We start from the raw sequence: 115,343 nt of genomic DNA on the forward strand, positions 1-115,343 counted from the left end.
CATTATTCTTAGCATTAACTCCACTTTGAAAAACCTCTTTTAAAGCATCTTCTACATTATTACTAGTAAATAGATTATCTGTATCTTTTATACTTGTTTTCTCTGCTGTTGTTTCTATGCTATCTACGCTAGTTTTTACTTCATTTAATGCACTAACTATATTTGTTTTATCTGTTGTTTCAAGTAGTGTTGTATCCCCTATTTTTCCATTTAAATCTGTCTTAGTAGTTTCTATGTTGCTTGTTAACTCTGTTTTAGTTGTATCAATTTTAGTGTCTAACTCTTGTATATCTTTAAGTGTTGCTAATATAACAGTTGGGTCTACTTTTAAATTTACACTTGAAGTATTAGATACTACTAAAATAATTTTTATAACTAAGTCTTTTACACTCCCACTATCAGCAGTAGGTTTATATGTTTCGGGATATTTAGATACTGCAATTAATTGATTCAACGAGTCAAATATACCTACTTCCCTTATCATAAATCCACCAACGCTACCTGGTATTATGGTTTCTATTACTATCCAGTTTAGATTTTCTTCATCTACTTTTACATTGTTTACAGAACCTTCCCAAACTACTTTTTTAAGTGTTGTCTGCTCTTCTGTTGGATTATATTCTGCTCCTGCTCCATCACCAAGTTGTAATTTAACTAAATCTACTTTATTACCAAGTGCTGTAGCATTTGCAATAGATGCCTTACCTACCTTTGTTAAAAGGGTATAATATTTTTGTTCTGCCAACCTATACCACCTCCTGTCTAGGATATAATGTTACTTTTTCCATACTTCTGTCATTGCCTGTAGTTATAGTCAATTCTCCAAAAGAAGTTATATCAGTTGGACTGTAAGGATATATGGTAACTGTTTCACCTGTATTCATTGTAGAACCTGCAAACATGTCATTTTTATTGAATAAAATCATCTCAAATTTATGTTCAAGATGACATGGTTTTATTTCTTCTATTTTCTTATCTAACTCCAAGATAGTGTTATAACTACAATTATTTGTTATAAAGCTAAGTGTAAAGCTAAATAGATTACTGAACACTTCTACATCAACATTAGTCTTTGTATAAGCTTCTCCTATCGCTTTTATAACCTCTATTGTAGTTGTACCTTTACCTCTCATCTTTGCTTTTATATTGCTTCTTCTATTTTCTATACTTAAATCAAATCTATTTTTAATAGATAAAATATTTTCCCAGTAATCTAAGCCCCATGTGGCTGTGTCTACAAAGAATTGGTCGAATGTATCGTCATAAGTTTCTCTAAGTGTTTCTAGCTCTATATCATAAGCTTCTTGTATTTTTCTAGTAATATCATTGTTATAAAAAGAAGGTAGTTTATCAATTAATTTCAATTAAACCACCTCGCTAAATTCTAGCTTTGTTACGCTTGGTACTTTGTCCTCTTCAAATACTATATTTTCAGCTTTATTATTTAAAAGTAAATTACTAAAGTCATGTAGACCTTCCACGCTTGCAAGTATTGCACTTACTTTAGTGTAAATTATTTCTTTATTAACATTTATTAAATAGCCATTAATATTTTCTAAGAAACTTTCTTTTACAAAATCTAGTGTATATCCTGCTTCTAGCTTTATAGTTGCACTTATGCTTATATTAAGTGGCGAAGGTGTTGCGACTGTTAGTGTAGCCCCAATCGGCATTTCTGCTTCGATATGTTCTCTACATTTAGTTATTATTTCTTCTTCAACAGCTTGATTATTTTGACCAAATAATAAAACCTTAACTGTCCCTGCTCCATCCCATCTTGGATATACTTTTGCATTATATACACCATCAACCTCTAAAGCCCATTCCTCATAGTGTGCTTTATTTCCACTTGTAGCTTGGTTTTTCTGTATTTTATAGAATCTTTCTTTCAATTCTTCGTCTGTTTCTATTTCTGTGCCACCTTTAAAATCTGCATTATTATAAATTTTAGTTATACCGTTTATTTCGTCTTGTAGCTTAAATTCTGTGTTTGCAGGTATATTATATCTAATTCCGATTTCTAAAGCCTGTATAGGGCTTGTATTTTGTTCGATTTCCGAACCGATTTCTATATCTTTGATTACTACGAATAATAGCTCATTGTAAGATATAGTAGTTCCGTTTTGGACTACTGTTCCAGCTTTTCCCTCGAATGTCACTTCCCCTGTAGCTTCTGTTCCTAGTTTTCTATACACTCCAAATTCATTTACTCGTTTATCTAAAAAATCATCGAAGTTATCTTCTATAAAAGCTTTCTTATGAAGATATGAAAGTTCTATATAGAATTTTGCTAATTCACTATTAACAGGAGATACCATATCACTTAAAAAAGAACCCTCGCCTTTATAGATATTTAAATCTATGTTGGATAGAGTTCTGTTTTTAACAACATCATATGTTTGACTACTATACATTAACTTCCACCTCCCCATAAATTGTATTTATAGTTATGTCTACACTTAGTAAATCATCTGTAAACCTTGTATTTGCAACATTAACATCTAGTATATATGGATTAACTAGTAAGGACTCTTTTATATACCTAGATGCTTCACTTTCTGTAAGTCCTTTGCTGTATTTTTGACCTATTAATTCAGATAGCTCTGTTCCATATCCCCAACTATAAATTTCATGCTCATACCTATTTGTTTTAATACATTTATACACCCACACTTTTATAGCTTCATTTCCTTCAACAATCTTAAAATCTCCATTTTCCAAAATAGGCTCATCTTTTTCAAAGTTCCATGCTACTTCACGAAAGATTGGTAATTCTTCTGTTTTAGATAAGATATAATCCGCTGGCACTCCTATAAATGGGAATATTGTACTCATTATAAGCTCACCAACTTACTTACAATAGCAAATTTATCACCTATCTTAAACATTATTACTGTGTCCTCTTCCTCAAAAGTATCTATAAACGGATTTTTTATTTCATGTTTATGTTCTTGACTTGTTTCTGTATCAAATAATTCTATCTGTCTATCAAGCATCCAACTATCTATTAAAATATCTTCTTTTTCTAATATAATATTACTTGTCTCTATTTTTAAATTTGGTAATTTATCTTTAACTTTTCCAATAAAAAAAGAAGGTTCATTGTAATGCTTTCCTTCTTCTCTTATTATTCCTATAAATTCATTGATTGGATTAGCCACTCTATCACCTCTCTTTATAAAAATCTCTTAGCTGTTACATAATTTTTAGTGTAATAACTACCACTTAACTTACTTATTTTTACTACATCACCAGTATGTGGCGAATGAATAAATTCTCCATCTCCAACAAACATACCAACATGGTCTATTGCTCCATTTGCTCCTTTACTAGAAAAGAAAACTAAATCTCCTGGCTGTAAACTTCCTTTACTTACTGCTTTACCTGCCTTTCCCTGGTCTCTTGATACTCTAGGAATGTTTATACCTATCTTTTTATAGCACCATTGCGTAAAACCACTACAATCAAATGTATTTGGACCAGTAGCTCCCCAGACATATTTACAGCCTAGTTTGCTTTTTGCTATACTAATTAATTCTTTTGCTTTTCCTGTTGCATTTGTATATCCTGTACCATCTCCAATTATTATTGTTCCTTTTCGTCTGCCAAAATTATAGCATTCTTCTTTGCTAGACATTAGTATATCTATTTTATATACTCCATTTGTTACCTTAATAGCCCCTCCTCTATCTGTTACTGTATAAGTTTTGCCATCAATTTTAGTGCCAGGACATTTTGCTTGAATTTGTGTTTTAAATTTAAGTTTGCTAGGTGCAGCACAAGTATTATTGCTAGGTACAAGTCTTTTGTTGTCCATAGCTTGATAATAGCCACCTTCCATTGGATTGTTGGATGGATAATATGCTGTAAATTCTGCTTTTACTTCTTTCCCATTTAGAGTGCCTTCGCCACCACTAAAATCTGAGCTTTCTTCTTTTTGCTCGTCTTGTCCTGCGGTCTTTTCATCCATAATATTTTGGAAGTTCAAATCTAAGTCTATCTCATAATTTCCAGAACTGTCCCAGTTATGTTTATCTGTATCTATATAAAATAACCCAACTAAACCAGTATAAGAATCTTTAACTTTTACACCTCTACCAGTTATACAACTTACATCACCATAACCTTTAAGATTACAAGTCTGCTCTATTCCCTTAAACTCGCTATCTATATCTGTTGTTTGATTTTCTTGTTGTTGTATAACTTTTTGCATTATTACTCCAACATCTTTGAAAATTTTATCATTAACTTTTTCACTAATTTTATTACCATACTGGTCTACAACTAATACCTTGTTTTTTACATTTTCCATACTCTCTGAGAAGCTTGTATTTATAAGATTTGAACCTTCTTCAAACATAACATTTAGTGTAACAGTTCCTTTTTCAATGACATTAAATTTATCTACAGTAGCTTCTATCATATACTTTTTTTTAGTTGTCTTACTAGCTTCTGTATATGCACTCATTATAGTATCATAGCCAGTTACACCAATAAACATCTTCGTATATTTAACACCAGTTTTAGGTATGTTTCCTATTGCAAGTTTATTGTCATTAAATACTTGTTTCGCAATATCTTCAACTAACTTATCTTTAAAATTGTATGATACTTCGCTTTGTGTAAGTAAAAATCCCATGTCTTTAGAAACAAAACTAATACTATTATTACTAGAGTCTTTAGACCTATTAATTATCATTCCTCGATAGATTTCCTTATCATCTACATAAAAACAAACTGTACTAGCTATAGGTATATCTATCTGTCTAAAATTAATATCAGAAGCTGACTGTACTATAGAAAATTCTAGTGTCCTAGAAGGCGACTTATAATCACCACTCCAAGTTACTTTCTCAACTATATCAGTTATATTATAGATATTGCCATTTTTTATGTGTACTTTTAACTTTATATTGTTAATTATAAATCACCTCTAAACTATGGAATTACTAACAGCCAACCATCTTCTATATGGTCGGCTGTTTTAATTGTTTTTTTATTAGCATCAAAAATTTTTGTATATAAATCGCCATTTCCATAATATTTCTGTGCTAATGTCCAAAGACTATCACCTTTGACAACTTTATGTGTTTTTTGTTTGGTGTCGAATCCTTTTGTCAAAGGAACATTTTTTGCAGAAGATAGCTTTTCATCATTATTAGTATTTACTTTAGGTATCTGTATTCTTTTATACTCTTTTAAGCTTAATGTAAAATGTATATCTCGTGTTCCATCTTGTTTCCCATACTTAAAACTTTCTATAATGACCTCCATGTTTATATTTGTTTCAGTTATTATATATCTTAAAATTAGTCCCTGCTCCATCCACTTTTTAAGTTTTTCTACACAGTCATATGGTTGTGGAAATCCTTTATAATTACAAAAATGATATTCTTGGCTTGGGAAGAAACTAGTTACCTCTGTTGTTCTAAGTCCTACACCACCACATACTATTATTTCTCCAAGTTTCAATACATTTGATGTATTTGTATTTATATTTCCATTTATCTCAAAGCTTGAAGGGAAAACAGGAAATCTAAAAGCATCATTTGCCTGCCTAAGCCACATTTCCATTAAACTACTCCTCCTACTTTTGCCATTTGTATTTCTGTTATTAATCTTGACATAATCTTTTCAATATCTGCGTCTTCTCTAATTACTATAGTTTCGGCTAACTTCGGAATAGATATATTATAATTTACATTTCCTTCTTGTTTCTGTCTTAATGTAGGTATGCTCTTATTAACAATAGATTTACTTTCTGAATTAGTAAAAACTTTAGAACCTCTTGGCATTTGCACAAGTTCTGGACCATGTTCACCAACTACACTAAGTCCACCACTCCAGTACTTTGTACCAGTAGCATTTCCTGCTAATTTACCAACAACCCAGTTAAATCCATCGCTTAATCCATTTGCTGCACCTGCTATTCCATCTATAAGTGGTTTTATATAATCAGATGCTTTTTTAACTACTTTCATAACACTATCAAAAACATTTTTAAAAATCTTACCCATAGATTTTAAAGTACTTCCAACATTTGAAAAAACTGGCGAAAACTTAGAAATTAAAGAACTTACAATAGGAGCTACAGTTTTGACAGCAGAAGCAATTCCTGATAGAACAGATGAGGCAACAGAAAGTAATCCCATAAAAATCGGAGCTAACGCACTTATAACTTGCCCGATTATTGGTGCAACTGTTGATACAATTGAAGATATAGCACTAAATGCTGTCTGAAAAATAGGTGCTAGCGTTGGCATTTGCTGCTGAAACCATCCTATTGCTGTTCCTATACCACTTGTTATTTTTGTACCTACTTCTAGTATCTTAGGGCTTGCCTGGTCTATAAATCCAATTAATCCAGACATTACAGGCTTCAAAGGTTCTAACATACCTAACCCAATATCTGCTACATTAGATTTTAACTTCCCCATTATTGTAGAAAGTAGTCCAGAGCCACTCTCTGCTAGTTTACCTGCACCTCCTGCATACATTGTTTCTAATTTTTTTTGTACATCTTTTGGGTCATCTGTACTACTTGCCTTGACTCCAAATTCTGTCAATCTAGCCATCTCTCCAATGTTCATATCCGCCAAGGCTTCCATAGCATCACCAACAGTTTTACCTGGATTTAACGCTGCCATATCTTCAGCTAATTTTACCATCTGCATAGCATTCTTTGTGTTTCCTCCTGCAATTTGTAAAGAACGAGTTCCTGCTGATATAACTTCCCCAGTTTCAAAAGGTGTGGCATTAGCATTTCCTCTTAATTCTTTTAAATAACTTGCACTCATACCATCTAACTCTTTACTAGATTTACCTTTATTTCCAACCCCCATAAAATGTCTCATGCTTATTTGTTGTTGCTCTAGTTCCATACCACTTTTAACAGTAGCAGCAGCCGCACCTGCTGCCATTCCAATTGGGACTATAGTAGATAAACTTGTAAGGCGATTTTTTATTTTATCAATCATTCCTTTTGTTTCATCTTTTAGTTTTATAGCTGGTCTTGCAATAAATCTCCCAAAAGCCTTTACGTTTGACTTTATTCTCTCAACTTTTTCACTTGCCAAATCCTTAATTGCAACTATTTTTACAAGTTTAGTCCTAAGAGGTGCTAGTTTTTGGTTTAGATTCTGCATAACTCTATTAGCAGGTGTTGCGTCCATTCTTATACGCATACGTTCCCTACTTGCTGCACGCATTTCATTCCTTGTTCTTCTAACTTCCCTTTGGAATTGCGTTTGCTCTCTTCTAATTCCTCGCATAGTTGCACTCATGTTGTCTTTTAGAGATATAACTGCACTTATATGTCTTCTAGCCATTTTTTGAACCTCCAAACATAGCACTTATCAGTTCAGAAATAAGTTTTATTTTTTCTTCTTCTTCATATAGCATACTAGCAATATAAAAATTTTTTCTTGTCATTCTTAAATTAGTCAATTTATCTAAGTCAATCCCTCTATCTAAGTAATGACTAAACATTTGCATTTCTATATCGCTTTTAATTAGTTTTTTAAGCTTTCAATCTCCTCAACAGTTCCAAAACCTGCAAATTTCATAGCAATTTTAGCAATATCAGTAATTTCTCCTGGTTCAAATAAGATGTCAACTATTTCTAATGGGTCATTACATTTAAATTCATTCTGTAATTTTTCATTCTTTAAATTTGGATTTTTAACTACTTCATAAACAAAATATTTTTCACCTTCATCTGCATCCTCCATTTCAGTCGCATCAATACATAATTCCCTATCAGGCTTTGCAATTTCTATATTTGCACCAAGAGAAGGAATATATAATTGCTTTGTTTCTTCACTTTTATTTGAAAAATATTCTTTTCTTCTTAAAATATCTTCTATTGTTATTATTTCTTTTTTATTTTTTTTGTTATCCATTTTTTAATCCTCCTAATATTTTTACATAAAAAAGGATAGTAAAAAACTATCCTTAAATCTCCTCAATTTCATCAATAACATCTGCATCATTTGGCGTAAATCCAAAGCTTAATTCTTCTTCAATTTTTCCACCCTTTTCAAACTGAGCTAAAGCTAACTCATTAAACCAAACATTGTTAATAGTGGTTGCTTCTGATTGTTTTCCAAGTGTCCCAGGGTCTTTCAACTTACTCGTGATTGTGCTTCTTGGGTCTTCTCCATTTTTCCATGCTTCCAGCAATTTTTTCTTCCCACGTGAATATACTTTACCAAGTTTTATGGTTCCTTCCCCACTTAAAGATGTTATTTTAGAGTCCTTACTCATTCCATATTGAACTTCTTCTCTATTTGCTGTCACCTTAGCTTCAAAACTGAGAACTTCTGCGATTAAACTTCCATCTAGCCAAAGCTTACCCCAAGTACCAGAAATCTGCCTACTTCCTAAAATATTGCTATTATCACCCATTTAATTAATCACCTCACTTACATATATATTTTAAATTTCAAATCCTCCATTGCATCTGTAATTGTTATACTTCCCTCTGCAAATACATAAGAACCAGTATTGGCTTCTTTTATTTGTTGCTCTGTCATTTCGCTATAATCAATTCCTTTTTCTTTTAAATACTTCTTATGTGCTTCTATATCTATTTGTGCAGATGCCTCTTGACTATTATCTAGTACTTCATCACGCTGTAGTTCTTTAAAATAATTATTTACAGCAGATAAAAATAGTATTTTGTTATCATACTTATTTGTAACTTTTCCTACATAATTTTCATTCCAAGTTTGTAAAATATCATCTTGTATCATATCTGATGCTTCAACAATTTTTATTTTCTTTAAGTCTTCTATCTCACTTTTACCTAATGTCACCAAAGAGTTTACACCTCTTGCTATTCTTATTCCATTATTACTTATAAGAATTAACTCTCCTCTTTCAACAGCTTCATCTGGATTTTCACTTGCTTCTATTTCAGTTACTTCATCTAAAACAAAATAAGTACAACTCTCTGAAAGAGATATCCCCGCTAAAATACCTGCAACTCTTGCTGTGTACTCTGCTGTTGTGTAATCTTTTTCATTAACTTTTATTCCTGTTGTTGTAAAATTTATGATAGCTTTTTCATTTGCATCTGACACATTTGGTAAAACAGCCTTATATATTTTCTTTTGTCTTCTAGCTCCTTTTATCCAGTTTACTACTTTAGTTTTGTCAGCCTCTGCATCTATCCAAGGAATAGCTATATAATTAAACTTTTTTAAATCTAAAGCTTTCAGCACATCATCTAAAGTTCTCTTATCTTCAACTGAATCATTCATAACTTCTATAATGACTTTGTTAGGACTTCCTAAAAATGCAAGTCTTATATAATCATAATTTTCTTTTGTAAATTCAGTTTCATTTATATCCATCAAAAAATCTAAAGAATAAGACTTCTTTGTTGCAGTAGTATCTTTAAGAACTAAAGCAACAACTCCTCTTTGACTTCTAAATTTTATAGTTTTTGAACGTCTCTCAAACTCAATTATGGCTTCTGGTAATCCCAATATATATACCTCCTTTAAATATTTATTTCAAGATTTTGCATAAGTTCGTATTCACTTTCATCTTCTGGTATAATTTCTGTTACTTGCAGATTAAATTTATATTGTAGAACATTTTCAATTATTTCTGCATTTTTTTCTTCTATTGTCAATTCCCCATCATCAATTTCTAAAATACAATCCTGGAATAATACATTTAATCTATCAATCATTTCTAAGTTTTCTAACTCTGTTTTCTCTCTAGGAAAATAATGTATATTAACTATTAATTTATTACTTGCAAATCCAGGGTCATTTGAAATTTCAACTGGAATAATTTGAATAAAGAAAGCAGGCTTTTCAAACCCGCTCCTTATCTCATTTGCTACTATTTTTATTTTTAAAGGCTTTAATTTATCTACTATGGCCTTTTTTACAGAGACTATTTTTAACATATTTTTTCTCCTACAAATTAAACATTTTATCAAGAAATTTATCAACTTTTTTATCAATCTTAGGGGATTGGTGTTCCATAGTCTGTTGTAACATATGCTTTCCTTCCACATATCCATCATTTTTTGTTGACCAACCATTTTCTTGTAAATGTGCATGTGGTGAATTATTTTTTAATAAACCCATACAATTTCCTTTTTTTTGCGTTACCTTAGTTTTCCAATTGTCTTTCATATGTTTACTTCTTCTATACTTTTTTGGCTTTTTATCAGACTTAGGTGTTCTTGCTATAGCTTCACCTTTACAACCTCCAATAATTCCATTCATTAATTTTTTAGCTTCTTTAGGATATTCTTTAGCTAGTCGGTTAATTATTCTATTTGTATAGTTATCTAAGCCACCTACATTAAAATCTGTATTACTCGTTGTAAACACCTTCTTTATAAACAACACAATCAATATTAGTTTCATATTGATTTAATTCTTTTATATTATTTACATGCTTAATATCATAAATAACTCCATCATGAACAATCCTCATATCTTCAGTTATATCAGTTCTATATCTTACTTTAAACCTATAAGAATATTCAATGCCTTCTTTATCTAAGATATAGTTACTACTCTTTCTTAATAAAGACTTATTCGCCCACAACGTTTTATAAGTAGCCCATCCTTTGATAACTTCACCGATTATATTTTCTGTCTCTCCAAATACTTGAACTTCTATCCTTTGAGTTAATTTTCCAACATCCAATTACTTATACCTCCCACATATACTAAGTTGAGATATTATACTTTCTAAAACAAACCTCACTTTTTCACTATTACTTTCTGTTGCTCCCCTTTTATCATACTGCTCTGCAACATACATTTTTATATATAAACTAGCGAGTTCAGATTTATTATTTTCATTAAAAACCTTCCCTGTCTGATTCTCCAAGCTTTCCTCTGCTACTTTCAGAAAGGACAAAAGCAGATTATTGTCTTCGTTATAATCTGCTTCTAATCTTAAATATTCTTTTATTTCTTCTAATGATACAATCATTCAAAACACCTACTTCGTAACCGCACTAGTTTTTTTTACTATCATACCAAAAGCCTTGCTACTTATAACATTACCATCAACTAGAGAATAAGTTAAATAATCTGTTTTTCTACTTTTTACATGTTCTTCTGTATATAAAGTTACATCTTCATTTATATTTATTGCATAACCCTTCGCTATATTTCCAGCAAGAATCTCGCCATCTACCATGCTATCATCCATTTTAACAGCTCTACCAAACATTCTTCCAACTCCATCACTATTTACAGCATCAGGGATAAAAATTGGCTTCCCTGTTGTATCTAATATTTCTGCTAATTGCGTCCATATAGTTGTACTATTAGCATAAATACAAGCCCCATTACTCCATTTGTTTAGTACAGACATTAGCTTAGTTATATCAGTATAGACTATTTTATCAGTGTACTCTATTATTTGAGTTTTATTAATTTCTTTACTTAAAACAGTTTTTATTCCAAGTGGTTGAGGCTTAAAAGAATCACTTTCTCCTGGCTTTCCTTTTCCATTAATAATGGCTTTCGCCAATGCTGCCCCCATTTTTTCAGCTAATAAGGTAGTTATATATGGAATAAACTCATCAATACTCATTTTTCTTAACTTCCATGATACAGTTATATCTTTTGAAAGGTCGCAACCTTTTAATGTTATTTCTTTTAATTTGTAGCCATCCTCTTTGACCTCTGTTTCTTCGTCATACCACTCTGCATCATCACCACCATCTTCCTCTGCTATGATTGTCAAATCACCTTTTACAAAAGTTGGTGAAGTGTCTCCAAAAAGAGGATACATATCTCCAATTTCTTTCCATATGCCTGTAGCTACAGTTTTAGGAATTAAAATGGTATTATTTTCGCTTGTTTGAACCTCAGCTCTATATTCTGAGTTAATACTATTGAATATTTCCTGTTCTTCTGAATTTAACGGCTTTCCTAACATATCTTTAGCCCAAGCATTTTTATATTGTTCTTGTTTATCCTTAACAGTTGTGCCTTCTATACCTTCTATTTTACCTTTGTTATTAGTTAAATTAAAAATAGTAGGGTCGATTTTGACATTATCCTGCAATGCTTTTAAATTTGCCCTAGCTTTTACATTTCTTTCATATTCCTCGTCTAATGCTTTTATTTTATTAGCTATTTTTTCAGCTTCTTCCGTCTTTTCTTCTCCTGTTCCTTCTTCTCCAATTTCATCATCAAGTAATTTTTGTGCTTCGTCTATCATTTCTTGTCTTTTCTTAAAATACTCTTCTCTAGTCATTTAAACCCCCTAATTTTAATAAGTTCAGTTTCATCTGAACTCTTTTTTTATTATTACTTTCTTTTTCATTACTAGTCTTATCTATTTTATTTTTTAAGACATGAGGTACTTTATTGTACTTATCAAAACAATCACTCACGCAAGCAGCAACTTCTTTTTTTTCATCAACTTCAAAATTAAAATAATTTGATGCTTCTTTGCCAGTAAACCAAGTCTCTTCTCTCAACTTTTCTTTTATTTCTTCAATGTCAATTCCTTCCCTTAAATTGTTTTTATACACATTCAAAATACCTTCTTCTATTCTGTCTAAATCCTCCGAGGCTTTAATTAATTTGTCTGAATTATATGCACCCCATAATCCCATCCAGGGTTTGTGAATCATAAAATAAGCATTTTCGGGGATTACAACTTTATCACCTGCTAAAGCTATAACGCTCGCAATACTTGCAGCTACACCATCTACATAAACAGTTTTAAATCCTTCATACCTTTTTAGCATGTTATATATTGCCATACCTGCAAATACAGACCCACCGCCACTATTTATATAAATATTTAAATCTTTTCCCTGTTCAGTTGCTAAAAAATTTTTAATTGAAAGTGGGTACTGGTCTTCCTCTGTCCAAGCGTCCCACTCATCACAAACAATGTCTCCATAAAAAAATAAGTCTGAACTTGTTTCTGTTGAGTTTTTAATTTTTAAAAACTCATTTAAATTATCATTAACCATTTATTTTATTCACCCCCTTCCACAACAGCAGTATCTAATCTACGAACAGGTTTATCGCCATTTTCTATTGGCGAAAGGTTCATTATTTTACGCCATTCATTTGGAGTAAGTGAACCTCTATCAACCATTTGAACCAAATTCAATTTAGTAGACATACTTGCATACTGTAAATTAGAAGCTTCAAAAATTATCTCATTTCCAAAACTTCGAGCTTTTCTAGTAAAAAGTTTTTCTGTATACTGATTAGATAATTGCAACCCAACTGGTTCAATTTCAGACTCATAATAAGCATTCCATTCATCTTCTGTATATTTACTTTGAATTATTTTCTCATTTGTATTAAAAAACGAATATAAACGTTGTACAGCTTTATCCATTTGCGCTGCATTAGGAACATAACTTTCAGCTTTAACCTGTTCAGCATCATATTTAGAATCAGTTGCAGCAGCTCCGCCTGCGTCTGAGTCTATTTGCAAGTAATTCTTTTCAAACTCCTTGACTTCTTTCCTTATATCATCAGGTCTAAGTGCTGTTTTAAATTTTAGTAACCATTTAATTGTATTGCTACTTTTAATAGCTTTTACTACCCCTTGGTCTGTTGTATTTACAACTTCCATAAGTGGTTCAATGACTCTAGTCGGAGATGTTCCAAATAAATCATTTTCATTAAAGTCTTTTCTTAAATGAATTATATCTGTGTATGGATAAGCAACTACTTTTCCATTTCTAAGCGAAAATTTTAAAAACAAAACTTTATCTTTATAAATTGCCTCTACATTTAAAGCATTTAAAGGATAAATTTGCGTAGGTATATTATCATCATCTCTAATAATCACCGCAAAAGCATTACCATTAAGCTCTAACTGAGTAACCATTTTCTCTTGAAGTATTTGACCACTCATAAACGAGTTCGGATTTTCAAGCAAAAACTTAATATAAATTTCTGGATTAGTCTTAAATTCAGTCTCATTGCTTCTAATATGCTTAGCTGTCATTTTGCCAACTGCTTTAGCTTTTGGTCGTATAATACTCCTTATAATATCACTTTTGTATAAGTTACCATGCCAACTATAAAATCCATTTCCCGAATCTGAAATAAGTTCCATTATAACTTTTCCAGGAGCTTCTTTATTTTTCTTCTTAGATTTAAATATATTCATTTTTCACCCCCTCACCTAAATCATGTTTTCATATTCTGACATTTTTTCTTTCAGAACAACATAACCAATTATCAAAGATACAGCTCCATCAATTCTACGTCGTCTATCCATTCCCTTAACAGGTTGTATATTTCCATTTACATCTACTTTTATTTCCGTATTACTAAGACACCATTTGTCGATAGAATTATTATTATAAATAACCTTATTAGCTTTTAAATCAGCCCGTAGCTCTTTCATGGGAGCAGATAAAGTATAAACCCCTTGTCTAACTTTAATCATTACATCCTTTCCAAACTCATTCTCATAAGTTAAAAGAAGACTCGAATCAACATGCCAAGGGTCATATCCAATCCACGAAATATAAATGTCATATTCTTCTTTAATTTCTCTAAACCACGATAGGATGTCGTATGGATTTATTTTATTTCCCTCACATACCCTTAACAAGCCCTGCTTTTCCCACAGATTATACGGAATTTTGTCCTCATCAGTTTTTTGTTCTAATCGTTCAGATGGAACCCAATACATAGAAAGAACGTAAATATTATCATCATATCTTTTCTTCAACAAAACTTTAGCTGATGCCAGGTCTGTAGTTTCAGCTAAGTCAAAGCAACCTATTCCATATCTAAATTCCATTTCATCCACATTGAATTTAGTTTCATTGTTCAGCTCATCCCATCTCAACCAAGCAGTCGCAGAATTTTCTTTCATATTGAAATCTTTCACCATGACAGTAGGCTTAAAACTTGGGTCTGTCTTAGCTTTATTAACACAATCTCTTAAAAAATCAAGCTTTTTTATAGTCCCTAAACCCGGATTAGCTTTTATCCAGCATTCTTCTCTATCCCATTCGTCCTTGTCATCTAGCTCATAAATAAAAGCTATAAACCTATCATCTTTTATTTTTCCATCCAAGACATTGCAAGCATATTCATATTGTGCGTCAAAAATACCCTCTCTCACAAAACCATTTGTAGTAATGCAATTTAAAAGAGGTTGATTTCTTGAACTCATAGATTGTTTCATTAAGTCGTAAATATCTCTATTTTTTATAGCTGCTAATTCATCTATTGTTACCATATGTGAGTTCAATCCATCAAGTCCATTTGAATTACTAGCAAGTGCTTGTATAAAACCATAATTGCCACGAAAATAGAGGTCTGTTTTCCTTTTTTTAACATGCCTAGACAAAACTTTGGATTGCTGTACCATTTTATAACATTCTTTGAACCCTTTTTGTGCCTGCTCGTATTTAGTTGCAATATTATAAACTTCGGGTGACCCTTCATTATCTGCAATTAACATAAATAATTCATCTGCTGCTAATTCCGTAGTCTTTCCATTTTTACGACCTCGAATATCTAATACTTCTTGATATTTTCTAAATCTTGTCTCTTTATCAACAAATCCAAATACAGCTTGATGTTTAGCTTTTTGAAATAATTCAAGCTTCAAAGGTTCTCCTAGCTTGCCTTGTGCTTGTTTGCAAAAAGTCTCTATAAATTCGACAGGTCTGTTCGCAAGCTCTTCATCAAAAACCCAATTTCCTTTTGGATTATACAAGTCTTGAACAAGCTTTTTATATACTTGCTTAATTCTGCTACAAGCAACTATTTCTCCACTCAATATTTTTTGATAATATTCTTCAATGTATGTCATTTTTGAAGTCTACCCTTTTTTATAAACTCAATAAGCTCATCCTCTTCTTCCTGCTTTATATCACTTGGAATAATATCAATTAGTTGCTTCATGACACTAGAATAAAGCTTCATAAAATTTAAATATATTTTAACTTGAAGTCTTTCTCTTTCAAATTCCTGTTTACCTTGTTTGAAAATTTCAGTCAAACCTTCTTTTGTCAAAATTTCTCTTGTCTCTTCTAAAGATATTTTCAAGAAAGCCGCTTCATTTACCAACCCATCTAGAATTTTAACTTTTTCTTTTTCTAAATCTTTATAGTTTTTCTTTAATCTGCTTACTTCTTGTTTTATCTTTTTTTCTTTCTCTAATTGTTCGTAAATTATTTTAAATAACCCCCCTCCCCTTCTGATTTTTTCGTGCGGAGGAAAATTGAGGTGGGGACATCGGTATTTGAAATCAGCCCCCCAGGGTCGTTTTTAGGGGGGGATATACTATTTTTTCTCAAATCGAAATCAATTCCCCATTTTCATTAAATTTTAAACCTGTTCTTGTAATGTCTTTATTACTCTTATGTTTTTTACTATGACAGTCTTTACATAGCAATATTAAATTATCCTCACTTAAAGTTATTTCAGCATCATGTATATTAGCAGGAGTTAAATATTTTATATGATGCACTTCTTCTCCTAGCTTCCCACACTCAGCACACAAGCCTAGATATTTCTTAATAATTGATTGCCTGCATTCCTTCCAGGCTTTGCTATTATAAAAGCTTCGACTAAACTCCCTAGCCACTACACAAGCACTTCCTCAATAACTTCCTTAAGCTTCTCTTTAAATTCTTTCATATTCCAATCTATAGTTAAAACTTCTTCACTTTCTACTTCGTCACGCTTACTCAAAAGCTTATCAATTAAAAGTTCCATAGTAGCCACACCTTTTCTATATTCTTCTTTTTTAGTAAAAGGATATAGAACATTATTATAAACTCTGTCTAAGTCACGAGAAATCTTTAAATCTAATGCTGAAATAACCAACTCAATCTCTTTATTATCTAGCTCTATTTCTTTCATAAAACACCTCTTTTTAAATGCGAATATTATTATATTTTTAATAAATATAGTTCGTATTTTTTCATTTGAATCCTCTATTTTCTTAGTAAATCAAACATTCAAATTAAATTTTTCCTACTTCTTATATAGAGAATTTGGCACCTTAAATAGTAATACACCAAATTTTTAGACATTCAAACAGGCAAATAAAAAAATATCACCTCACAAAATCGTCTAACGATTCACTGTAATGATGATATAGCTCTTTATCTAAACCTAAATATGCCTTCGTTTCTTCTATCGAAGAATGACCTAGCAATTCTTTAACTGCCACAATATCTTTTCCACTATCAATATAAATTTTATAAGCATAAGTTTTACGCATACTATGTGCTGTTATATCATATAGTCCAAAATATTCTCCTGCTTCTTTAAGAATTTTACTAATTGCAGCTACTCCAATGTAAGGATAATCTTTTTTTCTTGATGGAAACATATACTCATAATCTTTTTTATTTTTTATATATTTTTTTAAAATCTGTACAACTTTTGGTCTTATTTCTACTGTCCTAGGCTTTCTATTTTTTTCTCTTATATTCTTACTGTTTACTTTCTTACCTTCCCAAATAGTAAATTCTTGTCTTTTTAAAGCTTCTTTTACTTCTCTGACTTTTAATTTAACTAAATCACCTGCTCTATATCCTGTTGTTATACCAAGTACAAAGATTACATAATTTCTATAACTTTTATATCTTAGATAATCTTGGATATCGAGTACATCTTGTTGTTTTTTTATTGGCTTTGCGGGTCTTTTCACCTTTTACATTTCTTCCCTCCATTTCTTTAGATTTATTAAACCCAGGAATCATTTCCATTTCTTTTTTTAACTCCTTTTCTTCTTTGGATAACCTAAATTCTTTATTAATTATCTTATCTATATCTACCCATGCCATACCTACCCCTTTCTAGGCATAAAAAAAGACCAGATTCCGTAATCTAGTCTTTCATCAGAACAAAGTTACCAGTCTTAGTTCTGTAACTTAATATATAGTGGTTTGCTTATAGCTAACTAATCAGTTAACCATGTATTAATTATATACAAATTAAAGACACAAATGGTACACAATTCGTATAATAATCGGACACTTTTCGTACACAATTCAGACACTTTTTGGTCACAAATCGGTCACAAATAAGACACTTTTTAGTTTATTTAAGTATAATTGTTACCTATAAGTTAACCTAATAGGTCTTTTACTTTATTTATAATCTCTATACGCATTTGTTTGCATCTTGTAGCTGAAAACCCTATTGAGTCAGCTATATATCCCCATGAATTATTCTTTTTACTGAAATATCTATGTTGAACTAATACAGTTTCTTCTTCATTCAATAGTGACATTACATTATCAATTTTCTCTATTAAAATTTCTTTTGATTCTATTTCTCTTCTTATCTTTTCTATTTCTTTTTCTTTTCTCAAAACTTCATTCTCAACTGAACTTGATATATTATAAGTTTGACTAGTTTTTTCGCTGTATCCTATAGATTTACACTCCAAGTAAGAATTCTCTTTCTTTTTTATCTCCAAATTCAAATAATTTATCTCTGCTTTTAATCTATTATAGCTATATAACTTACCCTCTGTTCTTTTAAATATATCATCTTTTACATTACTCATAACATCACTCCATTTTTATTTATTTAAATACATTCTTAATTCATACTATCTAACTTTCTTACTGCTTTTCTATAAAAGATAAATATCATCTTTCAATTTCAAATAATTACTTGTTACAAATTTCTCTACTTTGCATGGCATGTTTACCATCATATAAACCAGTTTTATATGAATCACTATCCATTCCACTTGCTACTAAAGATTTACATTTTCTAACACCCATTTTTTTGATTATCACATAATTCTCATATTCTTCTTCCACTTCTTTTGGAATGACTAATGCAAGCTTTGTACTTTGTTCCTCTAACTTAGATTTAATACCATCCATATACCCTACAACATAGCTATTATATATACCTACACAACATCTGTCTTCTTTTGCTTTTTTGTAAATCATTTTATTCGCATGACTATGTCCTAACTTAAATAAAAATGAGAAGACTTCTTTGGCTACCTCTGAATCTGTGCTTCGCCCATAGAATGCTATATTTCTTCCTCTAGTAAAAGATTTACATCTAAAATTATTTGCTATTATTGATGCTAATTCATATTTCCATGCTCTTGATATTTTTACATATTCATATGATACTTTTATTTCTTCTTCGTCTTCTCCTTCATTAATATCCATTACATCTATATCATACTTAGCCATCAATCTTTGTGCTTTTAATATAGCAGATTGAGCCTCTTCATAACTTGTATTATTAGTTGATAGAGCTAGCAATTTCTTAATTTTATTAATTATCTTATCATCCATTTCTTATCCCCCTTGCATAAGCTACACACTTCTTACAACAATAAACACTTTTCTGTACATCTAATTTATAAAACCTTCTACCACACCATCCACAAAAAATATACTTACCAGGCTTTAAAGTTTTATCTTTATACTTACACTTACTCATTTAAATCCACCCCTTTAAAAAGGTATATCTGGGTCATTTTCTATAGCTGTATAGTTTGGTTGCTTTTGTTCTTCTACATGCTTTTTGTAATCTAAAAATTGAATTCTTTTTGTAACAACTTTTGTATATGTTCTTCTTTCACCATCTTTTTCATAATTATTAACTCTTATTGACCCTTGTAATGATATAAGCCTTCCTTTCTCTAAATAATTGGCACAAACCTCTGCTGACTTGCCAATAACCTCTATATTAATAAAATCAGCCTCTCTAGTTCCATCTTTTCTAACAAAATCTCTATTTATAGCAATTTGAAAAGTTGCTACTGGTGTGCCTGTTACTGGAATATATCTTAAATCTGGTTGTCTTGCGATTCTGCCAACTAAACTTACACTATTCATTTTTCTTACCTCCAAAAATATCATCCTCTATAACTGCTTGAACAAATTTTTTATTATGATCATATCCAAAATCTTTTTTAAGTTCAGTATTATCATTGGTATAGAATCTTTTACGTTCTGAATTAAAATAAGTTCTTATGGTTATTCTCTGTTTTCCAGTTATCCTATTTTTCAATATCAATATAGAACTTTCATCTTTCCCATCTTCAACTGTTCTGATTGTCTTTAATACATAATCAGCTAAATTTACAACCTCACTTGCTCCAGATACATCAAACATTGAAGGTTCATTATTCATATGACTACTCTTATTTGGATGAGCTACAAGTATAATTACAAGCCCATATTTTTTAGCTACTCTTTTTAATTCCTTTGCTAAATTTTCTTGTTTTTCGTACTTATCCTTACCACTACTATCTATAGTCATTAAATTATCAAGAATAAACAATCTAACACCTTTTCTTGTATATAAATGTTCTATCGTCTGTATTAGATTTTTTTCATTAGCTTTTGAATCTTCACCATATATATAAAACTTTTTCTTTATCCACTCGGAAATAAGTTCCCATGAATATTCAGTTGCATCCTTGTATTTTTCTCCCAATGAATTTATCATTGTTTCTAGGTGATAATCATTACAAACAGTTCTTACAAACCATTCTTTTAACTGATATGATGGTAATTCACCAGAATAAATAAATGTTTTATATCCATCTGAAATTGCATTTGCAACTATTTGATTAATTATAGTTGATTTACCACTACTTGGGTCACCAGTAATTATTGTCATGCTTCCATAAGTAAGTCCATTCATTTTTTCATCCAGAACTCTAAAACCTGTTTTGATACACATTTTGCTACTTTTATTTCTCTTGACTAATGAAGCATCAATATACAAATCATCAATCTTTTTAGCATCTAAGGCTATTTCTTTTACTTCATCAAGTAAAGATACAATTTCCGTTGTAGAACTCGTAGTAACTTGATTTATAGCCTCACTTAGCTTTTCACTTATTAATCTTTTTTTAGACAATTCCTTTACAATTTCTATATAGTACTTGGCATTTGAAACAGTTGGAACTATAGTTGTTAAACTTGTTATATAACTTAATCCTCCAACATCTTTAAGTTGGTTTACACTATTTAGTTCATCTGTAAGTGTAATAATGTCAATTGCCTTATCCTCATTGCTTAACTTAATCATAGTTTTATATATTATTTTATTGCTATTATATAAAAAATCTTCTTCTAGTAGATTGCACTCTTTACAGACATAAACAACTGTATTATCTAGCATAATAGCACCAAGGATACTTTGTTCTGCTTGCAAATTATTTAATTCTAGCACTCTCATTCCCTCCTAGAAAGATTCAAAATTTTTTAAGTCTAAATAACTTTTCCCTTGTTGTTTTAAATCTTTTAATTTTTTCTTTTTTTCACTTTTATATTTTAGGTACAACTGGTCATACTGCTTTCTGAACTTAGAAGCACTTAAAATATTTGCACACCAGAAACTATCGTTTTGGCAGAACCTAATTAGTTCTTGGACTTCTTCTAAATTTCTTTTATCTAATCTGAGAACATAATCAAATTCTTTTGACCAGTTTTGTAAGTTAGGCTCTTTTGCATTAGGATTATTTTTTCTTATATGCTTAAATAAAAACTCTGCTAGTCGATACTCGTTAGAGGTCTCGACATATAGTTTTTTATTCCTTATTCCTTGTTCCTTAATAAGTGGAGCGTCCAAGGTTCCTTCAAGGTTCGTCTTAGGTTCCTCAACATTGTAAACATTGCTATTTTCAACAGTTTCCAAGGTTCCTTTTAGGTTCTTTTTAGGTTCGTTTAAGGTTCCTAAAATAGCCTTTATTGATACAAGTTTTCCAGTAGCTGGTTTTGGATTTTTCCCCTTCACCCCCATTGAAATTTCAACGAATAATCCTTCATCAACAAACTTTTTCAATATTGTTTTTATCTTTTTTCTCCCTACTTTGAAGTCTTTCAGTGACTCTTCAATTTGCCTATCAGTATATTTAACAATCATGGTTTCAAGGTCACTTCGTAAATATAATTGATGATATACTAGTAATTCTTCTGGCGACATATCCAATGGAGAAAACATATATCTCATTGTTTACCACCTACTTATTAACATTTTCCACACATTATTTTAGAATTCGCCACCAATATTGTCTAAAAACCATTCATCAACTTTATCTCTTAAAATAAATATTTTTCTGCCCACTGTAAATGCAGGAAATCCTTTTATATGAGTCATTTCATATGAATTATTTATACCTATACCATATTCTTCGGAAAACTCTTTTACAGTCATCACCTTTTTAGATTTTTTAGTTTTAAAATTTACAACCTTTGTTTGCATATTTTCATTAACTTCCATAAAAATACCCCCTATTTTTTTGCAAATTTCAATGCTAATATAGCCTCAAATATAGCATCTAATTCTTTCATAGTAGTGTTCCATACTATTTCTTCATGTTCTTCAATTACATCATCTTCAACTATGTCTATGAAATCATCTTCTTTTTTTAAGTAATCTTTTATCTCTTTATGTAATTTTAATGCTATACTTGAAAGACTTTTTATTTTTAGCTCTGGTAGGAACATTATCCCTGCCTCTGTACTTTTTCTAACGTGTTCATATCCTAATAGTTTATTTTTATAGATACATATCATTCTAGCCACTACTTGATTATTTGGGATTCTTTTATCATTTTCATATGCTCTAATACTTTCTACTGATATATCTAGTAATTCTGATGCTTTTTCTTGTGTTAATTCTACGTTTTCTCTACTAATTTGGTATATATTGTGGTATTGTTTAGACATTTACTTTTATCCTCCTATTGTTATAGAATTAAACTATACTTTAAAGCTTCATTTTGTAGCATTTGTTAGCAAAAAAAATTTCCTCTGGAAATGCTTCTTTTAATTCTAAATTAAATAACTTGGCTATATTATTTGCTATATCCAGATTTGGATTTCTGATTCCATTTTCTATAAATCCATAGTAGCTTCTATTTATTCCCAAATATTTTGCTACATCTGCTTGTGTTAGACCCATTTTTTTTCTTACTGATATTAGATTTAATCTTTTATCCATTTTATATTAATCACTCCTTTAAGCTACAATTTGTAGCATTTATATTTTTAATTATAATGCTTCATCTTGTAGCTGTCAAGAGTGTTCTAATATTTTTGCTACTTTTTGTAGCTAAATTTGTTTTGCTACTTTTTGTAGAGTATAATTATAAAAAAGGGAGGTATCTTATGTTTAGTGAAAATTTAAAAACGCTTCGAATAAAGAATAAATTAACCCAAGAAGAATTAGCAGAAAAGCTTTGTATATCTCGCTCTGCTTTATCTCTATATGAATTGAATAAAAGAAAACCTGATTTTGATACTCTTATAAAAATATCTAAATTCTTCAATGTATCAGTAGACTCCATATTAGGAGACATTGCTGTTAAAAAGGAACCCTCTGAAAATATAACAAATAATATAATTGAAATTGATGAAGATGTCAAAAAACTGACTGACATAATATTTGAACTTGATAAAGAAGATAGAGAAGTAATTTGGCATATGCTTGATGCTTTAATAAAGAAAAATAAATAAAAAAAATACATTGATAAAATAATCAATGTATTTTTTTATGTATTTTTTTAGTTTATATATTTTGATAATACATAATTTAATTCATCTTTCAGCTCTCTTATATCTATAATCTCATCCATGCGATACTCTGTAGGTTCATCATTTTGGTTTGGTAAAGATATTAGCTTATCAGAGGGAGTGAGCTTTATATTGCATATCCATGACTTCTCATTATCTTTATATAGTACCTTTAGCCAATCTTTATCCTTCCTATATGTTATATCTTCTTTACATGAGAAATCTACCAAAATAGCTTGTACTATGTTAAAAGCTTCTTTTTCTTCCCTACTTATTTCTTGCAATTGCTCCTCTTTTGTAACATCTGTTTTTATGTCTTTTTTCTGACATTCTTCGTCTTTCTTTATTTTTTCTTTTTCAACTTTTTCTTTAGCTTTTTTTTCTGAATCCTCTTTTGATTTTTGTTCAGTCATTTTCTTTTTTTCATTTTCATTTTCTTCATTATTACTTTCTAGTAATGTTTTCAATTTCTCATTCATAAAATCAGTCGCAAATTGTAGAATAGACCTTTTTACAATAGGTCTAAATTTTTCTACAACATTCTGTGTTTTTACACCATTATAAAAGTCATTTATTATAAATCGTACAAATTCATCAGATGGGTTCTCAAGCTGTTCATTTAATTGTTCTTTTATTAGATTGGTATATTTTGATTCAGAAGCTATATTAAAAACTACATCTATATCAAAATTTGTTTTTGCAAATTTTTTTAAGTGAGATATTTTATTTTCATCTATATCCAGTAAATTTATAGTCATAAATGGCTTTTCATCCATTATATTTTTTTCTTCTAAATCTGTAAAGAACTTATAAATTATTCCATTTGTAAGTATTGCAAATCTCGCCTCAGTAGCTGTAAAATATCTGAACAATTGTGCATCATGTTTTGTAAGCTTATCTTTTATATTCTTGGCTTCTATTAAAATAATTGGCTTACCATCTTCTAGTATTGCATAATCGACTTTTTCCCCTCTTTTAACTCCAACATCTGCTGTATATTCTGGCATAAATTCTAATGGATTAAAAACATCATATTCTAAGATTTGAAAGAATGGCATTATTAATGCTGTTTTTGTTGCTTCTTCTGTAGTTAAATTTCCTTTTATCACCTCTATTCTTTTACTAAATTGTTTTATTTTATCTGAAAAATCCACATAATCGCCTCCCCCTAAAAATGCTTGGATTTATGGTTTGTTATTTTTATTATACAATAATTTTGTTTTAAATAAGAAAAATATGTCAATATATATTTCTGAATCGTTCGACAAAATAAAATACATTGACAATATGCCAATGTATTTTATGGAATATTTATTAAATCTAAATTTCATTTCTTCTTTTTTCTGCAATTTTAATTACAAATTTTATAAAATAATCATAATCTTCCTTATTCATTTTTTTCAGCTCACTTATAGAAATGGCTTTTTTCTCCTTCTCTTTGCACATAAAATCACCCCTATTTTGATAAAAAAATTAAAATTGCTACTTTTAAATAATCTTATGTACATTAGTTATTTATATTTATATATTACCATATTTTACCATACTAGAAATATTCGTACGACGAATATTTTGACCTGTTTCGACATATAATAATATTGGGTGACATCTAATGCTAAAACAAGCTAGAAAAGACAAAAACTTAACTCAAAAACAATTAAGTAAAATTGCTAATATTAGTCAAAGTTATATTTCACGCTTAGAACAAGATATTTTTATAAATAGTCCTACCATACAACAAATTATATCATTATCAAAAGCATTAGATATTAGTGCTTATAAATTATCAAATTATTTTATTGACAAAGAAAATGCATATAATGAAAAAAGATAATTGTATAGTATAATGAATATAATTAATACTGTATAAGAGGTGGCAAAATGGCAACTAAAAGAGCTAATGGCGAGGGGTCTATTGTTAAAAATATAAGAAATGGTGTTCAGATAGGATGGCGTGCTTCTATAAGCATTGGTCGTGATGAAAAAGGCAAACTTATAAGAAAACAATTTACTGGAAAAACACAAAAAGAGGTAAGAGAAAAATTAGATATTTATAGGACAAAGATGCTCTTAGGCTCTATAGTCTCAGCTGATAAAATAACCTTTGAGGATTGGTTTTATACTTGGTTATTTGATTATAGAGCAAAAGATTTAAAACCTAAATCTTTTGAAAGATATGAGGGCATTTATAGAAATTACATAAAAGATACTGAACTTGGGAAAATAAAATTAATAGATTTAAGAGCTACGCATATACAAAGATATTACAATAAACTTATGGATGTATATAACAAACCTGCATCAACAATTATAACTCTAAATACAAGATTAAAGCCTTGCCTAACAGAAGCAGAAAAACAAGGTTATATTCAAAAAAATTATTGTAAAATGGTAACACTCCCATCTGATAACAAGATAAAAGAGGTACAAATATTAAGTATTACTGACCAAAAAAAATTTATTGATAGCATTGATGGAGATAAGTTCGAAATACTTTTTCTTCTTGCTTTGAGTACTGGTTTAAGATTAGGAGAATTACTTGGTTTAAAATGGAGTGATATTAATTTTGATGATGAGTCTTTAACTGTTAATAGGACTTTACAACGAGTTACTGAAATAAATAAAGATGGAACTAGAGAAAAAAAGGTTATTGAACAATATCCAAAGACTAAAAATTCTATAAGAACAGTTCCTATTCCAAGAAATATTTTAGTTAAATTAAAAAGACATAAAATACAACAAACAGAACAAAGATTATTGTTAGGTGATGCTTATGTAAATAATAATTATGTAATTTGTAATGATACAGGTCTTGCTTTAAACAATAATAGACCTGGTAAAATTTTAGATTCTTTGCTAAAAAAATTAAATATACCTAAAATTAAATTTCATGCTCTTAGACATACATATGCAACACGATTATTCGAGGCTGGTGTCCCTCCTAAGACTGTTCAGACGTTAATGGGTCATTATGATATAAGTATAACTATGGATATATATACACACGTTATGCACAATACCAAGCAAGATGCTGTTGATAAAATAAATGATATTTTTTGATAGAAATAAGGTGTATTAAATTTTACCATTTTTAATCTAAATCCATGGTTGTGTGCTGATTGTGTGCTTTCCAACAAAACAAAAAGGATTACTTAGCCTAAAACTAAGTAATCCCAGTCATTTCATCATTCTCTTTTAAAAATTGGTGGAGACGAGGGGAGTCGAACCCCTGTCCGCAAATCTTTTCCTCGCTGCATCTACATGTGTAGCCAACTTTACTAATATCTCACCTTACATAACGCCAAGTGGCAGGCTCTATGCTTAGCCAGTCCCAATTAATCTACCCTAAGTCGAGACACCCTCAAAGTAGTTCCCTGCATAATGACGTCCAGTCTTAGCCGGCAGGAGGGCTAAGAGGGACGAGCAGCAACTAGGCTGCTATCGCGAAATTATCGTCTGCGTTTATTTTAAAGTTCCCCAGTTTTTACGTGACCCAGAGTAACACGACACGCAGCCTCAAGTTCCAAACCCACGTCGAAACCTTTACGCCCCCTTGAGTAGTTTATAGTCCATTAGACTCTTCGCAAACTTTATCACCATTCTTATTAAATTTTTAATGTATATATAATATAATACTTTTAAGAATAAAAATCAATGTTATGTTCTAGATAATAAAGAATTTTATTCTAAAAAATACATTTTTAACTAGTTTAATATTTCCCTGTCATTTCTCTTTCTATACGTCTTTGGGCATCTTTCTTAGCCATATCTTGACGCTTGTCATATAACTTCTTACCTTTTGCTAAAGCAATCTCTACTTTAACTTTACCATTTTTTAAATATAAACTAAGTGGTATAAGTGAATACCCCTTTATAGTAGTTGCTCCAATAAGTTTTCTTATCTCATGCTTGTGAAGCAATAACTTTCTCACTCTTAGAGGGTCAACATTAAATATATTTCCTTGCTCATATGGACTTATATGAACTTGTTTTAAAAATACTTCACTGTTATCTACAGATGCAAATCCATCACTTAGGTTGACTTTACCCTGTCTTATTGATTTTACTTCTGTTCCTTTTAATTCAATTCCACACTCATAGGTTTCCTCTATAAAATATTCATGTCTTGCTCTTTTGTTTGTTGCTAATATTTTTTTACCAGCCATATAAATCTCACCTTCTTTGCTAGAAATTTCTTTAATATATACTAAAAATTTACTAATTATTTTATATCTACAAATCTTTTGACTACCCTGTATGATAACATATTCAAGTACTTTAGTCAATATGACAACTCATACATTAAACTAATTAAGCAAGATATATTAAATAATATAACAACATATTGTAAGAAATTGCATCTACTCTATTTAATGCAAAGTCAAAATAAATTACTAAAAATAATCTATCAAACTCAAAACAAAAATTTTAATACTCTAATACCTACTTTTCACTTTTCACTTTTCACTTTTCACTTTTCACTTTTCACTTTTCACTTTTCACTTTTCACTTTTCACTTTTCACTTTTCACTTTTCACTTTTCACTTTTAAATAATTTTAACACTCCCATAAAATATAATACCCACAAATTATAAATACTACTCAAAATACGTACTCAAACAATATACTTCAATTATAAATATTCTTAAAATTTCTTAATATCTATGTAAAACTTTGATGATAAAGTAGCTAATTTTTCAAAAAAAATGTAATATATAGTTATATCTTATAAGATTTTAGAGATAAATTTTAATATAGTAGGGAGAAATTTGTATGGATTTAAGCAAAAAAGTAAAAATTTTAGAAAATACATCAGATGGTAGAAGTGAATTTGAAATATTAGAATTTGAAAAACTTGAAGGTGCTTCTAGCCCAATGATGGCAATGGGATTATATTTTGCTAGAGAAGCTGGCTTGAAGGCTAGACAAATTAAGATAAAATTAAATAATTCATCAATAAAAACAGAAGCTGGTGCACTGTACTATTATAAAGGAAAGATATCTTCTGAAACTAAAATTGGTGGTGTTGGAGGTCTTTTCAAAAAAGGAATATCAGGAGCACTTACTAATGAATCAATGATGAAACCTACATATAAGGGTACTGGCGAAGTTTACTTAGAGCCTTCTTTTAGACATTATTTATTTATGAGCCTTGATAATGATTCTATAATCGTCGATAAAGGTCTATTCTATTGTTGCTCTGACACTATAGAAGTAAAGGCATTTACGCAAAAGAACTTCTCTTCTGCTTTACTTGGTGGTGAAGGTTTCTTCCAAATAGAGTTAAGTGGTACTGGTGTAGTTGTTCTAGAATGTGTTGTGCCTCAAAGTGAAATTGTAGAATATGAATTGAGCAATGGAGAAGAATTAAAAGTAGATGGTAACTTTGCAATAGCCAGAACATCTGGAGTTAATTTTTCTGTTACAAAGTCAGATAAATCTTTAATTGGTTCTGCTTTAAATGGTGAAGGTTTCTTAAATACATTTACTGGAAATGGTACAGTTTGGTTAGCTCCTACTCAAGTAATGTACGAAAAACTAAGCTTTGGAGCCATGCCTACTAATGATAATATGAATAATAAGGTTTCTAAGCAAAAATAGAAATTTTATGAAAATTTTATAAAACTATTCATGTAAAGTTAATATAAAATATACTTTTGACATCTTTAGATAAAATTTAGTAAATAGATATATTTTATAATATAAAGACATCAGTGTAAATATAAAAAAGCTGTAGGTAAATTTGTTTCTACACACAAATCTACTTACAGCCTCAAATCTACTAATAGCCTCTTTTATAAATATAAATTCATATTTAAAGATATATTCGTTTTACCTAATGCTCTAATTCAAATCTTATCTGCGTTAAATCATTCAATTATCAATAAATCCAATTAAATAAAATTATTGATAGCATATATTATAAATCTAATAACTTTTATTATAGTTCTGATTATTAACCTAAAAATGCCTATTATTAATCTATTTAGTTTTACTATAATAAACAATTTTTATATTAGTATACTTACTTTGCCTGCAATAAACAACTTTAATATCACTCTATTCAATTTACCTGCAATAAACAACTTTAATATCACTCTGTTTAATGTATCCGCAATAAACAACTTTTGTATTACTCTATTTAATTTACCTACAATAAACAATTTTAATCTAACTAAACAATCTTTCTCTTTATTGGCTTTATCAAAAGAGATACAACCATAAGCACAATACTTCCACATATCAACCAATACTTTTCATCAAAGCTACCTCGACTCATAGACATTATAAAGAAATTTCCAACATACTTATCTTTAGTCATCATATTTAAAATTAAATATCCTATAGATACCATATATCCTATAATAGTATTGTTAAATAAATTAGAAAATAACATACCTAAACTTCCTATAAACATAGCTGATGCAAAACTCCCCACAATATATTTAAATATAGGAAAATTGCCTCCAAGATGTTTTAACATCAGTACAAATCCAGCAATTAACACAAGTATACTTATAATTGACATTATTATTCTTATTAATTGTATAACTACTTGAGATACTGATTTTGATGATACTATCTCATCAATTTCCTTTGATTGTTCTAAGTAAAATATAGGAACTATCATTATTATTCCTACTATTACAACATAGTTTTCAAGACATATAGCTGCTGAAACACTATCTAAATTTGCTACCCCTTGTATAAATGGAATCAAACATAACATACCAATTGAACATATTAGATTAATTAGAGTGCTTAATTTGAAGTTTTCTTTGATTAAAACTAAATAATTTTGAAAACTTTGAACCAACATTAAGATTCCCCCTTCTTTTTTGTTCATATAAAAATGTAGTTATCAAGACAATTATTAATGCTCCCAATCCTATTAAAAGTCTATTACTCATAATAGTATTAAAGTTTTCTGCTATAATAGTTCCATTTAGTACATTATTATGTCTTATCATTAGTCCCATTGATGGATAATCTCCTTCAAGACCTATAGAGTTTATACTGTAAAACCACCAAATTAATTGAACAATAATTGCTACTGGTGTGTCTGTTAAAACAGTCAGACTCACTCCTACAGCTGTAACTATCATAAGAGTTGGCAATAACCACCACAGTGTATATTTTATAAATGCTAAATTATCAACAGAAATTCCTTCATCTTTAGCAAATGAAATTAAAGGAAGTAATTCTTTTATACCTAAAATTAAAACTGGCAACATCATCATAAATACAAGAGCAAAATATCTTGATAAAATTATTTTAGATGTTGATGCTTGTTTTGAATAGACAATTTCGCTCATTCTTGAACGTCTATCTTTCATTGACATAAAAACTGCTACAAATACTGGAAATATACTTAAAATTATACCAATATAGTCACAAAAAATTCTTGCATAACCATTAGTTACTTTATCTTTTTGTATTGTATAGTTATAATTTTGCATAGCTTCTTCATAAGTAATTGGAACTATACCAAATCTTTGTAATTTATCAATGGCATACGCAGACCCACCACCTAAAATTTCATCTACGCTTTGCATTATTTCTTCAAATTTTTCAAATGATAATTTAGAAGAATTTATTTCTATATTTTCTCCACTTTCCCAAATTGAGTTTACTTTGTCAATACTGTTACCAGTTATCTCCTCAATATACTTCTCTATAGTTTGGGTTTTGCTTTCATTTAATTTTATATGCTTAATAATTCCCATTGGATATGTTGTATATGAATTTTCTTGATATTCTCTAATTAAACTTATAGTTGCACTTGGAATTACTTTATCAGACTTCAAAGATTCTTTTTGACCATATGGATATTGATTGTGTTTTAAGTAGTATTCATCAATGTTTTCTACTCTTTGAGGAGCAACTAATGGATTCCCTTCATTAGGAATATTTTTGCTTACATCTTCTGAAACTGAGCTTCCAAGTTGTGAAATATAGAAAACTACTAATACTACAATAAAAACATAATAGACTGTGCTTTTTAATATGTTTTTACACTCTTTTATAAATAGATTCATATCTTATTTCCTCCCATCATAAGCATATAGCCATCTTCGATAGTTGGATTACATTCTACTGCTGTTTCAAAAGGTTTTTCTTCTGATATGATTCTAAGTGTAGCTTTTCCACCTTGAGTCAACATACCTATAACTACAAATCTATTTTTTATATTTTCTATGTCCTTTTTATCTACTTCAACACTATATACTTTTCCATAAGCAAGTTTTGTTAATGCCTCAGTTGTTCCATTATATATAACTTTTCCATTATCTAATATAGCTATATTTTCACATGTTGCTTCTATGTCTCCTACAATATGTGTTGATAATATAACTATTCTATCATTGGCAATCTCACATAATAAATTTCTAAATCGTATACGCTCTTCTGGGTCAAGTCCTGCTGTTGGTTCATCTACGATTAAAACTTTAGGATTGTGAATCAGCGCTTGGGCAATTCCAAGTCTTCTATTCATACCTCCAGACAAAGATTTTACTTTTACTCTTTGATGATTAGTTAAATTTACTTTACTTAATAACTTATTGATAATTTTTCTTCTTTTTCCTGATGGTATATTTGATAAAACAGCTAGATAATCCATTGCTTCATACACTGTCATATTTGGATACATTGAAAAATCTTGAGGAAGGTAACCAACCATATCTCTAATTTCTTTCGTTTTTTCTATAGGAATTCCACACATATCTATTGAGCCATCAGTTTTTGACAATAAAGTAGCTAGAATTCGCATAAATGTTGTTTTTCCTGCTCCATTTCTTCCCAAAAGTCCAAACATTCCACTATCAATTTCAATGTTTACATTTTCAAGAGCCAATTTTGAACCAAACCTCTTACTGAGATTAGACACTGATATTTTCATTTCCATATATAAGTACACCCCCATAAATCATTTTATAGTATTTTATTTTTATTAATTTTTTATTATATTTCCATAATAAATTCTAAAACTTAAGATATTATTTAGAAATTTCTAAATTTTTTCTAAAGATTCTAATTTCTCTTAATAAATAAAATAAATACGCTTATATACTAATGACTTCTGTACTATAGTGATTTAAAAATAATTGAAGTGTCTAAAGATAATATTACTATTTAAAAAGTTCTTTTAAAATTACTATAATTGGATTACATTCTACTGCTGTTTCAATATGTACGTTTATAAAGGCATCATTTACTCATATCTAACTTTATTAAAATTTACAACTTTATAGTAAACAACTTTATAAAACTTACAATCTTATGATAAATAGCTTTATAATAATCATTACATTATACAAAATATTACAGCTTGTCCCTCATTAGAAGCTACTTGCATAAATTTTTTAAGTTCAATTAAATTAGCCCATACATATTCAAAAAATTCATCCTCATCTTCATCATCCATAACAGGATAAATTTCATTTTCTAGCATTTCACTGACACTAAATTTTTTTCTAAATTCTTCTTCTTCCAAATTGTTCATTGCCTCTGATAGTTTTTTTACATCATTAGCTGTAATTAACATAGGATAAAATTCTCCTTCAATTTCCATAAATGTGTTTCCACTCAACACTAATTTACTAAAAATATTAGCATTATCTCCACCAAAAGGACAACCAGTTAGAGTAAACTGAATTGCATGCCATGCTTTATCAATATTAATACTGCTATCTTCCTGTACATCTTCAAACATAAAATCCTCTAAGTTATCTGTTGATTGTTGTAATTTCAAAATATTTTCTTCACTTATTCTAAAGTAACTTCCTATCATGCCCATAATTACTTCCCTCCTAAGTAGTATTTTTATAATTTTAACTCATAACAAAAGGTATTGACAAGAAAATTCACTAAAAAAAATGTCATTACATCTTAAAAATCAAAGTATACATGAGGTAATATTTCTGATGTTGAACCAAAGAATTTTATTACGCACACACATGCACTAATATTGCATAAATTAGTTCTATCTTTTTAGTAAAATACATGTGTTATCGTGTCAAAATTATATAAAATAAAAAATAAGTGTATCTCAATTTCTAAATGATACACTTATTTCCTATAAAAATCTATTTTTTTAATATATATTTTTGCTAAATGCTAAATATGGTCTAAACATCTACTTTTTATCAAATATTCTACATTTAGTCATACCATAAACACTACAAATTTTCATGTCTACTTTTAAATATTTCTGTATTTTCCTATTTTAAGATATTAATTTTTTCCTGTTTACTCTTATTTTCAAATATTAAACCTTATTCTTTATATTTTGTTTATTCTTCAATCTTTTCAACTATCTCAAAGTCAATTTCTTTAAAGTCTTCATTTACACCTTCAACTTTTATCTTAACAAGGTCACCTATTTTATATGACTTCTTGGTTCTCTCACCTAACACACTATAAGAACTTTCATCATAGATATAATAGTCATCATTCATATTTGCAAGTCTTATCAATCCTTCTATAGTATTATCTAGCTCAACAAATATTCCAAATGAAGTTACACTAGATACAACACCTTCAAACTCTTGACCAACTTTATCCTTCATATAAAGAGCCTTATAGAAGTCATGTACATCTCTTTCAGCCAATTCTGCTTTTCTCTCTTTTTCAGATGATTGAACAGATGCATAATCTACTATAGTAGTAAGTTGCTCTTGTCTCTTTCCATTTATCTTATTATTTAAAGACTCTTTTATTATTCTATGAATTTGAAGGTCAGGATATCTTCTTATTGGTGAAGTAAAGTGACAATAGAATTTAGCAGCTAACCCAAAATGTCCACTACATTCTGGTGAATACTTAGCCTGTTTTAAAGAACGAAGCATTATGGTACTGATTGCTCCCTCTTCTGTTTTGCCTTTTATCTTCTCTATTATTCCTTGTAATGCCTTTGGATGTACCTCTTCTTTATCACCTTTTATTGTATATCCAAATGTAGATATAAATTTACTCAATTCTTCCATTTTTTCTAAAGATGGTGTTTCATGTATTCTATACACAAATGGTATACCCATCCAATAAAAATGTTCAGCAATTGTTTCATTACTTATAAGCATAAACTCTTCTATTATTTTATTAGAAATTCTTCTTTCATATGGTTTTATATCTGCAACTTCTCCATTTCCATTTAGAATTATCTTTGCTTCTGGGAAGTTAAAGTCTATAGCCCCTCTTTTTTCTCTTCTTGACATAAGAATTCTAGCCAAAATTTCAGAATTTTTAAAATCATCTACAACATGTTCAAAAGTCTTTTTAAGCTTTTCATCATCTTTTTCTAATATATCGGATACTTCTGTATAAGTCATTCTAGCCTTTGAATTTATTATAGATTCACATATTTCATGCTTAACTACATTTCCCTTATGGTCTATTTCCATAAATATAGAAAGCGTTAATTTGTCTTCAAATGGATTTAAACTACATACTCCATTAGAAAGAGTCTTTGGCAACATTGGAATTACTTTATCTACTAAATACACAGATGTAGCCCTTTTTAAAGCCTCTTTATCTAATTTATTTTTTTCTCTTACATAATGTGTAACATCAGCTATATGAACCCCTAACTTAAAGTTTCCATTAGATAATACCTCTATTGATATAGCATCATCTAAATCTTTTGCGTCATCTCCATCTATAGTAAATATATTTAAATCTCTTAAATCTCTTCTTCTTTTTACCTCTTCTTCTGGAATTTCAACAGCAACAGCTTCTGCTTCTTGCAATACCTTCTTAGGAAATTCTTCTGGAAGACCATGTTCTCTTATTATAGAGTCTATTTCTACTCCTCTTTCACCTTTTTGACCCAGTATTTCTATAATCTTTCCTTCTGGTTTTCTATCTTCTTGTGGCCATACTGTAATTTCACAAACTACCTTATCATTATCTACTGCACCACTAAAATATCTTTTAGGTATATATACATCCTTAGTAAATTTCTTATTGTCTGGTGTTACAAATCCAAAAGTTTTACTTGATTGAAAAGTACCTACTATTTTAGTTATTTCTCTCTTTATAATTTTTACGATTCTTCCTTCTGCTCTTTTTTCTTCAGTTGCAGGTACAACTATCTCTGCCATAACTCTATCATTATGCATAGCTCCATTTATATTGTCACTTGAGATAAATAAATCTTGTGTGTATTCAACATCAGATTCTACAAATCCAAAGCCTTTTTTATGTGATGTAAATTTACCAACAAAATATCCCATTTGATTTGATGATACTATTTTATTTTTCTTAGTAAAACATATATATCCATCTTCCTCTAATTCTTCTAAAAAATTATAGAACATTGGCATTTCTGATGAATGTATATCAAAAATTTCTGCTAATTCTTCCTTTTTTAGAGGATTATATGCACTTTCGTTTATTAATCCTAACAAACTCTCTTTAAGTCCTGGTATCATTTTTTCCTCCTATTTTACTTTCTTGTTATATTATTTTTTTAGTTTTCTATTATATTACCCTTTGTATATCTTCTATATTACCTTTCATATATCTTCACACACCGTTTTTTATATTCTTTTATTATTGTTTCAAGTTAAATCAATTATTATATGTTTTTTATATTTAATTGAAATTATCTTAATAAATCTTTAAAAAAGTTATGATAATTCTCTAATAATAGTTTAAGTTATCATAAGCACAATTGTAATTTACTTAAAATATCATTATTACAGCTACTTTATCACCTAATTATACACCATCATATAGAATTGGTAAAATATTCATTCCATCTAAGTATTACTATATAATAATTTATTCTATTAGTATACTCAAATTAAGTTAAATTTATATAACTCAATTAATTTTTTAAATATAACTTTTTATAATATAAAACTTATAATAAAAGTAAATTTATATGTTAAATTAGGTTGATTTTTTATTGTTTTTTATTTATTCTAATATTAAAGGCTTGCAAACGTTTTTTGACAAGTCTTTATTTTATATAAATTAAATAAATTTTTTTATTATAAATAATATATTAAATTTAAACTAATCTACTTATTGGAGGAGATAAACTTGGAAGAAGTAATTGCAAAAATTATTACCATAGAAAATGGTTTTAAAGAAATCGAAAATATTGCTAAAAAAATTGTGAAAAATAATGACTCAAAGAAGTGTTATTATCTATCAATTTACTTATATAGATCAGAATACTATCAAGTAAGAGAATTAGCAGTGTTTATATTAGGCTTTATATCAATAGATATTTCTGAAGCCTTATTATTTTTAAAAAACAATGTGAGTAAAGATGAAAACTGGAGAGTACAAGAAATATTAGCTAAATCATTTGATTATTATTGTAGTGAAGTTGGATATGATAAATCACTTCCTGTGATAAAAGAGTGGTTAAGTTCTGACAACCCAAATATAAAGAGAGCTGTAACAGAAGGACTTAGAGTTTGGACTATCCGAGACTATTTTAAGACCAACCCCACTGTAGCTATATCATTGCTTTCTAGTTTAAAAGATGAGGACAGTGAATACTTAAGAAAATCTGTTGGAAATGCTCTCAGAGACATAAGTAAAAAACATCCAGATTTAGTAAAAAACGAATTAAACTCATGGGATGTTTCAAATAAAAAAGTTGAACTTGTATATAAACTTGCTTCAAAACGTATTTTGGCAAAATAAATTGGAGGTGACTATACTTGAAGCTTCGTGAAAAATATACATGTCCATTAGAACTAACACATGATATGATAAAAGGTAAATGGAAGTCTATTATATTATGGAGATTACGTATAGGTCCAACTTCTCTATCAAAACTAGAAAAAGAGATTAATGGAATCAACCAAAAAATGTTGCTTGAACAACTTAAAGAATTGATTGAATTTGGGCTGGTTGATAAAAAAACCTATGAAGGATATCCACTTAAAGTTGAATATTCACTTACACCTATTCGTGGAAAGCAGATGTTAGATGCTTTGGCTATAATGCAAGATATAGGAATTAATTTCATGCTAGAGAATGGTAAAGTAAGTAATTTACCATTATTTACAACTGGTATATAATAAACTTACAGAAAATTTTTATTAATTTATTATATATTTAGGAGGCAAATTATTATGAAAGTAACTAGTACAGGTATAGTAAACGGTGTTATAGAAGATAAATATGGAAAAAGAGGAAATCAATTTAATAAAGGTGGTATGCCTACATATTCATTACCTCTAAAATTTGAAGATGCTCCAGAGCATACAGTGTCCTTTGCTGTATTTTTAGAGGACAAAGATTCAGTTCCTGTATGTGGATTTGCATGGATACATTGGCTAGCTGCAAATATAACAAAAGATGAATTAAAGGAAAATGAAAGCATAACAGCTACTGATTTTATTCAAGGGACTACTAGTTGGCATAGTAAATTAGGTGATATTGGTAGATTAGAAGCTAGTGTTTATGGTGGTATGGCTCCTCCAGATAGACCACATGTTTATGAAATACATGTGTTTGCCCTTGATACTACTCTTAATCTTGAAAAGGGATTTTATATGAATGAGTTTTTTGAAGCCATGGATGGGCATATTTTAGATAGATTTACACTTAAAGGGAGTTATTCTAATTAATTAGATTTACTATAGCTAATCATTAATTTGTTACACTTAATTAATGATTAGCTTAATTGCTATTAAATTATTTTTCTATTTTAATTAATTGTTGATTCAATGGATTCGAATTATTTTTTATATTTTATTTAACTATTAAATCAATGGATTTCAGGTTATTTTTTTTACTTTGTTTAACTATTAAATCAATGGATTTCAGGTTATTTCTTATATTTAACTAATTATTATTTTATGCCTTATTAAAAGAAGATATCAACACATTTAATAAATCTATATAAAATTTCGAGGAGTTATTATGATAAAAAAAATAGACCATGTGGTCATTACTATTAATAATATAGAAAACTGCATAAATTTTTATAAAAAGCTTGGTTTTACATTAAAGAAGACAAATGAAAGATATGAACTTTACTCTGGAGATTTCAAAATAAATGTCCATTTAAAAGGTCATGAACTTTCACCTCACAGCAAAAACGTACAAACAGGTAGTGCTGATTTGTGTTTTGAGATAAATACTAATATTGACATGACAAAAACAAACTTAGAACAAAATGGTATTAAAATTAAGCAAGGAATTGTAGAACGCACAGGAGCCTTTGGTGAAATGAAGTCTATTTACTTAAGAGACCCTGATGGAAATTTAATCGAATTGTCAAGTTATGGAGAATAAACTTTGGAAAATTTAATTCTATCTATAAATGTAGTTCTTCCTTTGTTTCTCACAATGTCACTTGGGTATGCTCTGAAAAAATTAAGTTTATTTGATGAACATACTTTAAATAAAATGAATAATGTTTGTTTCAAATCTTTCCTGCCATTACTATTATTTTTTAATATATACAATACGGATTTAAATGGTTCTCTTAACCTCAAACTTATGGCTGTAGCTATTATAAGTATTTTTTCAATCTTTTTACTCTTAGTTTTTATTATACCTAAGATTGAAAAAGATAATAAAACAAGAGGTGCATTAATACAAGGTATCTTTCGCAGTAATTTTGTTATATTTGGTATACCTGTAACAATCTCACTATTTGGTGATAAAAATATTGGGGTTACATCTTTATTAATTGCAGTTATTGTTCCTATGTTCAATGTATTATCAGTCATAATACTTGAGATTTTTAGAGGTGGTAAAATAAATATAAAGCACATGATTAAAGGTGTTTTAACAAATCCTCTCATAATAGCTTCTGTAATAGGATTGATAATGCTTATTTTAAATATTAAAATCCCTGAGTTTTTACATAAAACCATTGGTGATATTTCCAAAATTGCTACTCCCCTATCACTTATAATTCTAGGTGGGTCTTTCAGCTTTTCTGCTATAAAAGGACATATAAGACCAATTATACTGGGGGTGTGCGGAAAACTTATTCTTATACCTGCTATATTTTTACCAATTAGCATTTTTCTTGGATTTAGAAATGTAGAATTAGCTTCACTTATGATAATGTTATCTGCTCCAACTGCTATTTCTTCATTTACAATGGCCCAACAGATGAATTCTGATAGTGAACTTGCTGGACAAATTGTAGTATTTACCTCTGCATTTTCCATAATCACAGTATTTATAATAATATTTATCTTAAAACAGAATAATCTTATTTAGTAATATCCTATAGTATAATTTGGTATAATAAGAAATATATACTTGTATTGTAAGAAACACATATTGATAGCATAGTAAATATGTATTGATATTGTAATAAATATATACAGAAAATAAGTACTACTCATAACTCCAAAAAATATAAAAAAGGTGGACTATAATAAATATAGTTCACCTTTTATATTGAAATTTATATTCTCTATTGAAACTTGTATTCTTTACTGAAACTCATAAAATTTCAAGCTTTTTTTAAAAATAGTATATAGCTTATTACTTATAAAAATTATATTGGCATATCCTCTTTTTTTATATTATTTTTTAGCTTTATCAGTTGATAATTCACCTACAGTTGTATACTTAACATCCCCATCTTTAGGATTTCCTACTTGTACTGGCAGATTAGGTTGTGTTTGCCATTGCCACCATCCACCATCAAATAAAGTGATGTTTTTCCATCCATTTTCATAGCACATTAACCAAGGAATAGTTGCTCTCCATCCAGTTCCACAATAAAATGCTGTATTTGTATCTTTTGTCACATCAATATCTTTAAAATAACCTAATACTTTATCAAAATCTACATAGCTTCCATCTTCATTCATATAATCTTGCATACTGCTTGCATCAGTACCTGCACGCCCCCATACAGCACCCTTTGGCTCTCCAGCTTTATCAATATAATTGTAACCACTTGTTTTTCCAGAGAACTCTTCTAAGCTTCTTATACTTACTAGTCTAAAGTTAGGGTCATTTTTTAATTTATTTTCTACATCTTTTATATCCATTACATATTCTGGATGAGCTGGAACTTTTACACCAAACTCTTTTTGAGATTTTGGCTCTACTGCTCCTTTTTCTACATCATATTTTGCATTTTTCCATGCTTCAATACTCCCATCCATAACTTTAACATTTTTAACACCAGCCCAAAGACAAATGAATGCTATTCTATCTACTCCTGAATCAGAACCATATAGTATAACAGTTGTATCTGATGTAATACCATTGCTAAGTAATACTTTTTCAACTACATCTGCTGGTTTGATATTGTAGTTATCAAAGTCTTTTACTCCTTCATCATTATCATATTCTAAAGAGTCTGTATCAATATGAATAGCTCCTGGTATATGCTGTTTCAAGTAGCCTTCATTTTGTTCAGTTGCTCCCCATGAGCCTTCTGCAATAACATAATTTTTAGACTCTGGTTGATTTCCATCAATAACACTTTTTACCCACTTAGGTGATACAAATACTTTTGTTGTATCAACTGGGTCAGCTGTAACCTTTTCCGCATTAGCATCTTTATTACTTGCTTCATTTGAATTGTTGTTTGAACACCCAACTAATAAAGTCGCAATCATAGCTATACATAATATTAAACTTAATAACCTTTTTTTCACGTTTTTCCCTCCATCTTATCTAGTTTTCATCTAAAAAGTATATCATATAGCTTTTTTCTATTCAATAATTCTACAGCTTATACATAATATTGGCTATACAAAATATCTATACTTCATCTTACTTTTTATACAAAATTTCTATACAGCATTCTATTTATATCTTACTATTAAATTATATTGATTTATATTATAATATTTTAGTAGTAAACATTATAATATAAATCAATATAATATTTTTAGTTTGTCTATAATTTAATATAATAAGGAGAAATACTAATGAAGAAAACACTCTATAGTATTACAATACTATTTCAAATTGCTTTTCTAATAGGATGTAAGGTTTTTGAAAAATATGCAAATACAAGAATGGGAATGCATAGGTGGGTAACATACACTAACAGAAACTTTGAAAGAGATTATCCTATTGAATCACTTAAAATAGCTCTAATAGCTATTCTTATCGTTTTTACTATAATTGCAATTATACTGCTAATTCAAAACACTATTTTAAAAAAGAGCTATAATTTATTTGGTAAATTAATGGGTCTTTTAACAATAATAATCAACACTCTTTTATTAAAGTTTGTATTAACAAATACACAATATACTAACAGTTCCTACTTTTTTTTAATAATGATGCTTAGTATGGTATCTATTTTGCAAATTATAAAGTTGATTGTGCATACTAGAATGATTAAAAATTAGATATATCAAAACTAGATATCAAAAGCTAGATATTAAAAACTATATAACAAAAATAGATATATCAAAAATTTATTTTATAAATATCTGACTCAATTCATAAAATAAAAACTGGACCAATAATATAAAATCATTAGTCCAGCTTTTACTTTACGTACTTTTTTATGTTGACGTACTTTTATTAAAAACTAAATTTAATTTTTAAATGTAACCAAAATGCACTAATTAAATAATGGCCAGTTATTCAACAATACCACTACTTCTTAACTATAAGTAGTGCCAATGCATTTATAAAAAATAATACTGCTGTTATCTTTGTAACTCTAGCAAGAAATGCTTGTTTTCCTTTTGGTTTAAAGTAAGCTTGACTTCCTTCTCCACCAAACTCTGAAGGTAAAGCATTCTTAGAATCTTGAGGCATTATGCTAATTACTAGTAAAATCCCTAGTACTACTTGCACACCCATTAAAATGTTGCCCATTCTTGCCCCTCCTATCTTTCTATTACTTAAATTTCATTACTCTTTAGTGTATCACAATAATATAGTCATTTCAAGACTATTATGTTATAAATCACAAACAAAACTGATATCAAAAGCCATCAAAATATATCTATAGTTTTTAATTATAGCAATTATTTCAAAGCTTTTATTTATTTTCCTAATAAAAATGGCTTACATATAAAAAGGGATAAGTGCTTTGAAAAATCAATTAACACTTATCCCATTTATCTCTTATAAGATAAACTTAAAATCTTTTATACTATCTTTTTAATCCTTAAAAACTATTTTTTTAAGTTATAGAAAGATTTTAATCCACAGTATCTAGCTTGCTCTCCAACCATTTCTTCTATTCTTAATAATTGGTTGTATTTAGCAACTCTATCAGTTCTTGATGGAGCACCAGTTTTTATTTGTCCAGCATTTACTGCAACAGCTAAATCTGCTATAGTAGAATCTTCAGTTTCTCCTGATCTATGAGATATAACAGCAGTGTACCCTGCTCTCTTAGCCATTTCTATTGCATCTAGAGTTTCAGTTATTGTACCTATTTGGTTAACTTTAACTAATATAGAGTTAGCTACTCCATTTTCAATTCCTTTTTCTAATCTTTCTGTATTAGTAACAAATAAGTCATCTCCAACTAATTGTAATTTGTTTCCTAATTTTTCAGTTAATAATTTCCATCCATCCCAATCTTCTTCATCTAAACCATCTTCTATAGTTATTATTGGGAAGTTGTTTGACCAATCTTCATATAAAGCAACCATTTCAGCAGCAGTTAATTCTTTTCCTTCTCCAGCTAAAACGTATTTTTTAGTTTCTTTGTTGTACATTTCTGTAGCAGCAACATCAAGTCCTAACATAACATCTTCTCCTGGCTTATATCCAGCTTTTGTTATAGCTTCAACTATTAATTCTAAAGCTTCTCTGTTTGAACCTAAGTTTGGAGCGAATCCACCTTCGTCACCTACACCACAAGCTAATCCTTTTTCTCCTAAAACTTTCTTTAATGAATGGAATACTTCTGCTCCCATTCTTAAACCTTCTTTAAAGCAACAAGCTCCTACTGGTAATATCATGAACTCTTGAACATCAACGTTATTATCAGCATGTTCTCCACCATTTAATATGTTCATCATTGGAACAGGTAATTGCTTAGCATTTACTCCACCTAAGTATTGGAATAATGGTAAACCTATTTCATCAGCAGCTGCTCTAGCTACTGCCATTGAAACACCTAATATAGCATTAGCTCCTAATTTACCTTTGTTTGGAGTTCCATCTAATTCTATCATCATTGCATCTATAGCTGGTTGGTCAAATGCATCCATTCCTTCGATTTCTGGTGCTATTATTTCATTTACGTTAGCAACAGCTGTTTCTACACCTTTTCCTAAGTATCTTCCTTTGTCTCCATCTCTTAATTCAACAGCTTCAAAAGCTCCTGTAGATGCGCCTGATGGAACTATTGCTCTTCCCATTGCTCCATCTTCTAATACTACTTCAACTTCTACAGTTGGATTTCCTCTTGAGTCTAATACTTCTCTAGCATATACTAATTCAATAACTGACATTTGTATATCTCCCTTCGATTTTTCTATTAGTTAAATTTTCATTTACTGTAAACATCCGTCTACTAGTTTTAATCTACTTATTATATTATAGTACAGAAAGTTATTTTTGAAAATTAGATACAAATTTATTTGATGGGTAAATTTGTAAAAGTTTCTATTTTTATTTTATTTTTTATAATTTTTAACTTATCTATTAGCCAAAATCAATCTTCAATACATAAATATACAGATAAACTTAAAACATGAAACACAAAATTTACAACTAATGATTCTAATAATTTTTGATTTTATAATATATATTAATTATTATTTTTTACATCATTTTACTTAAACTTTATAAAATTCACTTAGACTTAAATACTTTTAAGTTTACTTTATTGTAAGTTACTATTCTACTTATCAATTCAATTTATAAACTTATTAATTCAATTTCTAGCACCTAATTTTGCATATTCAAATTCTTTAGCAAAAATTTCAAATGGCACTAGATTAATAGATAATACTTATTAAGCTTAACTATTTTGAAATAAGTGAATGACCAGTCATTTCTTCTGGTTTTTCTAACTTCATCATATCTAAAACAGTTGGCGCTATATCAGATAATCTTCCTGCGTCTAATAATTTTGCACCTTCAAATTCTTGTCCAACAACCACAAATGGTACTGGATTAATAGAGTGGGCTGTTACAGTCTTTCCTGTTTGTGGGTCTAACATGTATTCAGCATTTCCGTGGTCAGCAGTTATTATTGCGCTTCCACCTAGCTCTATTATTTTATCTACTAATTTTCCTACACAAGTATCTACAGTCTCAACAGCCTTTATAGCTGCTTCAATATTTCCTGTATGACCTACCATGTCAGGGTTTGCAAAGTTTAAAACTATAAAGTCAAACTTATCTTCTCCTAGTTTTTCTAAAGCTTTGTCTGTTAATTCATATGCAGACATCTCTGGTTGTAAGTCGTAAGTTGCAACCTTTGGAGAAGGTATTAATAATCTCTCTTCACCTTTGTTTGGCTCTTCTACTCCACCATTGAAGAAGAAAGTAACATGCGCATATTTTTCAGTTTCAGCAGCTCTTAATTGAGTTTTTCCATTTTTCGCAAGATATTCACCCAGAGTATTAGTTAAAGATTGTGGTCCAAATGCTATATGCACTTCTTTTATAGTTATATCGTACTCTGTTAAACATACAAAGAAGTTTTTAATTTCTTCTCTTTTAAATCCATCAAACTCTTCACTTACTAAAGCTCTTGTTATTTGTCTTGCTCTATCTGGTCTGAAATTGAAGAATATAATTGAATCATTTTCTTTTATACTTCCAACTGCTTTATCATCTTTAACAATAACTGTTGGCATTATAAATTCATCATTTTTTCCATTATCATAAGAGTTTTGAATAGCTTCTTCAATAGAAGTTGCTTTTTCGCCAATACCTCTAGCCATGGCATTGTATGCAAGCTCTACTCTTTCCCATCTCTTATCTCTATCCATTGCATAGTATCTACCAGAAACTGTAGCAAATTCACCTACTCCAATTTCATTCATACTAGCTTGTACTTCCTTAGCATATTCCAATGCGCTTTGAGGGTCAGTATCTCTACCATCAGTAAATGCATGAACATATACTTTTTCTACACCTTTATCTTTTGCCATTTTGATTATAGCTTTAAGATGGTCTATATGTGAATGTACTCCACCATCAGACAAAAGACCCATTACATGAAGAGAATGTTCTTTTGCATTGTCCATAGCTTCACATAAAACTTTATTATTAAAAAAATCACCATCTTTTATAGATTTTGTTATTCTAGTTAAATCTTGATATACAATTCTACCTGCACCTATATTAGTATGGCCAACTTCTGAATTTCCCATTTGACCATCAGGTAGACCAACATCAAGACCACTAGCATTTATTAATGTGTTTGGATATTCTTTCATTATTCTGTCTAAATTAGGAGTTTTGGACTCAGCAATTGCATTTCCCTTAACTTCCTTATTATATCCAAATCCGTCCATAATAATTAAAGCAACTGGTTTTTTCATCATTTCACTCCTTAGAAATTAACAAGGTCTAAATAGTCATTAGCAGCTAAACTAGCTCCACCTACTAAAGCTCCATCTATATCACTTTGACCCATTATTTCAGCTACATTTGAAGGTTTAACACTTCCACCGTATTGTATTCTAACTTCATTAGCTAATTCTCCATATAATCCTTTTATAACTTCTCTTATATAAGATATAACATCATTAGCATCTTCAGCAGTTGCAGTTTTACCAGTTCCAATAGCCCAGATTGGCTCATATGCAACAACTACTTTTGCTAAATCATCTTTAAGAACATTTTCTAAAGCTTTTTCAACTTGAACTTTACAAACATCTTTAGTTTTTCCAGCTTCTCTTTGCTCTAAAGTTTCACCAACACATAGTATTGGGTCTATTTCTACTTCTAAAGCTTTTAAAACTTTTTTGTTTACAGTTTCATCAGTTTCATTGAAGTACTGTCTTCTTTCTGAATGTCCTATTATAACATAGTCCATATTTATTTCTTTTAACATAAGAGGTGAAACTTCTCCTGTAAATGCTCCTTTTTCTTCAAAGTGCATGTTTTGAGCACCTATCTTTATATTTGTACCCTTAGTCGCTTCTTTTAAATCCTTCAATAAAGTAAATGGTGCACATATAACAGCTTCTGCCTTATCAGCATTAACTTTTCCTTTAACTTCATTTACAAATTCTAAAGCTTCTTTTATTGTTTTATGCATTTTCCAATTTCCTGCAATTATAGGTTTTCTCATTTTACAATCTCCTCTATATAGTAGTTTATTTATTATCTAATGCTGCAATACCTGGTAATTCTTTACCTTCTAAAAATTCTAGTGATGCTCCTCCACCTGTTGATACGTGAGTCATCTTATCACCAAATCCTAATTGATTAACTGCTGCTGCACTATCACCACCACCAATTACAGTAGTTGCGTCAGTTAATTCTGCCATAGCTTTGGCTACTGATAGTGTTCCATTTGCAAAGTTTTCAAATTCAAATACTCCCATTGGTCCGTTCCATACTACAGTTTTTGATTCTTTTATGGCTTTTACAAAGTTTGCTATAGTCTTAGGTCCCATATCTAGTCCCATATAATCTTCTTTTACATTAGCATCTTCTGTTACTATTGGAGTTGCATCTGGTGCAAAGTGGTCTGCCATAACAACATCTACTGGCAATAATAAGTTAACGCCTTTTGCCTTAGCTTTTTCCATCATTTCTTTTGCATATTCTACTTTATCTATTTCAAGTAAAGATGTTCCTACTTCATAACCTTGAGCTTTTAAGAATGTATAAGCCATTCCTCCACCTATTATTAGATTATCAACTTTTTCTAATAGTTCATTTATAACAGCTAATTTATCAGAAACTTTAGCTCCCCCAAGTATAGCTGTAAATGGTCTTACAGGATTGGCAACAGCTTCTCCTAAGAATTTTAATTCTTTTTGAATTAAGTATCCGCAAACTCTCTCTTGTAAAAATTCTCCTGCTCCAACTGTTGAACAATGCGCTCTATGAGCAGTTCCAAATGCATCATTTACAAATATTTCAGCAAGTGAAGCTAATTCTTTAGAGTAGTTTTCTTCATTTTTAGTTTCTTCTTTTCTATATCTAGTATTTTCTAATAACACTACATCTCCGTTTTCCATTTTTTCAGTAGCTTTTTTTGCATTTTCTCCTACTACATTATCATCTGCTGCAAATACAACTTCTTTACCTAACATTTCAGATAATCTCTTTGCAACTGGTGCTAAAGATAATTCTGGTTTAGCTTCTCCCTTTGGTTTTCCTAAATGAGAACATAATATAACTTTTGCTCCTTTAGAAATTAAATATTGAATTGTTGGTAAAGCTCCGTTTAATCTATTTTCATCAGTAATTACACCATCTTGTAATGGTACATTAAAGTCACATCTCACTAATACTTTTTTCCCGCACACATCAATATCTTCTATAGTTTTTTTGTTTAGCATTGACATAAATATCTCTCCTTTTAATAAAGTAATTTTTTATTGCCAAGTATAATATAGTACATACTTTTACCCTATTAAATATATCATATTATCATATTTTTATATATAGTATGTAACATTATTTAGGTGTATTTTATATATTTTTTCTTAAAAAAAGTCCAGAGTCCGTAGTGTTAAACTACAAACTCGGACTTTGTCAATCTACTTTTCTATTTTCTAAAAGCTGACTATTTTGCTAATTGTGCAAAGTATCCTAAAGTTCTTATTAATTGAGAAGTATAAGACATTTCATTATCATACCAAGAAACAACTTTAACTAATTGTTTTCCATCTACTTCCATAACTTTTGTTTGAGTAGCGTCAAATAATGAACCGTAGCTTATTCCGATTATATCAGAAGATACTAACATTTCTTCAGTGTATCCGAAAGATTCGTTTGAAGCTTCTTTCATAGCTGCATTTATTTCTTCAACTGTAACATTTTTTCCTAATGTACAAACTAATTCAGTTATTGAACCAGTTACAACTGGTACTCTTTGTGCTGCTCCATCTAATTTTCCTTTTAATGCAGGTATTACTAGACCGATTGCTTTTGCAGCTCCTGTAGTGTTTGGAACTATGTTTCCAGCAGCAGCTCTAGCTCTTCTTAAATCACCTTTTGGATGAGGACCATCTAAAGTATTTTGGTCATTAGTATATGCATGTATAGTAGTCATTAATCCTTTTTCTATACCATATTTATCATTTAATACTTTAGCCATTGGAGCTAAACAGTTAGTTGTACAAGAAGCTCCTGATATAACTGTTTCAGAACCATCTAATATCTCACTGTTTGTGTTGAATACTATTGTTTTTAAATCTCCAGTTGCTGGTGCAGATATAACAACTTTTTTAGCTCCTGCTTGTATGTGAGCTTCTGCTTTATCTTTAGAAGTAAAGAATCCTGTACATTCTAATACTATATCTACTCCTAATTCAGCCCATGGTAGGTCAGCAGGATTTCTTTCTGCTGTTACTTTTATTTCTTTTCCGTTTACTATAAAAGCACCTTCTTTAACTTCTATTTCACCGTTAAATCTTCCTTGAGCTGTATCATATTTAAATAAATGAGCTAACATTTTAGCATCTGTTAAGTCGTTTATTGCAACAACTTCAAACTTATCTTGTTGCTCCATCATTTTTCTTAATGCTAATCTTCCTATTCTTCCAAATCCATTTATAGCTACTTTAACCATTTTCGCTACCTCCTATAAAGTAAATGTATGTTGTCTAGCTCTGTGCTAGTTTTCGACTTTTATAATAATGACAATATCTTATAAGCACTTTCTTCATCTGTTACAAGAACCATGTTTTTATGCATATTTGATATAGCTAATAAGGCTTCTACTTTTTCTGTTCCTGCAAAGATTGCAATAGTTTCTTTTACTTCTTTAACTGTCTCTAAATCAATTCCAACAGTATTTAATTTATAAACTATTTCTCCATCTTTGTTGAAATAATATCCAAATGCTTCTCCAACTGCATTTTTAGATAATATCTCGTTAACTTTATCTTCTGGAAGTTTTCTTCTCTTTGCCATGACATCTGCTCTACCTATGCTGAAAACTAAAATGTCTGTTCTTTTAATATACTCCAAAGTTGTCTTAATCTCTGGCACTTGGCTAAGAGTTTTCATTGCACTCTCGTCCAATTCATCTGGTATATGTAAAAGTTTGCAATTAGAGTGTAATTTCTTACTTACTGAAGCAACTATACTATTAGACTGCATCTCTACATCAGTTCCCATACTTCCTCTAGCTGGCACTATTGTAGAGTTTGGATATCTCTTATCAGTTTTAATAACATTTGAAAACTCTAACATAGTGCTTCCCCCTGTTATTGAAACTATATCTCCATCTTTTAAAATACCTAAGAAATACTCGCATCCATATCTAGTTACATCTTTTAATAAGCTTCCATTTTCATCACAGCTTCCAGGAACTAGTATTACCTTTTTTATTCCAAGCTTTTCTCTGACCCTATCTTGTAACTTAGACAATCCCATGATGTCACTCATGATGTCTTTAAGTTTATCTAATAAATCAGAACCTTCTTTAGTGATAGTCATTCCAGATACAGCAACATCTATAAGTCCTTGTTCTTTTAAAAACTCTGTTTCTGACCTAATTATTCTTTCACTAATTTCTAATACATTTGATAAAGTTCTTCTACCTATTGGTTCACTTAAAGATATTTGTCTTAAAATAGAGTATCTTCTTTCCATAAGTTCAATTGCCTGTGGAATTAGTTTCTTTTGAATTTCTAATAAGTTCTTCATAACATACTCCTTATTGCTTTCCTTTAGGGACTTTTTTTGTCCCTAGTGTTTATTTAAGTCCCACAAGATAATTTTATTTTATAGGATTTGCGTATAGATTTCAATAGTTTTTCAAAAACTTTTTTATTTTTTTGTTTTATAGCAATTTCTCCACCATTTTCAAAGTACAGTATTTTTTATTTTTTATATAATATTTTTTCCATATATTTTTTGGTTTTTATTCTAATATTTTTGACTCAATCTTGTATGTTCTACTCTGCTAGATTCTATATGTCTTTGTTTTTATACTTTATGTTTTTATTTTTATGCTCTTAAAATTAACAATAACAGTTTATTTATCTCTGTATTTTTTTGACTCTAGTTATCGTTCTAATTCCTGATTTTTCCTAATATTTAATTTTATTTCTAATACTTTTCTTTCCAATACTTAAATTCATTTGTATAATGCTCATTTGTGTAATGCTCATTTGTATTTTAATTAGCATTTCCCCTCATTTTACTGATACTTCTTTCTCTTTTCACTAATATTCTTTTCTCTTACTTGAAGACAAAATTCCTAATTCTTCACGATACTTGGCAACTGTTCTTCTTGCAACATTGATTCCTTTTTCTTTTAATAGCTTAGATATATGGTCATCACTTAAAGGTTTCTTTTTATTTTCGTCTTTTATTGTTTCCTTTATAATTTTTTTTATGCTTGTACTAGATGCCATTTCATGATTTTCAGTTTCAATAGCACTACTGAAAAAGTACCTAAATTCATATACTCCAAAAGGTGTCAGCATATATTTCCCATTTACACCTCTACTTATAGTAGATTCATGAAAATCTAATTTTTCTGCTATGTCTTTCATTTTTAAGGGCTTTATATATTTTGTTCCTTTTCTCAAAAACTCATCTTGAGCTTTTACTATTTCTTCTGCAATTTTAAGTACTGTAGTCTTTCTACTTTCTATATTTTTCATAAGCCCTGTTGCCGAATTTAGTCTTTCTTTTATAAATTCTTTTGCACTTTCGTCAGACTGTGAATTTTTTAGTATGTCTTTATAATAACTGTTTATTTTTATTTGATAGGAGTCTTTTTCATTTAAATACACAATAAATTCATCATCAATTTTTTCAACTGTTACATCTGGTTGTATATATACACTTTTTTCTACTGAACAGGTTCTTCCTGGCTTAGGGTCTAATGTTTTAATTATATTTATTAGTTCAACGCATTTTTGTAGTGACATATTGTACTTCTTGCTTATCTCTTTATATTTATTATTTGCAATTAAATTTAAGTCTTTTGTAACGATTTCCTCTAAAATTTCATTATATATTCCTAAGCTTGCCATTTGAATCATCAGACATTCTGAAAGACTTCTTGCACCTACTCCACTAGGTTCCAACTGCTGAACACTAATCAAGCATTTTTCAAAAAGTTCTTCATCTATCTTTAAAGTATCAACAATTACTTTTTCCTCAGTTCTCAAATATCCGTCCTCATCTAAGCTATCAATTATATACTCACAGACTTCCATTTGTTTATCTGTTAGCTTATATAAGCTTATCTGAAACTTCAAATCCTCATATAAATTTGACGAATATTTAACTAAATTTTCTAGATTAACTTCATTGTCAGGGTTATAACTTATTTCTGTTCTATCTAAACGTCTTGATTTTTCCATATCTTTTATATATTCTTCCCAATTTATCTCCCCACTTTTCTCAACTTCGACTAATGGGTTATTCTCTGCTTCCCTTTTAATCTCTTCTTCTAACTCCAACTTACTCATATTTAATATTGATAATGATTGCTTAAGTTGTGTAGTCATGATTAGCTTCTGAGACTGAGTTAACTCTAGACTATTATTAAAATTCATTTTGCTCACCTCTCAATTTTATTAAACTTATTTTATAAAAGAAAAACCCTCCTGTATATGTATATTCTATCATTTAAAATATACCTTATGCAAAAGGGTTTTTTTTATTTACAATTTAATTGATTTTTTTTATTTAATATTTATTTTTTTGTTATTTTTTTTTACTATATGGCGTATTTTGAAGTGGTAGTTCAGTTCTAAACTCTTTATCAAATACATAATAGGCATTTTGCACTGCTGGTGCAGTGGGAACTGTACAAATCTCTCCTACTCCTTTTGCACCATATGCCAATAAATCTTTGTTTTTTTCAACTATTACGGCTTGTATTTCTGGTATATCTGTAGATTTAAATAAGCCTAATGTACCAAATTTAGCTGTAGGTACAGAGTTGACTACTGGGTAATCCTCTGTTAAGGCATATCCAAGACCCATAACAACTCCACCTTCTATTTGCCCCTCTAAACTGATTGGGTTTATAGCTCTTCCTACATCATGTGCTGCTACTACTTTTTCTAATTTTCCATTTTCATCTAGCATTACAACTTGTGTTGCATATCCATAAGCTACATGGCTTACTGGATTTTCTTTATCAGAACCCATTTTGTCTGTAACACTTGCATATTCTCCGTAAAATTCTTCTCCCTCTAAATCAGATAATGCTTTTCCAGTTGCTAAAGCTTCTTTTAATTTAATTGCTGCAACCTTAGTAGCCTCCCCTGTAAATACTGTCTGTCTTGAAGCTGTAGTATTACCAGAATCTGGTGTCAAGTGAGTATCTGGAACTTCATGCACTATGTTTTCAGGTAGTAAATTTGCAGTTTCACAAACTACTTGAGTCATAACCGTACCAAGACCTTGACCTATACAAGAGGCACTTGTTCTTATATGAACTTTACCATCTTTTATTACCAGTCTACATCTTCCCACATCAGGTATCCCAACTCCTACACCACTATTTTTCATTGCACAAGCTATACCTGCACGTGGGTGTTTTTCATACTCTTCTTTTACAGCTTCTAATGTTTCTGCCATTGCTGTTCCTTCATCTGCAAATTGACCATTTGGTAAAACTTGACCAGGTCTTATTGCATTTTTATATCTTATTTCCCAAGGTGATATTCCAGCCATTTCAGCAAGTAAATTTAGATTACATTCTGTAGCAAAACAGCTTTGTGTAACTCCAAAACCTCTAAATGCTCCTCCAGGAGGATTATTAGTATATACTGCTGTTCCAGTTATATCAATATCCTGATAATTGTATGGTCCTGCTGCATGAGTACATAATCTTTGCAATACTGGTCCTCCAAGAGATGCATAAGCACCTGTATCAGATATTATAGTTGCTTTCATACCTGTTAGATATCCATTTTCATCACATGCTGTTGTAAATTCCATTTCTGTAGCATGTCTTTTTGGATGAACAATTATACTTTCTTTTCTAGTAAGCTGTACTTTTACAAATCTCTTTGTGTGGTATGCAAGTAAGGCTGCATGGTGTTGAACACTCATATCTTCTTTTCCACCAAATCCGCCTCCTACCATCTTATTTATCACTCTTACTTTTTCATGTGGTAATCCTAACATATCTGCACATTCATGTTGAGTAGCAAACACACCTTGGTCTGTTGAGTAAATTATTACTCCATCTTCTTCATAAGGACCTGCTACTGCACATTCAGGTTCTAAAAATGCATGTTCTGTTGCAGGTGTAGTGTATTTTTTAGTTACAACGTATTTTGAGTTCCTTATTTTTTCTTCAGCATTTCCTCTTACTAAATGTTCCTTAACAAGTACATTACCTGTTTCATGTATATTTGGAGCATCTTCTTTAAGAGCCTCTGCTGTAGTACTTAAAGGTGTCAATTCTTCATAATCTATCTTAACTAGTTTTTTCGCTTCTTCTAATGCTTCTCTAGTTTCTGCTGCTACTAAAACTATTCCATCTCCTAAGTATCTAGTTATTTCACCTTCTGGAATTAAAGTATCCCAATCTTTCTTTAAGTGACCTACTTTTATAGTTCCTGGAATATCTTTAGCTGTAAGAACTGCAACAACTCCTGGGTAAGCTTTTGCTTCTTCTATATCTATCTTTTTAACTAATGCTCTTGGATATTTAGCTCTAACTGCTGAACCATAAATCATACCTTCTAATCTTATATCATCTACATATTCAGAGTATCCAAGTGTTTTGCCTACTGCATCAACTCTATGAAGACTTTCACCAACTAGACCTTTGCAGTTTACTTTTGGGACATCTATATCTTCTCTAAATATCTTTGCTGCCAAACTCACAGCTTTAATTATTTTTACATAACCTGTACATCTACATATATTACCTTTTAAAGCTTTTTTTATGTCATCTTCAGTAGGATTATTATTAACGTCTATAAGCGCTTTTGAACTAATTACCATACCTGGGATGCAAAATCCACATTGAACAGCTCCTTGGCTGGCAAAAGAATATGCAAAAACATCTCTTTCTCTTTCTGATAATCCTTCTATAGTTGTTATATTTTTCCCAGCTAATTTATCAGTTTTAAATACACATGCTTTAGTTGCTTTACCATCTATTATGACCATACAAGTTCCGCAAGCACCTTCTGAACATCCATTTTTAACTGAAGTTATATTCATATCTTCTCTAAGGAAGTCTAAAAGTTTTTTGCCTTCTTTTGCAACAACTTTCTCTCCATTTAATATAAATTCTACCATTCTCTAGCCCCCTCTGTTAGACGCCTTTTTATATATCTCCCACTTGGAGTATTACAAATTAATTCTCCCTCTCTAACAACTTCTTTTCCTCTTAAATAAACATGTTCTATTTGACAATTTACTTCATAACCTTCATAAGGCGTATAATCTACATTTTGTAATTGTTTTTTTGCTTCTATTTTAGATTTTTTATTTGGATTTAAAACTAATATATCTGCATCACTACCTATTTCTATAGTTCCTTTTTCAGGATACATTCCAAATAGTTTGGCGGCATTAGTCGATGTTACTTCTACCATCTTGTTGATAGATATTTTATTTTTACAGACTCCATATGTGTATAAAAGACTCATCCTATGTTCCACCCCTGGCGAACCATTAGGAATTTTACTGAAATCGTTTATTCCAAGTTCCTTTTGCCCCCTATAATTAAAAGAACAGTGGTCTGTACCTATAGTATCTATTTGATTATTTAAAATAGCATTCCATAAAATTTCATTATTTTCTTTATCCCTTAAAGGTGGTGACATTACATATTTAGCACTTTCAAATCCTTCTAAATCATATAATTCATCACTTAATAGAAGGTATTGAGGACAAGTTTCAACTATCACATCTACTCCTCTTTGTTTAGCTTTTAGAACTTCTTCCAAAGATTCTTTACAACTTAGGTGAACAACGTACACCTTAGAATTTGCCACTTCTGCTATCTTCATCAGTCTTGAAGTTGCTTCTGCTTCTAATATAGCTGGTCTAGTTAATTGATGATATTTTGGAGATAGATTATTTTCTGCTTTTGCTTTATCCACAAGTTCACATATTATATCCCCATTTTCACAATGGAATCCAATAATCCCTCCTACCTCTTCTGCTTTTCTCAAAGCTTCAAAGATGACACCATCATCAACTTGAAGGCTTCCTTTATATGCCATATACAATTTAAATGAAGATACTCCCTCTTTCACCATGTCTTCCATTTCATTACAAACTGAAGCATTCCAATCTGTTATAGCCATGTGAAAACCATAGTCTGAATAAGATTTATCTCTAGCTTTTTCATGCCATTCATCTAATCCTTCTTTTAAAGAACAACCTCTAGATTGTGTAGCAAAATCTAAGATAGTAGTAGTACCTCCAGCTATTGCAGCTTTTGTTCCTGTTTCAAAATTATCTGCTGTCTTAGTAGTTCCTGTATCTAAATCAAAGTGAGTGTGTGTATCTATACCTCCTGGTATAATATAAGAATCACTAACATCAACTACTTCATCATTTTCTTTTGATATATCAACACCTATATCAACTATTTTCTCATTTTCTATTCTTACATCTGCACAGTAAGTTTTTTCACTTGTTACTACTTTCCCACCTTTTAAAACAATTCCCATATAGACTCCACCTTACTTATAACGTATCAATTTATTTTATCTGAAGAAATTAACTTAAAGTAATTTGATTAGAGCACTTATACACAGTAAATTTATATTTAGATTAAACCATTATTTAATTAAATTAATATTTAATTAAAATGATATTTAATTAAACTAATGTTTAGTTAAATCAACGTCATAAGATTATTAACTTCACGTTGTATTATTAATGTATAAACTTGCTTATCTAATATATTTTATTATCTTAATATATTTATTACTCTAAGTTAATTACTAAAATTCTATATAATTATTATTCATTAACAGCTTCTACTTGATTGTAGCAAATACTTAAAGCACCTTTTGGACATCTAGTTACACATAATCCACAACCAAAGCACTTATCCACATCTATATTTAATTTATCTGTCACTTCTAAAGCTTCATATACACAGCTTGTTACACATTGTTTACATTTGATACACTTATTATCATCTACAACTGGAGCCACTGCATGAGTTCTAAATCCTCTAGCTGCCATTTTCTTATGAGTTAATCCTTTGATTTCATTAACATCAGCATATCCATTTTCATCTAAGAAATCATTTAATTCTTTAGCAATTTTTCCATATATAGAAGGCCCTTTAAGGATTGCTTCTGTACATACTTGAACAGCACTTGCTCCTGCCATCATCATTTCAGCTACATCTTTTCCACAAGTTATTCCACCAACACCTATAATTGGTATATTTACAACTTGAGAAGCTTCATATATACATCTTATTGCTAATGGTCTTATAGGAGCTCCTGATAACCATCCATATCCTGCTTTACTTCCCATTATAGGGTATCCTGTGTTTACATCTATTGCCATACATGGTCCAAATGAGTTTATCATTACAAGTCCATCTGCTCCTGCTTCTTCAACAGCTTTTGCAATAGTTTGAATATCAGTATGAGGACTCATTTTCATAAATACTGGTACATCTAAAACAGCTTTTGCAGCTTTTAAAGCATTTACTATTGGAGCAACATCTGTGCCTACATAATGAGTTGATAATTCAACTGCATCTGCGTAAGGTTTTACTAAAGGTGCAACCTCAGCTATTTGTTCTGCTGAATATCCCATACTTACTATTACTGGAAGACCTGCTGCTTTTACTTTTTTGTATTCTTCTTCTATCCATTGTTCTTTTGGAAGCTCTGACCATAATTCTGTATTTAAGAAACCACTGTTAGTTTTTGCCATACATGGTCTTGGTACATCTGCTGGTAACACAGATATAGTTTTTGTACATATAGCTCCTGCTCCACCTTTTGCTGCCTCTTGACAGAGATCACCATCTTTTGCTCCAGGACCTGCTGCTGTCATAACTGGATTTAAGAATTCCATTCCATATAAATTAACTTTTAAATTAGCCATATTATTATCTCTCCCTTAATTAAATATATTTTTTTAATATTTAGCTTAGATACTCTTTTATATATGTTGCTTTTCATTTATTTCTTCCTATTTTGCTTCTTCAGTCTTAGGAGCTTTTTCCTTTTTTGAACCTAATTCATTGAAGAAGATATTCAAAAGTACTGCTGATAAACTTCCTGTTGTTATTCCACTGTGGAATATCGTTTGCACCCAAGTTGGAAAATTATGATAGAAATCAGGATTTGTCAGTGGTATCATAGACAACCCAACACTAACTGCTACTATCACTCCATTTTTAGTTCCATCAAATTTTACTTTACTTAGAGTTTTTACTCCTCCAACCATTACCATTCCAAACATTGCAAATCCTACTCCACCAAGAACAGGCTTAGGTATTGCTCCTATTATTGCTGCAAACTTTGGTAAGAAACCAAGTACTAGCAATATTACCCCTGCATAAACTGCAATAAATCTTGATTTTATACCTGTAAGTCCAACAATTCCTGTATTTTGACCAAATGGAGTTATTGGAAATGAATTGAATATTCCAGATAAAGCTGTAGATATTCCATCTCCAAATAGACCTCTTTTAATATTTTTACCAGTTACCTCTTTGTCTACCATTTCGTGAATAGCTATCATATTACCAACTGATTCTGTCATAAGTACTAACATAATTAAGCATAATGATAATATTGCAGATGGTTCAAATCTAGGCATTCCAAATTTTAAAGGTACATTTAAGTTAAGCCAACCAACTCCACTTACTGCACTAAAATCAGCCATTCCAACTGCCATAGAAAGTAATGTACCAAGTACTATACCTACCAATATCGCTGTACTATTCCAAATTCCTTTTAAGAACTTAAATGAAAGTAAAGTTATCGCCAATACTGCTAAAGCTAATGCTAATGAGTTTGGTTCAACCGCTTCCAATTTGTTGTCAGTTATCCACTTTATCCCAACTGGGAATAGTGAAATACCTATTACCATAACAACTGTTCCAGTAACTACGCTAGGGAAGAATCTTATTAGTTTTTCAAATACTGGAGCAAGTAATATACAAAACAGTCCAGCTACTATTACAGAGCCAAATACTGTCTGTATTGCAACTTGAGAATCACTATATGATGAGGCTATTGCTGTCATACCTGCCACAGCGGCAAAACTAGTTCCTTCAATTACTGGTATTTTAGCGCCTACAATATTTCCTATACCAACACTTTGTATGAGTGTTCCTATACCTGCCATAAACAAGCAAGCATTTATTAAAAAAACAATACTAGCATGATCTAGTCGTGCAGCAGTTCCTATCATCATAGGAACTGCTACCGCTCCTGCACACATTGCTAAAACGTGCTGTAGTGAAAATACCCAGGATTTGGATACAGGTAACCTTTCATCTACTGGAGCTATTTTAGGGCTTTCATTTTGAGACATGTTGGGTCTCCCTTCTATATTTAGTTTAATATTCTATTCCATATATTTTTTATCTATATACTTCATTTAAATTCTACTTTTGTCTAAGTTTTATTTTTAACACTTATATTCTTGTCTCTTACTTGTATGTCATTATCAATTATTTAGATTCTATTCCATAGGTTCTGACTTAGTTCTCTACTCTTAGCTAGAATACTTTCTTCATCAATGTTTACCAATTTTCTGTCTTTCATAAGTACTTTTCCATTTATAATAGTTGTATCCACGCTTCTTCCACTCATTCCAAATATGATGTGTCCCCCTATTGTGTTTTCTGTCAATGGAGTATGTGGTGTATAATCAACTACTATGACATCCGCATAAGCACCTTTTTTAAGTATGCCTAGGTCATTTTTATAATAAGCCTTTGCTATTTTTTTATTGTTATCAAATAACATTGTTTGTGATTCTCCAAATCCAACTCTTGGGTCACTTAAGTGGTGTTTATGAATTATATTAGCAACCTTTAACGATTCAAACATATCACTAGTGTATCCGTCAGTTCCTAGACCTACTGTAACACCTCTTTTTAGTAATTCTATTGCAGGAGAACATCCAACTGCATTTCCCATATTAGATTCTGGATTATGAACTACAAATGTATTTGTTTTATTTAAAAGATTAATTTCATCTGTACTTATATATATACAATGAACTGCTATAGTCTTTTCTTTTAGAACACCAAAATCATTAAATCTTTCTAAAACTCTTTTTCCATATTTATCTACATTATATTGTAAGTCTGCTAATCCTTCAGCAACATGTACATGATAACCTGTATCAAGACCAGCCATTTCTGAGGCACACTTATTTAATGTATCATCAGACAATGTAAATGCAGCATGAAGACCAAACATTCCCTTTATCATGTCTGTATCATCTTTTTGAGCATATTTTATGAAATTTACATTTTCATTGATACCTTGTTGTATTGTATCTCCACCATCTCTATCAGATACCTCATAACAAAGGCATGTTCTTATTCCCAAATCTTTTGCAACATCTGATATTGTAAATAAACTACCTTCAATTGCATTTGGACTTGCATGATGGTCATAAACTGTTGTGACACCATTTTTTATACATTCTATATAAGTTGCATATGCACTGTATTTTGTATCTTCTAGTGTAAGTTGTTTATCAAGTCTCCACCATAAATTGTTTAATATTTCTAAAAAATTTTCAGATGGTTTTCCTGGAACTGCCATACCTCTAGCAAATGAACTGTATATATGCATATGTGAATTTATTAGACCAGGCATGATTATCTTCTTGCCTGCATCTATAAATTCATGTCCTGGATATTTCGCTTTCATTTCCTCAGTAGTACCTATACCTTCAATCAGATTGTCATTTATTACAACACATCCATCTTCCATATAGGGATTTAAAGAATCTTGGCTTATTAGCCTCCCATTCCCCACTAAAATCATAAATTTATTCCTCCTTAAAGCTAAGATTTAATTTTTAAGTACTTTTCCTGCTTTAATTTTATTGTATTTTCCTTCTTCAACAACACAATTTCCATTTATAATTACATAATCTATACCTGTCGGATATTGCATGGAATTAATAAAATCATCACATCCACTAACAGTATCCTTGTCAAATATAACTAAGTCTGCAAAATATCCTTCTTTTAGTTCACCTCTATCTTTTATACTAAAGCTTACTGCTGCTTTTTTAGTCATTTTATAAACAGCTTCTTCAACTGTTAGTACATTTAATTCTCTAACATATCTTCCTAGTATTTTAGGGAAAGAACCATATGCTCTTGGATGTGGCTTACCTGCTAAAAGACCATCTGTACATACATTTTGCTCGTCTCTTTTCATAAAACCTATTATATGTTCTTCCAAGCCATAGAAATCTACCATTCCAACTGCATTTTCTTCTTCTTTCAATAAATCAAACGTTGCATCTAACGGGTCTTTACCTCTCATCTTTCCAATTTCTAGTAGGCTCTTACCAATTGTATCTTGATTTTTTTCTGTCTTTACACTTGTTACAAAGATTTGGTCTATTCCAGCAAATTCTATAAAGTTATCCCAACCTTCGATTCCATTTGCTATATCTTTTTTCATTTTTGCTCTTTCGTTTTCATCATTTAATCTTTCTATTAATTTATCAGTTCCTCCTGAATGTGCCCATGGAGGTAAAACTACTCCAAGCATTGTACTTCCAGCTGCATAAGGATATTGGTCAAATGATACTCTTATACCTTCTTTTTCTGCTTTTTCTAAAAGTTCTATAACTTGAGGTATATACTTCCAATTTGATTTACCACAAACCTTAAAGTGTGAGAAGTGAACTTTTACTCCTGATTGCTTTCCAATTTCTATAATTTCTTCCATTGATGTTAAAATTGTATCTGCTTCACTTCTTTGATGAACCACAAATACTCCATCGTATTTTGCTACTACTTTACACATCTCTATAATTTCTTCTGTCAATGAATACGCACAAGGTATATATATAAGTCCAGTTGATAATCCTATAGCTCCTGCCTTTAATTCTCTTTCTGTGATTTCACACATCTTTTGAATTTCCTCTTTAGTGGCAGGTCTATCTTCAAGCCCCATTGCTTCCATTCTTACATTTCCATGAGGTACTAAATAAGTTTCATTTAACCCTACCCCATTTTCATCCATCATTTTTAAATAGTTTTCTGTTGTTTCATATTTCCAATCAATTTCATCACTTTCACCATCTAGGCCTGCTAAATTTTTTCTCCAAGAAGATATATGCTCTTGAGGTAGAGGGGCCATAGATATTCCATCTTGGCCCAACACTTCTGTTGTAATTCCCTGTCTAATCTTTACCTCATTATATGGATTAACCAAAATCACTAGGTCTGAATGGCTATGAGTATCTATGAAACCTGGACATATAACTCTACCTTTTGCATCTATAACTTTGTCAGCTTCTTCGTTTAAATCCTGTGATATTTTTAATATTTTTTCGTTTTCTATTAAAATATCCCCTTCATATGCTGGTGTTTTATTTCCATCTACTATAAGCCCATGTTTTATTAAAGTTCTCACAAAACCATCTCCTAATTATTTTTTATAAACTGATTTTAATATTCCATAATATCCTTCTGCACCTTTGAATAATTGGTCTAACTCTATATGTTCATCTATTGTATGAGCAAGATTTTCTTTAGAAGGACCAAATCCTATAGTTCTTATCCCAGCCTCACCTGCATAATGGCTTCCATTTGTACAGAATGAGTATTGAGTTATTTCTGAATCTATTCCAGCTTCTTTTAATCCCTTATATGCTGCTTGAACAAATTCATCATCTTCATCATATAACCAACCTGGGAAGAATCTTTCACTTTCTATAGTATTTCCTGTATAACAGTCAGCTTTTTCAGATGCATAAGAAACTTTTGCATTTAATTCTGAGTCTTCTTTCATCATTTCATCTAATAAGGCTTGTATTGGAGCTAGTACTCCTTCTCTTGTTTCTCCAACTAATAATCTTCTATCAAAAGTAGCTTTGCAATAATCTGGCACCACTGATGCACCTGGATATGGAGAAGATTTTATATCTGTTAAAACTAATATTCCATCACCTAAAACTGGATGAGTTGGAGGTACTAATTGTTGTATTCTTTGAATTACATTAGCCATTTTATAAACTGCATTTATACCTTTTTCTGGGTTAGCAGAGTGAGCTGGTTTACCAAAAGTTTCTACAACTATTTCTCCTCTACCTCTTTGACCAATCTTTAAGTTTAGTTCTGAAGATTCTCCGATTACAACATAATCAGGTTTAACAGCTTTACTTATTTCTCTAGCTGAAACTCCTTCAAATATTTCTTCATGAACAACTCCTGCTACATATAATTCACCTTCGAAGTCTTTATTAGTATCTTCTGCAAAGTATGAAACAGCCGCCATCATAGCACTTACTTGACCCTTCATATCAGAAGTTCCTCTACCATATATTTTTCCATCTACTATTCTTGCTTCAAAAGGAGGAACACTCCACTTACTTGCATCTGGAACTGGAACTGTATCTATATGCCCATCAAATAATATTTTTTTCCCTGGTTTGTTTCCTTTTATGCATCCTATTATATTTCCATATCTATCTCTTGACCAGCTGTCAAAACCTAGCATAGCAAAATTTTCTTCAATTGCCTTTACTACATTTTCTTCTTGACCTGAATAACTAGCATTTCTTATTAAATCTTGGCATACTTCAGTTAATTGTTTTTTTCTTGTTTCATTTAACATTTTGATATTCCCCCATATAATTTTTAATTTATTGATGTTTCACTTTATTTATTGGTATTTTACTTATTTACTTATTAATATTTCACTTATTAAACTTTTATTTAGACTTTATTTATTTTTTATTTTAAATTTTTTATTTACTTTGGTATTCTCCATTCCAAACTATATCTTTATATTTGTCTGGATCAGTGTCTCCTTCTGTACTTATTAATAATACTTTAGAGTTTTCATCTAATTTCAAAGCCTCTCTTAAATCTTTTAAATCTTCACTTTCAAGTATTGAAACTAATGCTCCAGTTGTAACTGCTCCAGATTCTCCAGAGATTACTTTTTCATCTCCTCTTAGAGGATTTCCTAAAACTCTCATACCTTTAGCAGAAACCCAGTCTGGTGCTGAAACGAATGCTGATGAATAATTTTTTAATACTTCAAATCCTATAGTATTTGGTTCTCCACAAGCAAGACCTGCCATTATAGTTGGCATATCTCCACCTACAAATCTTGGTTTTCCATCTCCTGCTTCTGCTGATTTATAGTAACAATCTGCCTCATCAGCTTCTACTACTACTGTTATTGGGCATTCATCATATATTGAAGCAACATATCCTTGAACTGCACCAGCAAGCGAACCAACTCCTGCTTGCACAAATACATGCGTTGGTCTATCTACTCCATATTCTTTTAATTGTTCTATAGCTTCTTTAGCCATAGTTCCATATCCTTGCATTATCCATGCTGGTATTTCTTCATATCCGTCCCATGCTGTATCTTGAACCATTACTCCATGGTCATCAGCTTCTGCATAATCATTAGCTAATCTTACTGCATCATCATAATTTAAGTCTGTTATACTAGCATCTGCACCTTCTCCCTTGATTTTATTTAATCTAAATTCAGAAGAACCTTTTGGCATTAATACAACAGATTTTTGACCTAATTTATTAGCTGTCCAAGCAACTCCTCTACCATGATTTCCATCTGTAGCTGTAAAGAAAGTTATTTCTCCTAACTGGTCTTTTATTTCTTTTGAAGTTAATTTTTCATATCCTAACTCTGATATATCTTTATTTAATCTTTGAGCTAAGTATTTACCCATAGAGTAAGAACCACCCAAAACTTTAAATGCATTTAATCCAAATCTATAAGATTCATCTTTAACATATATTCCGCTAACTCCTAATAATTTTGCTAAGTTATCTAATTTAACTAAAGGAGTTTTTTCATATTGTGGAAAACTCTCATGAAATGCTTTAGCTTTTGCAATTTCTTCGTCCTTTAAAAATTCAATTCCTTTTTCTTTTTCCTCTGCTTTAGGTAAGTTATTTAATTTCCATTTTATTTCTCTCATTTATTTTATATTCCCCTTTCAAATTTTTCGATGTCATTATTAATTTTTTATCTTTGTGTCTTTATATAAAGCAATTACTGTGCCAATATTATTTATTCTAAAAATATTTTTTTTATGTTGGAATTACATACTTTTTTCAAATTTATTTAAATGTTGTAAAATCTGAGTGTGAAAAATAAGATTTATAAAAGAAAAAATTCTCATATTGGGAAATTTTTATCAATACGAGAATTATCATTTCGAGAAACCGTTTCTTTGTTTTTATTTTCCTTTATTATGCTTTTACTTTTCTATATGTCTGTTATTTTGGCTTGTATATTACTATTTTTACCTTCTATATTTATATTGTTATAACCTTCTATATTTTATGTTTTTATTTTAGCTTTCTATAATACTGTTATTTTTATGTTTTACATATTTGCACTTTATAAGCTCAAACTTTTATTTTCTATTATTTATACTGACTCAATATCTTACAAGCTTATAATTTTATTTTTCTATAGTATTATTACTATATTAGTCTCTTCTAGTGACACTTCTATTATAGAGGCTTTATTTTTATTGACCTACAAATCACATTACCATACATTTAAAACTATTTTCTATGTTTAATTTATTGTTGTTCCTCTTCTAGTTTTCTGTATAATGTAGCTAAACCTATCCCTAAATCTTTTGCTATTTTCTTTTTTGTCTTTGTATCTCTTCCATATTTATTTAACAACTTATGTATGTAAGTTAACTCCAATTCTTTAATTGAAAGTATTTTTTCTTGGTTTTCTACTATTCCCCCGACTATATCATCTTCAAACTTTGTTACCTTATTATTACTCTTAAAACTATTTCCTTCAATATTATAATAGTTCAAAATATCTAATGGAAGCATATCTTTATAGATTATTCCATCTTCTCCAACTAAATTCATCATATATTCAACTGCATTTTCTAATTCTCTTATATTTCCCGGCCAATTATAATTAACCAACATATTCATTACATTTTTTTCTATTTGATTCAATTTTATATCTAATTCTAAAGAATACTTGGAAACAAATTTCATCATTATAGTTTCAATATCATCTTTTCTTTCCCTAAGAGGTGGCAAATTTATAGGAATTACGTTTAACCTATAGTACAAATCATCTCTAAACTTACCTTCATTCACCAACTTAAGTAAGTTTTTATTCGTTGCAGCAATTACTCTTATATCTAAATCTATAAGTTTATTTGAGCCAATTCTTGCAAATTTTCTTTCCTGCAAAACTCTAAGTAACTTTGCTTGTAAAGGCATAGATAGGTCTCCCATTTCGTCAAGAAATATGACACCTTCATTTGCAAGTTCAAACTTACCAACCTTACCTCCACTACTAGCCCCACTAAATGCACCTTTTATATAGCCAAATAACTCACTTTCAAGAAGGTTTTCTGGAATAGCAGCACAGTTTATAGCAATAAATGGCTTATTCCATCTACTTCCTTCAGCATGTATAGCTCTAGCAATTAGCTCTTTCCCTGTACCACTTTCACCAGTTATAAGAACTGTTGAATTTGACTTTGCTAATTTCTTAGTTCTCTCTTTAACTTTCACCATTGATTCTGAGTTCCCAATTATAGACTCTATATTACTATTTCCCCATCCACTATTGACTTTCCCATGTCCTTTATGGTTTATATATGTCTTATCAAATATAATTATCTTGTCATATTGATTTATATATGGATATACAGGAATTATTTTGGCATTTATATTATAAATTTTGTTATCAATATCAATTTCTAGTAATTCATGTCCATTTGAAGAAGATTCAACAGATACTATTTTTACTGTATTTTCTATTATATCTTTTCCAATATCTAATTTTTTCAAAGCAATATTGTTTATATAAGATATTTTGCTATTTATATCTAATATAACAACACCTTTTTCAACATTTTCAATTATTTCTATCATCATGTTCATTTTTCTACTGCTACTTTTTGACACTTCATGTTCTTCTATCTTCATAGAAATTAAATCGCATATATGATTGACAAACTTCAAATAATTATCTATTTTTGCACTTATTTCTACTTTTTTAGTTTTATCTGTACTAATAGCGCCAATTACTCCTATAGTACGATTATTATATTTTATTGGAACTGCTATTATTACTTTATTTAGGCATTTCATGTAATGGGAACATTCTATACAAAGCTGATTATCACATATATCTAATACGACTAACTCCTGACCTGTCTGTATAACTTTATCATAAAGAAAACCTTCAGTAACAACGCTTTCATTTATTTTTGATTTATACAGACCTGTGCCACTAATTCTTATTAATCTATCATCAACTATTTCAATATCTACATCTAACACGCTAGCTACTGTTTCAGTGTATTTTATCATTTCCTGTTGAAATTCTTTTAATTTACTTACCATAGTTTCCCCCATTAGAATTTAATTTACTAAATTATCAGTTTAGCTATATTTTAACATATAGTTAATTTTTAAAATATATATAAAACATTACTTATTTATATATTTACATTGAAATACATAATAATAATTATAAAAAGATTGTTTTATATTAGGATTACTTTAATTATAATACACAAATAATAAAATAAAAAAAGCTTTCCTCCTATAACAAATATATTTTTGGCACAAAAATATATGTTATATAAGAAAAGCTCAATAGTTAAATATTTAGATAGATTTTTATATAGACTTTTTTAATATAAACTTTTTAATTGTAGACTTTTTTTATTAGTTTTTAATTTTCATTAGTTTTGTCATTGGTTTTATTATTATAATACTGCCATTGCTTCAATTTCTAAAACTGCATCTTTTGGTAATTGAGCAACTTGTACACATGATCTTGCTGGTGGATTTTCTTTAAAATATGTAGCGTACACTTCATTAATATCATTAAAATCTTTTAAATCTTTTACGAAAACTGTAGTTTTAAATACTTTATCCATAGTTGTACCAGCTTGTTCTAGTATTGCTTTTACATTGTCTAAAGAAGCTTTTGTTGCTTCTTTTGGGTCAGATACTAACTCGCCTGTCTTCATGTCTATTGGAAGTTGACCTGATGTAGAAACTATATTTCCAACTTGTATTGCTTGAGAATATGGTCCAATTGCTCCTGGAGCTTTCTCTGTAGCTATTACTACTTTTGACATGATTTCACCTCCTATTATTAAGTTATATTTACAGGAAAATAAAATTTCCTAAACACCAATATTAATATGAACCTCTAGACAAGAAATCAAGTCCAAAGTTTCAAATAATCAATACTCAGATTATTATATTTATTTGTGTTCATGTTAATATTTATTAAAGCAATTAGCATGCCAATTTCTTTTTATTCATAAAACTTTATAGAACCACTTAAAACACCTAAATTGAAACCTTTCCATAAAAAATAATCCGAAAATAGTTTTTTTATAGTACTAATTTTTTTCTCATATCTGGAATTTTACCAACTTGAGAATTCTTGTTTTGAGAATTTGCGAATTTTATTTAAATAGTTCTAAAGTTTTAAGTTATTATGCTATCATGTATGAAAGAACTATGGTTGACAATCCTACTGCTACAAATAGCAACACTTTAATCCAGACCTTATTTACTTTTGTTATCATAGAACCTATTGAAAATATAATAGCCAAGTATAATAGTAACCAAAAAATTATCATTCCACTACTGCTGCTGAAAACTTACAAAACTATTTTTTAATGACCCCATTTATTTTATAAGATATACGTTTATTTTATAAAATATAAGTAAAGTATAAAATTATTTCAGCAACTTTCTCCCTTCTTATTTTTTAAATCTTTTATAGGATTGTATCATGTTTGAGTGAATTTTCATACTATTAAGTCTTTACCTCTACAAAACAATACTTCTCATTTCATGCCTAATAATGTAAGATTACAGCTATTTTATTGATTTTGATAACTTGATTGACTATACTATTATTAGTTTTTATTTGTATATAAAGCTACTATTTATATGCAAAATTTTTATTTATATAGGGGGTTTTTAATTATGAACAAAAGTCCATTAACAGCAGAAACAACAGAAGAAATGCTAAAAGTACTAAGTGGGAAAGATTATAATATTGCTTATGATTTTCATAAGCTTGGTCAATTACTAGGTTGCAAGATTGAACCACGAACAGGAGCTCGTTCTTATCGTATATTATATTCAACTAAAAAACCAAAGCGTAGTCTATTTACTATTGAATGTAATGAGAAAAAATGGAGAGTTAAAGCAAACCTTTATAATCTAAATACATATAGAGATACTGTGGAGGAATGTTCTAAAACTATTAAAGATAGTATTACAAAAACTCGTACTTGTAAAAAATGTAATCCAAAATGTATTGGTGGTTCTTCATTTGAATTAGATGGCAAGTCCTATTTAACTTGTGTAGGAAGTGGACATTATTTTGCTAATATGGAAGAAATAGATTGGAAAAACCTAAAAAAGTTAATTAGTAAAGAGAATGATATTATGCAGAAATCTGTTTAATATGCTACTAACTATTAAAACCAAAACAACTACTAAAACACATATAAATTTAGATATCAAATAAATGATAAAAATGTGCATAGATTTGTATGTATATCAAAATTCTGTGCATATTGAAAAACTGTGGATACCAAAAGGCTGTGGATAAATTTACTTTTCTGTAAATCTAATTATAGCCTTTATGTATTGCTTTTACTATATAATCATTAAAGTTATTTTGTAATCTTAAATTTCCTCCTACATGTACTGCTTCTATTATATAATCATAAGCATCTATGTTACATTTCAATATCGACTTTATCATATAATAAGTTTTAGATGCATAAGCTTAATGAGTTATTTGAAAATGATATTACTTTATCCGCAACAGAATAACATATATTAAAATATATTTATAGTAAAGATAATTATTCTATGACATTAGAAAACTATATCAAAAAGAATAAAAGTAGATACTTAAAGGCTTGAATAAAGGAAATCGAATTAGTTGACCAGTTAATGAAAGTGTTTAAGAACCTTGAAAAGATAGAAATTTTGTCTAGAAAAAATGATGTATATAAAGTTAATGTTTTTTATAGTCTGATTTGTCTCTGTCAATGTGACAATACTCATATTAGAAAAGCCTCTAGTTATAAAATTTGTTGCTCCTATGAATGGTTTTTTATCTTCTTCACTTTCACTTAATTCTGGAACATCTCCCCCATAATAAGAATTTCCTTGAAGTGTTATATGCTATCATTAAAATTCATCTTATCAGTAGTTGATTTGTTTATAACCATTTATATTTTATAAATTATTTAATTTATAAAATTAGTATTTATATTTATGATATAATAATAAAATATGAAGACTGATGCTATGGATGAAAAAACTAATTATCTAGTTTACCAATTATATACAACAAAAAGCTGTAGGTAAATTTGTTTTACACAAATCTACTTACAGCCTCTAAATGCTAGAACACTTTTAGTCTACTATTTATTTTGTCTAGATTATTCTGAACTCACTCTATCAATAAAATTTAGTAAATCTGATACTCTTAAAAATCTCCCTTCACTACACTGACTTGCCCATTTCATAGGCATGATTCATTGCTACACTTTCTTTGATATCACCTACATGCCAAGCTCCTACGCCATACACTATACCTTTTTCCTTAGCACCATTTAGACATGACGTAAATCCTCTGAATCCTTCTAATGTTCTTTCCATAGCCTGCTCACTATTGTCGGCTGCGGCAACGATGAAATAAAACTCTTTTCCAGAAATTTCAGTGTATCTCGAACAAGTTCTATCAATCATAGTTTTCATCTGTGCATTCATAGTATAAAAATAAACTGGAGTTGCCAAAACAATCACATCTGCTTTAATCATTTTTTCAAGAATTTCTTCCATGTCATCTTTTTGTGAACAGTTTCCACCTTTCTCGTAACAGACTCCACATCCTATACAATATTTAACATCCTTATCTTTTAAAAATATTTTCTCTACTTGGTTTTTAGATTCTAATGCCCCTTGCATAAATTGGTCACATAATAAATCAGAATTACCACCTTTTCTAGGGCTTGCAGACAATACAAGTACACTTTTATTCATAAGACAATACCTCCGTTCTTTGACTCTCACTATTATTTTTTAATGTTTTTTCTTTTTCAATAACTTTATCCTCGTATCCATCAATTTTACTATTTAATCGTTCTAAAGTTTTCTGCATATCTTCAATTCTTCTAGAAAGCTGATTTCGTTGTTCTATTAAAAGTTCTTTTCTCGCTTTGATAGTTTTGTTCCCTTGTTGAAACATAGTTACATATTCAATCAATGTCTCAATGGAAAGTCCTGCACTTCTCATACATTTGATGAAATTAACCCACTCACAATCTTTTTCTGTAAAAGACCTAATTCCACTTTTATTTCTATTTACAGGTGGTATTAAACCAATTCGTTCATAATATCGTAAAGTATCTGCTGAAAGTTCGTATTTTCTACTTACTTCTGAAATTGTCATACAAATCCTCCTCCTTTCTTGATACTGTATAATTTAAAATCGGATTAAATAGTTTAACTGATATTTCATTAACTTCGACTTTTCTATATAACATTAATTATTTTACTGATATTTCATTAACTTCAACTTTTCTATATAACATTAATTATTTCACTTATACTTAATTAACTTCAAGTTCTTTATGTATCATTAATTATTTTATAGTAGCAATTATTTTTCAAATATTTCTGCTACATTCTTTAAAGATTCTACAATTTTTATATGTTGTGGACAATTTTTTTCACACTGTTTACATCCAATACAATCTGATGCTTTTCCATAAGTTTTAGTGTAGTTATTATAATAAACCATTTGTGTTGAAAATCCAGTATTAAGAGCTTGCTTTTCTGCATTGTATAAAGCAAAATAGTTTGGAATAGCGATATTTTTTGGACATCCTTCTACGCAATACTGGCAAGCAGTACATGGAACTGCAATTGCTTCATTTATAATTTCCACCGCTTCATTTATAACATCATATTCTTCCTGTACAAATGGTTCAAAATTTTGCATATAACCTGTGTTGTCTAATAGTTGTTCCATATTTGACATTCCACTTAAAACCATCATGACATTATCTTTACTTGCTGCAAAACGAATTGCCCATGATGGCACTGACATATCTGGATTATAATCGTTAAATAATTTTTCGGCTCTTTCTGGTATTTTTGCTAGTGTACCACCTTTTACTGGTTCCATAACTATAACAGGTTTATTGTGTTTCTTTGCTACTTCATAACACTTTCTAGATTGTATGCTTTCATTATCCCAATCTAAATAATTAATTTGTAACTGCACAAAATCTACTTCTGGATGCTCATTCAATACTTTGTCTAATAGTTCTGCACTATCATGAAAAGAAAAACCAATATTTTTTATTTTTCCTTCTTTTTTCTTTTCTTCAATAAACTTGAAACTGTCAAATTTTTTAGCTATTTCATAATGTGATACACCAATGTTATGTAAAAGATAATAATCAAAATAATCTACACCACATTTTTCTAACTGTTCATTAAAAATAGGCTCCTGCTCTTCTTTTGTTTTTAAAGCCATTAGTGGTAGTTTTGTAGCTACTGTAAAACTTTCTCTTTTATGTCTCTTTACTAGAGATTCTCTAAGTGCTATTTCACTTTTACCCATATGGTATACATATGCTGTATCAAAATATGTGAATCCTCTCTCTAAAAAAGTATCAACCATATTATTTAAGTAATCCATATCAATACTTGTAGCATCATTTTCGTCTTTTATTGGTAAACGCATTAACCCAAACCCTAATTTTTTTTGTTCCATTGTCCTGCTTCCCCCTTTATGTATTCTCTACTTTAATTTATGTTTTTAAATATTTATAAATTTTCTATAATTATACTTTACTACTTAGAGTTAACTTCAAGTCAATAGTTTTTTTATTTTTTAATTAAATACTATAAAAATTTATCAAGAAATTCCACCTAAAGTAGAATATTTCCTAACAGATTTAGGAATAAACTTTGTCCCTGTTTTAGAACACATGAAATAATGGGGAAAAACCTATTTATCAAATGATAAAAATAATCCATCCTGATTTACATATATTCAATATCGAAAACATTTTCCCAAAGATTTATGATACAATGTTAAATAGTAAAATAAAAGCTTTATATTGAATACTCTTATCTGTTAATTTTAAAATGTTACATTTAATAGTAACTTGATTTTAAGATTATATTTTACTAGTTCATACTAAATAATAAAATATAAGGATTGTGAGGTAAAAAATATGAATAAGAAAAACTTAGCTATATTAGTGGCAGGTATGATGTTTTTTTCTAGCTCTTCAGTAATCTTTGCAAACAACATAACAAAGCAAGAAAGATTAATAGGTAAAACAAGATATGAAACGGCTGTAGAAGTGAGTAAATTAGGATGGGTTCAATCAAAAGTAGCAATTATAGTCAATGGCAACTCTATTCAAAGTGCACTTTGTGCAAATCCTTTTGCTAAATTAAAAAATGCTCCTATACTATTAGTAAATGATAATAGTACAGAAAGTTCAACTAAAACTGAACTTAAAAGACTTGGCGTAGATAATGTATATATAGTGGACAGTGGAAATAGTATATCTAATAAAGTAGAAAATGAAATAAAATCACTCAACATAAAGGTAAATAAAATAGTAGGAAATAATATCTATGAAATGTCTACAAATTTACTTAAAGAAATAGATAAAATAAAAAAAGTGGAAAATGTAGCAGTTGTAAATGGATTAAAGGGGTTATCTGATGCTGTTAGCATAGCTTCTCCATCAGCAATACATAATATGCCTATAATACTAGTATCAGAGGAAAACAGCAATAATAGCAGTATAAATTTCTTAAACAATAGGTCTATAAAAAAATCTTATATAGTTGGTGGAAATAAGATTTTATCAGACAATACAGTAAAAAAATATCCGAATAAAGAAAGAATCAGTGGTTCAGATAGAAACAATACCAATGCCAAAATTATTGAACAATTTTACAAAACCAAAAGTATAAAAAATGTGTTTGTTACTAAAGATGGTATGAACAAGGAAAATGCACTAGTAGACGCATTATCAATAGGAGTATTGGCAGCCAAAGAAAATTCTCCTGTAATAATATCTAATGGCACTCTTGTAAACAGCCAAAAAGATTTTATTAACAATAAAGACATAAAAGAAGTAACACAAGTTGGCGGAGGTGATAACCAAAAAGCATTTGAGGATATCTTAAAGCTAAAAAATGTCGATATAAGAAATAAAACTAAAAAAATATCTTTAATTGAAGCTAAGGAAATATTAAAAAAAGCTGTTCCAGAAAGTAATGTTTTAGTTTGTTACTACGACCAAGATGATAATAAATACGACAGTAAGGTTATAAAGGATAATATTGTATATGAAGTAGAAATAGATGCCTACTCTGGTAAAATAATAGAAATTGAAAAAGATGATGATATAAATAATAATTTAGGTGTCAAAAATATATCTTTAGATAAAGCTAAATCTATAATACTAGATGCCATTCCTAATAGTAATTTAATATACTGTAAATATGATGCTGACGATAATGAATATGAGGCTAAAGTTGTAAAAGATAATAAAACATATGAAATAGAGATAAATGCATTTGATGGAAGAATTATAGATATTGATATGGACGATGATTATGATGATAATGATTATGATGACTTTGATAATAATCACAATAATAGTGATTCTAATAACAATAACTCTATAATTAGCATTGAAAAAGCTAAGTCAATAATGCTAAACAAAGTACCTGGTGGTAAAATAGTAAAATTTGAATATGATAAAGATGATAAAGAATATGAAGGCGAAATAATAAAGGGAAATAATGAATATGATATAACAATCAGTGCAATCACTGGAAAAATATTAGAATATGAAGTTGATACAGTATAGTATATAACTCTAATGATATAGTTTATAAAAATTTTCTTATTTATTACTGTAATTTAAATTTTATATTACTGGAATTTTAAAAATTCCAGTAATATTTTTTATTATTAATAACACTAATAACCCTATTTTCTATACATATAATATATCTGAACATAAACTATATCTAAATTTTAGATTTTTCATAATATCTATTCTAGTATATCTCTTATCCACTATAATCACTTTTTATTTAAGTAAGTCTTGAATTCATGACCAAATAGAATCTCTGGCTTTATATCCACTAGCGTAGGAGTCTCCTTCCAGCTCTTCACTCTTGATTCTATAACTTTATAAAAATCTTCTAAGCTATGGCCTTCTTTTCTTCTTTCAGCTATAAGTTTATTATCTGTTTCTGAATCAAACCTAAAACTTTCCCCTGACTCTTTATTTAACTTTTTTATAATATTTTCATAAATACTTTCTATATAGCAGTATTCCTCTTCCACATCAGTATTTTTCTTGGAGTTCTTTTTTAATAACTCTTTTTTTAAATTTTTTTTTAATAATTCTTTTTTCTTTGTTACATCTTCTGTTTCATCTACAGTATGAAGTTCTGGGTCATAACCCCATTGTCTATACTCTTTATCTACATAGCTATACATATTGGTATCACTGGTCTTATCTTTGTCATACTTATATTCATGTTTTGATACCTTTTGGCTACTATTATTTGTTTCATTAATATTTTCTAATATATCTTCAAAAAAACTTCTACGTTTCTTTATTACACCTGTATCATTACTTTCAGAGCATATATAACTATATACAGAGCAACAATTTCCCTTCACTCCTCGACTTATTAGTCTCAATATTCCTAAATCTATAAATTCATTTACAAGCCTACTTATTGTAGATATTGATAAATCAAGGTCAGATGCAGCCTTTCTTACAGTCATCATAAACTGTCCCCTTGGTAAAGTTCCCCTTAATCTTTGTATGTTTTCTTTTCTCATTATATAGTGATTAAACCTTATTTTGTTTACATCACTTCGCTCGTTAAAATATAATACTGCTGAATTTAATTGATAAAAACCATTGTTCATATTCTTATTCCCCCAATTCAAATAAATAGTTGTTTGTAAGTATTTTTGTATTTCTTAATAATTTATTAGATGATTATATTTTATTAAAAATCATTCTTCTATATTTTTCATTTTAAAGTTTTAAAGGCTCTATGTTAATAGATGAGATTTAACTTTTTTATTTAAACAATAAATTTAATAATTTTTTTAATATAAATATTTTATTATTTAGTAAACATTTTCTTAAAATTGATATATTGTTCTTAGTATCAAAGTTTACAACCCTACTAGATATAAAGTTTTTGTCTATGTTATAGTCTCTAACTTTATATAAATGTATAATCAAATATACAATCTAAAAATATATCACTATGTTATACTAAGTGTTACAAAGTAAGATAGAAATTCTCTTATAATATAAATTGTTGTTATATATAAGAAAAACTCCTAATAAAAAATCTATTTAACATTTTTTTACTTTAAATTTCACATACTCAACGCTTTATTTACTATAAATAAGGGTATTTAAAATATATATTTTTACAATAAGGAGGTATACTTATGACCGATTCCCAAATTAAAAAAGAATACTTACGTCGTATTTGCAAAGTACAAGACTACATAGAAGAGCATTTGTATGATTCTCTTTCTCTTGAAGAGCTTTCTAATATAGCAGGTTTTTCAAAGTTTCATTTTCATAGAATTTTCAAAGCGATAGAAAAAGAAACATTGTCACAGTATGTAAATAGGTTAAAACTAGAAGGAGCCACTTCTTTTCTTATTCATCGTACTGATATGACAGTTACTGATATTGCACATTATTTCGGTTTTACTGATTCCGCAGTTTTTTCGCGAGCCTTCAAAAATTATTATAAGATAAGCCCTATAAAATATAGAAACAATTATAGCAAGAATTGCAAAGAACCATATAAAATTTCTCAGTATAATAGACACATATCAAAACTTAAATCTAAAAATAAGAGAGAGGTTAAGGGAGAAATTGAAATCTTAGAACTTGATAATGTAAATACAGCTTATATTAGATACACTGGGTCATATGGAAATTTGGCCAGTCACTTTCCAAAGATTGTAGAAAAACTCTTTGATTATGCAAATGAGCAGAATCTAATTGAACTTGAAAAGACAAAGATATTAGCTATTTATCATGATAATCCTCAATTTACACAAGAACATCATTTGAGGACTAGTATTTGTATGACAATTCCAGATAATATTGTTGTCAAAGAAAATAGCGACCTTGGCAATATTACAATACCTTCTGGGAAATATCTGGTGGGACATTTTAGTATTTTTCAAGATGAATATAGTGATGCTTGGGATTTTATGTATAATGAATGGCTATCAAATGATGAGCATAAACTACGTAATTCTTTTCCTTTTGAAGTATATCTTAATGACCCAAATAGTCACCCACAAAATAAACATATAGTTGATATATATTTACCTATAGAGCCTTTTTAATACTATGATTTCGCTTAACCTCTTCTTATATTAATGATTAAAACATACTAATTTTATAGTTTGATAAAATTAATAAAATGAGGTGAATTAATGAAAGAAATAAAAATCAAAGGTGCAAAAATACATAACCTAAAAAATATAAATATCTCTATCCCCAAAAATAAGCTTGTAGTTGCAACAGGTGTTAGTGGTTCAGGTAAATCCAGTCTTATGTTCGATATTGTATTTGAGGAAGGGCGTAAACAGTACTTACAGTCCTTAGGCATACTTTCAGGCATTGATAATGAGAATAAATTTGACAATATTCAAGGATTAGCTCCTACTATAGCTGTTAAACAAAATATCATCCGTCAGAGTAATCCTCGTTCAACAGTAGGTACTAGAACCAATATTATTAGTATGCTTACACTATTATATGCAGGAGAAGGACAAGTAATATGTTCTGCGTGTAACACTCCTGTAGACAACAATCTTATTTGTAATAATTGTGGTAATAAAGAAGAACGCTTAAGACCAAGTTATTTCTCATATACCTCTTCAGATGGAATGTGTATGAAATGTTCTGGACGTGGAGCATACTTTGAGATTAATATTGAAAAACTTATCTTGGATAAGCGCACTACCCTAAAAAAAGTTTTGGATAGAGCCCAAATCACACCAGGATATTTGAGAGTGTTATCTAAAAAATTCAAAGATTACTTAGATATACCATTCTTACAATTGCCTGAGGAAGTACAAAACGAGGTACTATATGGTCACTATGAAAATGGAAAACAAAGTTCTTCTTTAGCAAAAGTACTTCATGGTCGTCACCAAAGAGGTGAAGACTTAAATGGTATTTATAGCATGACTACTTGTTCTGAGTGCCATGGTTTTAAAATTGGTGAAGAAGCACGCCAAGTTTTATTAAATGGAAAGCATATTGGTGAACTTGGAAAGATGAGCATTTTAGAAGTTCATGAATTCCTAAAGTCATTATTGAATCAAGACAAACTAACTATTCTAGGTAAAAATTTAATAGCTGATATTTTAATTAAGACAAATAATCTAATAAAGGCACGACTAGGTCATCTGTCCTTATACAGAGAGATGTCAACTTTAAGTGGTGGAGAAATACAAAGGCTATTTTTAAATTCTCACCTTGATTCAGAGATGGACTCATTAATTTACGTACTTGACGAACCAACTGCGGGATTACATGAATCCGAAAAAATCGACATTCTAAAATCCATTAAAGATTTAAAAGATTTAGGTAACACTGTCATTGTAGTTGAACACGACAAAAATACAATTAATATGGCAGAACATATTATTGATATAGGGCCAAAAGCTGGTATTGAAGGTGGACAATTAATATATCAAGGAGATTTAGAAGGTCTACTTAAGTCAAATGAATCAATTACTGGACAATATATCTCAGGAAAATACTCCATGCCTACTAGAACATCATCTAAAAATATTACGGACATTGAAAAAATGCATTGTATAGTTGTTCAAAATGCAAGTACAAATAATCTTAAAAACATTACTGCATCATTACCTTTAGGTGCTATGGTTGGAATAGCTGGAAAATCTGGTAGTGGAAAAAGTTCCCTTATATCAGATACATTACTCCCTCTTCTTAGAAGTTACTTCAACAATCAAGCAAGTAATAATAAAACCACTATTAAAGAAAATGAAGTAAGTAATGAGGATGATTATACAATTGTAGAAACTATTGCTGATAAATTAAGTGGTACACAATATATCTCTGGATATTCAGAAATATCTCAAACTCCTATTGGTAGAAATATGAACTCAACTCCTGCCTCTTATATTGGGATATGGGATAAGATACGTGTTTTATTTGCAGGTCAACCAGAATCAATAAAACAAAATTTCACTGCTGGGCATTTTTCATTCAATTCAAAAGGTGCTTGTCCTAAGTGTAGTGGTAGTGGATATGAAAAAATCTGGTTGGGAAATAATTTAAGTATGGACAGTATATGTAATGAGTGTCATGGAAAAAGATTTAATGATGAATCCCTATCCATTAAATATAAGAATAAAAATATCTATGATGTCTTAAATATGAGTGTATCTGAAGCTGTTGTTTTTTTTGAAGATACTCCAAATATTGTTTCACACTTAAAAGTACTAGAACAAATTGGTATGGGTTATATAAAACTAGGTCAACCTACCCCTACTTTAAGTGGTGGAGAATCTCAAAGAATCAAGCTTGCAAAAGAGATTGGTAAAAAACGAAAAGGCAATATACTCTATGTGTTGGATGAACCCACTACTGGTCTAAGTCTGTATGATACTGCTAAACTAATTCAATTGTTGGATGAATTAATCGAAAATGGAAATTCTGTAATTGTTGTTGAACATGATATAGAAGTTCTAAATACTTGTGACTGGATTATTGAACTTGGTCCAGAAGGAGGAGACAAAGGCGGATATATCATTGCAGAGGGTTCTCCTCAACAACTAAAAGAAAACTCAAAGTCTATAACAGGGAGGTATTTATAATGGATAAAGGTTACTGCTTAGATTTGAAATTTGAAAATATAGACCCTTCAAGTGTTGGAATGGATTCAAAAAAACTTTCACAGCTTGAACCTTTAATAATCTCACAATATAGCAATATAAACGCAATAATCATAGCGAGAAGAGGAAATATCGTCTTTGAAAAATATTATAATGGTTATAATGCTGACGATACTTTTCATGTTGCATCTGTCACAAAAAGTATCATATCAGCCCTAATTGGTATCGCAATAGACAAGGGTTATATAAAGGATGTTGAGCAAAAAGTTGTTGATTTTTTTCCTGAATATAATTGTAGCCCTGCTGATATATACAAAAAAGCAGTAACTATACGCCACTTGCTTACGATGACTGCACCATACCCTTTTAAAAATACAACTGAATCATTAGAGAGACTTTCTAAACAACGAGATTGGGTAAAATATGCCCTAAATCAACTTGGTCAAAACAAAAACATTGGAACTTTCAAATATTCTTCAGCTGGAGTTCACCTACTTTCAGCTATTATTACAAATACTACAGGAAAGTGTGCTCGTGAGTTTGCTAATGAACATCTATTCAAACCTATTGGTATGAGAGAAATACCCGATTATGATATAGAAAATTTTGATTTTGAAGATTTATTTGGAAAAAATCTTAAAGGTTGGGCAAAAGACAGGCAAGGTAATACTGCTGGTGGCTGGGGACTTACATTGAGTGCCAGAGATATGTTACGATTTGGTTCTCTGTATTTAAATGATGGTATTTGGAATAATAAATGTATTATATCTAAATCACGGATTGAAGAATCAACCAAAATGAATTCCAATGAGTATGGTTATCTATGGTGGCTATGTGAAGAAGATGGAACTCTTTGGTATTCAGCAATGGGAGCTGGAGGAAATGCCATCTGTTGTATACCAAAGTACGATTTGGTTATAGCAATACCATCTAAGATAGTTTTTAAACCTCGTGATAGATGGCAGCTTATTAAAAAACATATACTTACTTCTATAATAGAATAGTTGTATATGGAATGATTATAACAACCCTCCACTATAACACCAGACTTTCGTTTAGTGATATTATTGTTGATGCTATATACACACAAGAGGAGTTGAATATAAATGAATACCTACACAACATCAGAAATAGCAGATTTGATTGGTATACATCCTAATACAGTACGTTTATATGAAGAACTTGAACTAATACCTAAACCTAAGCGTAATCCTAATGGCTATCGTATTTTTAACGATTTTCATATAGAGCAATTTAAATTTGCTCGTACAGCCTTAAAAATTGAAGTTACACAAAGAGGATTGAGAAAAAATGCAATTGAGATTGTCAGAACATCAGCAAATAAAGATTTTGACAAAGCTATTTCTCTTGTTAGTCATTACTTACAACAATTAGAAATAGAAAAATCAAATGCTGAGGAAGCAATCAATATTGTTAAAGAAATTTTAAATGGAAACACACAAGAGACAGACAAGTTATTTTTAACTAGAAAAGAAACCTCAGAACACTTAAAGGTTACAATAGATACTTTAAGAAATTGGGAAATGAACGGGTTATTAAAAGTAAAAAGAAAGCAAAATGGTTATCGTGTATATACTGATGAAGATATAAAGCGCCTTAAAATTATTAATTCGTTACGCTCTGCAAACTATTCTCTTTCAGCTATTTTAAGAATGTTAAATGCTTTGTCTTGTAATCCCAATGCTAATATTAAAAATATTATTGATACTCCAAAAGACGATGATGAAATTATCTCAGTATGTGACAAATTGATAACCTCATTGAAAGAGGCGGAATACAACGCAAAATCAATGAAATCTCATCTTCAAAGCATGAAAGAACAATTTTCTTAACCCTCCACTCTAACTCCATACTTTGATTTGTGTGTTATTCTTAAGAGCAAGAAAAATTAAATACACAAATCAAAGGAGGAATAGAATGGAAAACAAAAATACTCATTTTACATGGAAGCAAAAAATCCTTACCTTTTTAGTGAGCCAATATATTTCCCTATTTGGTTCATCACTTGTACAGATGGCAATGATATGGTATATCACACTTCAAACGTCATCAGGCATATGGGTAACAATCTTAACTGTATGCTCCTTCATACCACAAATGCTAATATCTATTTTTGCAGGTGTATGGGCAGATTACTATAATCGAAAAATACTCATCATTGTATCTGATACTATAATCGCTGCTTCTACACTAATACTACTTATGCTTATGATGTCAGGAATTAAAGGAGAAAATGAATTAATCGCAATTGCTGTTGTATCTATTATTCGTTCTTTAGGAAGTGGTGTACAGACACCTGCTGTAAATGCACTGATTCCTCAACTTGTGCCAGAGGAACACTTAATGCGTTTTAATGGTATGAATGGCAGTCTTCAATCTATAGTTCAATTTATAGTTCCTATTGTATCCGCAGCAATTCTTGGTCTAGGAAATAAAATATCTCAAGTACTTTTAATTGATATTATTACTGCAATTATTGCTATTGTATTACTCTGCTTCATTAAAATACCTAAACATAATATAATAAAACAAACTGAAAAAGTATCATTTTTAACAGACATGATATCTGGAATAAAATACTCTTTTTCGGATAAATTTATTAGAAAAGTAGTTTTTACTTATGGCGCTTTCATTTTTCTTTGCGTACCATCAGGCTTTCTTATAGGATTATTGATTGAGCGTACATTTGGTAAGGGGTATATTTATCTATCTATTATTGAAATGATTGGCTTTTCAGGTATGGTTCTAGGTGGATTAGTTATAGGAATATTTGGTGGCTTTAAAAATCGAAATAAGACATTTTTCTTGGCAATGTTATCTTATGCTATCTTTTCTATTATTTTGGGGTCTGTTACACAAGCTTGGCAATTTTTCATATTCATGTTTTTTACCAGTTTTTCAATCCCAATTATTCAAGCAACAGCTATGACCATGTTGCAAGAACATGTAGTACCAGAAATGCAAGGTCGTGTATTGGGCTTACCTACTATTATATATACTGGTCTTATACCTCTTGGGATGATACTCTTTGGACCACTTGCTGATATGGTATCTATTAATTTCTTGATTATTGTTTCAGGTGTAATAATTGCATTTTTTGCTTTATCTATTCCTTATTCAGGACAATTTTATAAGCAAGGCATCTTTAAATCAAAAGAAATTAAATAATATGCTAAAGAAACTAAGTAATATACTAAAAAAATTAAGTAATACACTAAATAAACTAGGTAATATACTAGATAAATTTTAATTGTTCTATTTTGATTTTTATACATAATACACTAAGATAGTTTTAATCACTACGATAGTTTTAATTAACCTAGTTCAAATTTTATAGACCTCCGTTTCATTTACATATTCATTTTCATCAAGAATTAAATGAAACGGAGAAAAGCTATATGCCAATAAGGTTATTATTATTTTGATTCCTTTTTAGCATGACACTCAGAACATTCAGAGTCATGTAAAGAAATAATGCCACCACAATAAATACAAGTCCATTTTTTTGATTCTTCTTCCATCAAAGTAGTTATTCCAAACTCTTTAGCTAAAATATTATTTTTTATAAGGCTCTCTTCGTATCTTTTATTGTAACTTTTTTCCAAGTTTTTGACCAATTTGCATGGAAATTTTTCACACTCAAAACAGTATTTAATCTTTTTTATCTTTGTACACTCTTTTATATTACACTTTCTGCAATGTTCTGGTTTCCCCAAGTCACCTGCATAACATCCCTGACAAGGTTTCTTTGAATAACAATGTTTATAACAGACTTTACAGTTCATCCCACAGGGAGCAAACATAATATTTTCAATCTTATTGGGCATTTTCATAATACATTATTCCTTTCTATAATATTCTTAATTATTGAGTCTTCTTAATTCTTTAACTACTCTACTTTAACTACATTTAAGGCTTACATCTTCCCCACTATACCATGTTGAAAATAAAATATTTCTCCTATTCTTGATAAAAAGCTTCTCTATACTCCTAAATCTGTGATTATTGAAATCATTAAGTTTTTGAACAATCTTTTTATAAAAAATCATTTTAATGAGATACTCTCATACATCATAACATTTTATAATCATCAGCCCCATACTCATAGCCTTTTAATTTATCTTCTTCTTCACCTTTAGCTGTCAACATAATAATAGGTATATTAGTCATTTCACGTGAAACTCTACATACTGAGAATCCATCTAAATATGACATCATAATATCCAATATCATTAAATCTATATCATTATTCTTCACTATTGTAAGTGCTTCTACTCCATCATCAGCAGTTATGCAAGTATATCCTCCTTTTTGCATATATTCTACAATGATATCTTGCATTCTTTTTTCATCTTCTACTACTAATATTTTAGCCATTATTATTTTATCATCTCAGTTTTTTAACTTTATTTTAGTTTATATTAATTTATTTTATAACTATTTTTTAGAAAATAATATGTTTATAAAAATAACCTACCAACTTTGATTCATGTTGGCAGGCTAAGAATTTATAAAATACTTATTATATTATTTTAATACTAGTTTATTTTTTTGATTAAAATATATTCTAAAGCAAATCTCTTCAATTAATGCATAAATTGCACTTGTTATAAAATATAGACCTAGGGCTACTGGAGTTCTAACAGTTATTATAAGACTCGTTATAGTAGTCATTATAATCGTTTGTTTATTAAATGTTCTTTGAGAACTCACCTTAAAATATGGTATATAATTTATTAAATTTGGAGCTAGCATAGTTAATGTGTATATACAAGGTAGTATAAATAAATTATCAGCTGTATTTAAATTAGCAATCCAAGGAATTATAACTGTTGTAAATCCCTTTGGCATGTTTAAGCATACATGATACAGTGCATATATTACTGGCATTTGTAGTAAAATTGTGGAACACCCAATCATACTCTTCATACTTTCCACAGAGTGCATCTGTAGTTGCTTTTCAAGTTCTTTAGCATTATCCTTATATTTTTCTTTTATATGTTCCATCTTTTCTGCCAATTCTTGTTGTTTTTTCATAGAAAATCTTTGTTTTAATGACAATGGCATTAGCATCAACTTTACTATTAAAGTTATAAGTACTATTGCAATCCCAAAATCTCCTGTAAAACTAAATAATATATTTAATACCTCTTGTAGTATATTTGAAATGAAATCCATTCTATTCTCTCCTTTTATTTTAAATTCTTGAACTGTAATAGAATCATTTCAAATTAAAATATACTATAATACCTCCAAATATCATATTTTTGAAAAACAATATAATGCTTAGGCAATCTTTTTTCAGAATATGTAAATCTATTTATAAATATGTTTTTCCTTAAAACATATTTAATTTTATGATATAAGAGGTCTTTACAAAAGTAAATTATGCATCCAAGGATAGATACTAATAATGTCATATAAATTAGTATATATAACAGATTATCCATATCAAATCTCATTACATCACCTCATAAGTATTTATTTTTGTTTTTATGTTTATGTTTATATTTATGTTTAAATAATTATAGTATGTTAATCCCTTAATGTCAATATTTTTATACACTATCTATGCTATCCATCCACACCTAAAAGAGTGAGCTTTCTGCACTAGGTTGTAAATATACAAGTACTAATACCTTGATAAAGCTACATTAAATTTTCAGTGTTATTTTTACCAGAATTCTCATGTTCTACTTCGAAAGACAATGACTTTTTTCTAAATTAATGATAAAATAATTAAAACAATTCTTCTATATGTGAATATGTTTTTTGTAAACATAACGTAAATATATTTTATATAAATAGATTTTATCTAAATATATTTTTAAAACTAATATAATCTTTTAAATAAAAACCTTACTTGGAAAAATTAACAAAAATAAATGGAGGTTACTATAATGATAAGCAATTCTATATCGAAAAGACGTAGCATTAGAAAATATAAAAATCAAAATATTTCACATGAAACTATAGAAAAAATAATTGAAGCTGGAATAGATGCACCTTCATCTAAAAATAGACAACCATGGAAATTTATTGTTGTCACTGAAAAAGAAAAAGAATCTATGCTTAGAGCGATGAGCAAAGGTATTCAAAATGAAATTGATAACAATGGACTTCTTCCAGAAAGTCGTCAACATATTGCAGGAGCAAATTATACTGTTGAAATTATGAAACAAGCTCCCATAACAATTTTTATTTTAAACAAGTTGGGAAAGTCACCTTTAGAAAACTTATCTGCTGAAGAACGTTTTTATGAGATGGCAAACATACAATCAATTGGAGCTGCAATTCAAAATATGTCTCTTACAGCTGTAGAATTAGGTTTAGGTAGTCTTTGGATTTGTGATGTGTACTTTGCATATCGTGAATTATGTGAGTGGTTAGATACAGATAGTCAATTGGTTGCAGCAATATCGTTAGGTTATCCTGATGAACAACCAGCAAAAAGACCTAGATTAAAGTTAAATGATGTAACTAAATGGAGATAAATAACTATTTATAATTAAAATATGGTAAGTAAATTCAATAAAAACAATTTACTTACCATAAAAAATAATTTGATTACTATGCTGTTAGAACTATTGAAGATTATCTTATACCTCTACAATCTCCTTATGATTACTCACTACTTTATTTTGCTTTATAGTCAATGATTTCATTTCATGAACTGCAAAATATATACATACCATTGCAGCAGCGGCATCCGCTATTGGCCCCGCATACATTACTCCATCAATACCCATAAACATTGGTAAAATCACTATTAATGGAATTAAAAACAGAATCTGACGAGTCAAAGAAGTAAAAAGTCCCAGTACTGATTTTCCAATTGATGTAAAGAAAGTTGATGATACTATTTGAACACCATTTATAAATGTTAAGAACAAGAAAGTTCTAAAATAATGTTCTGCAAATATAAAGTAAGTTTCATTCCCATTACCAAATATAGATGTAATTTGTCGTGGGAAGAATTGGAAGCATAAGAATGCAATAACAGATATAACAGTTGCACTTCCTACTGCTAACTTATATGCTTCTTTTACACGATTATATTTTTCAGCTCCATAATTGTATCCTATAATTGGTTGCATCCCTTGTGATATACCAATAATTATAGATATAAAAATCATATTTACTTTAATAATGATACCAACACAAGCAAGTGGAATTTCACTTCCATAAACTGACCTAGCTCCGTAATATGCCAACGTATTATTCATAACTATTTGTGTTACAGTCATTGCTAATTGGTTAAAACATGAACTTGAACCTAGCGCAAATATATGTTTATAAATTATACTCTCTAATTTAAAACTTTTCTTATGTAGTTTAATATGTTGAAAATTCATTACATAATAAACACTAAAGCCAAAAGATATAAGTTGACCAATAACAGTAGCTAAAGCAGACCCAGCAATTCCCATATCAAGCACAAATATGAATAGTGGATTTAAAATTGTGTTAATAACTGCTCCTACCAACATACAAAACATAGAAGCTTTTGGTTTTCCATCAGCAAGTATCAACTTACTCATTCCAGTAGACATTATAAGAAATGGCAATCCAATTGATGTAATCTTTGTGTATGTGTGTGCATAAGGTAATATTTCTGATGTGGAACCAAAGAATTTCAATAGTGGTGTTAAAAATATTGATACTATTATAAACAAACTTATTCCAAAGATAGCCATTAGACAAATAGAATTTCCCGCTGATTTTGTAGCTTTTTCTGAATTTTTAGCACCTAATTCTAATGAGCACTTAGATGCTCCACCAATACCTAATAATAAAGCAATTGCAGTACATATTGTTGTTAGTGGAAAGCTAACATTTGTAGCAGCATTACCTAACACTCCAACACCTTGCCCGATAAAAATTTGGTCAACTATGTTATATAACGCACTTACTAACATTGCTATAATGCTAGGTATTGCATACTTAGTCAATAATTTTGAAACTTTCTCATACTCCAATGGTTCTTTATATTTTTCTTCCATCTTCCTTCGCCTCCAATTTTGCTTCTTCATTCATATCAATAGCTATAAAAGCAGTCTTTTTTAACATTGACATGAACAACTCTTGCTCTTCTTTTTTAAATGAACTTAACAATTCCTCTACATATCCATTCGTTATTTTTATTATTTCATCATAACATGCCAAAGATTTTTCTGTAGGATACAGATGCCATGTTCTTTTATCTTTAACACTTGGTTCTCTAGTGATAAACCCTTCTTTTTCTAGGTTTGCCAAAGCTCTTGTTATATTACTAGGATTTACAAGAATTCTTTTAAATATAGTATCCTGTGTAATACCTGGATTACTACATATGTGTAATACATAAAAATATTGGCTATTATTAATTCCAATATCAGCCAATTTCCTATCAATATAGTTTGCGTTATATCTATTTATAATGGAAACCCATTTTAATAGCTCTCTCATGTTCTCTCCTTAATATTGTTATTTATATTTTTGTTGCGAGCGCAACAATCTATTTGCTCATGCAATTATTTTACTGCTAAATTTACACTTTGTCAATAGTTCCTAATTCTTAATTCCTTTTAAGCTGTCATGTCAATGTGACATAATATAGTAAATTAGACAAGATGCAAATCCACAGAATTAAAATTAAATGACAACAAGTAAAATCAAGCCATAACTTCTCTATTTCGTTATAATGAATGTAGGGTAATTGAAACGAGGTGAATAGTTAAATGTATGAGTGGCAACAACAAATTCAGATAATCATTGACGAGATTGACAAATGTATTAAAAATTACAACGGCGAAGTCTTAACGTTACGCTTTCTTTCTCGCAAATTAGGATATTCTGAATTTTATACAACGAAAAAATTCAAAGAAATATCGGGTATGCAGTTTAGAGATTACTTGCGGAATAGAAAATTAGCCTTTGCATTAAAAGAGGTTAGGGACAGTGATAAGAGTCTATTGGACATTGCTTTTGATTATGGATTTTCATCACATGAAGCTTTTACCAGAGCTTTCAAAAGAACTTATGGTGTAACACCAAGTGAATATCGAAAAAATCCTAAGCCAGTCGTTCTTCGTACAAAAATAACCCCTTTTGACCGCTACTTTTTAGGATTAGGAGAAATAGGAATGATTAAATCAACAGATGGTGTCAAGATTTATTTTGCAACCATACCTGCACATAAATTTTTGTACATTAAAAACAATGAGAGTAACGGGTATTGGGATTTTTGGAGAAAACAAAACCTTATTCCAGGACAGGACCACGAAACAATTTGTGGTTTGCTCGACAGCATCAAGGGTAAATTGGATGATGATGGTGGAAGCGAAGCTAACTGTGGAAGTGGTCAGATTATGGCTTATATAAACAGTCCAGATGGCAGGCTCTGCGATTGGGGTATTCTCCGTACAGAGTGTTGGGGCGTACGACTTCCTTTTGATTATAAAGGGGAACTTCCGCCACAAATGCTTATGATTGATATTCCTGAAGCCGAGTATATCATCTTTGAACATGGTCCATTTAATTATGAACAGGAAAATTGTAGTGTTGAAGAAAAGATTGAAATGGCTATGGCAACTTTTGATTACATTGGTAAGGGTTACTGTCCTGATATTAACCCTGGAAGAATCATGTACTTTTATTATAACCCAGACCAGTATTTTAAGTACATTAGACCTGTGAAAAAGATGTACGCCTATCCACTGTAAAATCCAAACTAAGTAGATAAGACGTACTCGATAAAATAAAATTTAAGGAGGAAAATTAAAAATGACTAAGTCTATTTGCGGAGTTGATTGTAGGAAATGCGAATTGAGTAACACTTGTAACGGATGTGCTGAAACGAAAGGTCATCCTTTTGGTTCAGAGTGCTTGGTTGCATTATGTTTGAAAGAAGGTAAAGATGCTCTATACAAATTCAAAAAGAATTTGATTGCAGCATTTAATGCACTTAATATACAAGATATGGAAGAAGTCACAGAACTTAATGCACTGAAAGGCTCTTTCATTAACATTGAATATAGCTTGCCAAAAGGGCAGCTTGTAAAGTTTTGGGACGATAATAAAATTTACTTTGGAAATCAGCTTAGCAAAAAAGACAGTGACAGATATTATGGAATTATTGCTGATGAAAAATATCTCATGGTATCTGAGTATAGCGTTTATGATTCTGATGCTGAAATTGTAGTATTTAAGCGTTGGGTGTAAATGCAAATTGAAAGTTGAAGCAAAGATTATTTATAATAGATGGAGGTTCTTTAAGTTGGAAAAATATATTGCTCTTTTTCGTGTCATAAACATTAGTGGTAAAAACAAAGTGTCAATGCCATTATTAAAGGTGGCATTTGAAGGTATGGGATTTTTTGAATGTTAGCACCTATATCAATAGCGGAAATGTTCTTTTTCCAGTGAAAGCAACGATAAAAGTGAATGCCAGCACTACAAAAAAATTATTTTTGTTATCCAGCAAGTAAATCTATTATGGGCATAACATGGAGTTCCCAAATTTCAGTTTATCTTTATCATTGACTGACTAGAAAATTTGAAATTGACTAGAAGGTTATAACTGGATGGAAGTAGTTAAATTTGCAAAAAAACAGCTATACGAAAGCATCTGGAGCTATGACAATACCATAAAAGGTTAATAATCTAACGTCGTCATTTGTACAAAACTAAGAAAAAAATAGAGCCTGACTCAGACAATCCACAATATATTGGCTGTTTGGGGTGTTGGCTATAAATTCAGCGAATAAAAACCGCAGATTGTATATAATTCACTAATTAGTGAATTATATACAATCTGCGGTTTTGTGCACTATTCAAATAATTTATATGCTTTTAATCATATTGTCATATCAAAGTTCTTATGTAAGTGGTAAATTCAACTCTTAAAACTTAAGATATTGATAATAAACCTAGTGTTTAAGCGATAATCTGTATTTCTGTTTAAAACTTAATTTAAAAACATATTGACAGTCTACCCATTATTTGTAATAATTAATATATCAAAACGATATATAACTAAACAATATATACATAAACGATATTAGGAGGCACTATGTTAGAATACATTATTTTAGGATTTCTGATGGAAAAAGAATTAAGTGGATATGATTTAAAACAAAAGATGTCACAAAGTACTTCATACTTTTTTGATGCTAGTTTTGGTAGTATTTATCCTGCACTTAAAAGATTAGAAGAAAAAGATTATATCTACTATCGCGAAGTTATAGATGGGGGCAAATTAAAAAAACTATATTCCATAACTGATATAGGAAAATCATACTTTCTCCAGTGGTTAGAAAAACCAATTAAATTTTCTAAGACAAAGCATGACCACCTTGTTAACATATTTTTTTATGAGTACTTACCTAAAGAAATAATTGAAACAAACTTAAAAATGTTGATAGCTGAAATTGAATTACTTTTAAATAAATTAGATGCACAAAAAACTGAGGTAGAACAAAATTGTTGCATTGACCAATACACATGTATGTATTTCACAATGATTTATGGCGTTGACTATTATAGTTTTGTAATTAATTGGTGTAATGATTTATTAAAAAAATTGTAGGATAGAATTACAAAAGTCAACCTACATAATATAAAGGGGGTAAAATTTATGAGACTTTTAATACATGATTTAACTGAAAAAGATTTAGATAATTTATTACCTAAACTTGATAACAATATAAAAATACTTTCAAACACTGAAGAAATCCACAAGTGTATTGGTTGTTTTGGTTGTTGGATTAAAACACCTACTACATGTGTCATAAAAGACTATTACAGAAATATGGGTAAATTGATAGCTGATTCTGATGAACTTATTATAATAAGTAGATGTTGTTACGGTGGATTTAGCCCATTTGTCAAAAATATACTTGATAGAAGTATAAACTATCTCCTTCCATACTTCGTAATGAAGAATAATGAAATGCATCATAAGAATAGATACGAAAAACAGATAAATTTAAAGGCTTTATTCTATGGGGATTGTATTACAGATACTGAAAAAGATACTGCTACTAATCTAGTATGTGCAAATGCTATAAATCTCAATATAAAAGAACATTCTGTTTCATTTTTTAAAAATCCACAAGATGTAAGAGGTGAATCTTTATGAATATAGTAATGATAAATGGAAGCCCAAAAGTAAAAGAAAATAATTCACAATACTTTTTATCTGAAGTAGAAAAACTTATACAAAAGGATAATGACATTCTCACATTTAAAATAGACAATGTATCTAAATATCCTAAAGCTATTGAAGCCATACTTACTTGTGATAGGTTAATAATTGCATTTCCTCTTTATGTAGATGGCATTCCTTCTCATTTAATTCGTTTTTTAGAGGAATGTGAAGAATGTGCAAAGAAACTAAATAAAAAATCTATTACAGTATATGCAATAGTTAACTGTGGATTCTATGAAGGGAAACAAACTCATTTAGCAATTCAAATGATAGAAAATTGGTGTAAAAGGGTTAACTTTACATGGTTTCAAGGGATAGGAATTGGTGGAGGAGAAATGCTAGGTTCATTACAATCTACTCCTTTAGGTAAAGGTCCCAAAAAAAGCTTAGGAACTTCATTAGGAGAACTATCAAAGAATATACTTAGTAACAACATAGACAGTAACACTTCTAGTAAAGATAATATTTTTATATCACCTAACTTTCCTAGATTTCTATTTAAATCTATGTCTAATTATCATTGGACTCCTCAAGGTAAATCAAATGGACTGACTAAAAGTGATATATTAAGAAAATAAAAAATTAATATTAAAATAAATTTTACATAAGATATAAGCATTTTATTTGTCTTTAAAATTATGCATACAAATCTATACAAATCATGTAAAGCTTAAAATACTATATTAAAAACAACTTCTAAAAAGGGGCTGTCTCAAAATAGGGATAAGTCTCTTTTTCATTGTTTAAATAATGAAAATATATTTGATTTCATACAAAAAAAGAGTGCCTCATGAACCAAAAAGCTCATTTTGAGACATCCTCTTTCTATTGTGCATATAAAAAAATATCTTTTTATGCTACATTTAATTATTATTTAGCTTGAATTATATTTAACCATTATTCAGTTTCTATTATATTTAATTATTATTCAGCTTTCCTAATTCTTTCAACAATACTATCCTTAGAAACATTATGATAAACTATTAAAGGCACTATAGACGTTATCAAAAATACTATTAATATACTTATTATAAGCGCCCCTAATGGATAAGCATACACAGAATATCTTAATTTCATAATATTAAACCCTAAAAATGTTGCGATACTTCCAAAAGTAAGATTTACAATAGTTATTATCACCCCATAATAAAAACCTTCAAGCATTATCATTCTTTGAAGCTGTTTTCTTGTCATTCCTACTGCCTCAATCATTGCAAACTCTTGTTTACGAGACATTATATTTGTTATCATAGTATTTATAAAGTTTAGCACTCCAATCAATCCTATTATAAATACCGCACTCATACCTACAATCTTTATAACCTTTTGACTCTCTCTTGCCTCTTCTATATAGATATTTTTTGAATAAACTTTTGTATATGGATTATTGTATTTCTTATTCAAATTATTTATTTTATTTTCAACAGACTTAACATCACCATTTATATCAATTACCAAATTTTCTATATATGGCTTTATAACCATATTTTTAAAGTCATTTTCATTAATGTACATCCCCATATTAAAATTTTGTGCACCATCAAAAACTGCCATGACTTTAAACTCTTTATCTGTATATCCTTTCCCTATAGTATCTCCTTTTAAATATCTAAACTTAATTTTATCTCCTGCTTTTATTTTACTTCCTTCATGTCCAGTAATTACTACATATCCACCTTCATCAAATTTTTTCTCATCTATAGAACCTGACAGTATTTTAGAATTCTTTTGAGAATATATAATATTGTTTTTTGATAGTTTACTTAATAATCTACCTGAAGATAATCCAACTGTATCTGAGGCTAAAAAACCATTATTTTCTGCAATTTCTTTTGGGTCTCTGCCCTGAAGAAATTGCTTTTTATATTCTTCATCTACTTTTTGAGTCAATATCTCATCTTTTAAATCTCCTTCATAAACTATATAACTTAAATCCTTATACACCTTACTTACATTACTCACTCCATCAAGATTCTTAATATCTTTTATAAGATTTTCGTCAATTGGAGCAACTTCGTTATCTTCAGATTTAGCAGTGTCTGCAAGTCCATGACGTATTTCTATATCCCCTAACATCATACCTTCAGCAGCTCTTTCTGGATTAGAGCTACTTATAATTGCAGATACAGTCAAAAATATTATACAACTTAGTGACATAGAAACTAAAACTAAAATAGCTTTGCGTCTATTTCTAAACACATTTGCAAATGCCATCTTATGAATTTTAGAACCACTTTTCCCTCTTTTAGACTTACGTTTAATCTTATTACTTTTATCACTATATCTTACAGTATCTATAGGAGATACAGAACTTACAATCTTAGCAGGTTTTTTGCATGACAATCTAACAGTTACATATGAAAATACAACGGCAAATACAAATATTAACGGATTAAAATATTCAAATGCAGTTTTATTTAATCCATCCATAAACTTACCAACTAGAGGAACAAACACTATTCCTATTAAAAATCCCAATAATAAACCTATTGGTATAGCTATTATACATAATCTATTAGCTTGTTTAATAATCAATTTTTTTAATTGATATGGCGATGTTCCTATTGTTTTTAATAATCCATAATATTTTATATCTTTAACAACTGAAATATAAAAAATATTATAAATTAATAAATATCCACTTAAAAGTATAAGCATTACAATTAAGATTATTGGTAATACATTTTTAACAACTTCTTTGAAAGTAGTTGCTTGTTTACTTAAATATATAGGATTTATAGTTGATTTTCCTGAATAAGGTTGGATTTTCTCAGTTAGTTTATCAAATTTAGACTGCAAATCTTTATCATTAAAAAAATTAAAGGATACACTTGTAGGAGCTACTTCATTTGTTTTTTTGTAATTATCATAGAAAGCTTCACTCGTAAATACATCATGAAGAGGTATTGCTGTAGCTGTTTTGTATTCAAAATATCCAACTAGTTTAAATTTGAACGTTTCTTTTTCATTAGTTAGTACCCCATCTTTAGTTTTTGGAATTATTAATTTTACTTCAGCACCTATTTTATGAGGTATATCTAACATATCTAATATCTTTGTAGGCATGACTATTTCATCATTATTTTTTGGTAAACTCCCTTCAATCATCTCTACATTTGCAGCATTTTCAAGACTTTTTTTATCATAAACGGTTAAATTCACTGTCTGAGTTGAAAACTCTGGATTTTTTAAACTTGCTATGTTTTTTACTATTCCAATACTGTTTTTGTCTACTGAACTATCTTTTTTTATAATTTCAATTTGCCTATTACTTAAAGCTTGAAATTGAACATGGTTCTTTGTCCCATATTCCATAGCTTTGTAACTATTAAAAGCGTCCAACATACTATATCCCACTGTAAACAATGATGTAAACAAAACTGTTGTCAATACTATTGCAAGCACTGAAACTATATTTCTCATTTTATTTGTTTTGAAACTTCTATTACTTAACTTTTTTATAATTTCCTTATTGTTATTCTGTAACATTGTTCTCACCTCTATTTACAACTTTTCCATCCTCAATCCTTATAATTCTATCAGCCATTTGAGCAATTTGTTCATTATGAGTTATCATAATTATAGTTTGGCTAAACTTATTACTAGTAACTTTTAAAAGTCCTAGCACATCTTGTTCTGTTTTGCTATCTAAATTACCTGTTGGTTCATCAGCTAGTATTATTGATGGTTTTGTTGCTAAAGCTCTTGCAATAGCTACTCTCTGTTGCTGTCCTCCTGATAGATTGTTTGGTAGGTCATCCACTTTTTGACTTAGTCCTAAAACTTCTATTATCTCATCTATATATTTAGTGTCTATTTTACATCCATCAAGTTCTATAGGTAATACTATATTTTCATAAACATTTAGTATTGGAACTAAATTATAATTTTGAAATATAAAGCCTACATTACGTCTTCTAAATATTGTAAGTTCTTCATCATCCATAGCAAATATATCATTATTATCAACAATTACTTTTCCATCACTTGCTCTATCAAGTCCCCCTATCATATGTAACAAGGTACTTTTTCCACTACCTGAAGTCCCAACTATAGCTACAAACTCCCCTCTATTTATACTTATATTTATTCCATCTAAAGCTTTTACTATATTTTCACCTTTTCCATAATATTTTTTTAAATTATTAGTCTCCAGTATTTTCATAATCAAATCTCCCTCTTACTTTATTTTATATATTTTTTAATTGTATATTAAACTTTCACGCTTATTGATTCCTTACTTAGATATTATCATGTAAGCCCCTATCCAATCCTCACAGTGCTGTTATATTTTAGATATGAATTATAACAATTTCGAGATATTTTGTGATATTTATTGAAGTGAAACTAAAAATAGTGCATATAATGTTATCTAATAAACACTATATACACTACTTCTAAGAATTTTTGATTTTATTTTCAAGTTATATATTATAAACATCAATTTTAAATAAATGCTAAGTCTAATTTTTCATATAAATATTAAATGTAGTTCCAATATTTTTTTGAGAATCTACTTTTATATATCCATTCTGTTTATTTATAATTTCTCTTGCTAAGTACAATCCAACTCCAATACCTTCTATATCCCCAACTTCTCTACTTCTATAGAACCTTTTAAATATATTGTTTATTTCACTCTCATCTATACCCATTCCATTGTCACTTATGATAATTTTAGTGAATATATCCATTTTATCAGTCTTTATACTTATCTTTCCTTCCTCATTGGTATACTTTACTGCATTTTCTATAATATTAAATAAAGCTTCACTAGTCCACTTCTTATCGTGACAAACTTCAATTTTATCATCTAAATCAATTTCTAGTAATATATTTTTTTCTTCTAATTTTAAAAAGACTCCACTTAATGCACTTGCAATAGTATCACTTATTCTGCTTTTAGTCGTATTCAAAGATATAATACCAGTTTCTAACCTAGAAATTTTTATAAGTGCTTTTCCCAGCCAGTCCAATTTATTTACCTGACTTTGCATGTTTTCTAAAAACAATACTTGATTCTTTCTATCTAACTCTTTTTGTATTAGAGTCTCATTATACATAGATATATTAGCTATTGGTATTTTTATTTGATGCGATATATCTGATATTAAAGTTTTTATATTTTCTTTTTCCTCTGAATACTTGCTGTTTTTAACTTCCATAACCTCTATCATATATTTAATTTTATTTTGAACTTTTGCAGTTAAAGTATCTTTATTTAAATCAAAGTGCATATTTTTATTACCCGATATAAATTCATCTATGTTATATATGATATTACTACTAAATTCAACTATGTCTTTTCTTATTTTATATACAAAAAATAACGATATAAAAAACATAGTAAATATAAAAATTAAAATTATACAATTAATATTTACAATAAATTCAGCTAAGTCAGGATGCACATATAAAATTTTGTTAGTTTGCATTCTTATTATTATTAAGGATAAACATGACACTATGAAATATATGATAGAAATGTTCTTGTAATAGCTCTTATTTAAACTTTTATTATTTTTCATCTTGTTCACCAACCCACATATACCCTATTCCATAAATAGTTCTTATGTACTTATGCTTTGATGTTTTCTGGTCTATTCTCTTTCTCAATCTATTTATATTTACAGTCAATGCATGTTCTTCCATATACTCACTATCATTGTCCCATATTGCATCTATCAATGCTTGTCTTGTAACTATTTCATTTTTATGTTGCACCAATTTCTTTAGAATTCTATATTCTATAGGTGAAAGGATTATATTTTCGCTATTTCTAGTTACAATCATATTATCAAAATTAAATTCAAATTCTCCCTCAAATAAGACCTCTTCTTGTATTTCAACATTACATCTTCTAAGCAGTGCTTTTATTCTTTGTATCAATATGTTTATACTAAATGGCTTTGTTATGTAATCATCTGCTCCTATCTTAAATCCATTTACAATATCAGATTCCATATCACATGCTGTCAAAAACAGAATACCTACTTTTGAGCTAGCTCTTATTTCTTTGCACAAGTCAAATCCATTTCCATCAGGAAGATTTACATCTAATATCATTAAATCTATTTTTTCTTTCTCAAATTTCTCTTTAGCTTCTTTTAGACTATATGTTGGTACAACTCGAAATCCATCACTTTGTAAGTTAAAACATATACCATTATTAAGCATAATATCATCTTCTACAACCATTATAGTTTCCATTTTATTTCCTCCATATTTTTTATACACATTAAATCATTGAGTTTCCTATTTTATTATACTAATTTTATTTTCTAAAAAACTATTATTCTCTTAAGTTTTCATTAATTCAAAATAAAAAGAGTGTATATTTAGTAATTTTAACTAATATACACTCTTCATTTTTTATAAGTTTATAAATATTCTATTTTAGTTTACCATAGTCTTCATCAGATACAGGCTCCAACCATTCATTGAAGGCTCCCTCTGCTGGTACTTCTACAGCTAGATGCTGAAACCAACTATCTGGTGCAGCTCCATGCCAGTGTTTTACATCTGGTGGTATATTAACTACATCACCTGCATGCAATTCCTGAGCTGGTTTTCCAAACTCTTGATAATATCCTCTACCTCCAGTTACAAGTAAAATCTGTCCACCCTTATGATGTATGTGCCATGAATTGATTGTAGAAGGAGCAAAAGTCACATTACCAATTCCCACACCCTTAGTAGTAAGCATATTTAAATAACATTCTCCTGTAAAATACTGTGCAAATGCTTTGTTCTCTTCCCCAATAGGGAAAACTGCTCCTGTACCTAAATCTCTTTCTCTATCCATATTTAATACCTCCTATGCCTTGCTTAACTATTCTTACATTTTTAGTATACGACTTAAAGTTAACTCAAGGTCAATAGCTTTTCAGTATTATCATAATTTAATTTTTGGATTAACTTTATTCTTTTAAGTCATCATAACTTGTTATAGATTTTTTTACATTCAGTAATTGGTCTACAAATTGATTCGCAGGAGCATTTAAAATATTTTCAGGCGTATCATATTGTTGAATGACTCCATGATTCAATACTAAAGTTTTTGTGCCCAAAATCAAGGCCTCATAAATATCATGTGTAATAAAGATAATCGTAATTCCTGTTTTTTTATGAATTTCTTTTATCTCTTTTTGTAACTGTTTTCGTGTAATTTCATCAACAGCTCCAAAAGGTTCATCCATCAATAAGATTTCTGGTGAAGAAGCTAAAGCACGTGCAATCCCTACACGCTGTTGCTGACCACCTGATAATTCAGATGGGTATCTTGTTTTCATATCATTTGGTAATCCCACGATTTGCATCCATTTGTCTACAGCATTTTTTATCTCTAACTTATTTTTTCGATTAAGGAGATTTGGCACATATGAAATATTTTCTTCAACAGTCATATGAGGAAAAAGAACACTTCCCTGCACACAATAGCCTATTTTTCTTCTTAATTTAATTAAGTCCTCATTTTTAATGTCTGTTTTATTAATTAAAATATCTCCTCCATCTGGCAAAATAAGACCATTAATCATTTTTAGAAGTGTTGTTTTTCCACTTCCAGATGACCCAATAACAGTTAAAAATTCTCCTTTTTCTATATCTAAATTTAGATTATTTATGATTGTTTTATCATTATATTGTTTTTCAATATTTTTAAATTGTATAATAGGTGTCATTATATTTCCTCCAATTATAAAAGTCCCTTTTTGTTCAAAAACTCATGTGCAACTTCTCTAGGCTCTAAATTATTATTTTCTACATCGTAATTCAATTTAGCCATCTCTTTATCAGTTAAAATATTTTTAACCATCTGGAATACTTTTGAAAGTTCTGGATGTTCCTCTAACACCTCTGAACGAATAACATTTCCACATTGATAAGATGGATAAAAGCTTTTATCATCATTTAAAACTACAACATCTGAAACACTATACTGACCATCAGTTGTAAATATAGGCATTACATCAATTTTTCCCTCATTGATTGCCTGATATTTAAGTCCAATATCTAAATCAACTGTGTTTTTAAAGTGTAAGTCATAGGTATTACATAGTGGAGTATAGCCATCTTCTCTTTCATAAAAATCATACTCTGCACCAAATGTCAATTTAGAAGATATATCTCTCAAATCTGAGATATTCTTTAATTTATACTTATCTGCAATTTCTTTTCTGACTGCCAACGCATAACTATTAGAAAAACCATACATCCCAGTCCACTGCATTTTAAGTTTAGTTTTATATTCAGATTGTAATTTCTCAAACATATTTTCAGTGTATAATTCATTTTTCTTCAATACCATATTCCATCCTGTCCCTGTATACTCTGGATAAATATCAAATTCTCCATTCTCCATAGCTGGCTGAATATTGGATGTTCCTCCGCCTACACCTTGTGTAATTTCTACTTTTAAATCTGTATTTTTTTCAATTAAAATATCCAACATTTCACCAAGAATATATTGTTCAGTCATTGGTTTTGTAGCAATATGAATAGTTTGAGTCTTTGCAGAGTTAAAAAAATAAGATGTAAAGATAGTTGTTATGAGGATAAGACTTCCTAGAATGGCAAATACTTTTTTCCTATTTTTCTTTTTTCTTTTTCTTTGTAAAAATCTTTCTACTAATCCTAGAATAAAATCAAATAACAAAGCCAATAGAGCAATAAGAATGCTTCCAGTGACTGTCATTACTGTGTTGTTTGTTGTGATTCCTCTATATATAGCTACCCCCAGACCACCAGCACCTATAAATGAAGCGATACCAGTCAATGCAATTGTCATAATAACCATGTTTCTAATCCCAGACATAATAACAGGTAAGGCTAGTGGAAGTTTTATTTTATATAGTATCTGAAAGTCTGTACTTCCCATACCTTTCGCTGCTTCAAGTATATTTTTATCTACGTTAGTAATTCCAGTATATGTATTTCTAACCATAGGTAATAATGCATATATAGTAAGAGCAATAACAGCTGTAGTATTTCCAATTCCAGATAATGGTATCAAAAAACCTAACATAGAAATAGATGGTATAGTGTATAAAAAATTGATAGTCCCCAAGATGGGCTTAGAAGACTTGTGAAATTCACTTACAATGATACCAATTGTACCACCTAAAACAATTGCAATTATTATAGAAATAATAGAAATTGTCAAATGTTCGATGGATAGTTTTATAAAAAAATCACTTCTTTCAGATAATAGCGTTAGCATATCGTTTAGCATTACTTACACTCCTTTTATGAGTTTTACTTAATAAGATTCAAATTATAAAATTATAGTTTAGTTATAGACTGCATCTTACTACACTAAGTAAATTATTCCATAAATTACATGTTAAGGTCATAATATAAAACTTTCAAGTAGACACTAAAAAGTAACTAATAGAAAATCCTACCTTGTCAATCTTCATGAAAATAATAAAAAATGTCAGAACCGTTAAAAACTTGCTATTTAAACGGATTTCTGACACTATATTTAATTAAATTTGAATATTTATCATATTATTTATTATTGTTAAACTTAACTATCATATTATATACCCATTATATTTACTCATATATCATCTATATTTATAGTATTTTATTTATTATACTATATATTTTGCTGTTAGCGATATTTTATTGTTAGACAATTGTTTTGGAGTTCCTTCAAAGATTACTTTCCCACCTTTTGTCCCTCCCTCAGGACCCATATCAATAATCCAATCTGCTCTTTTAATTATATCTATATTATGTTCAATTATGATAACTGTATTTCCATTATCTACAATCTCTTCAATTATACTTATAAAATTTTCAATGTCAGCCATATGAAGACCTGTTGTCGGCTCATCTAATATATACACTGAACTTTCCTTATTTAATTCATTAGCAAGCTTTAATCTTTGACACTCTCCTCCAGATAATGTATCCAGAGTTTGCCCTAAAGTAAGGTATCCGATTCCCATTTTTTCAATGCACTGTAATTTCTTTTTAATCTGTTTTAGACTAAAAAATTCAATCGCATCTGAAACTGACATTTCAAGAATTTCTATTATATTTTGCCCTTGAAATCTATATTCTAAAACTTCTTTTTTAAATTTTTTTCCTTCACAAATATTGCAAGTACTTTTTATACTTTCCATAAATGCAAGGTTTGTTTGTACTGTTCCAGAGCCTTTACAATTACCACAAGCTCCTTCTGAGTTTGAGCTAAACAAAGACGCTTTAACACCATTTACTTTTGCAAAACTGTTTCTTATATCGTTCATAATTCCACTATATGTTGCTAAGCTTGACCTAGAATTAGCTGATACAGGGCTTTGGTCTATTAATACAGCATCTGTATTTTGCTTTAAAAATTCATGTTTAATTAATGTACTCTTACCAGCCCCTGCTACTCCTGTCACTAAAGTTAATACACCTTTAGGTATCTTTATAGATATATTTTTTAAATTGTTTTTATTACAATCTTTAACCTCTAAATATCCTCTATGTTCTCTTACATTTTCCTTAATAGAAAGAGCTTTATTTAAGGCATTTCCTGTCAATGTCCCACTTGAAAGCAACTTTTCATAACTTCCTTCATATACAACTTTACCCCCATACCTACCAGCTTTTGGACCTACATCTACAATGTGGTCTGCAATTTTAATAACATCTGGGTCATGCTCAACAACTATAATTGTATTTCCTTTATCACGTAATTTTCTTAGAAGATTATTTAATTTATAAACATCTCTTGGATGAAGACCTATACTTGGCTCATCAAAAATATACATCAAATCTACAAGGTTACTATTTAAATATTTTACCATCTTTACACGCTGAGATTCTCCACCTGATAGTGATGATGTTTCTCTATCTAAAGTTAAGTACCCTAGACCTATATCTATGATGTTATTTAGTTTTTCTAGTATTCCTTTAAGTAGAGGTTGTGCTTCTGGCTCATTTATATCTTTAATAACCTTAACTAATTCATCAAGTTGCATACTTGTCAAGTCTGCAATATTGTAGCCACTAATTAAAGATTTATATACGCTTTCATGAAGTCTTCTTCCATTGCAAACAGGACACTTGTCTTCTATAAGGAGTTTACTCAATTTTTTTTTAGTAGTCTCAGAAATTTCCCCTTCTTTACTTAGATATAGACGATTAAACTTAACCATTAAGCCTTCATATGTCATATTTATTTTTCCAGTTTCTTCTACTGTAATCTTTTCTGGCTCACCATATAAAAATTTTTTCAGCTCTTTCTCTGAATAATCACATATTTTCTTATCAATATTAAAATATCCTGATTCGGCAAATATATTCCAGTGCCAAGAACCCACTCCGAAACCTGAAAGCAAAATAGCACCCTCATTTAGCGATTTATTCATATCAAGAATATGCTTCATGTTAGGTATTAGTTTTTTCCCAAGCCCATGACAATCTGGACACATACCATTAACATCATTAAAGGAAAACATGTTAGCATTACCTATATGCTTGCTTCCAAATCTAGAATATAAAGCCCTTAAAAAGGAATTTACATCTGTGATAGTACCTAAGGTTGACCTTGAATTACCTCCAAGTCTACTTTGGTCTATAATAATCGGTGTTGATAAATTTTCTATACAATCAGCTTTAACTTCTCCATACTTAGGTAAAAAACTTCTTACAAAAGTACTAAATCTCTCATTTAATTGACGTTGTGATTCTTTTGCAATTGTTTCAAAAACAATAGATGATTTTCCAGAACCAGATACACCTGTAAATATAGTTATTTTTCTTTTTGGTATTTTTAATGAAATATTATCTAGATTATTTTCCTTACATCCTTTTAAAACTATAAATTCATTACCCATACGTTACCCTCCTAAATTGTTTTTATAGCAAATTATAGCACGTGACCTATCCCTTGGTTGTATACTGTAGGGTTTAAAATTTCATATAAAAAGTCTATATAAACTTATTAAGAGCATAAAAAAAGTACCTCAAAATGATTTTTAAAATCATAACTGAGATACTAAACCTTGTCTAATCATAATATATTCTTATTATCCTCAAATACTTTTTTATCATTAGTAAATAATATTTTTAAGATACCTTTATCTAAATTACTTTAATCTTCACTTAACACAGACGTAAGTTCAGGGTCATTTAAAAGGTTTTCAAAATAGCTATGTGCTGAGATATACCCTATACCATACATTTTTCGTTTTGAATTTACAACCTTATATTCATAACACGCACTTTTGACCTTACTATAATCATTAAAATTAGTTGCTTTATAAATAGCTCTTTCATTTCTTGGTATGTACTTTACATATTTTGGTTTTATAAAATACAAGTCATCTTTTATCTTACGTTCACGTTTAAGCTTCTTTAAAACTGCACCATTTTTTCTATGCATTATATGGTCATCGTACTTATAATGATGAGCTATATGAGTGACATCACCCTTAAATTTATGTTCAAAATCTAATATTGTCTTTTCCATTAACTTATAATGTGTCCCCTCTTTTTTATCTATATCAGCAAGTATAATTATATTTTGTTGTTTTACTCCAAGCTCTTTTAGTGCTGACTTAAATTCATTGTTCCTAAGCTCTTCCTTTTGCTTCCTAGTTAAATTTCTAAATTTAGTATTAGCTCTAAAAACGTTCACTCCAGAGCCATCTGATACCAACACAACATATACATTATCAGTTCCACATTGTTTTATTGCATTAACAATAGCACTTCCTCCCCATAAGACTTCATCATCTTGATGCTGTGGGTAAAATACAGCATTAGATTTAAATTTTCTGCTATTGCTCTGTGGAATAGGTGTCTCGAGTTTACCATTAAGGTTAATAGCCATTATAAATATCATAAACAGTATTAATATACTTATGACTATGTGCTTTTTTTTGTTTTCCATTCTTAAAATTTTCTCCTTTTTATCAATTCAAATATCTTGTAAATTTTTGTTGTAAATAGGTTAAAATACACAAATCATTTTACAATAATTTATAGCTTTATACAATCTTTGACACAAGGCACAATAAACTAAAAAAGCTCTCCAATCGCAATATTACAAATACTGCAATTAGAAAGCCCTTTAATTCTTAAAATTTATTAAGTTTATCTTTCTCAACATATCTTAGATTTCTTTCTTAACATCTTTTAACATATAATTCTTATTTTTAATGGATTATATTTAAATTTCTATATTAATACTGATATTTTAATATTCCACTATTAATGCTACTATTTTAATATTCCACATTCTTTTTATTCTACATTTCCTTTAAAATTTCAAGCAACTCTTCTTCACTATACATATATTTCTCGTTACAGAACTGACATCCAACTTCTGCCTGTTTATCTTCTTCTATTATTTGAGCCAAAGATTTTTTCCCTATTGCCACTAAAGCAGTTTTCACTCTTTCCTTTGAGCACTCACACTCAAATCCAACTTCACAAGTATCAAGTACTTTAGGCTCTAAACCATCTAAAACTCTATTTAATATATCTTCTGGTAAGTTTCCTTCCTTTAACATATTAGTTATTGAAGGTAATTTAGCTACATTTTCTTCTAATTTTGCGATAGTTTCTTCTTCTGCATCTGGCATTAATTGAACTATAAAGCCTCCAGCAAACTCAACTTCATCCTCTTTTGTAAGAACACCTAAAGCTACCACTGATGGAGTTTGTTCTGACACTGCAAAGTAATAAGTAAAGTCTTCTGCAATTTCTCCACTTACTAATGGATAAGTTCCATTATATGGCTCTCTAAGACCTAAGTCTTTAATAACTTTTACAACACCTTCTGTCCCCACTGCTGCTGCAACATTCAACTTTCCATTTGGATAATCTTCAACTTCTACATGAGGATTTCCTACATAGCCTTTTACTATCCCCTTAGAATTTGCTGTTGCGATGATAGTTCCAATTGGTCCACCACCTTTTATTATTACAGTCAATTTATCACTATCATTTTTCATCATCAATCCCATTATAGATGTTGCTGTTAATGTTCTACCAAGTGCTGCTGTTGCTACTTTTGTAGTTTCATGTAATCTTCTAGCTTCTTCTACTGTATTTCTAGTAGTTGCAACAAATGCTCTAACTTGACCATTTCCTGATGTCGCTCTTAGTACATAATCTTTCATCTGTATTCCTCCACATTTTGTTAATCATACTATTTTTCTATATTATTATTTTTTTCTATATTACTACTTTAAATTACTTTAATTTTTAATACAGAAAACTTTACCTTTTTTATTTTTACCAATAATATTTTATATCTTCATCAATAACATTTTATATTAATAACACTTCTTTTTGTACACAACAAGAAAAGCTTTATTTTTTACATACAAAGAATATCCTTTGACTTTCTTCATTAGGTTTTTCAAATGTAAAATCTCCATAAGATTTTATATCCCTAAATCCAGATTTTTTAAGCATATCAATTATTTCATCCTCAGTATATGCCCTTTGTTGATGTACTTCTTCAAATCTTTCAAACTTTCCATCTTCATCTTTAATAAAAAATGTCAGTTCCATTTCAATCAAATTTTCTTCATCATCAAAGTAATTTTGCCACATATAAGCTATATCTTCTCTGTTTTCTCCATACATATTATCTCCTAATATATTGGCTAATTTATAAAATGAACTTATATCAAATATAAAGATTCCATCTTTCTTTAATAATTCATATGTTTTTGAAAATACATTTTCTAAATCATCATCATAAGTTATATAATTAAATCCATCACAAGCACAAAGTACACAATCCAAATCGGATATATCAAAGTCCAGCTCTGATATATCTTGTTGAAGTAAAACTAACTCTACGCCTTCTTTTTCTGCCTTTTCTCTTGCTACACTAAGCATTTCATCAGATATATCAATTCCAGCTATATCATAGCTCTTTTTAGTTAATGGAATTGTGAGATTACCTGTACCACATGCTAATTCCAATATATTTTTTACTTTTACACCTTCATTAGCTATTATATCTTCTATATATTTAACCCATCCATCATAATCAACTTCATTCATAAGTTCATCATATACAAACGCAAAATCACTATATTGACTCATCCTTTTTATTCTGCCCCTCCACAATCTTTCTCAGCCTCTTTTTGCGTGATGTAAGCATACCTCCAATTCTTCCAGCTTCTTTAGCTGTAAGTCCTGCCCACCCATGTTCTCCAACTTTGTCCATAAGACCTAGTTCAGAGGCTATCTCATATTTCATTATATCATCATTTGTCAATATTTTAGTATTCTTGCCATTAGTTATCTTCTTTTCTCTTTTCATATTTTCTTTCAAAAAAATCACCCCTTCTTATTTGTATTTTTGTCAATTAAAAGAAATTTATACAAATAAGTAAGGGGTATTTATCAATTCATATGTTTTTAAATATAAGTATTTTAAACTTATAACTTTTTAAAATTATTCTTTCTAAGTATGTGTTATTTATAATTTTAATATATGTTATTTACAGTCTTACCAAAAAAATTGACCTTTTTCTCTAAGCTATCTACAACTTATTCATTGCAAAACTGAATATATTTTAATCTATTGCTTTTTTATATTTTAATAGTTTTGCATAGACATTTAGTGCATTCACACATATTTTTTCATCAAAGTTAAAGTTTATATTATGAAGTCCATTTACAAATCCTTTTTTCTCATTTCTTGAACCCAACATAAAGAACAGTCCTGGAACTTCTTTTTGATAATAAGAGAAATCTTCTGATATCATAAGTGGGTCTAATTCTATAGCCGTATCCTTTCCAACAGCTTCTACAAACTCTTTATATAAGTCCTTATCGTTTTTAACAGCTATATAATCATCCATAATATTTATATTTACTTTACAGTTATAAGACAATTCAAAGCCTCTAGCTAGTTCTTTAACTCTAAGTTTCATTCTCTCATACACTTCTGGATTAAAACATCTAATAGTGCCTTCCATCTTTATATTTTCAGCTATTATATTTCTTCTAGCCCCTCCTTCAATTCTACCTATAGTCAACACTGCATTGTCTATTGGACTTATATTTCTTGATACTATAGTTTGAAGTGAACTTATAAAGTTTGAAGCTATCACTATACCATCAATTCCATTTTGTGGCATAGCTCCATGTCCACTTTTAGATACTATTTCTATATCAATATCTCCTATTTGAGCCATGAAGTATCCTTCTCTTGTACCTACATAACCTTCTGGTAATTCTGGGTATATATGAAGCCCATATATCTCATCCACATTGTATTTTCTAAGCACACCTGCATCTATCAATGCTTTTGCTCCACCTGGTCCTTCTTCTGCTGGTTGGAATATAAATACAACATTATCATTTAAATCTTCTTTATTATCATTTAAATACTCAATTAATCCAAGCAATATAGTAGCATGTCCATCATGGCCACATAAGTGTTTTACACCTTCTTCACTACGAAGACCATCTATATCAGCTCTAAAAGCTATATCTTTTCTTGGTCTTTTACCTTCTATCACACCTACTATTCCTGTTTCTAAATAAACTTCATATTCAACTCCTATTTTATCAAGATAATCCCTTATATATTTTGAAGTCTTATACTCTTTTCTTCCAATTTCTGCAATAGGATTTAATGCATTCCTATGCTTGTAAAGTTGTTCTTGTAAATACGATGCCTCTCTCATGTAATCTCCTCCAAATTATAATTTATTATAAAAATATTTCTATATCTCTTATAATTAAAATATTATATAATATACTTTCATATTTAAAAATAAAAAACTAAATTGAATATAAAAATATTTTGCATTATTAAATAATTCACCATTAATAATAATTCCCCTGTTTCATAAATCAAAACAGGGGAATTATTATTGAAAAATTTTTAATTTTAGCAAGAGAAGAAGTGTTTAGCAAGTCCACCTTTTGCAGTTTCTTTGTATTTATCCATCATATCGATACCAGTTTCTTTCATTGTTTCAACGACTTGGTCCAAGGAGACAGAATGTGAGCCATCAGTTAATAATGCATACTTAGCTGCATCATAAGCTCTTTGAGCTGCCATTGCATTTCTTTCTATACATGGAATTTGAACATATCCATATACAGGGTCACAAGTCATTCCTAGATGATGTTCAAGTGCTATCTCTGCTGCATATTCAATATGGTCTATAGTACCACCCTTTAAATACGCTACTGCCGCTGCTGCCATCGAACAAGCTGCTCCAACTTCACCTTGACATCCTACTTCTGCACCAGATATTGATGCATTAGTTTTTATTATATTTCCAATTATTCCAGCTACAAGTAATGCTTCAATTATTTTTTCATCATCGTATTTATAAAAATCTTGCATTGCAAAGAATATTCCTGGTATTACCCCAGCAGAACCACAAGTCGGTGCTGTAACTATTATATTACCAGAAGCATTTTGCTCTGAAGCTGCTAGTGCATATGCATATACAAGTGTTGAAAAACTTTTATCTTCTTGATACGCTTTATAAAAATTATTTGCTCTTCTTTTTAATAATAATTTACCTGGTATTACTTCATCTGTGCTTAGTCCATCATCAATAGATTTTCTCATAGCATCTTTTATAGTTTTTATATAGTCTTTTATATCAGATGGTTCACATTCTAACACAAAATCAACTAAAGTTTTATTATTTTCTTTACACCATTTTACTATTTCATCCATAGTGTCTAAGTGATATATACTATTGCTTTTACTGTTTCTTTGACCTTCTTCTGCTATAGTTCCTCCACCAACAGAATATACAGTCCATTCAGCTGTCACATTTCCATCTTTATCTAAAGCTTCAAACTTCATTCCATTTGGATGAAAATCTTTTATTATATCTTCCTCCCAAACGATTTCAACTTTCTTTGGAGCTATAGTTTTTTCAATTATATAATCTGTTAAGTGACCTTTTCCTGTAGCAGCTAAACTACCATATAATATTGCTCTAAAACTTTCTGCATCTGGATTTTCATTTTTAAATCTTTCCGCTGCTCTTTGTGGCCCCATAGTATGAGAACTTGAAGGTCCACTTCCTATTTTAAAAAGTTCCTTTAAAGTATCCATATTATTCCTCCTAAATTTTCTATGTTAATGCTTATTATTTATTTTTACGCACATATTTATTATAACCTAAATATATTAATTATTAGTTATTAAATTCGCATAAAATTTATTTTTTATTTCCATTTTGGTATATTTTATTAAATTAATATGCATATTTTGAGAATAAAACATTTATTTTAAATTTTTTTAATATTAATATAATATAAATATCTTACTTTATACAGTTAAGATATTAACTATACCTATTAAAATTAATTAATTTGTACTATAATTATTATTGTACTTAAAAAATTAAATTTAAATAAAAAAGGAGATTTGATTATATGTTATTTAAAGGTTCTGCTGTTGCTTTAGTTACCCCATTTATGGAGGATAACAATGTCAACTTTGAAAAATTAGGTGAATTAATCGAATACCATATTGAAAATGACACAGATGCACTAGTTGTTTGTGGAACAACAGGTGAAGCTACTACTATGAGTGAATCTGAGATTTTTGCTGTAATAAAATATACAGTTGAAAAAGTCAACAAGAGAATACCAGTTATAGCAGGTACTGGTTCAAACAATACTATGTTGTCTGTTCATATGAGCCAAGAAGCTGAAAAATTGGGAGTGGATGGTCTTTTAATCATAACTCCTTACTATAATAAGACTAATGAAAAAGGTCTTAAACTTCACTTTGAAACAATAGCAAAAAGCGTTAAATTACCAATTATTTTATATAATGTACCAGGAAGAACTAAGGTAAATATAAAGCCATCTGTTGTGGCTGAGCTTGCTAAAATAGATAATATAGTTGCTGTGAAAGAAGCTAGTGGAGATTTAGCTCAGGTTGCAGAAATAGCTAAATTAGTGCCTAAAGACTTCGCTATATACTCCGGTAATGATGATACTATACTACCTCTATTATCATTAGGTGGAAGTGGTGTTATCTCTGTACTTGCTAATATATGCCCTAAAGAAACTCATGACTTAGTAACTAAATTCTTTGAAGGTGACATTGAAGGCTCTAAAAAATTACAACTTGATATGGATACTTTAATTGACGCCTTATTTATAGAAGTAAATCCAGTTCCAGTTAAAACTGCTATGAATATTTTAGGTTTTAATGTTGGAGATTTAAGACTTCCTTTAGCTGAAATGGAAGAAGCTAATCTTAATGTCTTAAAACAAGAATTGACAAATTTTGGATTTAAATTTTAGCAATATTTCTATAAATAAGTTGATTTTTTCTAAAATATGTATTATTATTAGAATAATCAAATTTTAATATCCTATTAACCTAGGGTAGAGGTAGCTGTAAATAAGAGTATCCAATAGGAGCTGGCAAGCGTTAATGGTTGGAAAAAGGATTTATAGCCGAAGAAAATATTTCTTGCAATAATATTTTCTGGGATTACACATAAGATGTGTAATACTGTCACTTATTTGTATAGGTGATGAGCTACAGGGTTTACTTTGAGTGATAAACTAGACGTACAAAGTATACCTTTGTACGTTTTTTGTATATAATTAAAGTTGTTAATATAATATTAAAGTTTTTAGACATATAAAAATATTAACATATCTTACTTGTATAGCTAAAATCAAATAATGTTTTAATAATTAAAAATTGGGGTGAATTTAATATGAAAAAAGTAAATGTGGCAATAGTTGGTGCTACTGGAATGGTAGGTAGAACATTTTTAAAAGTATTAGAAGAAAGAAATTTTCCAATAGAAAATCTATTTTTATTCTCTTCTTCTAAATCTGCTGGTTCTAAAGTAATGTTTTGTGGTAAAGAATATATAGTAGAAGAATTAAAAGAAACTTCATTTACTGATAGAGGAATACAAATAGCGTTATTCTCTGCTGGAGGAAGCATTAGTGAAAAATATGCTCCAATAGCTGCATCAAATGGAATCTTGGTAGTAGATAACTCTAGTCAATGGAGAATGAATCCAGATGTTCCTTTGGTTGTTCCTGAGGTAAATCCAGAAGCTATAAAAAAACATAAAGGTATAATAGCTAATCCAAACTGCTCTACTATACAAGCTATGGTTCCTCTTAAACCTCTTGATGACAAATACAAAATTAAGAGAGTTGTTTACTCTACTTACCAAGCTGTATCTGGTTCTGGTGTTAAAGGGGTTGAAGATTTAGAAAAAGGAATGACTGGTAATCCTACTGGATTCTATCCACATCAAATTTCTTATAACTGTCTTCCTCATATAGATTCATTTACTGAAAATGGATATACTAAGGAAGAAATGAAAATGGTAAACGAAACTATGAAAATACTTGATAACTACGACTTAAAAATAACTGCAACTACTGTAAGAGTTCCAGTAAAAAATGGTCATAGTGAATCTATAAACATTGAGTTTAATAATCCATTTGAATTGGAAGATTTAGTAAAAACACTTGAAGAAGCTCCAGGAGTTGTAGTAGTTGATAATCCTGCTAAAAATGAATATCCAACTGCTGTAGAATTTGATGATAGAGATGAAGTGTTTGTTGGAAGAATTAGAAGAGACTTTAGTGTTGATAATGGTGTAAACCTTTGGGTTGTTGCTGACAATATAAGAAAAGGTGCTGCAACTAATGCAATCCAAATAGCTGAAATGGCTATATCATATGATTTAGTATAGTATACAAATTTGTATAAATATATGATTTTGTAAAATATTAATAATAAGTAAAGATAAGCATTAGAAGTAACTGTAATATAAAACACAAAACTAAAAAAGAGGGGATTGATTTTTTATGATATTTAAAGGTTCTGCTGTTGCTCTAGTTACTCCATTTACAAAGGATAGCAAAGTTGATTTTGACAAATTAGGTGAATTAGTTGAATACCAAATCGCTAACGGTACTGATGCTATAGTAGCTTGTGGTACTACTGGCGAAGCTAATACTATGACTGATGAAGAACAACTTGCTACTATTAAGTATGTTGTTGAAAAAGTTAATAAAAGAGTTCCTGTTATCGCAGGAAGTGGTTCTAATGATACTATGCACTCAGTTAATTTAAGTCAAGAAGCTGAAAAATTAGGAGTAGATGCTCTATTAATAATAACTCCTTATTACAATAAAGCCAATAAAGCTGGACTTAAACGTCATTTTGAAACAATCGCTAACAGTGTTAAACTTCCAATTATACTTTACAATGTACCTGGAAGAACTTGTGTTAATATAAGCCCTAGTCTCATAGTTGAACTTGCTAAGATAGATAATATAGTTGCTGTAAAGGAAGCTAGTGGGGACTTAGGACAAGTTGCAGAAATAGCTAGCTTAGTTCCAGACGACTTTGCTATCTACTCTGGTAATGATGATACTATACTTCCTTTATTGTCTTTAGGAGGTCAAGGAGTTATATCAGTACTTGCTAATGTTTGCCCTCAAGAAACACACGATTTAGTAGCTAAATTCTTTGAAGGCGATATAGAAGGTTCTAGAAAATTACAACTTGGTATGGATGCTTTAATCGCTGCTTTATTTATAGAAGTAAATCCTATACCAGTTAAGACTGCAATGAATTTATTAGGATTCAATGTTGGAGATTTAAGACTTCCTCTAGCAGAAATGGACCCAGCAAACTTAGAGGTATTAAAGAAAGAATTAGTTAACTTTGGACTAAAAGTTAATGCATAGTACAAATTAATGCATGATAAAAGACTAAGTTTGGTCAAAAGTTAGCCCTTAATCATAGGAGGAAATTATGTTAAAAGTTATAGCAACTGGTTATGATGGAAAAATGGGCAAGATTTTAGCCGATACTATAAGAGATGATAGTGAACTAGAATTAGTTTGTGTTGCAGCTAGAGGTATGGATAGCTGTGAAGGCAATCTTAAAATTTATGAAGATATGAATGCTATAGTTGAAGAAGCTGATGTAGTTATAGATTTTTCTCATCACTCTAATTTAGATAATATTTTATCTTATGTTTTAAAAACTAAAACTCCTTTAGTAATTGCTACTACTGGATATAATGATGAAGAAATTAATAGAATACATGAAGCGGCTAAAGTTATTCCTGTATTCCAATCATATAATATGTCTCTTGGTGTAAATGTATTAGTGAAATTGGTTAAAGATGCAGCTAAATTATTAGAAGGATTCGATATAGAAATAATAGAAAAACATCACAACAGAAAAGTAGATGCCCCAAGTGGTACAGCTGTTATGATTGCTAACGCTATAAAAGAGGTTTTACCAAACGTTGAAAATAATTATGGTAGATATGGGCGTAGTGCAAAAAGACAACCAAATGAGGTTGGTATCCACGCTATAAGAGGTGGAAATATCGTTGGTGAACATGATGCTCTATTTGCTGGAGATAATGAAGTCCTTACAATAAGTCATCAAGCTCAATCTCGTGGTATTTTTGCAAGTGGTTCTATAGCTGCTGCTAAATACTTGGTTAAACAAAAACCAGGATTTTATAACATGGATAGTATGTTAGGATAGTAAAAATCTATATCACAAGTAAAAAATATAAACAAGTAAAAATATATGATATAACAAATAAATTTACTCAATATTATGCTAAAATAATAATGCTATTAAAAAATAAATAATAGTAAGTATATACTAAAGTTGATAAATTAGTATATCTGAGTATATAATAAAAGAAATATAATGAAATACAAGGAGAATTAACAAATGGTAAATTTAAACGATGCTTATGAAATAGCAAGATATATAAAAGAAGTTAAAAAGAAAACACCTGTTAAAGTATATGTAAATACTAACTCTTTACATTTCCAATCAACTGATAAATTTAAAGTATTTGGAAACAATGGTTCTTATGTATTTGTAGGTGACTATGAAGATATAATGGAAGTATTAGATAAACATGGTAACGATATAATAGATACTCATGTGGAATATGATAGAAGAAATTCTGCTATTCCTCTAAAAAATACTTTAAGTGAACATGCAAGAATCGAACCAGGTGCAATAATAAGAGATATGGTTACTATAGAAAAAAATGCTGTTGTAATGATGGGAGCTGTTATAAATATAGGAGCTGTTATCGGTGAAGGTTCTATGGTAGATATGAATGCTGTTATTGGTGCTAGAGGTACTCTTGGCAAAAATGTTCATTTAGGCGCTGGTGCTGTTGTTGCTGGTGTTTTAGAGCCACCTTCTGCTACTCCTGTTATAGTTGAAGATGATGTTTTAATAGGAGCTAATGCAGTTGTTCTTGAAGGTGTTAGAATCGGTAAAGGTGCTGTTGTTGCAGCTGGTGCTGTTGTAACTACTGATGTAGAAGCTGGTGCTGTTGTTGCTGGTTCTCCTGCTAAAGTTATAAAAATGAAAGACCAAAAAACGGCTGATAAGACT

The 115,343-nt window shown here is 29.4% G+C and carries 115 protein-coding genes, 1 other RNA gene and 1 riboswitch (1 of these 117 running past the window's edge); of the genes, 30 read left to right on the top strand and 86 right to left on the bottom strand.

Features of this window, described 5'->3' with window-relative positions; translation table 11 throughout:
- The 34 genes from IC219_RS14140 to IC219_RS14305 all read right to left on the bottom strand — a co-directional run.
- Window positions 1–745, bottom strand: a 745-nt coding sequence (locus IC219_RS14140; protein ID WP_227831590.1) for a phage tail protein, incomplete at its 3' end; no start/stop codon positions are given.
- Between the two features lies 1 nt (window position 746).
- A complete protein-coding gene (locus IC219_RS14145) occupies window positions 747–1,364 on the bottom strand; it encodes a putative phage tail protein (RefSeq protein ID WP_227831589.1) in 618 nt (205 codons plus the stop codon).
- Window positions 1,365–2,414, bottom strand: a complete 1,050-nt coding sequence (locus tag IC219_RS14150; RefSeq protein WP_227831588.1) for a baseplate J/gp47 family protein — start codon at window positions 2,412–2,414, stop codon at window positions 1,365–1,367. It lies immediately after the preceding gene.
- Entirely contained in the window at window positions 2,407–2,835 is a 429-nt protein-coding gene (locus IC219_RS14155; RefSeq protein ID WP_227831587.1) for a DUF2634 domain-containing protein, read from the bottom strand. Before IC219_RS14155 ends, IC219_RS14150 begins: the two co-directional genes overlap by 8 nt.
- Window positions 2,835–3,161, bottom strand: coding sequence for a DUF2577 family protein (locus IC219_RS14160; RefSeq protein WP_227831586.1), 327 nt, complete (start codon window positions 3,159–3,161; stop codon window positions 2,835–2,837). Before IC219_RS14160 ends, IC219_RS14155 begins: the two co-directional genes overlap by 1 nt.
- A gap of 14 nt (window positions 3,162–3,175) precedes the next feature.
- Window positions 3,176–4,699, bottom strand: a complete 1,524-nt coding sequence (locus IC219_RS14165) for an NlpC/P60 family protein (protein WP_227831585.1) — start codon at window positions 4,697–4,699, stop codon at window positions 3,176–3,178.
- A gap of 239 nt (window positions 4,700–4,938) precedes the next feature.
- Window positions 4,939–5,574 carry a LysM peptidoglycan-binding domain-containing protein gene (locus IC219_RS14170; RefSeq protein ID WP_196340930.1) on the bottom strand — a complete coding sequence of 212 codons (636 nt, stop codon included), beginning with the start codon at window positions 5,572–5,574 and terminating at the stop codon, window positions 4,939–4,941.
- Window positions 5,574–7,328 carry a hypothetical protein gene (locus IC219_RS14175; protein WP_227831584.1) on the bottom strand — a complete coding sequence of 585 codons (1,755 nt, stop codon included), beginning with the start codon at window positions 7,326–7,328 and terminating at the stop codon, window positions 5,574–5,576. The genes IC219_RS14170 and IC219_RS14175 overlap by 1 nt, the downstream gene beginning before the upstream one ends.
- Window positions 7,321–7,494 carry a hypothetical protein gene (locus IC219_RS14180; RefSeq protein WP_165476683.1) on the bottom strand — a complete coding sequence of 58 codons (174 nt, stop codon included), beginning with the start codon at window positions 7,492–7,494 and terminating at the stop codon, window positions 7,321–7,323. The genes IC219_RS14175 and IC219_RS14180 overlap by 8 nt, the downstream gene beginning before the upstream one ends.
- 17 nt (window positions 7,495–7,511) lie before the next feature.
- The gene (locus IC219_RS14185; RefSeq protein ID WP_227831583.1) at window positions 7,512–7,901 is read right to left on the bottom strand and encodes a phage tail assembly chaperone; all 390 of its coding nucleotides are present in this window, start codon (window positions 7,899–7,901) and stop codon (window positions 7,512–7,514) included.
- A gap of 52 nt (window positions 7,902–7,953) precedes the next feature.
- Complete coding sequence (locus IC219_RS14190) at window positions 7,954–8,406, bottom strand: phage tail tube protein (RefSeq protein WP_196340932.1); 453 nt, start codon at window positions 8,404–8,406, stop codon at window positions 7,954–7,956.
- A 17-nt stretch (window positions 8,407–8,423) separates the two neighbouring features.
- A complete protein-coding gene (locus tag IC219_RS14195; protein WP_227831582.1) occupies window positions 8,424–9,491 on the bottom strand; it encodes a phage tail sheath C-terminal domain-containing protein in 1,068 nt (355 codons plus the stop codon).
- Window positions 9,492–9,505: 14 nt separating this feature from the next.
- On the bottom strand, window positions 9,506–9,922 hold the full coding sequence (locus tag IC219_RS14200; RefSeq protein ID WP_021425774.1) for a DUF6838 family protein: 417 nt from the start codon (window positions 9,920–9,922) through the stop codon (window positions 9,506–9,508).
- 10 nt (window positions 9,923–9,932) lie between these two features.
- On the bottom strand, window positions 9,933–10,391 hold the full coding sequence (locus tag IC219_RS14205; RefSeq protein ID WP_227831581.1) for an HK97 gp10 family phage protein: 459 nt from the start codon (window positions 10,389–10,391) through the stop codon (window positions 9,933–9,935).
- On the bottom strand, window positions 10,339–10,677 hold the full coding sequence (locus IC219_RS14210; RefSeq protein WP_227831580.1) for a phage head closure protein: 339 nt from the start codon (window positions 10,675–10,677) through the stop codon (window positions 10,339–10,341). The genes IC219_RS14205 and IC219_RS14210 overlap by 53 nt, the downstream gene beginning before the upstream one ends.
- Window positions 10,678–10,968 (bottom strand): head-tail connector protein, encoded by a 291-nt coding sequence (locus tag IC219_RS14215; protein ID WP_227831579.1) that lies wholly within the window; start codon window positions 10,966–10,968, stop codon window positions 10,678–10,680. It abuts the gene before it with no gap.
- A 9-nt stretch (window positions 10,969–10,977) separates the two neighbouring features.
- The gene (locus IC219_RS14220) at window positions 10,978–12,246 is read right to left on the bottom strand and encodes a phage major capsid protein (RefSeq protein ID WP_227831578.1); all 1,269 of its coding nucleotides are present in this window, start codon (window positions 12,244–12,246) and stop codon (window positions 10,978–10,980) included.
- On the bottom strand, window positions 12,239–12,976 hold the full coding sequence (locus IC219_RS14225; protein ID WP_227831577.1) for a head maturation protease, ClpP-related: 738 nt from the start codon (window positions 12,974–12,976) through the stop codon (window positions 12,239–12,241). The genes IC219_RS14220 and IC219_RS14225 overlap by 8 nt, the downstream gene beginning before the upstream one ends.
- A gap of 5 nt (window positions 12,977–12,981) precedes the next feature.
- On the bottom strand, window positions 12,982–14,136 hold the full coding sequence (locus IC219_RS14230) for a phage portal protein (RefSeq protein ID WP_227831576.1): 1,155 nt from the start codon (window positions 14,134–14,136) through the stop codon (window positions 12,982–12,984).
- Between the two features lie 15 nt (window positions 14,137–14,151).
- Complete coding sequence (locus tag IC219_RS14235) at window positions 14,152–15,801, bottom strand: terminase TerL endonuclease subunit (protein WP_227831575.1); 1,650 nt, start codon at window positions 15,799–15,801, stop codon at window positions 14,152–14,154.
- Window positions 15,798–16,037, bottom strand: a complete 240-nt coding sequence (locus IC219_RS14240; RefSeq protein ID WP_227853334.1) for a hypothetical protein — start codon at window positions 16,035–16,037, stop codon at window positions 15,798–15,800. The genes IC219_RS14235 and IC219_RS14240 overlap by 4 nt, the downstream gene beginning before the upstream one ends.
- A gap of 247 nt (window positions 16,038–16,284) precedes the next feature.
- Window positions 16,285–16,578 (bottom strand): HNH endonuclease, encoded by a 294-nt coding sequence (locus tag IC219_RS14245; RefSeq protein ID WP_227831573.1) that lies wholly within the window; start codon window positions 16,576–16,578, stop codon window positions 16,285–16,287.
- Window positions 16,578–16,856: a hypothetical protein gene (locus IC219_RS14250; protein ID WP_227831572.1), complete on the bottom strand. Its 279-nt coding sequence runs from the start codon at window positions 16,854–16,856 to the stop codon at window positions 16,578–16,580. Before IC219_RS14250 ends, IC219_RS14245 begins: the two co-directional genes overlap by 1 nt.
- A 196-nt stretch (window positions 16,857–17,052) precedes the next feature.
- Complete coding sequence (locus tag IC219_RS14255) at window positions 17,053–17,652, bottom strand: tyrosine-type recombinase/integrase (protein ID WP_074074666.1); 600 nt, start codon at window positions 17,650–17,652, stop codon at window positions 17,053–17,055.
- Complete coding sequence (locus tag IC219_RS14260) at window positions 17,582–17,788, bottom strand: hypothetical protein (RefSeq protein ID WP_196340942.1); 207 nt, start codon at window positions 17,786–17,788, stop codon at window positions 17,582–17,584. The genes IC219_RS14255 and IC219_RS14260 overlap by 71 nt, the downstream gene beginning before the upstream one ends.
- 284 nt (window positions 17,789–18,072) lie before the next feature.
- Window positions 18,073–18,516 (bottom strand): transcriptional regulator, encoded by a 444-nt coding sequence (locus IC219_RS14265; protein WP_196340943.1) that lies wholly within the window; start codon window positions 18,514–18,516, stop codon window positions 18,073–18,075.
- A 106-nt stretch (window positions 18,517–18,622) separates the two neighbouring features.
- Window positions 18,623–19,273 carry a DUF2786 domain-containing protein gene (locus IC219_RS14270; protein ID WP_159067223.1) on the bottom strand — a complete coding sequence of 217 codons (651 nt, stop codon included), beginning with the start codon at window positions 19,271–19,273 and terminating at the stop codon, window positions 18,623–18,625.
- Window positions 19,266–19,421 (bottom strand): hypothetical protein, encoded by a 156-nt coding sequence (locus IC219_RS14275; protein ID WP_196340944.1) that lies wholly within the window; start codon window positions 19,419–19,421, stop codon window positions 19,266–19,268. Before IC219_RS14275 ends, IC219_RS14270 begins: the two co-directional genes overlap by 8 nt.
- 14 nt (window positions 19,422–19,435) lie before the next feature.
- The gene (locus IC219_RS14280; RefSeq protein WP_227831571.1) at window positions 19,436–19,819 is read right to left on the bottom strand and encodes a single-stranded DNA-binding protein; all 384 of its coding nucleotides are present in this window, start codon (window positions 19,817–19,819) and stop codon (window positions 19,436–19,438) included.
- A complete protein-coding gene (locus IC219_RS14285; RefSeq protein ID WP_196340946.1) occupies window positions 19,812–21,167 on the bottom strand; it encodes a DnaB-like helicase N-terminal domain-containing protein in 1,356 nt (451 codons plus the stop codon). Before IC219_RS14285 ends, IC219_RS14280 begins: the two co-directional genes overlap by 8 nt.
- A 12-nt stretch (window positions 21,168–21,179) precedes the next feature.
- A complete protein-coding gene (locus IC219_RS14290; protein ID WP_227831570.1) occupies window positions 21,180–21,938 on the bottom strand; it encodes a hypothetical protein in 759 nt (252 codons plus the stop codon).
- Between the two features lie 48 nt (window positions 21,939–21,986).
- Entirely contained in the window at window positions 21,987–22,217 is a 231-nt protein-coding gene (locus IC219_RS14295) for a helix-turn-helix domain-containing protein (RefSeq protein WP_021425779.1), read from the bottom strand.
- A gap of 11 nt (window positions 22,218–22,228) precedes the next feature.
- Window positions 22,229–22,666: a helix-turn-helix domain-containing protein gene (locus IC219_RS14300; protein WP_227831569.1), complete on the bottom strand. Its 438-nt coding sequence runs from the start codon at window positions 22,664–22,666 to the stop codon at window positions 22,229–22,231.
- A 40-nt stretch (window positions 22,667–22,706) separates the two neighbouring features.
- Window positions 22,707–22,940, bottom strand: coding sequence for a helix-turn-helix domain-containing protein (locus IC219_RS14305; protein WP_196340948.1), 234 nt, complete (start codon window positions 22,938–22,940; stop codon window positions 22,707–22,709).
- 167 nt (window positions 22,941–23,107) lie between these two features.
- Between IC219_RS14305 and IC219_RS14310 the strand changes: the two genes are divergently transcribed.
- A complete protein-coding gene (locus tag IC219_RS14310) occupies window positions 23,108–23,455 on the top strand; it encodes a helix-turn-helix domain-containing protein (RefSeq protein WP_196340949.1) in 348 nt (115 codons plus the stop codon).
- Window positions 23,456–23,502: 47 nt separating this feature from the next.
- Here the strand turns inward: IC219_RS14310 and IC219_RS14315 are convergent, their stop codons facing one another.
- Complete coding sequence (locus tag IC219_RS14315; RefSeq protein ID WP_196340950.1) at window positions 23,503–24,666, bottom strand: type I restriction endonuclease; 1,164 nt, start codon at window positions 24,664–24,666, stop codon at window positions 23,503–23,505.
- 166 nt (window positions 24,667–24,832) lie between these two features.
- Complete coding sequence (locus IC219_RS21775) at window positions 24,833–24,958, bottom strand: hypothetical protein (protein ID WP_255613024.1); 126 nt, start codon at window positions 24,956–24,958, stop codon at window positions 24,833–24,835.
- 166 nt (window positions 24,959–25,124) lie between these two features.
- On the opposite strand from IC219_RS21775, the gene IC219_RS14320 reads away from it, so the two are divergent.
- Both IC219_RS14320 and IC219_RS14325 read left to right on the top strand, forming a co-directional pair.
- Window positions 25,125–25,346, top strand: coding sequence for a helix-turn-helix domain-containing protein (locus IC219_RS14320; RefSeq protein WP_227831568.1), 222 nt, complete (start codon window positions 25,125–25,127; stop codon window positions 25,344–25,346).
- A 47-nt stretch (window positions 25,347–25,393) separates the two neighbouring features.
- The gene (locus tag IC219_RS14325; protein WP_196340952.1) at window positions 25,394–26,572 is read left to right on the top strand and encodes a site-specific integrase; all 1,179 of its coding nucleotides are present in this window, start codon (window positions 25,394–25,396) and stop codon (window positions 26,570–26,572) included.
- A 143-nt stretch (window positions 26,573–26,715) separates the two neighbouring features.
- Here IC219_RS14325 and ssrA read toward each other — a convergent pair.
- Window positions 26,716–27,065: a transfer-messenger RNA gene (ssrA, locus tag IC219_RS14330) on the bottom strand.
- Between the two features lie 157 nt (window positions 27,066–27,222).
- The gene (smpB, locus tag IC219_RS14335; RefSeq protein WP_054275121.1) at window positions 27,223–27,678 is read right to left on the bottom strand and encodes an SsrA-binding protein SmpB; all 456 of its coding nucleotides are present in this window, start codon (window positions 27,676–27,678) and stop codon (window positions 27,223–27,225) included.
- A gap of 607 nt (window positions 27,679–28,285) precedes the next feature.
- On the opposite strand from smpB, the gene IC219_RS14340 reads away from it, so the two are divergent.
- Window positions 28,286–29,113 carry an AIM24 family protein gene (locus IC219_RS14340; RefSeq protein WP_227433791.1) on the top strand — a complete coding sequence of 276 codons (828 nt, stop codon included), beginning with the start codon at window positions 28,286–28,288 and terminating at the stop codon, window positions 29,111–29,113.
- Between the two features lie 574 nt (window positions 29,114–29,687).
- Here IC219_RS14340 and IC219_RS14345 read toward each other — a convergent pair.
- From IC219_RS14345 to rnr, 5 genes are all read right to left on the bottom strand, one after another.
- Window positions 29,688–30,332 (bottom strand): ABC transporter permease, encoded by a 645-nt coding sequence (locus tag IC219_RS14345; RefSeq protein ID WP_227831567.1) that lies wholly within the window; start codon window positions 30,330–30,332, stop codon window positions 29,688–29,690.
- Window positions 30,262–31,551, bottom strand: coding sequence for an ABC transporter permease (locus IC219_RS14350; RefSeq protein WP_227831566.1), 1,290 nt, complete (start codon window positions 31,549–31,551; stop codon window positions 30,262–30,264). Before IC219_RS14350 ends, IC219_RS14345 begins: the two co-directional genes overlap by 71 nt.
- A complete protein-coding gene (locus tag IC219_RS14355) occupies window positions 31,548–32,420 on the bottom strand; it encodes an ABC transporter ATP-binding protein (protein ID WP_227433788.1) in 873 nt (290 codons plus the stop codon). Before IC219_RS14355 ends, IC219_RS14350 begins: the two co-directional genes overlap by 4 nt.
- 399 nt (window positions 32,421–32,819) lie before the next feature.
- The gene (locus IC219_RS14360) at window positions 32,820–33,311 is read right to left on the bottom strand and encodes a YfbM family protein (RefSeq protein ID WP_227433787.1); all 492 of its coding nucleotides are present in this window, start codon (window positions 33,309–33,311) and stop codon (window positions 32,820–32,822) included.
- A gap of 496 nt (window positions 33,312–33,807) precedes the next feature.
- On the bottom strand, window positions 33,808–35,943 hold the full coding sequence (gene rnr / locus IC219_RS14365; RefSeq protein WP_227831565.1) for a ribonuclease R: 2,136 nt from the start codon (window positions 35,941–35,943) through the stop codon (window positions 33,808–33,810).
- Window positions 35,944–36,559: 616 nt separating this feature from the next.
- On the opposite strand from rnr, the gene IC219_RS14370 reads away from it, so the two are divergent.
- The 5 genes from IC219_RS14370 to IC219_RS14390 all read left to right on the top strand — a co-directional run bounded on the left by IC219_RS14370 (window position 36,560) and on the right by IC219_RS14390 (window position 39,718).
- Window positions 36,560–37,174, top strand: coding sequence for a DNA alkylation repair protein (locus tag IC219_RS14370; RefSeq protein ID WP_227481915.1), 615 nt, complete (start codon window positions 36,560–36,562; stop codon window positions 37,172–37,174).
- Between the two features lie 17 nt (window positions 37,175–37,191).
- Window positions 37,192–37,554: a winged helix-turn-helix transcriptional regulator gene (locus tag IC219_RS14375; protein WP_227481914.1), complete on the top strand. Its 363-nt coding sequence runs from the start codon at window positions 37,192–37,194 to the stop codon at window positions 37,552–37,554.
- 54 nt (window positions 37,555–37,608) lie between these two features.
- The gene (locus IC219_RS14380; protein ID WP_227481913.1) at window positions 37,609–38,106 is read left to right on the top strand and encodes a YbhB/YbcL family Raf kinase inhibitor-like protein; all 498 of its coding nucleotides are present in this window, start codon (window positions 37,609–37,611) and stop codon (window positions 38,104–38,106) included.
- A gap of 295 nt (window positions 38,107–38,401) precedes the next feature.
- A complete protein-coding gene (locus IC219_RS14385; RefSeq protein ID WP_227831564.1) occupies window positions 38,402–38,776 on the top strand; it encodes a VOC family protein in 375 nt (124 codons plus the stop codon).
- A gap of 54 nt (window positions 38,777–38,830) precedes the next feature.
- Complete coding sequence (locus IC219_RS14390) at window positions 38,831–39,718, top strand: AEC family transporter (RefSeq protein WP_413926957.1); 888 nt, start codon at window positions 38,831–38,833, stop codon at window positions 39,716–39,718.
- Window positions 39,719–40,029: 311 nt separating this feature from the next.
- Here IC219_RS14390 and IC219_RS14395 read toward each other — a convergent pair whose 3' ends face one another.
- Window positions 40,030–41,118 carry a sulfurtransferase gene (locus IC219_RS14395; RefSeq protein ID WP_227831563.1) on the bottom strand — a complete coding sequence of 363 codons (1,089 nt, stop codon included), beginning with the start codon at window positions 41,116–41,118 and terminating at the stop codon, window positions 40,030–40,032.
- Between the two features lie 276 nt (window positions 41,119–41,394).
- Between IC219_RS14395 and IC219_RS14400 the strand changes: the two genes are divergently transcribed.
- Entirely contained in the window at window positions 41,395–41,823 is a 429-nt protein-coding gene (locus tag IC219_RS14400) for a hypothetical protein (protein ID WP_227831562.1), read from the top strand.
- A gap of 253 nt (window positions 41,824–42,076) precedes the next feature.
- Here the strand turns inward: IC219_RS14400 and secG are convergent, their stop codons facing one another.
- The 19 genes from secG to IC219_RS14495 all read right to left on the bottom strand — a co-directional run bounded on the left by secG (window position 42,077) and on the right by IC219_RS14495 (window position 68,362).
- Window positions 42,077–42,301 carry a preprotein translocase subunit SecG gene (secG, locus tag IC219_RS14405; RefSeq protein ID WP_227433778.1) on the bottom strand — a complete coding sequence of 75 codons (225 nt, stop codon included), beginning with the start codon at window positions 42,299–42,301 and terminating at the stop codon, window positions 42,077–42,079.
- Window positions 42,302–42,603: 302 nt separating this feature from the next.
- On the bottom strand, window positions 42,604–43,896 hold the full coding sequence (gene eno / locus IC219_RS14410) for a phosphopyruvate hydratase (RefSeq protein ID WP_227433777.1): 1,293 nt from the start codon (window positions 43,894–43,896) through the stop codon (window positions 42,604–42,606).
- Between the two features lie 516 nt (window positions 43,897–44,412).
- Window positions 44,413–45,942, bottom strand: a complete 1,530-nt coding sequence (gpmI, locus tag IC219_RS14415) for a 2,3-bisphosphoglycerate-independent phosphoglycerate mutase (protein ID WP_413926637.1) — start codon at window positions 45,940–45,942, stop codon at window positions 44,413–44,415.
- 11 nt (window positions 45,943–45,953) lie between these two features.
- Window positions 45,954–46,697 carry a triose-phosphate isomerase gene (gene tpiA / locus IC219_RS14420; RefSeq protein WP_227831561.1) on the bottom strand — a complete coding sequence of 248 codons (744 nt, stop codon included), beginning with the start codon at window positions 46,695–46,697 and terminating at the stop codon, window positions 45,954–45,956.
- Window positions 46,698–46,722: 25 nt separating this feature from the next.
- Entirely contained in the window at window positions 46,723–47,925 is a 1,203-nt protein-coding gene (locus IC219_RS14425; protein ID WP_227481909.1) for a phosphoglycerate kinase, read from the bottom strand.
- Between the two features lie 221 nt (window positions 47,926–48,146).
- Window positions 48,147–49,154: a type I glyceraldehyde-3-phosphate dehydrogenase gene (gap, locus tag IC219_RS14430; protein WP_227831560.1), complete on the bottom strand. Its 1,008-nt coding sequence runs from the start codon at window positions 49,152–49,154 to the stop codon at window positions 48,147–48,149.
- Between the two features lie 59 nt (window positions 49,155–49,213).
- On the bottom strand, window positions 49,214–50,236 hold the full coding sequence (locus tag IC219_RS14435) for a sugar-binding transcriptional regulator (protein WP_227433772.1): 1,023 nt from the start codon (window positions 50,234–50,236) through the stop codon (window positions 49,214–49,216).
- A gap of 521 nt (window positions 50,237–50,757) precedes the next feature.
- Window positions 50,758–52,104 (bottom strand): RNA polymerase factor sigma-54, encoded by a 1,347-nt coding sequence (gene rpoN / locus IC219_RS14440; RefSeq protein WP_227433771.1) that lies wholly within the window; start codon window positions 52,102–52,104, stop codon window positions 50,758–50,760.
- Window positions 52,105–52,255: 151 nt separating this feature from the next.
- Window positions 52,256–54,817 (bottom strand): selenium-dependent xanthine dehydrogenase, encoded by a 2,562-nt coding sequence (gene xdh / locus IC219_RS14445; protein ID WP_227831559.1) that lies wholly within the window; start codon window positions 54,815–54,817, stop codon window positions 52,256–52,258.
- Window positions 54,811–56,202, bottom strand: coding sequence for a dihydropyrimidinase (gene hydA / locus IC219_RS14450; RefSeq protein ID WP_227481906.1), 1,392 nt, complete (start codon window positions 56,200–56,202; stop codon window positions 54,811–54,813). Before hydA ends, xdh begins: the two co-directional genes overlap by 7 nt.
- A gap of 295 nt (window positions 56,203–56,497) precedes the next feature.
- The gene (locus IC219_RS14455; protein ID WP_227433768.1) at window positions 56,498–57,607 is read right to left on the bottom strand and encodes a 4Fe-4S binding protein; all 1,110 of its coding nucleotides are present in this window, start codon (window positions 57,605–57,607) and stop codon (window positions 56,498–56,500) included.
- Window positions 57,608–57,694: 87 nt separating this feature from the next.
- Window positions 57,695–59,047, bottom strand: a complete 1,353-nt coding sequence (locus tag IC219_RS14460) for a nucleobase:cation symporter-2 family protein (protein ID WP_227831558.1) — start codon at window positions 59,045–59,047, stop codon at window positions 57,695–57,697.
- Window positions 59,048–59,190: 143 nt separating this feature from the next.
- Window positions 59,191–60,519, bottom strand: coding sequence for a putative aminohydrolase SsnA (ssnA, locus tag IC219_RS14465; protein WP_227831557.1), 1,329 nt, complete (start codon window positions 60,517–60,519; stop codon window positions 59,191–59,193).
- Between the two features lie 27 nt (window positions 60,520–60,546).
- Window positions 60,547–62,130 (bottom strand): D-aminoacylase, encoded by a 1,584-nt coding sequence (locus IC219_RS14470; protein ID WP_227831556.1) that lies wholly within the window; start codon window positions 62,128–62,130, stop codon window positions 60,547–60,549.
- A 15-nt stretch (window positions 62,131–62,145) separates the two neighbouring features.
- Window positions 62,146–63,333, bottom strand: coding sequence for a YgeY family selenium metabolism-linked hydrolase (locus IC219_RS14475; protein ID WP_227831555.1), 1,188 nt, complete (start codon window positions 63,331–63,333; stop codon window positions 62,146–62,148).
- Window positions 63,334–63,466: 133 nt separating this feature from the next.
- Window positions 63,467–64,681 carry a diaminopropionate ammonia-lyase gene (dpaL, locus tag IC219_RS14480; protein ID WP_227433763.1) on the bottom strand — a complete coding sequence of 405 codons (1,215 nt, stop codon included), beginning with the start codon at window positions 64,679–64,681 and terminating at the stop codon, window positions 63,467–63,469.
- Between the two features lie 613 nt (window positions 64,682–65,294).
- The gene (locus IC219_RS14485; RefSeq protein ID WP_227831554.1) at window positions 65,295–67,103 is read right to left on the bottom strand and encodes a sigma 54-interacting transcriptional regulator; all 1,809 of its coding nucleotides are present in this window, start codon (window positions 67,101–67,103) and stop codon (window positions 65,295–65,297) included.
- 368 nt (window positions 67,104–67,471) lie between these two features.
- Window positions 67,472–67,849, bottom strand: coding sequence for a RidA family protein (locus IC219_RS14490; protein ID WP_227433761.1), 378 nt, complete (start codon window positions 67,847–67,849; stop codon window positions 67,472–67,474).
- 366 nt (window positions 67,850–68,215) lie between these two features.
- On the bottom strand, window positions 68,216–68,362 hold the full coding sequence (locus tag IC219_RS14495; protein WP_054274210.1) for a hypothetical protein: 147 nt from the start codon (window positions 68,360–68,362) through the stop codon (window positions 68,216–68,218).
- Window positions 68,363–68,714: 352 nt separating this feature from the next.
- On the opposite strand from IC219_RS14495, the gene IC219_RS14500 reads away from it, so the two are divergent.
- Entirely contained in the window at window positions 68,715–69,200 is a 486-nt protein-coding gene (locus tag IC219_RS14500) for a hypothetical protein (protein ID WP_227831553.1), read from the top strand.
- Between the two features lie 1,056 nt (window positions 69,201–70,256).
- Here the strand turns inward: IC219_RS14500 and IC219_RS14505 are convergent.
- From IC219_RS14505 to IC219_RS14515, 3 genes are all read right to left on the bottom strand, one after another.
- Window positions 70,257–70,796 carry a flavodoxin family protein gene (locus tag IC219_RS14505; protein WP_227481900.1) on the bottom strand — a complete coding sequence of 180 codons (540 nt, stop codon included), beginning with the start codon at window positions 70,794–70,796 and terminating at the stop codon, window positions 70,257–70,259.
- Window positions 70,789–71,205, bottom strand: coding sequence for a MerR family transcriptional regulator (locus tag IC219_RS14510; protein ID WP_227433758.1), 417 nt, complete (start codon window positions 71,203–71,205; stop codon window positions 70,789–70,791). Before IC219_RS14510 ends, IC219_RS14505 begins: the two co-directional genes overlap by 8 nt.
- A gap of 210 nt (window positions 71,206–71,415) precedes the next feature.
- The gene (locus IC219_RS14515) at window positions 71,416–72,537 is read right to left on the bottom strand and encodes an aldo/keto reductase (protein WP_227433757.1); all 1,122 of its coding nucleotides are present in this window, start codon (window positions 72,535–72,537) and stop codon (window positions 71,416–71,418) included.
- Window positions 72,538–72,676: 139 nt separating this feature from the next.
- Between IC219_RS14515 and IC219_RS22055 the strand changes: the two genes are divergently transcribed.
- Complete coding sequence (locus IC219_RS22055; RefSeq protein ID WP_413926684.1) at window positions 72,677–72,763, top strand: winged helix-turn-helix transcriptional regulator; 87 nt, start codon at window positions 72,677–72,679, stop codon at window positions 72,761–72,763.
- A 240-nt stretch (window positions 72,764–73,003) separates the two neighbouring features.
- Window positions 73,004–74,665: a cell wall-binding repeat-containing protein gene (locus IC219_RS14525; RefSeq protein ID WP_227831552.1), complete on the top strand. Its 1,662-nt coding sequence runs from the start codon at window positions 73,004–73,006 to the stop codon at window positions 74,663–74,665.
- 218 nt (window positions 74,666–74,883) lie between these two features.
- Here IC219_RS14525 and IC219_RS14530 read toward each other — a convergent pair whose 3' ends face one another.
- A complete protein-coding gene (locus IC219_RS14530) occupies window positions 74,884–75,747 on the bottom strand; it encodes a conserved phage C-terminal domain-containing protein (protein WP_227831551.1) in 864 nt (287 codons plus the stop codon).
- A gap of 540 nt (window positions 75,748–76,287) precedes the next feature.
- Between IC219_RS14530 and IC219_RS14535 the strand changes: the two genes are divergently transcribed.
- The 5 genes from IC219_RS14535 (at window position 76,288) to IC219_RS14555 (ending at window position 82,926) form a co-directional block, all read left to right on the top strand.
- Window positions 76,288–77,208, top strand: coding sequence for an AraC family transcriptional regulator (locus IC219_RS14535; RefSeq protein ID WP_227433754.1), 921 nt, complete (start codon window positions 76,288–76,290; stop codon window positions 77,206–77,208).
- A 90-nt stretch (window positions 77,209–77,298) separates the two neighbouring features.
- Window positions 77,299–79,719: an excinuclease ABC subunit UvrA gene (locus IC219_RS14540; protein WP_227433753.1), complete on the top strand. Its 2,421-nt coding sequence runs from the start codon at window positions 77,299–77,301 to the stop codon at window positions 79,717–79,719.
- A complete protein-coding gene (locus IC219_RS14545; RefSeq protein ID WP_227831550.1) occupies window positions 79,719–80,741 on the top strand; it encodes a serine hydrolase domain-containing protein in 1,023 nt (340 codons plus the stop codon). The genes IC219_RS14540 and IC219_RS14545 overlap by 1 nt, the downstream gene beginning before the upstream one ends.
- 102 nt (window positions 80,742–80,843) lie before the next feature.
- Complete coding sequence (locus IC219_RS14550) at window positions 80,844–81,590, top strand: MerR family transcriptional regulator (RefSeq protein WP_227481896.1); 747 nt, start codon at window positions 80,844–80,846, stop codon at window positions 81,588–81,590.
- A gap of 85 nt (window positions 81,591–81,675) precedes the next feature.
- Window positions 81,676–82,926 (top strand): MFS transporter, encoded by a 1,251-nt coding sequence (locus IC219_RS14555; RefSeq protein WP_227831549.1) that lies wholly within the window; start codon window positions 81,676–81,678, stop codon window positions 82,924–82,926.
- A 248-nt stretch (window positions 82,927–83,174) separates the two neighbouring features.
- Here IC219_RS14555 and IC219_RS14560 read toward each other — a convergent pair whose 3' ends face one another.
- The 3 genes from IC219_RS14560 to IC219_RS14570 form a co-directional block, all read right to left on the bottom strand.
- Window positions 83,175–83,591: a DUF3795 domain-containing protein gene (locus IC219_RS14560; protein ID WP_227831548.1), complete on the bottom strand. Its 417-nt coding sequence runs from the start codon at window positions 83,589–83,591 to the stop codon at window positions 83,175–83,177.
- A 238-nt stretch (window positions 83,592–83,829) separates the two neighbouring features.
- Entirely contained in the window at window positions 83,830–84,135 is a 306-nt protein-coding gene (locus tag IC219_RS14565) for a response regulator (RefSeq protein WP_413926956.1), read from the bottom strand.
- A 150-nt stretch (window positions 84,136–84,285) separates the two neighbouring features.
- Window positions 84,286–84,936, bottom strand: coding sequence for a YidC/Oxa1 family membrane protein insertase (locus IC219_RS14570; protein ID WP_227433749.1), 651 nt, complete (start codon window positions 84,934–84,936; stop codon window positions 84,286–84,288).
- A 722-nt stretch (window positions 84,937–85,658) separates the two neighbouring features.
- Here IC219_RS14570 and IC219_RS14575 point away from each other — a divergent pair.
- Window positions 85,659–86,252 carry a nitroreductase family protein gene (locus IC219_RS14575; protein WP_227481894.1) on the top strand — a complete coding sequence of 198 codons (594 nt, stop codon included), beginning with the start codon at window positions 85,659–85,661 and terminating at the stop codon, window positions 86,250–86,252.
- A 105-nt stretch (window positions 86,253–86,357) separates the two neighbouring features.
- Here IC219_RS14575 and IC219_RS14580 read toward each other — a convergent pair whose 3' ends face one another.
- Window positions 86,358–87,761, bottom strand: a complete 1,404-nt coding sequence (locus tag IC219_RS14580; protein ID WP_227481893.1) for an MATE family efflux transporter — start codon at window positions 87,759–87,761, stop codon at window positions 86,358–86,360.
- Window positions 87,745–88,206: a MarR family winged helix-turn-helix transcriptional regulator gene (locus IC219_RS14585; protein ID WP_227433746.1), complete on the bottom strand. Its 462-nt coding sequence runs from the start codon at window positions 88,204–88,206 to the stop codon at window positions 87,745–87,747. Before IC219_RS14585 ends, IC219_RS14580 begins: the two co-directional genes overlap by 17 nt.
- A 272-nt stretch (window positions 88,207–88,478) precedes the next feature.
- Here IC219_RS14585 and IC219_RS14590 point away from each other — a divergent pair, with 272 nt between their 5' ends.
- The 6 genes from IC219_RS14590 to IC219_RS14615 all read left to right on the top strand — a co-directional run bounded on the left by IC219_RS14590 (window position 88,479) and on the right by IC219_RS14615 (window position 92,526).
- Window positions 88,479–89,462 (top strand): helix-turn-helix transcriptional regulator, encoded by a 984-nt coding sequence (locus tag IC219_RS14590; protein ID WP_227831547.1) that lies wholly within the window; start codon window positions 88,479–88,481, stop codon window positions 89,460–89,462.
- Window positions 89,463–89,565: 103 nt separating this feature from the next.
- A complete protein-coding gene (locus tag IC219_RS14595) occupies window positions 89,566–89,961 on the top strand; it encodes a DUF3795 domain-containing protein (protein WP_227853335.1) in 396 nt (131 codons plus the stop codon).
- Between the two features lie 7 nt (window positions 89,962–89,968).
- A complete protein-coding gene (locus IC219_RS14600) occupies window positions 89,969–90,127 on the top strand; it encodes a DUF1697 domain-containing protein (protein WP_227831545.1) in 159 nt (52 codons plus the stop codon).
- 684 nt (window positions 90,128–90,811) lie between these two features.
- The gene (locus tag IC219_RS14605; protein WP_227831544.1) at window positions 90,812–91,327 is read left to right on the top strand and encodes a helix-turn-helix transcriptional regulator; all 516 of its coding nucleotides are present in this window, start codon (window positions 90,812–90,814) and stop codon (window positions 91,325–91,327) included.
- A gap of 48 nt (window positions 91,328–91,375) precedes the next feature.
- Window positions 91,376–91,879, top strand: coding sequence for a flavodoxin family protein (locus tag IC219_RS14610; protein WP_227831543.1), 504 nt, complete (start codon window positions 91,376–91,378; stop codon window positions 91,877–91,879).
- The gene (locus IC219_RS14615; RefSeq protein ID WP_227831542.1) at window positions 91,876–92,526 is read left to right on the top strand and encodes an NAD(P)H-dependent oxidoreductase; all 651 of its coding nucleotides are present in this window, start codon (window positions 91,876–91,878) and stop codon (window positions 92,524–92,526) included. The genes IC219_RS14610 and IC219_RS14615 overlap by 4 nt, the downstream gene beginning before the upstream one ends.
- A 346-nt stretch (window positions 92,527–92,872) precedes the next feature.
- On the opposite strand, the gene IC219_RS14620 is transcribed toward IC219_RS14615, so the two are convergent.
- From IC219_RS14620 to IC219_RS14685, 14 genes are all read right to left on the bottom strand, one after another.
- The gene (locus IC219_RS14620; protein WP_227831541.1) at window positions 92,873–95,437 is read right to left on the bottom strand and encodes an ABC transporter permease; all 2,565 of its coding nucleotides are present in this window, start codon (window positions 95,435–95,437) and stop codon (window positions 92,873–92,875) included.
- The gene (locus IC219_RS14625) at window positions 95,424–96,113 is read right to left on the bottom strand and encodes an ABC transporter ATP-binding protein (RefSeq protein WP_227433738.1); all 690 of its coding nucleotides are present in this window, start codon (window positions 96,111–96,113) and stop codon (window positions 95,424–95,426) included. Before IC219_RS14625 ends, IC219_RS14620 begins: the two co-directional genes overlap by 14 nt.
- 298 nt (window positions 96,114–96,411) lie before the next feature.
- A complete protein-coding gene (locus IC219_RS14630) occupies window positions 96,412–97,476 on the bottom strand; it encodes a sensor histidine kinase (protein ID WP_227831540.1) in 1,065 nt (354 codons plus the stop codon).
- Window positions 97,466–98,158 carry a response regulator transcription factor gene (locus IC219_RS14635; protein ID WP_227481884.1) on the bottom strand — a complete coding sequence of 231 codons (693 nt, stop codon included), beginning with the start codon at window positions 98,156–98,158 and terminating at the stop codon, window positions 97,466–97,468. The genes IC219_RS14630 and IC219_RS14635 overlap by 11 nt, the downstream gene beginning before the upstream one ends.
- 181 nt (window positions 98,159–98,339) lie before the next feature.
- Window positions 98,340–98,753 carry a cupin domain-containing protein gene (locus IC219_RS14640; RefSeq protein WP_227433735.1) on the bottom strand — a complete coding sequence of 138 codons (414 nt, stop codon included), beginning with the start codon at window positions 98,751–98,753 and terminating at the stop codon, window positions 98,340–98,342.
- Window positions 98,754–98,868: 115 nt separating this feature from the next.
- Window positions 98,869–99,630 carry an ABC transporter ATP-binding protein gene (locus IC219_RS14645; RefSeq protein WP_227481883.1) on the bottom strand — a complete coding sequence of 254 codons (762 nt, stop codon included), beginning with the start codon at window positions 99,628–99,630 and terminating at the stop codon, window positions 98,869–98,871.
- Window positions 99,631–99,644: 14 nt separating this feature from the next.
- Window positions 99,645–101,180, bottom strand: a complete 1,536-nt coding sequence (locus IC219_RS14650; RefSeq protein ID WP_227831539.1) for a glycine betaine ABC transporter substrate-binding protein — start codon at window positions 101,178–101,180, stop codon at window positions 99,645–99,647.
- A gap of 364 nt (window positions 101,181–101,544) precedes the next feature.
- Complete coding sequence (locus IC219_RS14655; protein ID WP_227831538.1) at window positions 101,545–103,785, bottom strand: excinuclease ABC subunit UvrA; 2,241 nt, start codon at window positions 103,783–103,785, stop codon at window positions 101,545–101,547.
- 257 nt (window positions 103,786–104,042) lie between these two features.
- Window positions 104,043–104,843 (bottom strand): PIG-L family deacetylase, encoded by an 801-nt coding sequence (locus IC219_RS14660; RefSeq protein ID WP_227824468.1) that lies wholly within the window; start codon window positions 104,841–104,843, stop codon window positions 104,043–104,045.
- 358 nt (window positions 104,844–105,201) lie between these two features.
- Entirely contained in the window at window positions 105,202–106,077 is an 876-nt protein-coding gene (gene hslO / locus IC219_RS14665; protein ID WP_227824469.1) for an Hsp33 family molecular chaperone HslO, read from the bottom strand.
- A gap of 193 nt (window positions 106,078–106,270) precedes the next feature.
- Entirely contained in the window at window positions 106,271–107,017 is a 747-nt protein-coding gene (locus tag IC219_RS14670; RefSeq protein ID WP_227831537.1) for a class I SAM-dependent DNA methyltransferase, read from the bottom strand.
- Window positions 107,004–107,237, bottom strand: coding sequence for a small, acid-soluble spore protein, alpha/beta type (locus IC219_RS14675; RefSeq protein WP_227831591.1), 234 nt, complete (start codon window positions 107,235–107,237; stop codon window positions 107,004–107,006). Before IC219_RS14675 ends, IC219_RS14670 begins: the two co-directional genes overlap by 14 nt.
- 256 nt (window positions 107,238–107,493) lie before the next feature.
- Window positions 107,494–108,612, bottom strand: coding sequence for an N-acetyldiaminopimelate deacetylase (locus IC219_RS14680; RefSeq protein WP_227433728.1), 1,119 nt, complete (start codon window positions 108,610–108,612; stop codon window positions 107,494–107,496).
- Window positions 108,613–108,818: 206 nt separating this feature from the next.
- On the bottom strand, window positions 108,819–110,012 hold the full coding sequence (locus tag IC219_RS14685) for an L-serine ammonia-lyase (protein WP_227433727.1): 1,194 nt from the start codon (window positions 110,010–110,012) through the stop codon (window positions 108,819–108,821).
- Window positions 110,013–110,335: 323 nt separating this feature from the next.
- On the opposite strand from IC219_RS14685, the gene dapA (IC219_RS14690) reads away from it, so the two are divergent.
- From dapA (IC219_RS14690) to dapD, 5 genes are all read left to right on the top strand, one after another.
- The gene (dapA, locus tag IC219_RS14690; RefSeq protein WP_227433726.1) at window positions 110,336–111,217 is read left to right on the top strand and encodes a 4-hydroxy-tetrahydrodipicolinate synthase; all 882 of its coding nucleotides are present in this window, start codon (window positions 110,336–110,338) and stop codon (window positions 111,215–111,217) included.
- A 77-nt stretch (window positions 111,218–111,294) separates the two neighbouring features.
- Window positions 111,295–111,469, top strand: a riboswitch (Lysine riboswitch).
- A 173-nt stretch (window positions 111,470–111,642) separates the two neighbouring features.
- Complete coding sequence (locus IC219_RS14695) at window positions 111,643–112,644, top strand: aspartate-semialdehyde dehydrogenase (protein WP_227433725.1); 1,002 nt, start codon at window positions 111,643–111,645, stop codon at window positions 112,642–112,644.
- A gap of 115 nt (window positions 112,645–112,759) precedes the next feature.
- Window positions 112,760–113,647 carry a 4-hydroxy-tetrahydrodipicolinate synthase gene (gene dapA / locus IC219_RS14700; RefSeq protein ID WP_227433724.1) on the top strand — a complete coding sequence of 296 codons (888 nt, stop codon included), beginning with the start codon at window positions 112,760–112,762 and terminating at the stop codon, window positions 113,645–113,647.
- A 67-nt stretch (window positions 113,648–113,714) separates the two neighbouring features.
- On the top strand, window positions 113,715–114,464 hold the full coding sequence (gene dapB / locus IC219_RS14705; protein WP_227481878.1) for a 4-hydroxy-tetrahydrodipicolinate reductase: 750 nt from the start codon (window positions 113,715–113,717) through the stop codon (window positions 114,462–114,464).
- Window positions 114,465–114,659: 195 nt separating this feature from the next.
- Window positions 114,660–115,343, top strand: partial view of a 2,3,4,5-tetrahydropyridine-2,6-dicarboxylate N-acetyltransferase gene (gene dapD, locus IC219_RS14710; protein ID WP_227831536.1) — the 5' portion only. The gene runs 33 nt beyond the window's last position; 684 of the gene's 717 nt are visible here — the first part of the coding sequence; it begins with the start codon at window positions 114,660–114,662; its stop codon lies off the right edge, out of view.

The sequence above is a fragment of the Clostridioides sp. ES-W-0018-02 genome (genome assembly GCF_020658175.1).
GTDB lineage: Bacteria > Bacillota > Clostridia > Peptostreptococcales > Peptostreptococcaceae > Clostridioides.

Excerpts from the sequence above, each read along its gene's own strand:
- IC219_RS14345 (WP_227831567.1), bottom strand. The coding sequence starts at position 30,332 with ATGTTGGTTCAAAGTTTTCAAAATTATTTAGTTTTAATCAAAGAAAAC.
- IC219_RS14200 (WP_021425774.1), bottom strand. The coding sequence starts at position 9,922 with ATGTTAAAAATAGTCTCTGTAAAAAAGGCCATAGTAGATAAATTAAAG.
- gpmI (WP_413926637.1), bottom strand. The coding sequence starts at position 45,942 with ATGAAAAAACCAGTTGCTTTAATTATTATGGACGGATTTGGATATAAT.
- IC219_RS14590 (WP_227831547.1), top strand. The coding sequence starts at position 88,479 with ATGTATGAGTGGCAACAACAAATTCAGATAATCATTGACGAGATTGAC.
- IC219_RS14350 (WP_227831566.1), bottom strand. The coding sequence starts at position 31,551 with ATGAATCTATTTATAAAAGAGTGTAAAAACATATTAAAAAGCACAGTC.
- IC219_RS14180 (WP_165476683.1), bottom strand. The coding sequence starts at position 7,494 with ATGCAAATGTTTAGTCATTACTTAGATAGAGGGATTGACTTAGATAAA.
- IC219_RS14385 (WP_227831564.1), top strand. The coding sequence starts at position 38,402 with ATGATAAAAAAAATAGACCATGTGGTCATTACTATTAATAATATAGAA.
- IC219_RS14535 (WP_227433754.1), top strand. The coding sequence starts at position 76,288 with ATGACCGATTCCCAAATTAAAAAAGAATACTTACGTCGTATTTGCAAA.
- IC219_RS14185 (WP_227831583.1), bottom strand. The coding sequence starts at position 7,901 with ATGGATAACAAAAAAAATAAAAAAGAAATAATAACAATAGAAGATATT.
- IC219_RS14475 (WP_227831555.1), bottom strand. The coding sequence starts at position 63,333 with ATGTTAAATGAAACAAGAAAAAAACAATTAACTGAAGTATGCCAAGAT.
- IC219_RS14320 (WP_227831568.1), top strand. The coding sequence starts at position 25,125 with ATGCTAAAACAAGCTAGAAAAGACAAAAACTTAACTCAAAAACAATTA.
- IC219_RS14435 (WP_227433772.1), bottom strand. The coding sequence starts at position 50,236 with ATGAAGAACTTATTAGAAATTCAAAAGAAACTAATTCCACAGGCAATT.
- IC219_RS14340 (WP_227433791.1), top strand. The coding sequence starts at position 28,286 with ATGGATTTAAGCAAAAAAGTAAAAATTTTAGAAAATACATCAGATGGT.
- IC219_RS14305 (WP_196340948.1), bottom strand. The coding sequence starts at position 22,940 with ATGGATAAAAGATTAAATCTAATATCAGTAAGAAAAAAAATGGGTCTA.
- rnr (WP_227831565.1), bottom strand. The coding sequence starts at position 35,943 with ATGATACCAGGACTTAAAGAGAGTTTGTTAGGATTAATAAACGAAAGT.
- IC219_RS14455 (WP_227433768.1), bottom strand. The coding sequence starts at position 57,607 with ATGGCTAATTTAAAAGTTAATTTATATGGAATGGAATTCTTAAATCCA.
- IC219_RS14525 (WP_227831552.1), top strand. The coding sequence starts at position 73,004 with ATGAATAAGAAAAACTTAGCTATATTAGTGGCAGGTATGATGTTTTTT.
- hydA (WP_227481906.1), bottom strand. The coding sequence starts at position 56,202 with ATGGGAATTGTTTTAAAAGGTGGGAAAGTAGTAACAAGTGAAAAAACT.
- IC219_RS14235 (WP_227831575.1), bottom strand. The coding sequence starts at position 15,801 with ATGACATACATTGAAGAATATTATCAAAAAATATTGAGTGGAGAAATA.
- dapA (WP_227433726.1), top strand. The coding sequence starts at position 110,336 with ATGTTATTTAAAGGTTCTGCTGTTGCTTTAGTTACCCCATTTATGGAG.
- IC219_RS14515 (WP_227433757.1), bottom strand. The coding sequence starts at position 72,537 with ATGGAACAAAAAAAATTAGGGTTTGGGTTAATGCGTTTACCAATAAAA.
- IC219_RS14390 (WP_413926957.1), top strand. The coding sequence starts at position 38,831 with ATGTCACTTGGGTATGCTCTGAAAAAATTAAGTTTATTTGATGAACAT.
- IC219_RS14615 (WP_227831542.1), top strand. The coding sequence starts at position 91,876 with ATGAATATAGTAATGATAAATGGAAGCCCAAAAGTAAAAGAAAATAAT.
- IC219_RS14635 (WP_227481884.1), bottom strand. The coding sequence starts at position 98,158 with ATGGAAACTATAATGGTTGTAGAAGATGATATTATGCTTAATAATGGT.
- dapB (WP_227481878.1), top strand. The coding sequence starts at position 113,715 with ATGTTAAAAGTTATAGCAACTGGTTATGATGGAAAAATGGGCAAGATT.
- IC219_RS14165 (WP_227831585.1), bottom strand. The coding sequence starts at position 4,699 with ATGATAATTAATAGGTCTAAAGACTCTAGTAATAATAGTATTAGTTTT.
- IC219_RS14225 (WP_227831577.1), bottom strand. The coding sequence starts at position 12,976 with ATGGTTAATGATAATTTAAATGAGTTTTTAAAAATTAAAAACTCAACA.
- IC219_RS14175 (WP_227831584.1), bottom strand. The coding sequence starts at position 7,328 with ATGGCTAGAAGACATATAAGTGCAGTTATATCTCTAAAAGACAACATG.
- IC219_RS14310 (WP_196340949.1), top strand. The coding sequence starts at position 23,108 with ATGTTTAGTGAAAATTTAAAAACGCTTCGAATAAAGAATAAATTAACC.
- IC219_RS14300 (WP_227831569.1), bottom strand. The coding sequence starts at position 22,666 with ATGTCTAAACAATACCACAATATATACCAAATTAGTAGAGAAAACGTA.
- xdh (WP_227831559.1), bottom strand. The coding sequence starts at position 54,817 with ATGGTAGAATTTATATTAAATGGAGAGAAAGTTGTTGCAAAAGAAGGC.
- IC219_RS14570 (WP_227433749.1), bottom strand. The coding sequence starts at position 84,936 with ATGGATTTCATTTCAAATATACTACAAGAGGTATTAAATATATTATTT.
- IC219_RS14215 (WP_227831579.1), bottom strand. The coding sequence starts at position 10,968 with ATGATTGTATCATTAGAAGAAATAAAAGAATATTTAAGATTAGAAGCA.
- IC219_RS14500 (WP_227831553.1), top strand. The coding sequence starts at position 68,715 with ATGAACAAAAGTCCATTAACAGCAGAAACAACAGAAGAAATGCTAAAA.
- IC219_RS14265 (WP_196340943.1), bottom strand. The coding sequence starts at position 18,516 with ATGAGTAATGTAAAAGATGATATATTTAAAAGAACAGAGGGTAAGTTA.
- IC219_RS14280 (WP_227831571.1), bottom strand. The coding sequence starts at position 19,819 with ATGAATAGTGTAAGTTTAGTTGGCAGAATCGCAAGACAACCAGATTTA.
- IC219_RS14485 (WP_227831554.1), bottom strand. The coding sequence starts at position 67,103 with ATGGTAAGTAAATTAAAAGAATTTCAACAGGAAATGATAAAATACACT.
- IC219_RS14505 (WP_227481900.1), bottom strand. The coding sequence starts at position 70,796 with ATGAATAAAAGTGTACTTGTATTGTCTGCAAGCCCTAGAAAAGGTGGT.
- IC219_RS14560 (WP_227831548.1), bottom strand. The coding sequence starts at position 83,591 with ATGAAAATGCCCAATAAGATTGAAAATATTATGTTTGCTCCCTGTGGG.
- IC219_RS14695 (WP_227433725.1), top strand. The coding sequence starts at position 111,643 with ATGAAAAAAGTAAATGTGGCAATAGTTGGTGCTACTGGAATGGTAGGT.
- IC219_RS14220 (WP_227831578.1), bottom strand. The coding sequence starts at position 12,246 with ATGACTAGAGAAGAGTATTTTAAGAAAAGACAAGAAATGATAGACGAA.
- IC219_RS14155 (WP_227831587.1), bottom strand. The coding sequence starts at position 2,835 with ATGAGTACAATATTCCCATTTATAGGAGTGCCAGCGGATTATATCTTA.
- smpB (WP_054275121.1), bottom strand. The coding sequence starts at position 27,678 with ATGGCTGGTAAAAAAATATTAGCAACAAACAAAAGAGCAAGACATGAA.
- IC219_RS14510 (WP_227433758.1), bottom strand. The coding sequence starts at position 71,205 with ATGACAATTTCAGAAGTAAGTAGAAAATACGAACTTTCAGCAGATACT.
- IC219_RS14360 (WP_227433787.1), bottom strand. The coding sequence starts at position 33,311 with ATGGGCATGATAGGAAGTTACTTTAGAATAAGTGAAGAAAATATTTTG.
- ssnA (WP_227831557.1), bottom strand. The coding sequence starts at position 60,519 with ATGATTTTAGTGGGGAATGGGAGGCTAATAAGCCAAGATTCTTTAAAT.
- IC219_RS14230 (WP_227831576.1), bottom strand. The coding sequence starts at position 14,136 with ATGAATATATTTAAATCTAAGAAGAAAAATAAAGAAGCTCCTGGAAAA.
- IC219_RS14685 (WP_227433727.1), bottom strand. The coding sequence starts at position 110,012 with ATGGATACTTTAAAGGAACTTTTTAAAATAGGAAGTGGACCTTCAAGT.
- IC219_RS14545 (WP_227831550.1), top strand. The coding sequence starts at position 79,719 with ATGGATAAAGGTTACTGCTTAGATTTGAAATTTGAAAATATAGACCCT.
- IC219_RS14610 (WP_227831543.1), top strand. The coding sequence starts at position 91,376 with ATGAGACTTTTAATACATGATTTAACTGAAAAAGATTTAGATAATTTA.
- IC219_RS14670 (WP_227831537.1), bottom strand. The coding sequence starts at position 107,017 with ATGAGTCAATATAGTGATTTTGCGTTTGTATATGATGAACTTATGAAT.
- IC219_RS14205 (WP_227831581.1), bottom strand. The coding sequence starts at position 10,391 with ATGAAACTAATATTGATTGTGTTGTTTATAAAGAAGGTGTTTACAACG.
- IC219_RS14650 (WP_227831539.1), bottom strand. The coding sequence starts at position 101,180 with ATGCTAAACGATATGCTAACGCTATTATCTGAAAGAAGTGATTTTTTT.
- IC219_RS14355 (WP_227433788.1), bottom strand. The coding sequence starts at position 32,420 with ATGGAAATGAAAATATCAGTGTCTAATCTCAGTAAGAGGTTTGGTTCA.
- IC219_RS14190 (WP_196340932.1), bottom strand. The coding sequence starts at position 8,406 with ATGGGTGATAATAGCAATATTTTAGGAAGTAGGCAGATTTCTGGTACT.
- rpoN (WP_227433771.1), bottom strand. The coding sequence starts at position 52,104 with ATGAATTTTAATAATAGTCTAGAGTTAACTCAGTCTCAGAAGCTAATC.
- IC219_RS14540 (WP_227433753.1), top strand. The coding sequence starts at position 77,299 with ATGAAAGAAATAAAAATCAAAGGTGCAAAAATACATAACCTAAAAAAT.
- IC219_RS14585 (WP_227433746.1), bottom strand. The coding sequence starts at position 88,206 with ATGAGAGAGCTATTAAAATGGGTTTCCATTATAAATAGATATAACGCA.
- IC219_RS14260 (WP_196340942.1), bottom strand. The coding sequence starts at position 17,788 with ATGGCATGGGTAGATATAGATAAGATAATTAATAAAGAATTTAGGTTA.
- IC219_RS14580 (WP_227481893.1), bottom strand. The coding sequence starts at position 87,761 with ATGGAAGAAAAATATAAAGAACCATTGGAGTATGAGAAAGTTTCAAAA.
- IC219_RS14530 (WP_227831551.1), bottom strand. The coding sequence starts at position 75,747 with ATGAACAATGGTTTTTATCAATTAAATTCAGCAGTATTATATTTTAAC.
- IC219_RS14275 (WP_196340944.1), bottom strand. The coding sequence starts at position 19,421 with ATGAGTAAGTGTAAGTATAAAGATAAAACTTTAAAGCCTGGTAAGTAT.
- IC219_RS14660 (WP_227824468.1), bottom strand. The coding sequence starts at position 104,843 with ATGGAAAACAAAAAAAAGCACATAGTCATAAGTATATTAATACTGTTT.
- IC219_RS14555 (WP_227831549.1), top strand. The coding sequence starts at position 81,676 with ATGGAAAACAAAAATACTCATTTTACATGGAAGCAAAAAATCCTTACC.
- IC219_RS14490 (WP_227433761.1), bottom strand. The coding sequence starts at position 67,849 with ATGTCAAAAGTAGTAATAGCTACAGAGAAAGCTCCAGGAGCAATTGGA.
- IC219_RS14270 (WP_159067223.1), bottom strand. The coding sequence starts at position 19,273 with ATGGATGATAAGATAATTAATAAAATTAAGAAATTGCTAGCTCTATCA.
- IC219_RS14675 (WP_227831591.1), bottom strand. The coding sequence starts at position 107,237 with ATGAAAAGAGAAAAGAAGATAACTAATGGCAAGAATACTAAAATATTG.
- IC219_RS14640 (WP_227433735.1), bottom strand. The coding sequence starts at position 98,753 with ATGGATAGAGAAAGAGATTTAGGTACAGGAGCAGTTTTCCCTATTGGG.
- IC219_RS21775 (WP_255613024.1), bottom strand. The coding sequence starts at position 24,958 with ATGTGCAAAGAGAAGGAGAAAAAAGCCATTTCTATAAGTGAGCTGAAA.
- IC219_RS14655 (WP_227831538.1), bottom strand. The coding sequence starts at position 103,785 with ATGGGTAATGAATTTATAGTTTTAAAAGGATGTAAGGAAAATAATCTA.
- IC219_RS14250 (WP_227831572.1), bottom strand. The coding sequence starts at position 16,856 with ATGAAAGAAATAGAGCTAGATAATAAAGAGATTGAGTTGGTTATTTCA.
- tpiA (WP_227831561.1), bottom strand. The coding sequence starts at position 46,697 with ATGAGAAAACCTATAATTGCAGGAAATTGGAAAATGCATAAAACAATA.
- IC219_RS14150 (WP_227831588.1), bottom strand. The coding sequence starts at position 2,414 with ATGTATAGTAGTCAAACATATGATGTTGTTAAAAACAGAACTCTATCC.
- IC219_RS14170 (WP_196340930.1), bottom strand. The coding sequence starts at position 5,574 with ATGGAAATGTGGCTTAGGCAGGCAAATGATGCTTTTAGATTTCCTGTT.
- IC219_RS14550 (WP_227481896.1), top strand. The coding sequence starts at position 80,844 with ATGAATACCTACACAACATCAGAAATAGCAGATTTGATTGGTATACAT.
- IC219_RS14290 (WP_227831570.1), bottom strand. The coding sequence starts at position 21,938 with ATGTTTTCTCCATTGGATATGTCGCCAGAAGAATTACTAGTATATCAT.
- IC219_RS14295 (WP_021425779.1), bottom strand. The coding sequence starts at position 22,217 with ATGGAAGTTAATGAAAATATGCAAACAAAGGTTGTAAATTTTAAAACT.
- eno (WP_227433777.1), bottom strand. The coding sequence starts at position 43,896 with ATGTCAGTTATTGAATTAGTATATGCTAGAGAAGTATTAGACTCAAGA.
- IC219_RS14625 (WP_227433738.1), bottom strand. The coding sequence starts at position 96,113 with ATGAAAATACTGGAGACTAATAATTTAAAAAAATATTATGGAAAAGGT.
- IC219_RS14325 (WP_196340952.1), top strand. The coding sequence starts at position 25,394 with ATGGCAACTAAAAGAGCTAATGGCGAGGGGTCTATTGTTAAAAATATA.
- IC219_RS14460 (WP_227831558.1), bottom strand. The coding sequence starts at position 59,047 with ATGTCTCAAAATGAAAGCCCTAAAATAGCTCCAGTAGATGAAAGGTTA.
- dapA (WP_227433724.1), top strand. The coding sequence starts at position 112,760 with ATGATATTTAAAGGTTCTGCTGTTGCTCTAGTTACTCCATTTACAAAG.
- IC219_RS14605 (WP_227831544.1), top strand. The coding sequence starts at position 90,812 with ATGTTAGAATACATTATTTTAGGATTTCTGATGGAAAAAGAATTAAGT.
- IC219_RS14380 (WP_227481913.1), top strand. The coding sequence starts at position 37,609 with ATGAAAGTAACTAGTACAGGTATAGTAAACGGTGTTATAGAAGATAAA.
- gap (WP_227831560.1), bottom strand. The coding sequence starts at position 49,154 with ATGGTTAAAGTAGCTATAAATGGATTTGGAAGAATAGGAAGATTAGCA.
- IC219_RS14565 (WP_413926956.1), bottom strand. The coding sequence starts at position 84,135 with ATGGCTAAAATATTAGTAGTAGAAGATGAAAAAAGAATGCAAGATATC.
- IC219_RS14495 (WP_054274210.1), bottom strand. The coding sequence starts at position 68,362 with ATGATAATTTTTTGGTTACTATTATACTTGGCTATTATATTTTCAATA.
- IC219_RS14620 (WP_227831541.1), bottom strand. The coding sequence starts at position 95,437 with ATGTTACAGAATAACAATAAGGAAATTATAAAAAAGTTAAGTAATAGA.
- IC219_RS14680 (WP_227433728.1), bottom strand. The coding sequence starts at position 108,612 with ATGAGAGAGGCATCGTATTTACAAGAACAACTTTACAAGCATAGGAAT.
- IC219_RS14645 (WP_227481883.1), bottom strand. The coding sequence starts at position 99,630 with ATGACACCTATTATACAATTTAAAAATATTGAAAAACAATATAATGAT.
- IC219_RS14400 (WP_227831562.1), top strand. The coding sequence starts at position 41,395 with ATGAAGAAAACACTCTATAGTATTACAATACTATTTCAAATTGCTTTT.
- IC219_RS14425 (WP_227481909.1), bottom strand. The coding sequence starts at position 47,925 with ATGTCAATGCTAAACAAAAAAACTATAGAAGATATTGATGTGTGCGGG.
- IC219_RS14630 (WP_227831540.1), bottom strand. The coding sequence starts at position 97,476 with ATGAAAAATAATAAAAGTTTAAATAAGAGCTATTACAAGAACATTTCT.
- dpaL (WP_227433763.1), bottom strand. The coding sequence starts at position 64,681 with ATGAGAGAAATAAAATGGAAATTAAATAACTTACCTAAAGCAGAGGAA.
- hslO (WP_227824469.1), bottom strand. The coding sequence starts at position 106,077 with ATGAAAGATTATGTACTAAGAGCGACATCAGGAAATGGTCAAGTTAGA.
- IC219_RS14575 (WP_227481894.1), top strand. The coding sequence starts at position 85,659 with ATGATAAGCAATTCTATATCGAAAAGACGTAGCATTAGAAAATATAAA.
- secG (WP_227433778.1), bottom strand. The coding sequence starts at position 42,301 with ATGGGCAACATTTTAATGGGTGTGCAAGTAGTACTAGGGATTTTACTA.